General features: G+C 59.0%; 119 protein-coding genes, 2 tRNA genes and 1 pseudogene (1 of these 122 only partly in view). 47 read left to right on the plus strand and 75 right to left on the minus strand.

Going from position 1 to position 94,381, the window contains the following annotated elements:
- Together FQ192_RS10135 and FQ192_RS10140 are read right to left on the minus strand one after the other, a co-directional pair.
- A protein-coding gene (locus FQ192_RS10135; protein ID WP_149658489.1) for a DUF1428 domain-containing protein crosses the window boundary here: on the minus strand, positions 1-43 show its beginning. It extends 311 nt beyond the left edge of the window; the window shows 43 of its 354 coding nt (coding positions 1-43); it begins with the start codon at positions 41-43; its stop codon lies beyond the left edge, outside the window.
- Between the two features lie 222 nt (positions 44-265).
- The gene (locus FQ192_RS10140; RefSeq protein WP_149658490.1) at positions 266-1,333 is read right to left on the minus strand and encodes a hypothetical protein; all 1,068 of its coding nucleotides are present in this window, start codon (positions 1,331-1,333) and stop codon (positions 266-268) included.
- Between the two features lie 80 nt (positions 1,334-1,413).
- Between FQ192_RS10140 and FQ192_RS10145 the strand changes: the two genes are divergently transcribed.
- Positions 1,414-1,728 carry a hypothetical protein gene (locus tag FQ192_RS10145; protein ID WP_149658491.1) on the plus strand — a complete coding sequence of 105 codons (315 nt, stop codon included), beginning with the start codon at positions 1,414-1,416 and terminating at the stop codon, positions 1,726-1,728.
- Positions 1,725-1,994, plus strand: coding sequence for a hypothetical protein (locus FQ192_RS10150; RefSeq protein WP_149658492.1), 270 nt, complete (start codon positions 1,725-1,727; stop codon positions 1,992-1,994). Before FQ192_RS10145 ends, FQ192_RS10150 begins: the two co-directional genes overlap by 4 nt.
- On the opposite strand, the gene FQ192_RS10155 is transcribed toward FQ192_RS10150, so the two are convergent.
- Positions 1,991-2,992, minus strand: a complete 1,002-nt coding sequence (locus FQ192_RS10155; protein ID WP_149658493.1) for a hypothetical protein — start codon at positions 2,990-2,992, stop codon at positions 1,991-1,993. The genes FQ192_RS10150 and FQ192_RS10155 overlap by 4 nt on opposite strands.
- Before the next feature lie 85 nt (positions 2,993-3,077).
- Positions 3,078-3,314, minus strand: coding sequence for a hypothetical protein (locus FQ192_RS10160; RefSeq protein WP_149658494.1), 237 nt, complete (start codon positions 3,312-3,314; stop codon positions 3,078-3,080).
- Between the two features lie 156 nt (positions 3,315-3,470).
- Between FQ192_RS10160 and FQ192_RS10165 the strand changes: the two genes are divergently transcribed.
- Positions 3,471-5,234: an L-lactate permease gene (locus tag FQ192_RS10165; RefSeq protein WP_149658495.1), complete on the plus strand. Its 1,764-nt coding sequence runs from the start codon at positions 3,471-3,473 to the stop codon at positions 5,232-5,234.
- A 371-nt stretch (positions 5,235-5,605) separates the two neighbouring features.
- Positions 5,606-9,742: a CheR family methyltransferase gene (locus FQ192_RS10170; RefSeq protein WP_149658496.1), complete on the plus strand. Its 4,137-nt coding sequence runs from the start codon at positions 5,606-5,608 to the stop codon at positions 9,740-9,742.
- Positions 9,743-9,924: 182 nt separating this feature from the next.
- Here FQ192_RS10170 and FQ192_RS10175 read toward each other — a convergent pair whose 3' ends face one another.
- From FQ192_RS10175 to FQ192_RS10185, 3 genes are read right to left on the minus strand one after another with little or no spacing between them, the layout of a single operon-like run.
- The gene (locus FQ192_RS10175) at positions 9,925-10,938 is read right to left on the minus strand and encodes a DUF2955 domain-containing protein (protein ID WP_149658497.1); all 1,014 of its coding nucleotides are present in this window, start codon (positions 10,936-10,938) and stop codon (positions 9,925-9,927) included.
- A complete protein-coding gene (locus tag FQ192_RS10180; protein WP_149658498.1) occupies positions 10,928-12,067 on the minus strand; it encodes an HlyD family secretion protein in 1,140 nt (379 codons plus the stop codon). Before FQ192_RS10180 ends, FQ192_RS10175 begins: the two co-directional genes overlap by 11 nt.
- Complete coding sequence (locus FQ192_RS10185; protein ID WP_149658601.1) at positions 12,060-13,577, minus strand: efflux transporter outer membrane subunit; 1,518 nt, start codon at positions 13,575-13,577, stop codon at positions 12,060-12,062. The genes FQ192_RS10180 and FQ192_RS10185 overlap by 8 nt, the downstream gene beginning before the upstream one ends.
- 179 nt (positions 13,578-13,756) lie before the next feature.
- Between FQ192_RS10185 and FQ192_RS10190 the strand changes: the two genes are divergently transcribed.
- From FQ192_RS10190 to FQ192_RS10200, 3 genes are read left to right on the plus strand one after another with little or no spacing between them, the layout of a single operon-like run.
- Positions 13,757-14,257 (plus strand): transporter suffix domain-containing protein, encoded by a 501-nt coding sequence (locus FQ192_RS10190; RefSeq protein ID WP_149658499.1) that lies wholly within the window; start codon positions 13,757-13,759, stop codon positions 14,255-14,257.
- A 24-nt stretch (positions 14,258-14,281) separates the two neighbouring features.
- Complete coding sequence (gene yghX / locus FQ192_RS10195) at positions 14,282-15,175, plus strand: YghX family hydrolase (RefSeq protein WP_149658500.1); 894 nt, start codon at positions 14,282-14,284, stop codon at positions 15,173-15,175.
- Between the two features lie 60 nt (positions 15,176-15,235).
- The gene (locus tag FQ192_RS10200) at positions 15,236-16,024 is read left to right on the plus strand and encodes an alpha/beta hydrolase (protein WP_149658501.1); all 789 of its coding nucleotides are present in this window, start codon (positions 15,236-15,238) and stop codon (positions 16,022-16,024) included.
- On the opposite strand, the gene FQ192_RS10205 is transcribed toward FQ192_RS10200, so the two are convergent.
- From FQ192_RS10205 to FQ192_RS10215, 3 genes are all read right to left on the minus strand, one after another.
- Positions 16,019-16,381 carry a hypothetical protein gene (locus tag FQ192_RS10205; RefSeq protein ID WP_149658502.1) on the minus strand — a complete coding sequence of 121 codons (363 nt, stop codon included), beginning with the start codon at positions 16,379-16,381 and terminating at the stop codon, positions 16,019-16,021. The two genes, FQ192_RS10200 and FQ192_RS10205, sit on opposite strands and share 6 nt — an antisense overlap.
- 153 nt (positions 16,382-16,534) lie before the next feature.
- Positions 16,535-17,164, minus strand: a complete 630-nt coding sequence (locus FQ192_RS10210) for a PQQ-binding-like beta-propeller repeat protein (protein ID WP_149658503.1) — start codon at positions 17,162-17,164, stop codon at positions 16,535-16,537.
- A 35-nt stretch (positions 17,165-17,199) separates the two neighbouring features.
- Entirely contained in the window at positions 17,200-18,411 is a 1,212-nt protein-coding gene (locus FQ192_RS10215) for a helix-turn-helix domain-containing protein (RefSeq protein WP_149658504.1), read from the minus strand.
- Positions 18,412-18,501: 90 nt separating this feature from the next.
- Between FQ192_RS10215 and FQ192_RS10220 the strand changes: the two genes are divergently transcribed.
- The gene (locus FQ192_RS10220) at positions 18,502-19,260 is read left to right on the plus strand and encodes a DUF899 domain-containing protein (RefSeq protein ID WP_178129069.1); all 759 of its coding nucleotides are present in this window, start codon (positions 18,502-18,504) and stop codon (positions 19,258-19,260) included.
- Between the two features lie 157 nt (positions 19,261-19,417).
- On the opposite strand, the gene FQ192_RS10225 is transcribed toward FQ192_RS10220, so the two are convergent.
- Positions 19,418-20,335, minus strand: coding sequence for a LysR substrate-binding domain-containing protein (locus FQ192_RS10225; RefSeq protein WP_149658506.1), 918 nt, complete (start codon positions 20,333-20,335; stop codon positions 19,418-19,420).
- Positions 20,336-20,501: 166 nt separating this feature from the next.
- Between FQ192_RS10225 and FQ192_RS10230 the strand changes: the two genes are divergently transcribed.
- The 7 genes from FQ192_RS10230 (at position 20,502) to FQ192_RS10265 (ending at position 29,113) form a co-directional block, all read left to right on the plus strand.
- Positions 20,502-21,806, plus strand: coding sequence for an MFS transporter (locus tag FQ192_RS10230; protein WP_149658507.1), 1,305 nt, complete (start codon positions 20,502-20,504; stop codon positions 21,804-21,806).
- 22 nt (positions 21,807-21,828) lie between these two features.
- Positions 21,829-23,055: a CaiB/BaiF CoA-transferase family protein gene (locus tag FQ192_RS10235; RefSeq protein ID WP_149658508.1), complete on the plus strand. Its 1,227-nt coding sequence runs from the start codon at positions 21,829-21,831 to the stop codon at positions 23,053-23,055.
- Positions 23,052-23,834 carry a methylmalonyl-CoA decarboxylase gene (gene scpB, locus FQ192_RS10240; RefSeq protein ID WP_149658509.1) on the plus strand — a complete coding sequence of 261 codons (783 nt, stop codon included), beginning with the start codon at positions 23,052-23,054 and terminating at the stop codon, positions 23,832-23,834. Before FQ192_RS10235 ends, scpB begins: the two co-directional genes overlap by 4 nt.
- Before the next feature lie 255 nt (positions 23,835-24,089).
- Positions 24,090-26,669 carry an EAL domain-containing protein gene (locus tag FQ192_RS10245; protein ID WP_149658510.1) on the plus strand — a complete coding sequence of 860 codons (2,580 nt, stop codon included), beginning with the start codon at positions 24,090-24,092 and terminating at the stop codon, positions 26,667-26,669.
- A gap of 447 nt (positions 26,670-27,116) precedes the next feature.
- Positions 27,117-28,139, plus strand: a complete 1,023-nt coding sequence (locus FQ192_RS10255) for an AbrB family transcriptional regulator (RefSeq protein ID WP_149658511.1) — start codon at positions 27,117-27,119, stop codon at positions 28,137-28,139.
- A 60-nt stretch (positions 28,140-28,199) separates the two neighbouring features.
- Complete coding sequence (locus tag FQ192_RS10260) at positions 28,200-28,406, plus strand: hypothetical protein (protein WP_149658512.1); 207 nt, start codon at positions 28,200-28,202, stop codon at positions 28,404-28,406.
- A gap of 92 nt (positions 28,407-28,498) precedes the next feature.
- The gene (locus tag FQ192_RS10265) at positions 28,499-29,113 is read left to right on the plus strand and encodes a hypothetical protein (protein WP_149658513.1); all 615 of its coding nucleotides are present in this window, start codon (positions 28,499-28,501) and stop codon (positions 29,111-29,113) included.
- 1,038 nt (positions 29,114-30,151) lie between these two features.
- Here the strand turns inward: FQ192_RS10265 and FQ192_RS10270 are convergent.
- The 14 genes from FQ192_RS10270 to FQ192_RS10340 form a co-directional block, all read right to left on the minus strand.
- Positions 30,152-30,685: a lysis system i-spanin subunit Rz gene (locus FQ192_RS10270; protein ID WP_149658514.1), complete on the minus strand. Its 534-nt coding sequence runs from the start codon at positions 30,683-30,685 to the stop codon at positions 30,152-30,154.
- Positions 30,682-31,107: a cell wall hydrolase gene (locus FQ192_RS10275; RefSeq protein ID WP_149658515.1), complete on the minus strand. Its 426-nt coding sequence runs from the start codon at positions 31,105-31,107 to the stop codon at positions 30,682-30,684. Before FQ192_RS10275 ends, FQ192_RS10270 begins: the two co-directional genes overlap by 4 nt.
- Positions 31,108-31,166: 59 nt before the next feature.
- Complete coding sequence (locus FQ192_RS34360; protein ID WP_149658602.1) at positions 31,167-31,496, minus strand: phage tail protein; 330 nt, start codon at positions 31,494-31,496, stop codon at positions 31,167-31,169.
- 398 nt (positions 31,497-31,894) lie between these two features.
- On the minus strand, positions 31,895-32,878 hold the full coding sequence (locus tag FQ192_RS34365; protein ID WP_256672250.1) for a phage tail protein: 984 nt from the start codon (positions 32,876-32,878) through the stop codon (positions 31,895-31,897).
- A 62-nt stretch (positions 32,879-32,940) separates the two neighbouring features.
- Positions 32,941-33,822 carry a hypothetical protein gene (locus tag FQ192_RS10295; RefSeq protein ID WP_149658516.1) on the minus strand — a complete coding sequence of 294 codons (882 nt, stop codon included), beginning with the start codon at positions 33,820-33,822 and terminating at the stop codon, positions 32,941-32,943.
- Complete coding sequence (locus tag FQ192_RS10300) at positions 33,822-34,124, minus strand: hypothetical protein (protein ID WP_149658517.1); 303 nt, start codon at positions 34,122-34,124, stop codon at positions 33,822-33,824. The genes FQ192_RS10295 and FQ192_RS10300 overlap by 1 nt, the downstream gene beginning before the upstream one ends.
- Position 34,125: 1 nt before the next feature.
- Entirely contained in the window at positions 34,126-37,689 is a 3,564-nt protein-coding gene (locus FQ192_RS10305; protein ID WP_149658518.1) for a host specificity protein J, read from the minus strand.
- Positions 37,690-37,768: 79 nt separating this feature from the next.
- The gene (locus FQ192_RS10310; protein ID WP_149658519.1) at positions 37,769-38,413 is read right to left on the minus strand and encodes a tail assembly protein; all 645 of its coding nucleotides are present in this window, start codon (positions 38,411-38,413) and stop codon (positions 37,769-37,771) included.
- A 75-nt stretch (positions 38,414-38,488) separates the two neighbouring features.
- Positions 38,489-38,884, minus strand: a complete 396-nt coding sequence (locus FQ192_RS10315; RefSeq protein WP_149658520.1) for a hypothetical protein — start codon at positions 38,882-38,884, stop codon at positions 38,489-38,491.
- On the minus strand, positions 38,881-39,498 hold the full coding sequence (locus FQ192_RS10320; protein ID WP_149658521.1) for a hypothetical protein: 618 nt from the start codon (positions 39,496-39,498) through the stop codon (positions 38,881-38,883). Before FQ192_RS10320 ends, FQ192_RS10315 begins: the two co-directional genes overlap by 4 nt.
- A 108-nt stretch (positions 39,499-39,606) precedes the next feature.
- On the minus strand, positions 39,607-40,104 hold the full coding sequence (locus FQ192_RS10325) for a KilA-N domain-containing protein (RefSeq protein WP_046382715.1): 498 nt from the start codon (positions 40,102-40,104) through the stop codon (positions 39,607-39,609).
- Positions 40,101-40,319 (minus strand): hypothetical protein, encoded by a 219-nt coding sequence (locus tag FQ192_RS10330; protein ID WP_149658522.1) that lies wholly within the window; start codon positions 40,317-40,319, stop codon positions 40,101-40,103. Before FQ192_RS10330 ends, FQ192_RS10325 begins: the two co-directional genes overlap by 4 nt.
- The gene (locus FQ192_RS10335) at positions 40,316-41,155 is read right to left on the minus strand and encodes a Rha family transcriptional regulator (protein WP_149658523.1); all 840 of its coding nucleotides are present in this window, start codon (positions 41,153-41,155) and stop codon (positions 40,316-40,318) included. The genes FQ192_RS10330 and FQ192_RS10335 overlap by 4 nt, the downstream gene beginning before the upstream one ends.
- A 67-nt stretch (positions 41,156-41,222) precedes the next feature.
- Complete coding sequence (locus tag FQ192_RS10340) at positions 41,223-41,375, minus strand: Arc family DNA-binding protein (RefSeq protein WP_149658524.1); 153 nt, start codon at positions 41,373-41,375, stop codon at positions 41,223-41,225.
- A gap of 63 nt (positions 41,376-41,438) precedes the next feature.
- Here FQ192_RS10340 and FQ192_RS10345 point away from each other — a divergent pair, with 63 nt between their 5' ends.
- Together FQ192_RS10345 and FQ192_RS10350 are read left to right on the plus strand one after the other, a co-directional pair.
- Entirely contained in the window at positions 41,439-41,759 is a 321-nt protein-coding gene (locus tag FQ192_RS10345) for an Arc family DNA-binding protein (protein ID WP_149658525.1), read from the plus strand.
- Positions 41,760-41,933: 174 nt separating this feature from the next.
- Positions 41,934-42,137, plus strand: a complete 204-nt coding sequence (locus FQ192_RS10350) for a hypothetical protein (protein WP_149658526.1) — start codon at positions 41,934-41,936, stop codon at positions 42,135-42,137.
- Between the two features lie 146 nt (positions 42,138-42,283).
- Here FQ192_RS10350 and FQ192_RS10355 read toward each other — a convergent pair whose 3' ends face one another.
- The 42 genes and pseudogenes from FQ192_RS10355 to FQ192_RS10570 all read right to left on the minus strand — a co-directional run bounded on the left by FQ192_RS10355 (position 42,284) and on the right by FQ192_RS10570 (position 69,878).
- Positions 42,284-43,057 carry a C40 family peptidase gene (locus FQ192_RS10355; protein ID WP_149658527.1) on the minus strand — a complete coding sequence of 258 codons (774 nt, stop codon included), beginning with the start codon at positions 43,055-43,057 and terminating at the stop codon, positions 42,284-42,286.
- A gap of 9 nt (positions 43,058-43,066) precedes the next feature.
- On the minus strand, positions 43,067-43,765 hold the full coding sequence (locus tag FQ192_RS10360) for a phage minor tail protein L (protein ID WP_149658528.1): 699 nt from the start codon (positions 43,763-43,765) through the stop codon (positions 43,067-43,069).
- Positions 43,765-44,100, minus strand: coding sequence for a phage tail protein (locus tag FQ192_RS10365; RefSeq protein ID WP_149658529.1), 336 nt, complete (start codon positions 44,098-44,100; stop codon positions 43,765-43,767). Before FQ192_RS10365 ends, FQ192_RS10360 begins: the two co-directional genes overlap by 1 nt.
- Complete coding sequence (locus FQ192_RS10370; protein ID WP_149658530.1) at positions 44,100-47,555, minus strand: phage tail tape measure protein; 3,456 nt, start codon at positions 47,553-47,555, stop codon at positions 44,100-44,102. The genes FQ192_RS10365 and FQ192_RS10370 overlap by 1 nt, the downstream gene beginning before the upstream one ends.
- A gap of 10 nt (positions 47,556-47,565) precedes the next feature.
- Positions 47,566-47,859, minus strand: coding sequence for a DUF1799 domain-containing protein (locus tag FQ192_RS10375; RefSeq protein ID WP_149658531.1), 294 nt, complete (start codon positions 47,857-47,859; stop codon positions 47,566-47,568).
- A gap of 17 nt (positions 47,860-47,876) precedes the next feature.
- On the minus strand, positions 47,877-48,266 hold the full coding sequence (locus FQ192_RS10380; RefSeq protein WP_149658532.1) for a phage tail assembly chaperone: 390 nt from the start codon (positions 48,264-48,266) through the stop codon (positions 47,877-47,879).
- Between the two features lie 3 nt (positions 48,267-48,269).
- On the minus strand, positions 48,270-48,926 hold the full coding sequence (locus FQ192_RS10385) for a phage tail protein (protein WP_149658533.1): 657 nt from the start codon (positions 48,924-48,926) through the stop codon (positions 48,270-48,272).
- Positions 48,927-48,996: 70 nt separating this feature from the next.
- Positions 48,997-49,413 (minus strand): phage tail terminator-like protein, encoded by a 417-nt coding sequence (locus tag FQ192_RS10390; protein WP_149658534.1) that lies wholly within the window; start codon positions 49,411-49,413, stop codon positions 48,997-48,999.
- Complete coding sequence (locus FQ192_RS10395; protein WP_149658535.1) at positions 49,410-50,006, minus strand: hypothetical protein; 597 nt, start codon at positions 50,004-50,006, stop codon at positions 49,410-49,412. Before FQ192_RS10395 ends, FQ192_RS10390 begins: the two co-directional genes overlap by 4 nt.
- Positions 50,007-50,008: 2 nt before the next feature.
- Positions 50,009-50,398: a hypothetical protein gene (locus FQ192_RS10400; protein ID WP_149658536.1), complete on the minus strand. Its 390-nt coding sequence runs from the start codon at positions 50,396-50,398 to the stop codon at positions 50,009-50,011.
- 2 nt (positions 50,399-50,400) lie between these two features.
- Positions 50,401-50,778: a hypothetical protein gene (locus FQ192_RS10405; protein ID WP_149658537.1), complete on the minus strand. Its 378-nt coding sequence runs from the start codon at positions 50,776-50,778 to the stop codon at positions 50,401-50,403.
- A 10-nt stretch (positions 50,779-50,788) separates the two neighbouring features.
- Positions 50,789-51,238, minus strand: coding sequence for a HeH/LEM domain-containing protein (locus FQ192_RS10410; protein ID WP_149658538.1), 450 nt, complete (start codon positions 51,236-51,238; stop codon positions 50,789-50,791).
- 51 nt (positions 51,239-51,289) lie between these two features.
- A complete protein-coding gene (locus FQ192_RS10415) occupies positions 51,290-52,267 on the minus strand; it encodes a phage coat protein (RefSeq protein WP_109503447.1) in 978 nt (325 codons plus the stop codon).
- Between the two features lie 3 nt (positions 52,268-52,270).
- Positions 52,271-53,008, minus strand: a complete 738-nt coding sequence (locus FQ192_RS10420; protein ID WP_149658539.1) for a hypothetical protein — start codon at positions 53,006-53,008, stop codon at positions 52,271-52,273.
- Between the two features lie 84 nt (positions 53,009-53,092).
- Positions 53,093-53,575, minus strand: coding sequence for a DnaT-like ssDNA-binding protein (locus FQ192_RS10425; RefSeq protein WP_149658540.1), 483 nt, complete (start codon positions 53,573-53,575; stop codon positions 53,093-53,095).
- Between the two features lie 23 nt (positions 53,576-53,598).
- Positions 53,599-53,913: pseudogene (locus tag FQ192_RS34370) on the minus strand (phage head morphogenesis protein); the annotation flags it as partial.
- Between the two features lie 1,660 nt (positions 53,914-55,573).
- Positions 55,574-57,034: a DUF4055 domain-containing protein gene (locus FQ192_RS10440; RefSeq protein ID WP_149658541.1), complete on the minus strand. Its 1,461-nt coding sequence runs from the start codon at positions 57,032-57,034 to the stop codon at positions 55,574-55,576.
- Entirely contained in the window at positions 57,034-58,524 is a 1,491-nt protein-coding gene (locus FQ192_RS10445) for a terminase (RefSeq protein WP_149658542.1), read from the minus strand. The genes FQ192_RS10440 and FQ192_RS10445 overlap by 1 nt, the downstream gene beginning before the upstream one ends.
- Before the next feature lies 1 nt (position 58,525).
- A complete protein-coding gene (locus tag FQ192_RS10450) occupies positions 58,526-59,125 on the minus strand; it encodes a hypothetical protein (RefSeq protein WP_149658543.1) in 600 nt (199 codons plus the stop codon).
- Between the two features lie 9 nt (positions 59,126-59,134).
- Positions 59,135-59,569, minus strand: a complete 435-nt coding sequence (locus tag FQ192_RS10455; RefSeq protein ID WP_149658544.1) for a proteasome subunit beta — start codon at positions 59,567-59,569, stop codon at positions 59,135-59,137.
- On the minus strand, positions 59,566-59,757 hold the full coding sequence (locus FQ192_RS10460) for a hypothetical protein (protein WP_149658545.1): 192 nt from the start codon (positions 59,755-59,757) through the stop codon (positions 59,566-59,568). Before FQ192_RS10460 ends, FQ192_RS10455 begins: the two co-directional genes overlap by 4 nt.
- Positions 59,757-59,987, minus strand: coding sequence for a hypothetical protein (locus FQ192_RS10465; protein WP_149658546.1), 231 nt, complete (start codon positions 59,985-59,987; stop codon positions 59,757-59,759). The genes FQ192_RS10460 and FQ192_RS10465 overlap by 1 nt, the downstream gene beginning before the upstream one ends.
- A gap of 214 nt (positions 59,988-60,201) precedes the next feature.
- The gene (locus FQ192_RS10475; RefSeq protein WP_149658547.1) at positions 60,202-60,579 is read right to left on the minus strand and encodes a hypothetical protein; all 378 of its coding nucleotides are present in this window, start codon (positions 60,577-60,579) and stop codon (positions 60,202-60,204) included.
- Positions 60,576-60,890 carry a phage holin, lambda family gene (locus tag FQ192_RS10480; RefSeq protein ID WP_178129075.1) on the minus strand — a complete coding sequence of 105 codons (315 nt, stop codon included), beginning with the start codon at positions 60,888-60,890 and terminating at the stop codon, positions 60,576-60,578. The genes FQ192_RS10475 and FQ192_RS10480 overlap by 4 nt, the downstream gene beginning before the upstream one ends.
- Before the next feature lie 223 nt (positions 60,891-61,113).
- Positions 61,114-61,189: transfer RNA gene (locus tag FQ192_RS10485), tRNA-Ile, on the minus strand.
- Positions 61,190-61,193: 4 nt separating this feature from the next.
- Positions 61,194-61,263: transfer RNA gene (locus FQ192_RS10490), tRNA-OTHER, on the minus strand.
- A gap of 355 nt (positions 61,264-61,618) precedes the next feature.
- Complete coding sequence (locus FQ192_RS10495) at positions 61,619-62,200, minus strand: hypothetical protein (protein ID WP_149658549.1); 582 nt, start codon at positions 62,198-62,200, stop codon at positions 61,619-61,621.
- Between the two features lie 72 nt (positions 62,201-62,272).
- Entirely contained in the window at positions 62,273-62,905 is a 633-nt protein-coding gene (locus FQ192_RS10500) for a hypothetical protein (RefSeq protein ID WP_149658550.1), read from the minus strand.
- Complete coding sequence (locus FQ192_RS10505) at positions 62,890-63,501, minus strand: recombination protein NinG (protein WP_149658551.1); 612 nt, start codon at positions 63,499-63,501, stop codon at positions 62,890-62,892. The genes FQ192_RS10500 and FQ192_RS10505 overlap by 16 nt, the downstream gene beginning before the upstream one ends.
- Entirely contained in the window at positions 63,495-63,821 is a 327-nt protein-coding gene (locus FQ192_RS10510) for a hypothetical protein (RefSeq protein ID WP_149658552.1), read from the minus strand. The genes FQ192_RS10505 and FQ192_RS10510 overlap by 7 nt, the downstream gene beginning before the upstream one ends.
- Positions 63,818-64,090 (minus strand): hypothetical protein, encoded by a 273-nt coding sequence (locus tag FQ192_RS10515; protein WP_149658553.1) that lies wholly within the window; start codon positions 64,088-64,090, stop codon positions 63,818-63,820. The genes FQ192_RS10510 and FQ192_RS10515 overlap by 4 nt, the downstream gene beginning before the upstream one ends.
- Positions 64,090-64,491, minus strand: coding sequence for a recombination protein NinB (locus tag FQ192_RS10520; protein WP_149658554.1), 402 nt, complete (start codon positions 64,489-64,491; stop codon positions 64,090-64,092). Before FQ192_RS10520 ends, FQ192_RS10515 begins: the two co-directional genes overlap by 1 nt.
- Positions 64,488-65,198, minus strand: a complete 711-nt coding sequence (locus tag FQ192_RS10525) for a hypothetical protein (protein ID WP_149658555.1) — start codon at positions 65,196-65,198, stop codon at positions 64,488-64,490. Before FQ192_RS10525 ends, FQ192_RS10520 begins: the two co-directional genes overlap by 4 nt.
- Complete coding sequence (locus tag FQ192_RS10530; RefSeq protein ID WP_149658556.1) at positions 65,195-65,524, minus strand: hypothetical protein; 330 nt, start codon at positions 65,522-65,524, stop codon at positions 65,195-65,197. The genes FQ192_RS10525 and FQ192_RS10530 overlap by 4 nt, the downstream gene beginning before the upstream one ends.
- Positions 65,524-66,345, minus strand: coding sequence for an ATP-binding protein (locus FQ192_RS10535; protein ID WP_178129076.1), 822 nt, complete (start codon positions 66,343-66,345; stop codon positions 65,524-65,526). The genes FQ192_RS10530 and FQ192_RS10535 overlap by 1 nt, the downstream gene beginning before the upstream one ends.
- Entirely contained in the window at positions 66,326-67,084 is a 759-nt protein-coding gene (locus tag FQ192_RS10540; RefSeq protein ID WP_306108889.1) for a YdaU family protein, read from the minus strand. The genes FQ192_RS10535 and FQ192_RS10540 overlap by 20 nt, the downstream gene beginning before the upstream one ends.
- Positions 67,081-67,413 (minus strand): hypothetical protein, encoded by a 333-nt coding sequence (locus tag FQ192_RS10545; RefSeq protein WP_149658558.1) that lies wholly within the window; start codon positions 67,411-67,413, stop codon positions 67,081-67,083. The genes FQ192_RS10540 and FQ192_RS10545 overlap by 4 nt, the downstream gene beginning before the upstream one ends.
- Positions 67,410-68,270, minus strand: a complete 861-nt coding sequence (locus FQ192_RS34170) for a phage antirepressor KilAC domain-containing protein (RefSeq protein WP_149658559.1) — start codon at positions 68,268-68,270, stop codon at positions 67,410-67,412. Before FQ192_RS34170 ends, FQ192_RS10545 begins: the two co-directional genes overlap by 4 nt.
- A gap of 98 nt (positions 68,271-68,368) precedes the next feature.
- Positions 68,369-68,800: a phage regulatory CII family protein gene (locus tag FQ192_RS10555; RefSeq protein ID WP_149658560.1), complete on the minus strand. Its 432-nt coding sequence runs from the start codon at positions 68,798-68,800 to the stop codon at positions 68,369-68,371.
- 174 nt (positions 68,801-68,974) lie between these two features.
- Complete coding sequence (locus tag FQ192_RS10560; protein WP_149658561.1) at positions 68,975-69,226, minus strand: hypothetical protein; 252 nt, start codon at positions 69,224-69,226, stop codon at positions 68,975-68,977.
- 22 nt (positions 69,227-69,248) lie between these two features.
- A complete protein-coding gene (locus FQ192_RS10565; protein WP_149658562.1) occupies positions 69,249-69,602 on the minus strand; it encodes a hypothetical protein in 354 nt (117 codons plus the stop codon).
- A gap of 36 nt (positions 69,603-69,638) precedes the next feature.
- The gene (locus FQ192_RS10570) at positions 69,639-69,878 is read right to left on the minus strand and encodes a hypothetical protein (RefSeq protein ID WP_129444656.1); all 240 of its coding nucleotides are present in this window, start codon (positions 69,876-69,878) and stop codon (positions 69,639-69,641) included.
- Positions 69,879-69,961: 83 nt separating this feature from the next.
- Here FQ192_RS10570 and FQ192_RS10575 point away from each other — a divergent pair, with 83 nt between their 5' ends.
- The 5 genes from FQ192_RS10575 (at position 69,962) to FQ192_RS10595 (ending at position 73,350) form a co-directional block, all read left to right on the plus strand.
- On the plus strand, positions 69,962-70,825 hold the full coding sequence (locus tag FQ192_RS10575) for a S24 family peptidase (RefSeq protein ID WP_149658605.1): 864 nt from the start codon (positions 69,962-69,964) through the stop codon (positions 70,823-70,825).
- Positions 70,826-70,829: 4 nt separating this feature from the next.
- The gene (locus tag FQ192_RS10580; RefSeq protein ID WP_149658563.1) at positions 70,830-71,069 is read left to right on the plus strand and encodes a hypothetical protein; all 240 of its coding nucleotides are present in this window, start codon (positions 70,830-70,832) and stop codon (positions 71,067-71,069) included.
- 380 nt (positions 71,070-71,449) lie between these two features.
- A complete protein-coding gene (locus tag FQ192_RS10585; RefSeq protein ID WP_149658564.1) occupies positions 71,450-71,716 on the plus strand; it encodes a hypothetical protein in 267 nt (88 codons plus the stop codon).
- A gap of 51 nt (positions 71,717-71,767) precedes the next feature.
- Positions 71,768-72,511 carry a HipA family kinase gene (locus FQ192_RS10590; protein WP_149658565.1) on the plus strand — a complete coding sequence of 248 codons (744 nt, stop codon included), beginning with the start codon at positions 71,768-71,770 and terminating at the stop codon, positions 72,509-72,511.
- The gene (locus FQ192_RS10595) at positions 72,508-73,350 is read left to right on the plus strand and encodes a DUF3037 domain-containing protein (protein WP_149658566.1); all 843 of its coding nucleotides are present in this window, start codon (positions 72,508-72,510) and stop codon (positions 73,348-73,350) included. Before FQ192_RS10590 ends, FQ192_RS10595 begins: the two co-directional genes overlap by 4 nt.
- A 992-nt stretch (positions 73,351-74,342) precedes the next feature.
- Here the strand turns inward: FQ192_RS10595 and FQ192_RS10600 are convergent.
- Positions 74,343-74,564, minus strand: a complete 222-nt coding sequence (locus FQ192_RS10600; protein WP_149658567.1) for a hypothetical protein — start codon at positions 74,562-74,564, stop codon at positions 74,343-74,345.
- Between the two features lie 142 nt (positions 74,565-74,706).
- On the opposite strand from FQ192_RS10600, the gene FQ192_RS34005 reads away from it, so the two are divergent.
- Positions 74,707-75,282 carry a hypothetical protein gene (locus tag FQ192_RS34005; RefSeq protein WP_178129078.1) on the plus strand — a complete coding sequence of 192 codons (576 nt, stop codon included), beginning with the start codon at positions 74,707-74,709 and terminating at the stop codon, positions 75,280-75,282.
- A gap of 50 nt (positions 75,283-75,332) precedes the next feature.
- On the opposite strand, the gene FQ192_RS10610 is transcribed toward FQ192_RS34005, so the two are convergent.
- Complete coding sequence (locus FQ192_RS10610) at positions 75,333-75,644, minus strand: DUF1654 domain-containing protein (RefSeq protein ID WP_149658568.1); 312 nt, start codon at positions 75,642-75,644, stop codon at positions 75,333-75,335.
- Between the two features lie 516 nt (positions 75,645-76,160).
- The gene (locus FQ192_RS10615; protein WP_149658569.1) at positions 76,161-76,433 is read right to left on the minus strand and encodes a hypothetical protein; all 273 of its coding nucleotides are present in this window, start codon (positions 76,431-76,433) and stop codon (positions 76,161-76,163) included.
- On the opposite strand from FQ192_RS10615, the gene FQ192_RS10620 reads away from it, so the two are divergent.
- The 14 genes from FQ192_RS10620 to FQ192_RS10680 all read left to right on the plus strand — a co-directional run bounded on the left by FQ192_RS10620 (position 76,420) and on the right by FQ192_RS10680 (position 83,181).
- The gene (locus FQ192_RS10620) at positions 76,420-76,620 is read left to right on the plus strand and encodes a hypothetical protein (RefSeq protein ID WP_149658570.1); all 201 of its coding nucleotides are present in this window, start codon (positions 76,420-76,422) and stop codon (positions 76,618-76,620) included. The two genes, FQ192_RS10615 and FQ192_RS10620, sit on opposite strands and share 14 nt — an antisense overlap.
- 61 nt (positions 76,621-76,681) lie before the next feature.
- Positions 76,682-76,915, plus strand: coding sequence for a hypothetical protein (locus FQ192_RS10625; protein ID WP_149658571.1), 234 nt, complete (start codon positions 76,682-76,684; stop codon positions 76,913-76,915).
- 69 nt (positions 76,916-76,984) lie between these two features.
- Positions 76,985-77,191 (plus strand): hypothetical protein, encoded by a 207-nt coding sequence (locus FQ192_RS10630; protein WP_149658572.1) that lies wholly within the window; start codon positions 76,985-76,987, stop codon positions 77,189-77,191.
- Between the two features lie 61 nt (positions 77,192-77,252).
- On the plus strand, positions 77,253-77,507 hold the full coding sequence (locus tag FQ192_RS10635; protein ID WP_149658573.1) for a hypothetical protein: 255 nt from the start codon (positions 77,253-77,255) through the stop codon (positions 77,505-77,507).
- A complete protein-coding gene (locus tag FQ192_RS10640; protein ID WP_149658574.1) occupies positions 77,504-77,779 on the plus strand; it encodes a hypothetical protein in 276 nt (91 codons plus the stop codon). The genes FQ192_RS10635 and FQ192_RS10640 overlap by 4 nt, the downstream gene beginning before the upstream one ends.
- A 562-nt stretch (positions 77,780-78,341) precedes the next feature.
- Positions 78,342-78,533 carry a hypothetical protein gene (locus tag FQ192_RS10645; RefSeq protein ID WP_149658575.1) on the plus strand — a complete coding sequence of 64 codons (192 nt, stop codon included), beginning with the start codon at positions 78,342-78,344 and terminating at the stop codon, positions 78,531-78,533.
- Positions 78,534-78,558: 25 nt separating this feature from the next.
- Positions 78,559-78,807, plus strand: a complete 249-nt coding sequence (locus FQ192_RS10650) for a hypothetical protein (protein ID WP_149658576.1) — start codon at positions 78,559-78,561, stop codon at positions 78,805-78,807.
- Entirely contained in the window at positions 78,804-79,037 is a 234-nt protein-coding gene (locus FQ192_RS10655) for a hypothetical protein (RefSeq protein WP_149658577.1), read from the plus strand. The genes FQ192_RS10650 and FQ192_RS10655 overlap by 4 nt, the downstream gene beginning before the upstream one ends.
- A complete protein-coding gene (locus tag FQ192_RS34010) occupies positions 79,034-79,204 on the plus strand; it encodes a hypothetical protein (RefSeq protein ID WP_178129080.1) in 171 nt (56 codons plus the stop codon). Before FQ192_RS10655 ends, FQ192_RS34010 begins: the two co-directional genes overlap by 4 nt.
- 274 nt (positions 79,205-79,478) lie before the next feature.
- The gene (locus FQ192_RS10660) at positions 79,479-80,639 is read left to right on the plus strand and encodes a hypothetical protein (RefSeq protein WP_149658578.1); all 1,161 of its coding nucleotides are present in this window, start codon (positions 79,479-79,481) and stop codon (positions 80,637-80,639) included.
- Between the two features lie 7 nt (positions 80,640-80,646).
- On the plus strand, positions 80,647-81,591 hold the full coding sequence (locus tag FQ192_RS10665) for a recombinase RecT (protein ID WP_149658579.1): 945 nt from the start codon (positions 80,647-80,649) through the stop codon (positions 81,589-81,591).
- On the plus strand, positions 81,578-82,207 hold the full coding sequence (locus FQ192_RS10670; RefSeq protein ID WP_149658580.1) for a lambda exonuclease family protein: 630 nt from the start codon (positions 81,578-81,580) through the stop codon (positions 82,205-82,207). Before FQ192_RS10665 ends, FQ192_RS10670 begins: the two co-directional genes overlap by 14 nt.
- Positions 82,204-82,797 (plus strand): hypothetical protein, encoded by a 594-nt coding sequence (locus FQ192_RS10675; protein ID WP_149658581.1) that lies wholly within the window; start codon positions 82,204-82,206, stop codon positions 82,795-82,797. Before FQ192_RS10670 ends, FQ192_RS10675 begins: the two co-directional genes overlap by 4 nt.
- 69 nt (positions 82,798-82,866) lie before the next feature.
- Positions 82,867-83,181: a hypothetical protein gene (locus FQ192_RS10680; RefSeq protein WP_149658582.1), complete on the plus strand. Its 315-nt coding sequence runs from the start codon at positions 82,867-82,869 to the stop codon at positions 83,179-83,181.
- A gap of 25 nt (positions 83,182-83,206) precedes the next feature.
- Here FQ192_RS10680 and FQ192_RS10685 read toward each other — a convergent pair whose 3' ends face one another.
- Positions 83,207-83,419: a hypothetical protein gene (locus tag FQ192_RS10685; RefSeq protein WP_149658583.1), complete on the minus strand. Its 213-nt coding sequence runs from the start codon at positions 83,417-83,419 to the stop codon at positions 83,207-83,209.
- A gap of 86 nt (positions 83,420-83,505) precedes the next feature.
- Between FQ192_RS10685 and FQ192_RS10690 the strand changes: the two genes are divergently transcribed.
- From FQ192_RS10690 to FQ192_RS10725, 7 genes are all read left to right on the plus strand, one after another.
- The gene (locus FQ192_RS10690) at positions 83,506-84,018 is read left to right on the plus strand and encodes an HNH endonuclease signature motif containing protein (protein ID WP_149658584.1); all 513 of its coding nucleotides are present in this window, start codon (positions 83,506-83,508) and stop codon (positions 84,016-84,018) included.
- A gap of 89 nt (positions 84,019-84,107) precedes the next feature.
- Complete coding sequence (locus tag FQ192_RS10695; RefSeq protein ID WP_149658585.1) at positions 84,108-84,893, plus strand: hypothetical protein; 786 nt, start codon at positions 84,108-84,110, stop codon at positions 84,891-84,893.
- Between the two features lie 47 nt (positions 84,894-84,940).
- The gene (locus FQ192_RS10700; RefSeq protein WP_149658586.1) at positions 84,941-85,252 is read left to right on the plus strand and encodes a hypothetical protein; all 312 of its coding nucleotides are present in this window, start codon (positions 84,941-84,943) and stop codon (positions 85,250-85,252) included.
- Positions 85,253-85,256: 4 nt separating this feature from the next.
- A complete protein-coding gene (locus tag FQ192_RS10705) occupies positions 85,257-85,844 on the plus strand; it encodes a hypothetical protein (protein WP_149658587.1) in 588 nt (195 codons plus the stop codon).
- Between the two features lie 49 nt (positions 85,845-85,893).
- Entirely contained in the window at positions 85,894-86,316 is a 423-nt protein-coding gene (locus FQ192_RS10710) for a hypothetical protein (protein WP_149658588.1), read from the plus strand.
- 55 nt (positions 86,317-86,371) lie between these two features.
- Complete coding sequence (locus FQ192_RS10715) at positions 86,372-86,764, plus strand: hypothetical protein (RefSeq protein WP_149658589.1); 393 nt, start codon at positions 86,372-86,374, stop codon at positions 86,762-86,764.
- A gap of 202 nt (positions 86,765-86,966) precedes the next feature.
- Entirely contained in the window at positions 86,967-88,151 is a 1,185-nt protein-coding gene (locus FQ192_RS10725; RefSeq protein WP_149658591.1) for an Arm DNA-binding domain-containing protein, read from the plus strand.
- On the opposite strand, the gene katG is transcribed toward FQ192_RS10725, so the two are convergent.
- Positions 88,134-90,398 carry a catalase/peroxidase HPI gene (gene katG, locus FQ192_RS10730; RefSeq protein WP_149658592.1) on the minus strand — a complete coding sequence of 755 codons (2,265 nt, stop codon included), beginning with the start codon at positions 90,396-90,398 and terminating at the stop codon, positions 88,134-88,136. The two genes, FQ192_RS10725 and katG, sit on opposite strands and share 18 nt — an antisense overlap.
- Positions 90,399-90,755: 357 nt before the next feature.
- Positions 90,756-91,823 (minus strand): NAD(P)-dependent alcohol dehydrogenase, encoded by a 1,068-nt coding sequence (locus FQ192_RS10735; RefSeq protein WP_149658593.1) that lies wholly within the window; start codon positions 91,821-91,823, stop codon positions 90,756-90,758.
- A gap of 290 nt (positions 91,824-92,113) precedes the next feature.
- Between FQ192_RS10735 and FQ192_RS10740 the strand changes: the two genes are divergently transcribed.
- The 3 genes from FQ192_RS10740 to FQ192_RS10750 are packed head-to-tail and all read left to right on the plus strand — an operon-like array spanning position 92,114 to position 93,702.
- Positions 92,114-92,863, plus strand: coding sequence for a hypothetical protein (locus FQ192_RS10740; protein WP_149658594.1), 750 nt, complete (start codon positions 92,114-92,116; stop codon positions 92,861-92,863).
- Positions 92,860-93,282, plus strand: a complete 423-nt coding sequence (locus FQ192_RS10745; RefSeq protein ID WP_178129082.1) for a DUF4952 domain-containing protein — start codon at positions 92,860-92,862, stop codon at positions 93,280-93,282. The genes FQ192_RS10740 and FQ192_RS10745 overlap by 4 nt, the downstream gene beginning before the upstream one ends.
- Positions 93,283-93,324: 42 nt before the next feature.
- Complete coding sequence (locus tag FQ192_RS10750) at positions 93,325-93,702, plus strand: hypothetical protein (protein ID WP_256672252.1); 378 nt, start codon at positions 93,325-93,327, stop codon at positions 93,700-93,702.
- 3 nt (positions 93,703-93,705) lie between these two features.
- Here the strand turns inward: FQ192_RS10750 and FQ192_RS10755 are convergent, their stop codons facing one another.
- Both FQ192_RS10755 and FQ192_RS34860 read right to left on the minus strand, forming a co-directional pair.
- Positions 93,706-94,068 carry a DUF6463 family protein gene (locus FQ192_RS10755; protein WP_149658595.1) on the minus strand — a complete coding sequence of 121 codons (363 nt, stop codon included), beginning with the start codon at positions 94,066-94,068 and terminating at the stop codon, positions 93,706-93,708.
- A gap of 116 nt (positions 94,069-94,184) precedes the next feature.
- Positions 94,185-94,381, minus strand: a 197-nt coding sequence (locus FQ192_RS34860) for a hypothetical protein (protein WP_306108890.1), incomplete at its 5' end; no start/stop codon positions are given.

The raw sequence follows: 94,381 nt of genomic DNA on the forward strand, positions 1-94,381 counted from the left end.
TAGCGGTGGGAACTGCGGCGATCAGGCCGTCGATGTAGGACATGGTCGTTCTCCTGCTGGGTTAGGGCGTTGTGAACACTGCCTCTGTGGCGAGGGGGCTCGCCCCCGTTCGGCTGCGAAGCAGTCGTAAAACCAGCCAACGCGGTGTACCTGAAGAACTGCGATGACTGATTTTTGGGCCGCTTCGCGACCCAACGGGGGCAAGCCCCCTCGCCACAGGTTATATGGCCACCTCAGGGACTGTGTTCAGCCCTTGCGGCACTGGTCAGGGGTTGACCTGCTGAGTAGTCGATTCTGTCGGGCTCCAATCGACAGCACCACCGCTCGAGCTGACCGACGGTACTTCAGCGCTCCCCGCCAGGTTGCCCTCGATTTGCGCGGCCAGGTACAGCGTGCCCGCCATGACGCCGGTCGTCGGGTTCTGCACCAGCTTGGTCCAGGCCTTGTCGAAGGTGTTGCCCAAACTGCTGCGAATCAGCGCCTCGCTGTCCGGCCGGTCATTGGCCCGGATAATCGCGCGAATCCCGGCGACCCCAATGGTGATCAACCCGCCGGCCAGTTTGCCCGCCGCCGCCGCCACCGCACTGGCGGCCCCGCGCGAGGGCAGCTCGGCCTCCATCCGCTGGCTGGCGCGCTTGGCCACCGGCGCCATGGCGGTGTCGGTCGAATCCACGCCCTTGTCCCCTCCCGCCTTGTGGATCTTGTCGATCAGCGCCGCATAGGCTGGCAACGTGTTCAGCGGCTGCGTGTGCACGACCTGATAGAGCGAGGCGTCCCGGGCCGAAGGGGGGCCGAGGGCGATGGCGGGGATTTTCTGCAGGCGGCCGTTGAGCTGCGCCATCGGTATGCCGTGACGTTGGGAAATCTTCTGCAATTCTTCCTGGAGTATGTCGACGTAGAAGGCCGTGGCCAGGCCGAGAATCGCGTCGGGATCGATTTCCACGGCAACCGGCGCCAGCACGCGCTGCTGGTATTGCTCCAGCAGGTAGTCCGCCAAACGCTTGGCTGAGGCGTCCTGCTCGCCCGCGGCGCTGAGCGTGTACCAGCTGACCTTCATCGACAGCCATTCCTGGGTCCAGTAACTGCTGAACCAGGGAATGAAGTTTTCTTCGGTCAGTTGATAGACCCGCGTGCGCCAATAATCCATGGCGCCACGCGCATAGATCTTGGTCTGCTCGGTGGCCGATTGCGACGCCGCGACGATCTCCCGGTCCACCTGCTGCCAGGTGCTCGGCGACACCACCACGACCGGCGCCACCTCCGGGGCACGCGTCGACGTGGCGCACCCTGCCAATACCAGCATTACGGCGACGATCAGCGAACGCAGGTTCAAGATCGCGGTGTCCTAAAGGCGCTCCCGAACGAAATGTCCGGTGCTTATAAGACTATTGAGTTGAGTATAGGTTGAGGGTTTTGGCCGTTCGTCTGGAGATCGTTGGTGTTGTTGCGGGCCTCTTCGCGGGCAAGCCTCGCTCCTACAGATTTGGCACCGTCATCTATGAAAAAACCTTCACCATCATTCCTGTTGATATGCACCATCGTAACGAACGCCTTCCGCAAAAAAACCGTCCGGCGCAGGATCAGCCCATACCCAACGCAAACCCCGCATCGGAGGGGCACATCATGTTGATCCATCTCCTGACCTGCCTGGCCCTGACCGCCGTCACGCTGACCCTGTTTTCGCGCTTTTTCCTGGACATCGGCACCACTGAGGAGCACCCGTCATGATCCGCATCGTTACCCTGGCCGTGAGTTTCCCGGTGTTCGGCAGCAACTACTACTCGCAACACGTGGTCTCGCGCAAAGAGATCGCGCTGGTGTTCGACCCACAGTTCGAAGACTTGCTGATGCCGGCCGCCGCCAACCACTTCAGTAACGAAGTGGTCGGGCTGAATGATCAGTTCCGCTTCTTGAATGATGTGCTGGTCGAGCATCTGCTTGACGTCGAGTTGGCGCAGCACGCACCCCGCTCGTCTCGCAGCTTCACGTTTTAGTGCACATTCCATTTCCAGCACGACATTGAACGCAGGCAAACACCGTATTGGTCGTCCAGCTCCGCCATGGGCGTAACCAAACGACGGAACGCCTGATGCGCCAGCCGGGTGTCAGTGCTGAGGTAAAACTCGCGCATCGCCTGGGTCAGTTGCTCAGCGACTGGCCCCCGCCACGTGTCGAGCGTCTGATCATCGTACTGTCGCAAGCGCAACCCAAACTCCTCCCGATAACGCGCCAATGCCTGCGCGTTGACCTGGCTCATCTCATGATCGAAGGTCCTGAAGTTGCGTCGGTATTGAGCCCAGTATTCCTCCGGAAAAGTGAACCATAGCTGCGACTTGCGCGCGCTGATCTGCTGCTCCAGTTTATCGGGCGGCCTACGCAGACGCGTCACCTCGGCGGAGTCGACTTTCATGTCCGCCGTCACGCTGGCATTGATGATGCGATCAATCATCACCACGCGCTGCGGCGTATCGGGTAATGGCACCACCGGGAAGATCGGCGATGTCCCCGTGCAGGCGGCCAGGCCCTTGTGCTCCAGCGGCAGCGAGGTGCGCAGCGTCTTGCCGTCCACCCGCTCGACCTGCTGCAAGGACGCCACGCATCGGGATTTCACGGAATCGACCTTCAGCTCATATTCAGCGCCGGGCGCAGGCGTGAGGTTGAACGCCGGCGAACCGCACACCATCAGAAAGGCCGGTTGTTCGGGCTTGAGCTTGATTTCCAGGTAGCCCCGAGCATCGGCCGGCGGCGCAAAGCTCATGCCCACCCGCCGCGAAGTGTCGCGGGCAAACACATTATTGAGCACACCCGTGGTGTAGCCCTGGCAGCGTTCAGCGGTGAACAGCATGAGGCTGGCATTGGCGACGTTGGCGACAAAACGCAGTTTGGCGGGATTGGGGTCAACGACCTCGGGATAGGAACCGTTGAGGCTGCAACCGCTGAGTAATGCGCATAGGGCGGTGATTGGCCACATGCGCGGTGGGAAAGCTGACATGGATCATCCTTGATGCGCCTGAACGCTGAGAATGGCCGATGCTACTAAAGGGCTACTAATGCGTCCATCCACAGCGCCATGTGCGTTACAGCGTCCGCTGGCTGTTCCCGATCCCCCGCGCCTGCTCAATCCCCCAGTCGAACGCAGCTTCCATATCCAAAAGATGCGGCTTCGGCGCATGGTCTTCCACAATCACCGCGCCGTTCGGCTGGTAGACGCCGATAAACATCTCCAGCGAACCGTCCCTCAATATCCTGGCCTTGACCTCGATCTTGCAGCTATTGGACAGGGTTTCCGTGTGGACCATATGGCGCTCGGTCATTACTGCATTCCTCTTCTTATGGATGAACGAATCACGCTTGAGTGATGTTAGCTCAGCGAAAACGGTCGCCAAGACAGCGGCCAAATGCCACCTATACTCCACGCAACCAACCCGCAAAGGATCTGCGCCTCCAACAATAAAAAGCAGAGGTGGAACATGGTCTGGCAGCAAATCTACGACCCGTTCGGCAACCCGGTGTTATCAACCATCATGGCCGCAGTGCCGGTGGTGGTGATGCTGGCCTCCCTGGCGTTTTTCCATGTCAAGGCGCACCTGGCGGCGCTGCTGGCCCTGGCCTCAGCACTGCTGATCGCGATCTTCGCCTTCGGCATGCCGGCGAACATGGCCGGTACGGCGGCGCTGTTCGGCGCGGCCAACGGGCTGCTGCCGATTGGCTGGATCGTGCTCAACATCATCTTCCTGCACCGACTGACCACCGAGAACGGCTCGTTCAAAGTGCTGCAGGATTCCCTCGCACGCATCACCGACGACCGGCGTCTGCAATTGCTGCTGATCGCCTTCTGCTTCGGCGCATTCTTCGAAGGCGCGGCCGGATTCGGCACGCCGGTGGCGGTGACCGGGGCGATTCTGATTGGCCTGGGCTTCTCGCCGCTGGCCGCCTCTGGCCTGGCGCTGATCGCCAACACTGCGCCTGTGGCCTTCGGCGCCCTCGGCACCCCAATCATCACCCTGGCCAAAGTCACTGGGCTGGATGAAATGGAGCTGTCGATGATGGTCGGGCGGCAGTTGCCGTTCTTCTCGGTGCTGGTGCCGTTCTGGTTGATCTGGGCCTTCGCCGGTTGGCGCAAGATGCTGGAAATCTGGCCGGCGATTCTGGTGGCCGGGGTCAGTTTTGCCGTGCCGCAGTTCCTCGTCTCCAATTACCACGGGCCGATGCTGGTGGACGTGATCGCCGCGCTGATTTCCATGGCGTGCCTGACCGGGTTCCTCAAGGTGTGGAAACCGGCCACCGTGCACACTTCGGCGGCGCTGTCGGGGCGCGTCGACAACTCGAAAATCGACCCGGAGCATGAGCAAAAACCCGAAACCAGTGCGACGTTTTCCGGCGATGCCAAACCGGCGGTCATGCGCGCGTGGATGCCGTGGATCATCCTCACAGTGTTCGTGTTCGCCTGGGGCACCCAGGGCTTCAAAAACATGTTCGACACCCGCGCCGTGATCGACCCACAAACCCACTCCGCCACCCTCGATCCGCAGGGTAAACCGTTGCGTGAGGCCAATCCGATCTTCTCCCCGGCCCTGACCTTCACCACCCTGCACCAGCAAGTCGAGAAAGTACCGCCGGTCGTACCGACGCCGAAAACCGAGGACGCGATCTACAAGTTCACCTGGTTCACCGCCACCGGCAGCGGCATTTTCTTCGCGGCGATCCTCGGTGGGTTGCTGATGGGTTATTCGATTCCGCAATTGGCGCGCCAGTACCTGCGCACCCTGTGGGTGGTGCGGTATTCGTTGATCACCATTGCGGCGATGCTTGCCCTAGGCTACCTCACGCGCTACTCGGGACTGGACGCCACCATGGGCCTGGCCTTCGCCGCCACAGGGATTTTCTACCCGATGTTCGGCACCCTGCTCGGCTGGCTCGGCGTGGCGCTGACCGGTTCGGACACGGCTTCCAACGTGCTGTTCGGCGGCTTGCAACGGGTGACTTCCGAGCAACTGGGGATCAGTCCGGTGTTGATGGCCGCGGCGAACAGTTCCGGCGGGGTCATGGGCAAGATGGTCGATGCCCAGTCCATCGTGGTCGCCTCCACGGCGACCCGCTGGTATGGGCATGAAGGGGAGATTCTGCGTTACGTGTTCTTCCACTCCATCGTGCTGGCGATCCTGGTCGGCGGGCTGGTGACGTTGCAGGCGTATGTGGCGCCGTTCAGCCATATGGTGGTGGGCGGGCACTGAGACAACCCGATCCCCTGTGGTGAGGGAGCAAACGCCCTCTCCACAGGCACTGGCTCGCCATTGAGCACCTTGGTTCCAAGCGACAGGGAACCTTCTCACTCGCAGCTTATCCCTTGATAATCGGCTAAGCTTAAAAGGCTGAGCTCGCGCGCCCGGAGGGTATTGATTGGCCGACTCAGTCCTCCACAAAACGTCCAACCGAATTGCGAATAGAATGCTAAATTTCCCGGCCGCCCGATTTGCGTTATTGGCCTGCATGTCACTGATCCCGACTGCTGAATAGAAATAGCCCTGCCGATGATTCCCAAGGCAGGAGCCGCCTCACCATTTTGCCGCGGCGCCTGGACGTCGCCTTTTCAAGGCACCTATCCATGACGAATTCACCCGACTCGACAACCCAAGTTGCCCAGTCCGAGCAACACCCGCTGCACCCACTCGATTTTGGTGTCGTCGGCATTGGTGCGTCCGCCGGGGGCCTGCAAGCGATCAAATTGTTTTTCGAAAACATGCCCCAGGACAACGGCATGGCGTTCGTGATCATCCTGCACCTGTCGCCGGATCACGAAAGTAGTGCCGACAAGATCATCCAGGAATCGACCCAGATGCCGGTCCTGCAGGTCACCGAAAAGGTGGCTATCGAACGTAACCACGTGTACGTAATTTCTCCCGCCCATCGACTGTCGATGAACGACGGTTACCTTGAGGTCAGCCCCTCCGACCCGCGCCTCGGGCGGACTTGCGCCATCGATCTGTTCTTCCGCGACCTCGCCGATGTGCACCGTGAACGGGCGTTTTGCCTGGTGTTGTCCGGCACCGGTTCGGATGGCGCGGTCGGTTTGTCGCGGATCAAGGAACAAGGCGGCGTGACCCTGGCCCAGGCGCCGGAAGACGCCGAGTTCGACGGCATGCCTCAGGCGGCCATCGACACCCAGATGGTCGACCTGGTACTGCCCGTCGTGGAAATGCCGCAAAAGTTGCTGGAGTTGTGGCGCAACGCCAAGGCGATTTCCCTGCCCACGGCCAACGACCCCGATCTGCAAACCATCGCTTCGGTCGCCGAGCGCGACGCGGTGGCGGCCGAACAGTTGTTGCGTGACGTGCTGATCCAGTTGCGCGCCGGCACCGGCCACGATTTCAAGCACTACAAGCGCGCCACCGTGTTACGGCGCATCGAGCGGCGGATGCAGGTCACCGCGCAACCGGACCTGGCCGCCTACTATCGCTATTTGGTGAGCAGCCCCGAAGAAACCAAGGCGTTGCTGGCCGACATGCTGATCGGCGTGACCAATTTCTTCCGCGACCGCGAGGCCTTCGAAGCGCTGGAACGCGACGTAGTGCCGCAACTGGTCAGCGCAGCCATCTCGGCCCACCCGGAAAAAGAAGAAATCCGCATCTGGTCGGCGGGCTGCTCCACCGGCGAAGAGGTTTACAGCCTGGCGATGCTGGTCAACGATCAGATGCAGCTGGATATCAGCCAGGCGTCGTTGCAGTTGTTTGCCACTGATATCGACGAGCGTGCCATCAGCATCGGGCGCAGCGGGCTGTACCCGCAAGCGATCATCACCGATGTGCCGCCCACGCGATTGCGTCACTATTTCGCCAAAGAAAACCAGCACTACCGGATTCGTAAAGAGCTGCGCGAAAAGGTCTTGTTTGCCAAGCACAGCCTGTTGTCCGATCCGCCGTTTTCGCACATGGACCTGATCGTCTGTCGCAATCTGCTGATCTACCTGGACCGCGAGGTCCAACGGGAAATCCTGCAGATGTTCCACTTTGCCCTGCGCCCGGGCGGCTTCCTGTTCCTGGGCACGTCCGAGAGCGCGGATGCCTGCCATGACCTGTTTGCCCCGGTCGACAAACGCAACCGGATCTTCCGGGCCAAGACCGGCACCGGCAGTAGCCGACGCGCCCCGACCATGCCCCGTGGAGGCTATGTGCGAACCGACATTACCCGTCAGCCCCCAACCCACCAGAAGCCGCGCAAACTGTCGTTTGCCGACATTCACCAACGCGCCCTGGAAAACTCGGCGCCGCCGAGCATGATCGTCGACGCCAATGCCGACATCCTGCACATGAGCGATAGCGCGGGGCGTTTCCTGCGGCATGTCGGCGGCGAGCTGTCGCGCAATCTGTTGACGCTGATCCTTCCGGAATTGCGCCTGGAAGTGCGCACCACACTGTTCCAGGCGCAGCAAGGCAGCCAGATGGTCAAGTCGCGCACGGTGGCGATCAAGCGTGAGGATCGCAGCTACCGCGTCGACCTGGCGGCCCACCCCTACCGTGACGAAGAGTCGGAGAGCGAGTGCGTGCTGCTGATGTTCGAAGAGGTCGAAGTCGACCCGTCGGAAGTCTCGAATTCCACGGTGCTGCAAACCGAAAACCAGGTGCTGTCCAACCTTGAACGGGAACTGCAACGCACCAAATTGCAGTTGCAGGACACCATCGAACAATCGGAAGTCTCCAGCGAAGAGCTCAAGGCTTCCAACGAAGAAATGCAGGCGATCAACGAAGAACTGCGCTCGGCCACCGAAGAGCTGGAAACCAGCAAGGAGGAGTTGCAGTCGATCAACGAAGAGCTGCTGACGGTCAACTTCGAGCTGAAAACAAAAGTCGAAGAAACCGACAAGATCAATGACTACCTGACCAACCTGATCGCCTCCACCGACATTGCCACGGTGTTTGTCGACAGCAGCATGCGCATCAAATGGTTCACGCCACGGGCCACCGATATCTTCAGCATGTTGCCCGTGGACACCGGGCGCTCGTTGCTCGACATCACCCATCGCCTGGATTACGAAGACCTGGCAGGCGACGCGGCGCTGGTGTTCGAATCCTTGAACATGATCGAGCGTGAAGTCAGCAGCACCGACAATCGCTGGTACATCGCCCGCCTCCTGCCTTACCGCTCCAGCGCCGATCACATCGACGGCACCGTGCTGACGTTTATCGACATCACCAAGCGCCATGCCGCCGAAGAAGAACTGCGCCTGGGTGAAGAGCGCATGCGCCTGGTCGCCGAAAGCACCCGCGACTACGCGATCATCACCCTCGATGAACTGGGCATCATCACCACTTGGAACAAAGGCGCGGAATTGATCTTCGGCTACAAAAAATTCGAGGCCGAAGGCGCCTATTACGACTTCATTTTCTCCGAAGAAGATCGTGCTGCCGGCGTACCTGAAACCGAGCTGTCGACGGTGCGCATCAATGGCCGCAACGAAGACGAACGCTGGCACCTGCGCAAGGACGGCAGCCGCTTCTTCTGCAGCGGCGAAGTCACCCTGCTGCGCGGCGACAACCTCCAGGGCTACGTGAAAATTGCCCGGGACCTGACCGGGCACAAGCGCCTGCATGAAGAACAGAACCAGCAACTGGCGGAAACCCAGAGCAGCAGCCATTTGAAGGATGAGTTCTTTGCGGTGATGTCCCACGAACTCAAGCACCCGCTGAACCTGATTCAGCTCAACGCCGAACTGCTGCGGCGCCTGCCGCTGATCAAGTCGACGGCGCCGGCGGAAAAAGCGGTCAATACCATTTGCGACGCGGTGAGCAGCCAGGCCCGGATCATCGATGATCTGCTCGATGTGGCCCGGGTACGCACCGGCAAGCTGCGGCTCAAGCGCAGCGTCGTGGATTTGAACCGGATGCTGCGCGATGTGTATCAGGTGGTGACCAATGCCCATCCTGGTGTCGATATGACGCTGCAATTGCCTGAAGCGTTGGTGATCAATGCCGACCCGACCCGGGTCGAACAAATCATCTGGAACCTGGTGAACAACGCCCTGAAATTCACCCCGGGAAGTGGCCAGATTCGCTTGATCGCCACCCGCGAAGCGGGCATGGCCCGGCTCGATGTGCAGGACAGCGGAGTAGGTTTGAGCACCGAAAGTCTGGATGAAGTATTCGACCTGTTCGGTCAAGCGGCCAATCAGCACGCGACCCATCACCGTAACGGGTTGGGGATCGGCCTGTCGCTGGTGCGGCAATTGACCGAGGCCCATGGTGGCAGTGTCGAGGTCTCCTCTCCAGGGCTGGGCCTGGGTTGCACCTTTACCGTCCGCCTGCCCTTGAGCCAGCCCCATGACAAAGTGACGCCATCGACCAAGCCCGGCGAACAGTCCGGACGTCTGGCCGGCCTCACCGTGTTGCTGGTGGACGACTCGCGGGACGTGCTGGACACGATGAAGATGCTGCTGGAAATGGAAGATGCGCAGGTCATCGCCTTCGCCGAACCACACCGGGCACTGGAAGCCGCCCAGACCGGGCAATACGACCTGGTGGTCTCCGACGTGGGCATGCCTGGCATGAACGGCTATGAGCTGATGCGCGCCCTGCGTGAACTGCCACATATCAAGCCGGTGCCAGCGATTGCCTTGACCGGTTATGGCGCGCAAAGCGACGTCGAAAAAACCCGCAAATCCGGTTTCGACCGGCACTTGGGCAAACCGGTGTCCTATGACGCGCTGATCGAGACGATTGAAGAGCTGAGGCAGACGCGATTGGATTGATTTAAATAGATCAGTCCCCTTTTTGAAGATGCCCCCCAAACCTGTGGCGAGGGAGCTTGCTCCCGCTGGGTCGCGAAGCGGCCCCAAAACCAGTCACCGCTATGTACCAGGTACACCGCGTTCACCGGTTTTACGACTGCTTCGCAGCCGAGCGGGAGCAAGCTCCCTCGCCACAGAATCGCTTAGGCCTCTAGACGGCGCGGCTCAAGCACATGAACCATCCAGCACGCATACACCGTCACCCCGATAAACAACCCCATGCGCACCGCAAACGCGGTGTAGACGTCCTTGCCGGCGGCGCTGTCCTGCACCGACTGGCCCAGCAAAATGATCAGCGTGATCAGCGTATTGAGCCAGAACCCCGGGCTGAACCGGGTCGGGCTCAGGGCATAGAGTTTGCGCGCCAGCACCAGGCCGAACAGCAGCATCCACAGGAAGAACATCCACAGGTGCACGAACAGGCTCAGGGCGCACCAGAACAAGATCGCCAGCACACCGCCCAGTAGCGTCGAACCAAGCAACTCGCGCCCGGCGTTGCGCGCGGTGGTGGTGGAGCTTTGCTGACCGAGGCTGACCGCTTTGAGGATGATCGGCAGGTAGCTGGCCGGGTCAATCAGCGCCAGCAGGAACGCCGGCAATACGATCAGCGTGGCGCGCAACGCCACCCGGTCAATGTCTTCGGCGGCGAGTACCGGCGCGGCGGGTGACGGCGGCGCATTGGCTGGCTCGGGAAACAGCCCATGACTCAACGTCACCACCAGCACCGCTAGTAGCAAGCCCTTGACCAACGCGCCGATCACCATCGCCGCCAGTTCGAAACTGGCGGTGCCGGCCGCGGAAATCATGGTCAGGCCGATCACCAGAAAGGTCACGATCAGGTTATTGCCACCGCGCAGGCCAAAGCGAAACACCCCAAACAACCCGACACCAATCAGCAGCAATCCACTGGCCGGGTAATAGCGCAGCAACGGCAGCAACAACAGGCCGACGCCGGTGGTCAGCATCGCCACCACTGCCAGCACCACCCCGGCCTTGAACGGCAGCGGCTGATTGAGCGTGGCCAGGAACAGCAGCGCCAGCACGGGCGCGAGAAACGGAATCGGCAAGGCCAAGCCGAAACTGGCTGCGAGGCACAGCGCCGTGCCCGTGGCCAGACGCAGAGCACGCTGATCGCGAACCGTGCGCTTAGTAGGCATACGACAGCCAACTCATCACACTCAAGAACACCCGGCCGAGCGGGTTCAACGGATTGCCCGATGCCGGGAACGCCATGACTTCGGCCTGCCCGCCCGCGCGGATCGAACGGCTGTCGCGCAGGGCGTTCAAGGCGTCCTCATCGAACTCGATCACCACCGGAAAGCGCTGCGCCGGACGCAGCCAGTCGCGGCTGTTCTGCACGCTCGGCAAAGTGCCGGGCGTGGTCCCCGGGCCGACACTGACACCGTACCCGACACTGCGCACCCGGCCGCCGAACACTTCGCCGGGCAAGGCATCCAGCACAATGGCCACCCGCGTATCGGGTTTGACCAGGCCGAGGTTGTTCTCGGTCATGTCGGCACTGATCCACACGTCGTGGATCGCGATCAGGGTCATCACCGGGCTGCCGGCGGCGGCGAACTGGCCGACATCGGTGCGCAGGTCGGTGATCAGCCCGGCCGATCGCGCGCCGATGCGGGTGTTGGCCAAATCCAGTTCTGCTTTCGACAACGCGGTCGCGGCGCTACGCAGCACGGCGTTATCCGCCTCGCTGCCGCCCTCCTGCTCTTTGGCCCGCTGCACATCGGCTTCGGCGGCAGCGACCTGGCTGGAGGCCTGTTCGAGATTGGCCCGCGACACTTCCAGCAGGCGCACCGACACCGTGCCTTTATCGGCGCGGTACAAGCCTTCGAGCCGCTGATTATCCTGGCGTGTCTTGAGTTCATTGGCCTGGGCCGCGCGCAACGAGGCTTGCGCCGCAGCGATGCCGGCGGTGCTGGCGCCGATTTGGCGCCGGGTCGATTCGAGGTCGGCGCGGGCGCGGTCAACGGCGATCTGGTACGGCTGTGGATCGACCTCGAACAGAATGTCCCCGGCCCGCACGTCCTGGTTGTTGCGCACATTCACCCGGACCACCCGCCCCGCCACCTCCGAGGCCACCGGAATGACAAACGCCCCGACCCGCGCCTGCTGCGTGTAAGGCGTGAAGCGGTCCGCCAGCACGTACCAGGCGAGGCTGAGCAGGATCAGCAGCAACACCCACTTGATGCCTTTCCTGGCCGGATCGGCGGCCGGCGCTGACGCCTTTGCAACAGGCGCTTCGGTAGAGGGCGGCGCGACTTCACTCATGGTTGTTCACCTTGTCGGACGGGGTAAGACTGGATTCGTCGAGCAGGTCGCCCCAGTCCGTGCGTTTTTCCATTTGCTTTTGCGTGGTGCGATCGAGGATGGGCTGGGCGGCGTACCAGCCACCGCCGAGAGCCTTGTACAGGGCGATCAGATTACTGACGGCATTGCTGCGGCTGACCAGGTAATTGTCCTGTTGTTCAAGCAGCGCCCGTTGCGCATCCAGCACTCGCTGGAAGTCTGAAAAACCTTCGCTGTATTGCGCGCGGGCCAGCACCAGCGAGCGCTTAGCCGCCACCTCGGCCTGGCGCAGGATGCGTTCGCGCTCCAGGGATTGGCTCAAACCGCTGGCGGCATCGTCGGCTTCACGGGCGGCCTGGCGCACGGTGTCGCGATAGGACTCGATCAACTGCTGCAAACGCGCATCCTGGACCCGCACGTTGTTGCTGATCTGGCCGTGATCGAACAGGTTCCAGCGCAGGCTCGGGCCGCCGACAACGTCCAGGTTGTTCGGCGTGCCGCCCACGGAACTGGCGGTCCAGACGATGCTGCCGAGCAAGGTCAGCGACGGATAAAAATCACTCACGGCCACGCCGATCAGCGCCGATTGCGCGGCGACGTTCAGCTCAGCGGCGCGCACATCCGGGCGACGCAACAGCAGATTGGCCGGCACGTCCTGCAGCACGGCGCGGTCGAGCAGCGGGATCAGTTCTTCATTGGCCGTCACTTGCGGCAACTCACCCGGCGCCTGCCCGGTCAGCACCGACAGGGCATTGCGGGTGCGATGCAGTTGGTCTTCGAGGCTGGGGATGCTGGCCAGGGTGCCAAGGTATTGGGTCTTGGCCTGTTGCAGGTCGAGTTCGGCGGTCTGGCCGCTGGCGAACAGCTTGCGCGTAATCTCCAGGCTGCGCTTTTGCTGGTGGGTGTTGTCCCGGGCGACCCGCAGTCGTGCTTCGGTGGTGCGCAGGGAAAAGTAGGTGTCGGCCACCTGGGCGCGCAGCAGCACCAGCACGTCTTCGTAGTTGGCCTGGGCGGCGAAGTAGCTGGCATCCGAGGACTCGATGGCCCGACTGAAACGTCCCCAGAAGTCCAGCTCCCAACCGACATCGAAGCCTTCACTGAATTGCCAGAACCGGCTGTTCTTCGGGTTGCTGCCGCTGTACTGCCGGCGCTGCGCGTAAAGCAGATCGACACTGGCTTGCTGGAATTGCGGGTAACGCCCGGCCTGGGCAATGCCCAATTGTGCCCGGGCTTCCATGACCCGCAGGCCGGCGATTTTCAGGCTGGAATTGTGTGCATCCGCGTCGGTGATCAACTGGTCGAGCACCGGGTCATTGAACACTTGCCACCACTGGCGCAAGTCCGGGCTCGCGCCCCGCTCGCTGGATTGCTCCAGTGCCGGTGTGCTCCAGTGCTTGACCCATTCCTCGCCGGGCGGCTGAAAGTCGGGCCCCACGCGCGCGCAGCCGCCGAGGCCGAGCAGCAGCAGGAGCGGTCCCGACCGGATCAGCATGGCGGCACGTGAAGGCATGGATGGTTTCCCGGCCAAGGAAGATGACTGGAGCATAGTCGCCCGAAAGAAAATCGAGCGGCCGCAAACACGCTGCCGACTTGCTCACGTCTGCGAGTCAGCTGCTACGCTTTCCAAGGGCCCTTAAAACCACGGCGATCTGTCAAAAAGGTGCAACGCTCATGACCACCCAACCCCACTCCGCCGGCTGGCGCTTCAAACTGGGCATCGTGATTTTGTGTTTGATGCTGGGGTCATGGCTGATGGTGCCGCTCGCGGCGGCCGTCGGAGTGCCGGGCTCCAAGGTCGCGGCACTGACTGGCGTGCTGTTTATCAGTAACAAGGTCTTGCTGATCCTGGTCATCGCGGTCATGGGCAAGGCCGGGTTCCAGCAATTGAAGCGCAGCGTGTTCGGCTACGTGACGTCGCTGGCGCCTAGCGCGGAAACCGAAGTGGGCCCGGTTCGGCATCGTATCGGCCTGGTGATGTTCTGCCTGCCGCTGATTTCGGCGTTTCTCGAACCCTACGTCGACAGCATTTGGCCGGGGTTGCGGCCGAACCTGTGGCAACTTCAGTTACTGGGCGACCTGATGTTGATCGGCAGTTTTTTTGTATTGGGGGGCAACTTCTGGGACAAGGTACGCGCGCTGTTCATCCGCACTGCCAAAGTGGCCAATGCCTAGCAAGCATCGACAGGAAGCACGCCAATGAGCCGTCTGACCGCCAAAGACTTCGCCCCCGAGTTGCTGGAACTCTACGACTACTACGTGCATGGTCAGATCAACCGCCGCGAGTTCCTCGACCGCGCGGCGTTGTTCGCCCTGGGCGGCTTGACCGCGTCCGCCCTGCTCGCCGCCCTGAGCCCAAATTACGCCCTGGCCGAGCAAGTGGAATTCACCGACCCGGACATCCTCGCCGAGTACATCACCTACCCGTCACCCAAGGGCCACGGCCAGGTTCGTGGTTACCTGGTGCGCCCGGCGAAAGCCACGGGCAAGGTGCCGGCGGTGGTGGTTGTGCACGAGAACCGTGGGCTCAACCCGTACATCGAGGACGTCGCCCGACGCGTGGCCAAGGCCGGGTTCATCGCCCTCGCCCCGGATGGCCTGACCTCGGTCGGTGGCTACCCCGGCAACGACGACAAGGGCCGGGAGCTGCAACAGACCGTCGACCCGGAAAAACTCATGAACGATTTCTTCGCCGCCATCGAGTGGCTGATGAATCACGCGGCGGGCACCGGCAAAGTCGGCATCACCGGGTTCTGTTACGGCGGCGGTGTCGTCAATGCGGCGGCCGTGGCCTATCCAGAATTGGGCGCGGCGGTCTCTTTTTATGGTCGTCAGCCCGAGTCCAAAGACGTGCCACGAATCAAGGCACCACTGATGCTGCACTACGGCGAACTGGATACCCGCATCAACGAAGGCTGGCCGGCGTTCGAGCAAGCGCTGAAAGCCGCGGGAAAAACCTATGAAGCCTACCTTTACCCTGGGGTGAATCATGGATTTCATAACGACTCCACGCCTCGCTACGATGAGGCCGCCGCCAAGCTTGCGTGGGGCCGGACGCTGGAGTGGTTCAAGCGGTATTTACAGGGGACATAGACCCACGTAGGAGCCGCCGAAAGCTGCGATCTTTTGATCTGGCGTTGGACTAGACTGCGGTTGTCTCCCAGAAAAGTCAGCCTCATGTCACGAATCCTGGTGTACGTCCTCGTAGCGATTGCAGCCCTCTACCTGCTGCTCTGCGTGGCGTTGTTCGTGTTTCAGCGCGCGCTTATCTACTTCCCGCAACCCAGCGCCTACGCCACACCCGACAATGTGCTCACGCTGCCGGTAGCAGACGCGAACTTGCAGGTGTCGGTCCGCCCCCACGATGGCCCCAAGGCGTTGCTCTACTTCGGCGGCAATGCCGAGGATGTCTCGCAAAACCTGCCTTCGTTTTCCGCAGCCTTCCCGGATCAGGCGATCTACCTGTTGCACTACCGGGGCTTCGGCGGCAGTTCCGGGTCGCCCTCCGAGGAGGCCATTGCCCGTGATGCCCTGGATTTGTTTGACCGGGTTTACGCCGAACACCCGCAGGTGGCCGTGGTCGGTCGCAGCCTCGGCACTGGCGTTGCCATTCGCCTGGCCAGCCAACGCCCGGCGGCGCGGCTGATCCTGGTTACGCCCTACAACAGCCTGCTGGAACTCGGCATCCGCCAGTACCCGATGTTTCCGGTGAAGTGGTTGTTGAAGGACACGTTTGATTCGGCGAAATACGCGGCGCACATCAGCGTGCCGACCCTGTTGATCGCGGCGGAACATGACGAAGTGATCCCCCGTTCAAGCACGGTGCGGCTCTATGGCCAATTCATCCAGGGTGTGGCGTCGATGAAGGTGATTGCGGGGGTGGGGCACAATTCCATTTCTGAAAGCCCCGAGTACCTCAAGTTGATCGGCGCCGGGTTATGAACGGCGTCGCGCCAGGCGTTGCAGCCAATTTCCGCCGTTGACGCGCTGACATTGTTCTTCTGAGTCGAACTGCACATGAGCCGCTACAGGGCTGACGAGCACCTGCGCTTCATCGAGTGCGGTGGCCGTCAGCGCGACCATGCGCTCGCCCTGCCCGCTGGCCAGCGCCTGGTCCTTCTGCGCCTCGGTATCGAACACCCCGATCACCCGCAAACTGGAAGGGAACACGCTGTAATCGACCTCATGGGTCAGCCAGCAGAAACCGACGATTTCTGCTTTGGCCGTCTCGCACGCGTCAGTCAAAGTGGCGACCAGGCGACGTTCGATGTGGGTTTGGTCGCGTTTGCTTAAAGCCATGGGTGGATCCTTGTGACTGGCGAGAGGAAGCGCCAATCATACGAAATTTCACCCACATGAAATCGTCAAAGATCGCAGCCTTCGGTTGGAATGCATTTCCCCTGTAGGCGCTGCCGAAGGCTGCGATCTTTTGATCTTAAAACAGCGCACGACTCACTTCGGCCGACGCACCGCCCGCACCTTGCCGCTGCCTCCGCCGCCGCAGAAAAACTGATCAGCGCCATCGGACTCAAGCCCGGAAACACCGACGCCCGCCGGCATCGTCACGCTTTCCAGCACGTCCCCGGTGGCCGGGTCGACCCGGCGCAACTCGCTCTCGTCGCCTTCCCAGGTGCCATGCCACAGCGCGCCTTCGACCCAGGTCACCCCGGTAACAAACCGGTTGGATTCGAGGGTGCGCAGAATCTTCCCGGTCTCGGGGTCGATCTGATGGATCTTGCGGTCTCGGTATTCCCCGACCCACAGCGTGCCTTCCGCCCAGGTCAGGCCCGAGTCGCTGCTGCCGGGGGCGGGGATGGTGTGGAGCACGCGGCCGGTCTTGGGGTCGATTTTCTGGATGCGGTCGGCGGCGATCTGGAACAGGTGCTCGCCATCGAACGCGGTGCCGGCGTCGGCGCTGACATCGATCGAGCGCACGGTCTCGCCGCTGGCCGGGTCGAGGGCGTTGAGTTTTTCGCCGCTGGCGAACCACACATGCTGGCCGTCCCAGCTCACGCCATGCACGGCGTCGACACCGGCAAAGGGTCCATATTCACGGATGATTTCGGCTGCTGAGTGTTTCATGAGGTGTTCCTCGTCACGGGGTTGGTGAGGTGATCCTAAGCACTGGGCAACGGCGCCGTGAGTAACAAAGTCGTCGCGAAACCCGGCACTGGCGGTGTCATCCAGCGCCGCGCCCGTCCGCGCCCGAACGACTGCACCTTGCCGTCCGCCGCCAGGGTATCGAGGATTCGCTGCACTGTGCGCTGGCTGGTGCCGAGGGCCAACGCCAGGGCCGAGCTGGACCAGGATTCACCGTCGGCGAGGAAGGCGAACACCGTGGCGTATTTTTCTTCGACAGGTTGTGCCAGCAGCACCACATCCTGCGCCACCAACTCAAAGCCGCGCGGTGTGGCGATCACGCTGGCCAAAGGTTCAAGGGCCGCGCGCAAACGCCCGACTTCAACGCGCAATCGGGCGCGATGGGACTCGTCACTGAGTTTCAGGCGAAAGGCATGGGCAATCAGGGCTTCTCTCGACACGTCGGCAGGCCAGGCTTCGGCCAGGGCCCGGGCGATGGCGAACAACACCGGGCGCGTGCCCAGCGCCATCGACATGCCGGCGCCGCACACGCTGTAACGGCACGCGTCCACCACCAGCGCGGTTGAAGCGAGCAAGGCTTCAACCTCGTCCAGCAACAAGGGGCGCTCCTGGCCATGGGCAATCAACCGGGCGACCGGGGTGTTCAACAGGTTGATCGCGTGTTCGACTTCGGCGGATAACGCGGGGATCGCGGCATGCCGTGCGGCCTCTTGCGCCCGGGTCAGCGCCGCCCGCGCCGACTGTGATTGCACGCGACGCATGGCGATCCCGGCCACCACCAATTCATGCACCGTGCGCAAGGCCGGCGGCAGTGGCGCGGGGTCGATTACGCTGAGTTGTTGCTGAGCGTCATCCAATTGCCCAATCAACAGCAGGCGCCGGATCGCCAGATAGCGCGCATGGGCGGCGTTGACGCCGTCGCCGTGGGCCTCAAGCGTCACCCGCGCCATGTCGAGTTGCTTGACGGGCCAACCGAGGTCCCGCGAGGCCAGCGCGATCTCGGCCTCGGCGACCACACAGCGCGCTCGCGCCAGGCTTTCCTTCGGCCCGAAGGCCCGCGCCGCCCGTTGCACCAGCGTCCTGGCCAACACCAGGTCACCGATCTGCGCCATCGCAATGCCGCGCAGTGCCAGCGCTGCCGCATCGTCGCGCAAGGCCACGCGGTTCAGGGCGCCGAGGGGATCACCCGCCGCCAGCGCCCGCGCCGCCGCCGTGATCAGCGCATCCATCTGAATCGCGCCACATTTGTCACTCCCATCGTCCGAAGTCCCGAATTTAGTCTATCTCACGATGACTGACCGCGATGGGAGGCAAGCATGATGAACAAGCACACGATCGGTACACGAGAACAATGGCTGGCTGCGCGCCTGGATTTGCTCAAGGCCGAGAAGGCCCTGACCCGCCGCAGCGATGAACTCGCCCGACAACGTCAGGCGCTGCCCTGGGTGCGGGTCGACAAGGCGTACCGTTTCGACACTGAGCACGGTCCGGCTATGCTGGACGCGCTGTTCGACGGTCGCTCGCAACTATTGGTCTATCACTTCATGTTCGGCCCCGATTACACGGCGGGCTGCCCGTCCTGCTCGGCGATTGCCGATGGGTTTGACGGCATCGTCACGCACCTGGCGCACCACGACGTGACGCTGATGGCCGTGTCCCGCGCACCGTTGGCGAAACTGCTGGCGTACCGGCAGCGGATGGGCTGGACGTTTCCCTGGGCGTCGGCGCCTGACAGCGATTTCACGGCTGATTTCAATGTGTCGTTCACCGAGGCGCAGCAGCGTGAAGGAACGATCGAATACAACTATCAACGCGGTGGGCATGCGATGGATGAATCGCAGGTGCCGGAACCTGTCGCGCAGTTCGCGGCGACCTGTGGCACCGATGCGCCCACCTATTCGCGGGACCGGCCGGGGTTGAGTGCGTTTGTGCGTGAGGACGGCGTGATTTATCACACCTATTCCACCTATGCCCGTGGGCTGGACGGGTTGTGGGGGATGTATCAGTGGCTGGATCGGGCGCCGTTGGGCAGGCATGAACAAGGGCCTTGGTGGCGGCGGCATGATGAGTACAGTTGATCAGGGATTTTTGGTGTCTGGGCTGACGTCTTCGCGGGCAAGCCTCGCTCCTACAGGGTTTTGCGGTGTTCGAAAATTTCGCGGCCACCACAAAACCTGTAGGAGCGAGGCTTGCCCGCGAAGAGGCCCTCAAACACACACAAAAACCCACGGCTTATCACCGCCCATCCGCCCAACCCGGCTGGCGCCCAAACCCGTCGAACAATTCAAAAATGGTCGCCTTGACCTTCTGCACCGCATTGCTCTGCACTGCCGTGTCATGCCAGCACAACGACAACTCCCGGGTGAACAGTCGATGGTCGATCCTGGCCAGTTTCAACTTGTGCTGTTCCAGCTCGGCATGCGCCGCCGCCCACGGCAGGATGGTCACGCCGAGCCGGGCCTTGACCGCCGCGAACAGCAGGTCGGTGGAGTTGGCTTCAAACTCTACCTCACAGTGCAGGCCAGCCTCCTGAAACGCTGACTCGACCCGACTGCGAATCGTATTCGGCGCACAGGGCAGCACCAGCGGCATCTTCGCCAAGGCCTCAATCGATACCGGGCCATCAGGCAATGAAAATTCCGGCCACGCCACCAGGTACAGCGTTTCAGTCAGCAGCCGCTGCGACACCACGCCCCGGCTTTCGGCCACATCGACGTTCACCGCCAACGCCACGCGCCCTAAGGTGATCAGGCCGCCGAGTTCGGCGCTGGGCGCATCGATCAACTCCAGTTTGATCCCCGGATATCGACTGCGAATGGTCCGCGCCAGTGGGATTGCCAACATCCGCGCGGTACTCGACGGCATGCCCACCGAGACCTTGCCTTGGGGAAATTCGGCGTCCTGGCGCAGCAGTTCCTGAGTGCCGTCGGCCTGACGCAGCAGTTCGACGGCATGCCGATAGAGCGTGCGCCCCGCCGCCGTCGGCACCACGCCGTGGACACTGCGGTCGAGCAATTGCATGCCCATGTCCTGCTCCAGATTGCGCATCTGCTGGCTGATCGCAGGCTGGGCGATGTGCAGGGCTTCACTGGCGCGGGTGATGTTGCCGCACTCGACCACCTTAATGAAATAACGCAGTTGGCGCAGGTCCATGAGCCTCTCCAAAGCCATCGGATTTTCCGTTGGGACCAGAGGAATATCATATTTTAAGTTTATGAGATACCGCGCCTAGACTCGTCTCACAACAAACGAAGCGCCACCGGCCGCCACTGCCGCGTCGCGCTTCCATAGGCCTGAAAAAGGCCACTGGGAGATCGCCATGTCTAGCGCAATGACTGCATCTGCAACACGGGAAAAACCGATCAAGACGCCGCTAAGCCGCGAGCAGATTCGCGGCTTCTGGACGGTCTACCTGGGCTGGGTCCTGGATGGCGTCGACTCCGTGATCTTCGCCCTCGTGCTGATCCCGGCCATGACCGAGTTGCTGCCCAACTCCGGCATCACCGCCACCCCCGCCAATATCGCCATGTACGGGTCCTTGCTGTTCGGGTTGTTCCTGATCGGCTGGGGCCTCTCGTTCATCTGGGGACCGTTGGCCGACCGCTTTGGGCGGGTGAAGATGCTGGCCGCGAGCATCCTGGTGTACTCGCTGTTTACCGGCGCGGCGGCATTCTCCGAGAACATCTGGCAACTGGCGGCGTTTCGGCTGATTGCCGGGATCGGCGTTGGCGGCGAGTGGGCACTGGCGGGCACCTACGTCGCCGAGTGCTGGCCGGAAGACCGACGCAAGATGGGCGCGGGCTACCTGCAAACCGGCTACTACCTGGGCTTCTTTATTGCTGCGTTGCTCAACTATACGGTCGGCGCCACGTATGGCTGGCGGGTGATGTTCCTGTGCGGGCTGTTCCCGGCGTTCGTGGCGATTTATACCGCGCTCAAAGTCAAAGAGCCGCGCAAAGTGATCATCGAAGCCACAGGGCCGAAAGTGCATAGCTCCTGGCTGGAGATCTTCGCTCCGGCGTTTCGTCGTCGCACGCTCACCAGCTCAGCCTTGGTCGGTGTCGCCATCGTCGGGTTGTGGGCCGGTTCGGTGTACGAAGCCACCGCCGTAGTCACCCTGGCGACCCGCGCCGGCATCGACCACGTCGGCGCCGTGCACCTGGCCTCCATCGGGGCGGCGATCCTGTCCCTGAGCACCATCCTCGGCTGCCTGATCGCGCCATGGCTGGCGGAGCGCGTCGGACGGCGCAAGGCGCTGGGCATCTACTTCGCCGGGATGGCCGCCTCGATCGTCGTCGCGTTCGGCTGGGTGTTCTACATGGACGATGGCCTGCACCTGTTCATGGTGTCGCTGGTGTTCCTCGGTTTCTTCGGCGGCAACTTCGCGATCTTCTCTCTGTGGCTGCCCGAGCAATACCCGACCCGCATTCGCGCCACCGCATTCGCCTTCAACGCCTCGGTCGGGCGCTTTATCGGCGCCGGGGTCAACTTCCTGCTGGCGGCCGCGATCCACTGGCACGGTTCCCTCGGTGCGCCCATCGCCTGGACAGCCGCCGCGTTTGTCGCCGGCATCCTGATCCTGCCGTTTGCCGTGGAAACCCGCGACCAGACCTTGCCGCAATAGATTTCATTCACCGGAGAATCCCATGCAAGCTTTGCAAGGCATCAAGATTGTCGACCTGAGCCGCGCACTCTCGGGGCCGTTTTGCACCATGGTGCTGGCCGACCTCGGCGCCGACGTGATCAAGATCGAGCCCGGCCCGAGCGGCGACATGAGCCGCACCTGGGGCCCGTTCGACCGTGGCGTCAGCACTTATTACCTCTCGTGCAACCGCAACAAACGCGGGATGTGCATCGACTTCCGCCACCCCGAAGGCCTGGCCACGATCCAGCGCCTGATCGACGATGCCGACGTGGTGATCGAGAACTTCAAACCCGGCACGCTGGAGAGCATGGGCCTCGGTTACGACGTGCTCAGTGCGCGCAATCCACGGCTGATTCTCGGCAGCATCAACGCGTTCGGTGCCGACGGGCCGATGAGCCGTTGGCCGGGTTTCGACCAGATCGCCCAAGGCTATTCGGGACTGATGAGCCTGACCGGTTTTGTCGACGGCGACCCGACCCGCACCGGCACCGCGATTGGCGATCTGACCTCGGGCATGTGGCTGGTGACGGCGGTGTTGGCCGCCCTGCTGGAGCGCTCGACGACCGGGCGCGGCCAGCATGTCAGCACCTCGTTGCTGGCCAGTCTGGTCGGGTTATTGAGTGTGCACGGCCAGCGTTATCTCAGCCTCGGCGACGTGCCGCGCCGCACCGGCAATGCGCATTCAGTGATCGCGCCGTATGGCGTGTTCCAGACGCTGGACGGCCCGCTGAATCTGGCACCCATCACCTCGGCCATGTGGGGCCGCTTGTGCGTGTTGCTCGACTTGCCGTCGCTGCCGGACGATCCGCGTTTCGCCAGCAATGAGGCGCGGGTCGAGCGTCGGGAAGAATTGAAAGCGATCCTCGAAAGCCGTCTGAAAACCCGCAGCAAACACGCGTGGACTGAGCTGTTTATCGAAGCCGGCCTGCCCGCTGGCCCGATCAACACCCTCGACGAAGTATTCGACGACCCGCAAGTGCTGCACAGCCAACTGACCGAAACCGTTACGCATCCGACCCTCGGCGCCGTGCGCCAAGTGGTGACGCCGGTGTTCAGCGCCACCGACAGCGCCGCCAGCCGCCCACCGCCGCTGCTCGGCGAACACACCCTTGAAGTGCTGCGCGAGGCGGGTTTCGATAACGCTTCGATCAACGCACTGCTCGCCGCCAACGTGGTGTTCCAGGACACCAACGATTCACCCACACACGCCACAGGAACTGCCCAATGAATTCGACCGTTACCGTCAACCAGATCGATGAGCGCATCGCCCGACTGGTCTTCAGCAACCCCACTCACCGCAACGCCCTCAGCGCGCAACTGCTGAACGCCCTCGACGAAAACCTCGTCGCCCTCGCCGCCCGACGCATCCCCGTGGTGATTCTCGGCGGCGAAGTCGGGCAACCGGTGTGGAGCGCCGGCCACGATATTCGCGAACTGCAACATGACCGCGACCCCATTGCCTACGGCAAGCCCCTCGAACAAGTGCTGCGCCGAATTCGCGCCTACCACGGCGTGGTCATTGCGCTGATCTCAGGTTCCGTGTGGGGCGGCGCGGTGGATCTGGCCATGAGTTGCGACCTGGTGGTAGCCGATCACAGCGCCAGTTTCGCCATGACCCCGGTGAACATCGGCTTGCCGTACACCACCAGCGGCTTGCTGCGGTTCTTCAATAATTTACCGGTTCATGTGCTCAAGGAAATGTTCTTCACCGCGCAGAAACTCGATGCCCAGCGGGCCGAACGCTTCGGCGTGATTAATCGACTGGTCGATAGCGCTGAACTGGAAGCGACGGCGCTGGACATGGCCCAAGGCATCGCCGCCAAGGCACCGCTGGCGGTGGCCGCGGTGAAGGAGCAATTGCGGATTCTGGAAGACCTGCAACCGCTGCCGGTGCAGGCGATGGAGCAGATTGCCGAGTTGCGACGACAGGCGTGTGAGAGTGCCGATTTTGGCGAAGGGCTGGCGGCGTTTGCCGAGCGCAGGGGGGCGGTGTTTAGCGGGCAATAAATCAGGCGTCGGGTTTCGCGGTGTCCGAAAATTTCGCGGCCACCACAAAACCCGTAGGAGCAAGGCTTGCCCGCGAAGACGCCCGCCCAAACACCACCCACCCCAAGGACGTTCCCGACGTTCTGCCCCACGCTGCCTATACTCACGCCCATAGATTCATCACCGACCGTCGCGGATGACTGGATCGCTGACCAGCCTGAGCCGTGCAACCGTCCTGGCTAGCCAGACGCCGTGACATGGATCAAGGACGAGTCAATGGACGTTTCAGCCTATACAGCCTCGGTCCCCTCCCGGCAGAGCTCGGTGACCCGGCGCCTGGCGTTTGCCATGGGCATTCTGTTTATCGTCGGCGTCTGCATGGTGGTGATCGCGCTGTTCAGCATCGCCACCGGCCTCGACAACGAAGACATCAACGACACCCGGTTCTACACCGCCCGCGCCCTGGAAAACCGCATCACCGCGTCAAAAAACTACATCACCAGCTATGCCTACTGGACGTCGGCTTACGATCATTTGAACGGTGAAGTCGACACCGACTGGGCGTACGTCGAGCAGAACATAGGCAAAACGCTGTTCGGCAACGATGGCTACGAAGGCGTGTTCGTACTTGATCGGGCGCACACCAAATACGCCGTGATTCGGGGGCAGATGCTCCAGGCGGATTTTTCCGGTTACGTGACGGCGTCAGCCGCGACGCTGATCGATCAGGTTCAGAGCCAGGAAGATCTGACCAAACCGGTGAGCCTGTACACGATGTTCGAAGGTTCGCCCGCGTTGTTGACGGCCGAGGCGATCATGCCGAATGACGCACGGCCGATTGAGGATCCGAAAACCACCTCCGTACTGGTGTTCGTCGACCAACTGACCACCGCCAAACTTCACACCTTGGGCACCAGTTATGGCCTGGCGGATTTGACCCTCGCCCCCGATGCCACCTTCACCAAAGACCAGCCGCAAGTCTCGCTTGAAGGCACCGGCTACAGCCTGACTGCCCAGCTCGATGAGCCCGGAAAGCACTTGTTATGGTCGTTGCTGCCAACCCTGGGCGGGACGTTGGTGGTGCTGATGCTGCTCACCGCTTATTTCTTTCGGTATGCGTTGCGTTCATCGCGCTACGTCGACAGCAGCTATGAGGTGTTGCAAGCCTCCAACCAGGCACTGGAAAGCGCCAACCACGCGTTGGAGGCCAGCGAAGAACGGTTTCGCGCGGTGGCCGAAGCCGCGTCCGACTGGATCTGGGAAATCGATCAACACCAATACATCACCTACCTGTCCGGACGCTTCAGCGCCGTGACCGGGTTCTCCGATCAGCAGTGGCTGGGGCAAAACATCGAACAATTGCTATATTGCGACACCACGCCGCTGGCTCTCTGGCTGAATAAACTGACCGAGGAAACCAGTGTCAGCGACTTGCGATGCACCTATCGCGATGAAACCGGGCAACAGCGTTACTGCCGGGTGTCCGCCCGGCCAATCTTCGACAACCAGCGGGTCATCGGCTACCGGGGCACGGCCAGCGACATCACCGACGAAGTCGCCGCCCACGCGCAAATCCAGCATCTGTCGATGCATGACGCCCTGACCGGGTTGCCCAACCGCAACAAACTCGCGCGCTACCTGGAAGAGGCGTTGCTGCTCAAGGAACACTCGGCGCCGCTGACGTTGTTGATGCTCGACCTGGACAACTTCAAGCCGATCAACGATTCACTCGGCCATCCCGCCGGCGACGCGGTGTTGCAGGAAGTCGGCGTGCGCTTGCGCGAGTGCACCCGCGACCATGACATCGTCGCCCGGCTGGGCGGTGATGAGTTTGTCGTGGTGGTGCACGGCATGAACAGCCACAGCGAGATCGACAAGTTCTGCACCCGCCTGATCGAAAGCCTGCACCGGCCCATCCCCTATGAACACCATGCGCTGCACATCGGCGCCAGCCTGGGCATTGCCCTCAGTCGGCGCCAGGGTTACGTGCCCAGCGAATTGATCCGCTGTGCCGATATTGCCCTGTACAAGGCCAAGTCCGAGGGTAAAAACACCTGGTGCTATTTCGAAGCGCACATGAGCGACCAGATCCAGCAACGGCGCCAATTGGAAGATGACCTGCGGCAGGCGGTCCTGAACAATCAGTTTGTGTTGCACTACCAGCCGCGCTACAAGGTCGATGGCAAGCACATCGTCTCGGTGGAAGCGCTGGTCCGCTGGCAGCATCCGACCCAAGGCCTGCTCGGCCCGGACCTGTTCATCCCGTTGGCCGAGCAAACCGACCTGATCGTGCCACTGGGCCGTTGGGTGCTGCGCGAAGCCTGTGAAACCGCCCTGACCTGGCCGGAGGACATCCTGCTGTCGGTCAACTTGTCTCCCGCACAATTCGCCCGCAGCGACGTGGTGGAGGACGTGCGCGAAGTGCTGGTCGAGACCCGCTTCCCGGCCAGTCGCCTGGAACTGGAAATCACTGAAAACGTGATGCTCAACGACATCGACGGCGCCCTCACCACCATGAACGCCCTCAAGGAACTGGGCGTGCGCTTGAACATGGACGACTTCGGCACCGGCTATTCCTCGCTGGGCTACCTGCGCGCCTACCCGTTCGACGGCATCAAGATCGATAAACGCTTTATCGCCTCCATGGGCAGCGGCGGCAACGACCGCGCGGTGGTCCAGGCCATCATCAGCCTGGGCAAAGCCATGGGCCTGACCGTGACCGCCGAAGGGGTCGAAACCGCTGAACAACTGGACATCCTCGGCGCCGACCAATGCCACGAGGTGCAAGGCTTCTACATGAGCCGCCCGGTCGATAAGGTGGCGTTCAGCAAATTGCTGAGCCAGTCCCGCTCCTGAAAAGGATTAGCACAAGGTGCCTCTCACATCGTGATGGTCTCCCACCCGAAAACCGTTGCCGACCTGATCGAGGCTGCAGCGAAGGCTCAATGATTGGGATCGTGAAGTTGAATGTTCAGGCGGTGTTTGAGCGCGGAACGTGTGTGTTTTTGCTGGCCTCTTCGCGGGCAAGCCTCGCTCCTACAGAGAATATGTGTCGATCATCCATCCCTGTAGGAGCGAGGCTTGCCCGCGAAGAGGCCCTGAACATCACCAAAAAACCTCTGCAAGCCTCAAGACAGCAACCTCCAGCACAAAAATGACATTTCGTCGGACAATCGAATTGTAAAAAAGAATTTCAAGAATCAGCCGCAGTCCATGGATGACCGTGCTTGACGCTGCACGCGGTAAATGGGAGAACGTACATGGTTTGAAACATTGGGTAACAACTAGACTCAAGGACGACTCATGAAAACCCTCCTGTGTTTGCTGATCGCCACGGGCGTCGGCGCGGCGCTGCAATATGCCGGCGTTCCCCATGGCCTGCTGCTCGGCTCGATACTCGCAACAGCGTTGATCGTCAGCAACCTGAACGTTGCGCCCATCCTGCCCTTGGGCCTCGGTTACGTCCAAGTGGTACTGGGAATCGCCACTGGCCTGATGTTCAAGGCTTGGGACAGTCACACCGCTGCGGCCCTGTTGCCGAGCCTGGGATTTTTGTTTCTGTGCCTGGCCGTGCAAATCAGCGTGGCCGGTTTCTGGCTGCTCAAGGTGTCGGGCTGGAACCTCAAGGACTCACTGCTGGCCGTCTACCCCGGTGCCCTCGCTGCGGTGTTCGACTTGCTGGAGTCCGAGCGGGCGTCCAGCAAAGTGATCGTCGTGCACCTGGTACGCCTGCTGTCGATCACCGTGCTGGTCAGTTTCCTCATCCCGGCGCAAACCAGCCTGGTCCTCGCCGAAGACACCCCGCTGGTCGCGAGCACCCTGCTGACCGTGCTGTCGCTGATCGCCGTGTGCATCGGGGTCGGTCGCCTGCTGCTACGCATTGGCGTCCCGGCACCGTTCATGCTGACCGCCATTGTCGCCACGGGTGCCTACGTCAAGCTGGGTTGGCTGGCTGAATTCCAGATGCCGGCGTGGAGCGTCAATTTCGCCACGGTCATCCTCGGCGTGCTGATCGGCTCGAAATTCAAGGACATTTCCCTGGCAGACCTTGTACGCCATGGCCGGTCCGGGGTGATGTCCGTCGCCCTGATGATCCTCATCGCCGCCGCCTTTGCCGTGGTGGCCTCGCGGGTATTGGGCAGCGATCCGTTGTCGCTGTGGATGGCCTACATGCCCGGCGCCATCGAAACCATCGCCATCGTCGCGTTTAGTGGCGGGCTGAATGTGGTGTTTATCCTGACCCATCATCTGGTGCGCATGGTGATGCTGCACTTTGCCCCGGCGGTGCTCGTCCAGGCGCGACGCTGGCGCGAGAGTGAACTGTAGAAATCTCGAACTCCGGCGATATCAGCACCTCCAATGATTAGGTCAATGGAGGTATGCGAAATGAGCGATGAATCGAAAGCAATGCCCACCGATACGTCGGGCAAACCGGTCAATGTGGTTGAACGGGATCTTGAGGACGGGGATAGCGACACCCGAGGCGTGGACGAAACCCTTACGCCCTCCTCCACCCGGGTTAAAGAACAGGATGCCGAGGAGCTGCAGCGCAAAATTGACGAGATTGAGCGCAAAGTGGCGGACGGCAACTAGATAGAACGCCCGCCTGTGGCGAGGGAGCAAGCTCCCTCGCCACAGGTTTACTCAGCCGCCACAGCGAAAATTAGAAGGATCGAAGGTAAGCAGTGAGTTTTTTCAGTCGTTTCAAAGCCCTCGCAAGGCCAGCCCCCAAAGAACAGGTCGTCGGGTATTCCCGGGACGAATTGAAGGTGGTTTTTAGCGAGCCACTGGCACGCCTTACGGCTGACTCTCCGCCAGCGGTATCGCTGGAGAACATCGATGTCCCGGCCTACTACTGTTCGTTTTTAATCGACAAGGAAGACGCCCACCATTTCTGGGCGCTTGTGGAGTCTGCCTTCAGCTACGAGACGCAGAAGCCGTTCAACGATGCCCTCGTCAAGCAATACGCGAGCACCGAAAAAAACCATCGCCTGCTCTGTCTCACCTCCGACGAAGCCTTCAACTCCACCACCGTGCGGCTGGTGACAAATAGCCTCGATTTCCTCGACAGCATTCGTCGTGAACGTTTCGCCGTGCCTCCGCCATGGGTCGCGTTCGAGGGGTACAACCCTGCGTGGTGGGGCGGCGCGATGCAAGGGATGAACGGGTACTACAACGACAGCTACTTCCTGCCGTTTTTCACTGGTTTGAGCACAGCAGAAAAGCACGACTATTTCGCCAGGTACGCGGCGACTGACGAGTGGATTAGCCAGCTAGAGTTGATGTACGGCGACGAATAACCCGAAATCCACCCACAAAAATGCCCGCTCACCGTCACCGGTTCAGCGGGCTTTTTTGTTCTCACACTGGAGAGATCGTGGCCAAGGCACCAATCAAGACAGTCAGCACCAGAAACCCACCCAGGAAAAACGCCATCTTAGCCATAAGGCCTCCTACTACTTGAGTTTGCGGCGCAACAGGCGCAGTGAGATGTGTTGATCACAGGCGGCCGGGCCGGTGAGGCATTGTGGGACTGTGGCTGATCTCGTTATAGATGCAGATGGCGCGAGAAAATACGGATCAGATCACCGCGCCCTGTGTAGGAGCGAAGCTTGCTCGCGAAAGCGGTGTGTCCGTCGAAATCGATGTCGGATGTGCCGCCGCTTTCGCGAGCAAGCTTTGCTCCTACAGGTTGGGGTAAATCCCGGGCAAAGAAAACCCGCTGACCATCGCTGATTCAGCGGGCTCTCTCGCCGTTTACATCACTTCACGTCGAACCGATCCAGGTTCATCATCTTGGCGGGCCCACTTGCAGCCCTTGAAGTACGCGGTTTACAGGGCGCTTAGAAAACCCAGTTGGGGCCTGATAGGCTCCAATGGGTTCTGCAATGCCAGCTTTATGACAGCATTTAAACCACCCCTCCTCCGGCGTCCTGCCGACCGTATACCCCACCAAAACCTACAGCTCGTCGCATCACAATCGCTCACCGGCTGCACCTCGATTACTGTATATGCAAACAGCACTCAGCAAGGCATGCCCGTGGAACCCCTTTATATAGAAGATACCGACGACTGGCTCGGTACCCCGACTTCTCTCGAAACCTGCCGGCACCAACTCAGGATGTACGAAAACGAATTCGAAATGCTCACCCTCAAGCTCGATCGGGCACTTGAAAATATAGAGGGCTTGGTTCGTGACAATGACGCGCTCACCCAGGAGAGAAACTCTCTCAGGGCAAGGCTTCAGTACGCCGAGGGGGATTTACTGAGCGAAAGGCGCAGTTTTGCAGACGTGGCACACCAGAGAGACCATCTCTTCCAAGAAAATCAGCGCCTTCTCAGGGGTGCGCGGGATCGTGAGAGCTGACCGCTTTCACATACGCCTGGCACGCCCGCAGAGCGATCACGGCGTTATCCCCGTCGTCGGTGATGGCGATAATTCGTTGAGCATGCGCTGGGTCAAGTCGGGCACGCGCTCTTCCATGAACCACGCCGCCGGCTTCGGCACCGGCTGGCACTGCACCGCCACCGGTTGAATCCGCAGCGTCGAGGAGGACTGACAGCCGCAAATCAGAAGTAGCAAGGCGATCGCGCAGGCGAGCCTGATTGGTTTGTGCATCGGTCAGTTCCTGGTGGTGGGTTTGGTCGCTGGCTGAGAGCCGCTGCTCCAGCGCCAGGCGCTTGTCCTGATCGGCGCGCACCTGGCCTGCGGCCGCGTTGCTGATGGCAGTCAGATCGTCCTGATGCAAGCCAGCCTGTTCGGCGAGCTGCTTGCCGTAGCGCCAGTCCTGCACCTTCCAGGTGCCGCCTGCGGTGATCAGCAGCAGCGCCAGCATCCCGGCCAGCGCCACCTTCAGCCCAAACGGGCTCATGGCACACCCTTGAAAAAGACATGGCCACCGATAGCCACCGTCTGCTTGGCTTTGGCCGCCCAGGCCGGGGCCTTCTTCATCGCGGTCGCGTAGTAGTGAGTCGCGCCGCCGGTTGGATCAGGGACCTTGCCGTCGATCACCTGGTCTGCGGCGATCCGTGCCTGGGCCAACTCGCGGAACGGGATCTGCTTCGCGCCTGACAGGTACGCGAAGTTCGGATCGTTCTTGTTCCAGCAACTGAACTGGTACGGCGCCTGGCACACGCCAGCGTAACCCTCACCCCACCATGATTTGTCCTTGCCATCGTTGACGCGGTTGCGGATGGTGCAAGCCACGGCGACCTGGCCGGCCAAGCTCTCGCCTCGGGCCTCGCCCCACAATGTGCGGGCGAGGATGTCGCGGTCTTTTTCGGTTACAGGCATGACTTTTCTCCAGGCAAAAAAACACCCGCTCGATGGCGGGTGCTCGAAATATTGTGGTTTCAGCTGAGTTCGGAGGATCGCCCAGCGGGCGCTGCGTCGATATCAGGTACTGCAGGCGTCGCCGGCCAGACCGGGGCCGCGTGCCAAGTGGGCTGCGCGGTGACCTTGCCGAGCGAAAACTTGTAGGACTTCCAGGCCTTGAGGCTGATCAGCAGCCCATCCTGTTCGGCCATGTCGTCGTCGGTGGCTTCCCCGGCATCGATACCGTAACCGATGGTTTCGATACGGTCCTGGATGCGCAGGATCTGAACGGCGGCGGCAGAGTTTCGAGCGGCAAGTTCCGCCTTCATCTTCGACAAATGATCAGCCAGAGCTGTGGCGTCCTTCATTTCCTGAGTGACCAGCTTTGACCAGTCGATAATCCCCGGCACGGTGTGGGCCGGAATTTCGAACTCTGGTGGTTCGACCCCTTCCAAGGGCAATGGCCGGGGGAACGCAACAACACCGTCAGGGACATTGACCAGGTCGACCGGGAATGCCTGCTCCTGGCTGTAGTTGTCGGGGATCGGCAGCGTCAACATCAGGACCAGTTCATTGTTGAGCACCTGAACGCTATCGCTGCGTGGATCGATTGCGAACCATTCCGAGTCGATGGCGGATCGAGGCAGGATGTCGCCTTCTTTCATCAGCGAAAAATCGAAAACCACACCGTTAAGGATCAGCTTCTGCCCATCCTTCACGGCCACCAGCACCTTGTCGATCAGCAGCGGCGAAAGTTTGATGCGCATTAGAACCACCTTCCGATAGCGAGATATTCCAGGGTGCCGGTAACCGAAATTGAAGACGTGGCCATGACGTAAATCGAATAGGAGTTCGCCGGAGGGTCGGCGTTGAGATTCGACCACATCAGCCGGCCTGCTGCCGTGAAATTAGCGAGGACCACGGGCGTTGTCCCGGCAAGGAACGGTACGGGGAACGCTCCTGATAGGGACGTGAAGAACATGACGCCGGACGCCGTTGTGATGTTTGCCGTCACCGAGCCCGTGACGCCGTAGCAAATCATCTCGCCGCTTGCGAACTTGATGTACTTGCCGTTCGACGTAGATCCGCTTTGGAAGATGTCACCGGTAGGGAGGCCACCCGATTGGCTGACGGTGCCGAGAATCCCTGCAATGGCCGCAGCGCCAAGACCGAGCCCGCTGCGGGCCGCGACTTGTGTATTCCCACCGGTGCCGCCCTGGGCAATGGTCAGTGTTTTGGTCAGCCCATTGAGTTCAGTGATGTCCGCGTTAACGCCGCTCTTGGCCGCTACGAGTGCAGTCCGCGCCCCTGGGGCATCTGTCGCCCCGGTGCCGCCGCGGGCCACCGTCTGGATATCCAGAATGCCGAGATTGCTCTTCGCATCCGCAAGGGTCGCGCCGCCCGTACCGCCCTTTGCGATGGGCAAAACATCATAGTTGCCGGTGGTACCCAGCGCGGCCAGCTTGGCGCCGTAGGTGTTGACCAGTGCGCGCAGAGCGTCGGCCGAGTCCTTCACGTACCCCTGAAGAGGTGCCAGCGCATAGGCGCCGGCAGCGTTGGTAGCGCCCTGATACGGCGGCGAGATGGACAAGGCCGTGTCGCTGGCAAAGTTAACTATCTCGTACCAACCACCATCAGGGCCACGAAAACCATCACCGACGCGGCCGTTGGCAATAAATGCGGTACCTGTGCCAAGCACCGTGCTGGAATTTTGGGTAACCGAAACCGTCCCGGCTTTATACCAAGGCATAGAGCTTTCCTTTTAACTTTAATTGGAGTGCCGAAATAGGCCGTATTAATGAAAATTCTGAGCTAGTTGAAAGGGAACGGCATATTTGCAGTTGTTATCACAAGAGCTACGGGGTATCGATCAGTCGGGATATTCTCGAAGGAACAAGGGGTGGCCTGGCCAGATACTGTTGGATATGCCTGAGTTGTGCCGCCTGCTGCACCAAACATAAACGAAATACCGCCCGTTCTCCCATATGCACCCTCGGCGCCGCTGTACTGCGTAAACGCAAAAACGTTCCCGGGGAACAAATCATTGATACGGCATGACCTCGACCACGGGAGAAACGCGGCATACTCGACCCCAGAACCTATTGCAATGTCTACGTGAGAATCCGTTTTTGTTACCTCGCCACCCGTTGATGTTTGTCGGTGAACGTTATAACCCCCGGCATATGTTGTTATGTATCTACCATAAATATCAACTGACCCAGGACCCGGAGCCTGAATAGCTGCGCTGACATTTAATGGGGGCTGCAAAGAGTTAAACGTTATGCGTCCATTGACATCGTAGGTTTTCAAGAACGTCGTTCCTGCCATGTTGTCAGCCATAAGATCAAAACAATAGAACTTCGTATTCGCGTCGGCATTTGCATAGAAGAATGTCATCGTGCTGCCGGATATCGAAGTCCCTTGCAAGCAACCAGTACCTACTATGAAAACAATGGGGGACAATGCATTTTGCACAGAAAACCCAAACATTGAATCGGCGCTGGGAGTCCCTGACTGAGAAGTAGTCGTGGTCCAGTTCGCCCCTTCATTTGGGTCGAGCTGGGCAGAGCGAAGAACCTTACGCGTCCATGAGTTTAGATAGGTCATGTAGCCGCTTTTCACTAGCCCGTAACATATAAGGCTTGTATCAAAAAGAATCTGCCCGTTGTCTTTAAATGCCTGAAAGGTAGACATCAGAAATACCCGTAATAAATCCGGCAATTCGCCGAGAAGTATCCCCAGCCATTAGTTGCGTAGGAGTAGGCCCAAGACAGGACATTTCCCGAGAGGGTAACGCCCGGCTTTTTCCCCCTTTCCAACTGGAGATCCACCAGCGGTACGACGATAAAGAACTGCGTCTTGCCCGCTGGCGGCGCGGGGATGTTGATTGCGCCATTGGCTCCGCCGGTATCGTACGAGCCCTGCACCTGACTGATGTTCATGGTCATATCGACCAACAGACGCCCGAAGGCGTCGTAAGTGGTTAAACCCGTCATGTCAGACGCTCATGTTGATGGCCAGCACGCCATTTGGGTGATAGAGCTTTACGCTGTTGTTGTTGATCGCGATCCTTGCTTGCCCCGCACCCTGCCCGTTCATTTCGAAACCGCCGTTCTTGAAAATGGCCCAGCCGGTTTGGTTGACCACATAGTTCGTTGAGGCGATGTAGTCGCCGATCTTGGCGTTGGTGATCGTGCCGTCCTGAATGAATGCCGAACGGATGAACACCTGGCCGCCGGTCACGGCAAACGGCGACGACAGCGTGCCGTTGACGCCATTCACCACTGCGAAAGTATCTGCGCTGACCAGAAAGGTGCTTTGCAGGCCGCCCGGGCCGTTCTCAATACCGAGACCGATCCCTGCCGCCACGTACTGCCCCTGAGCATTCACCTGCATCTTCACAGACCACATGGTGGTCAGCTTGCCAGCGGTGTCGGCGTAGGCCGTCGAGGTTTGCTGAATGGCGGCCGTGTTCTGCCCAACCGACACGTTTAGCTGATCGATCTTCGTCGCCGTGGCTGACGCGTTGGTGGCCACCACCTGCTCCAGCTCGGTGATGTTGGCCGCGTTTTTACCGATCGCTACGTCGAACGTTGTGAGCCGCTGCGCCGTTGCCTCGTTTTCAGAGGTGCGCACCTTTGATTCGGAAGCGATCGCCGCGGTGCTGGTCCAGCCTTTCAGGGCATCGGCTAAATCCCCTTCCCCGTTGTCATCACGGTAAGAAGCTTTTAGCGCCTGGAACGCAGTCGCCTGGGCGGTGGTTACACCGTCCAATTCGGTGATATCGGCGGTGTTGGTTGCGACCTGCTGGGCCAGGCCGTTGGCTGTCTCGATCGACTGTCCCACGTCCAGCCAGTAGGTGGCGTTCGGCGGTGGCGTGTTGATCGGCACCTGGCTTTTAGCCTGGTAAATTCGCCCGCCTTCCACGACCATCTGGTCTTTCTCGTAAACGTCCGCCGGCTTGTAACCAGTCAAGCCATCGAGTGCGTCAATCTGACCCTGCAGGCCAGGGATCTTGTTGATCTCGTCCAACAGGTCTTGGCCGAGCTCCGTCTCGGAAATCTTTCCGGCAAGCATATCGAGGATATCTGAGGCGTTCGAACTCGATTGCCCCATGACACCCATCCCCACCGGGTACCAAGGACCGATGTTGCCGATCCGATCCACCAGGCGAGCCCAGAAAAAGAAGGTCACGCCCGCGGCGAGCCCCAGCATCGAGAAATCGCTTTGCGGGTACGACAGATCCGTCAGCTTGGTCGCAGCCTCCAGACTATTCGTCGGCCCGTACCAGATTTCCGTGCGCTGGGTGTCCTCGGCGTCGGCAGGAAAACCCCACTTGAGGTAGATACCGAACAGCAGCGGCGTGGCCGTCAGGAACGACACCGCCGGCGGATTTCCGGTTTTCCCAAAGAGTTCGGTTGGCTGGGAGAAGGCCCAGAGGGAGCAGTTTTCATTCGGACCTATAGCAGCCACTCGCGCCGTGTAGGTGCCGGTGTAGATGCCCGGCACCTCCATTGAGGCGGTGTAAACGCGCCCGCCAAAAATCCAGTCACTCGAGCCTCTCCGCCACCACACGTTGTAGCTGGCAGCACCTTTGGGTGCCGTCCAGGTAATGCGCATCGTCGCAACGTTCACTCCCTGCCGAACGGTGTCAAAGGTGGACAAGGCCACGTTTGTCGGTATTGCTTGAACAGCCGATGGAAGAACTGTAGTTGGCAGCGTAACAATCTGTGCCCCGCTATCGATTGCTGCGAATTTGCTCGCATTGTGCTGCACTGCGACGATGTCGTACTGCAGCTTGTCGTCGCCGAAATTCTCGACGACCGACAAAATCCTGAATGTCTCTGCCTTCAGTTCAGCCGATTCAATCGTGTAGACCGACTGTGTGGTCGGTGTTGAGGAGAAGGCCTCAGTCACTGTCACGACACGCCCGGACACCCCTTGAATGATTCTGGACTCGGCGGTTCCAGTGGGGCGGATGACAATCAGCGTATCGCCTACTTCCGCCTCGATATCAGCATCGAGCGTTACACTGCCCGCAGTTGCGGACTTGATCCGACCGGACATTGGCTTGCCGCTGTAGTTTTCGTCAGCAACCCGAATCAGCTGCCCTGGGCGAGCAATGGTGCCGTCCATGCCCACGGAGAAACTCACGGTGTCAGTTTCGTAGTGGTTGGTCAGCAGGATGTACTGGCCAAGCCGCTGGGCCTGGCCCTGCGATACACAGCCGAAGGCCGTGGTTTCGGTTTCGCGGATCTGGTACCGGGCGATCGCCTTCTGACTCTGGACAAACTCAACCTTGGCGGCGCCGAAGTTGGTCCGGTCGGACCAAGAGACCTTGCACACGCTATAGCGGGTTGAGCCGCTCGATGCGGAGCGGCTGAACTTGCCGTCGATCACGTTGGTGTTCGTGTAGGTGTAGACCGGGTCGCTCGGCATGTCCGCCGATACCATCACTTCGCTGCCGGCGTAATAGCTCATGCCGCGGAAGATGCTGGCCATGTCCTGCAGCACGGTCAGCGCATTGGCACGGCTTTGCAGGTAGAGATTGCAAGTGAAGCGTGGTTCTTGACCGCCCTTCCCGTCATCCACCAGTTCGTCGCAGTAGCCGGCGATTTGATACAGCCCCCACTTGTCCACCTGGCTGTCGCTGATCACAGCCCCAAGACCGTAACGGTCATTGAGGATCAGATCGCGATAGATCCAGGCCGGGTTATCGGTCCAGGCCAACTTAAACGTACCATCCCAGGCGCCGGTGTAGCTGCGGGTGGACGGCTCATAGTTGCTTGGCACTTGAATGATGCGGCCCTTGATGTGAAAGGCGCGCTCCGGAATGGCATTGAATTGTGAGGCGTCAATCTTGGTGCCGACCAGCGCGGTATACGGATACTGAAGCTTTGCGTCGATCACCTCGGTGTAGCTGACTATCGAGGTGTTGGCCTGGATGCTGGAGTTTGGAGCGTCCGGGGTCAGGCGGCGGATACGAATCTGCCAGCCGCCATCGGTCGGTGGCAACTCAATGCGGTGACTCCGTTGGTAGCCATTGGTTGTCTTACCGTCGAATGCTTGAGTCAGGACGGTGACGTAATCGCCGTTGTTGGTGGAGAGGTCGATGGCGTAATTCACCACGTAGCCGACGGTATCGCCGTCCGACTCGGTCCTGTACATCGTCGACACGCCAAGGCGGACACGGACAGCCGACAACTCGCTATTGCTGATTGCCTGCGTCCACGACTGGGAGAACTTCAGTTCAACGCCAACCGCAGTCTCGGACTCAACCGCCGGGAAGCCGCGGATGTATTCCTGCTCTGCTTCGCCCGTGCGCTGCTCCCAGGTCACGCCCGTGAAATTCAGGCTGCCATCAGAGTTGGCCAGCGGGGTCTCATTATAGAAAATCGACTGGGCGCCATTCACCAGGCCAACGATCGGCCCCTCGCTGACAGCGTCGAGGATATTGGCGTAGCTGGTGTTGATCAGGCTGTCCGGGCTCTCTACTGGCGAATGCGGCTTTTCGCTGCCGCCTTTCGAGCCGCCAGCGCCGAATGTGTGTGCTGCGCCCATGCTTTTCTCCAGGCGAAAAAAAACCGCCGCAGCGGTCTTGGGGTTTCTGGGTGGTTGTAGTGGCGTGGCTGCTGACGACTTACTGCTGGTCTTCTGCGACGACGCCCAAGGAAACGCAGGCCGAACCCACCACCATCTCTCCGTAGCAGAGAGGGACCGGGTTTCCCTGAGTTACTGTATTTTTGATGCCGCTGAAGTTGTAGCTGGGCTGGTTATCGGCGGCTTCCGAACTGTCAATGCCCGGCGCTGTACCCGCGACCATCTGGGCGACGCCGCCGATAGCAAGGGATATGCCTACTGCGCCAACAACCCCCCAAACACCGCCTCCGAACATCGCACCCGACACGGCGGCACCAGATGCAGGCGTACCGAAAAAAGAAGCTGCGACGATCAAGGCGATACCCAATACAGTTTGAAGCCCGCCGCCATTCTTACTCCCTTTTACGATGGGGGAAATGCGTATGTCATTATGGCTTGGAGGGTCCCCTAGTTCATTTTTACTAATGTTTCGCTTGCCGTAAAAAACTGCAAAAGCCATCCCCTTGTCCTTGGATTCGGTCAGGAAGCGATTGAATCCTTTGTGGAGTACGCCAAGCGCCCTGACAGCTTCGCCAGCAGAGTTAACCGCCAAATGGTGAACATGACCAAAGCGCTTACCTAGGACACCATGAAGTCGCACTGTTCGAATTCTGTCACTGGCTGGTTGAGTGGGGGTGTTAGGCATAATTGGCTTTCTCCGGACAATAAAAAGCCCGCTAGGCAGCGGGCTTGATTAAGATTTCTGCTTGCTTCTAATGCTTTAAAACGTCGTTGGCATAATATTCATGCCTGCCATTCGGCGCTTGAGCAGCTCGCCTGGCTTGATGTCAATCTCTGACTCCGATATTCCTGAGCCGCCACACATCCCGACTGGCTTAGCGGCGAGAACATGCTTTCCGGCACCGACGTTGAATCGACCGGTTTCGCCAGAATTGAAGTCAGCCGCCTGCTTGCCGTCAATATAGAAACGAATGGTGCAACCGGCCCCCACAAACCCAGAATCGCGAGTCACCACCAGGAATGCTTCAGGTTTCGCTCCATACGAATACAACCTTGACGGCGGTATTGGATCGGCCTCTTCCGACGAAATCGGCATAGGCGCACAGCCCGAAAGCGCAGCCAAAACAGCCAGCGATAGAATAGCCTTGTAAATCATTCGGTCATCTCCAGAATGCGACTTTCTAAGGCCCCGGTCGCGTAACAGGTTACTTGCTCGCTGGAAAACCCTTGTTTTGTTGAAAAGTCGAAACTCAAATCTTCTCTGCCTCCGGGCTGGCCGTCAAATGAGGTAGCTACAAATGCAACATCAACCACGTACTTTGTGTTGACGGCTACGGATGTTCCGGTGGCGGCCGGTGCTACGTAGATATTCACACGCCCATTTAGCTTAGTGTTGCGGGTGGCGTTGAAAGCATTTCCCTGCTTATTAGTCAGCGAGAAAACCGATGAGTCGGCGGTTTTATACACATAGGAATTTTCTCCCCTGGCATTCTCAAATCGCCTGGATGTAACCCCGCAATCAACATATTCAGATGGCTTTTGAGTAGAGAACGAAAGATTTATAAGTCTTGAATTTTTATCAATATTATTTATGACGAAGAAGTCGCTGCTCAACTGCCTAACCAGGTCGTCCCAGACCTGATCAAATGGCTTGTTGACCACTTTAGTATTCGTAATTCGGCTCTGAGTTGGGGGCTTGTAATCAATGGATGATGTTGCACATCCCGAAGCCAGCAAGCAAAGCGCTGCAAGCGCCACCGTCTTATGCATGATTCCATTCCCGACAGACAAAAATGAAATCTAGCATCATGCGCGATCAAATCAAAACGCCAACACGAAAGCCCCGCATTGGCGGGGTTCTTCGGGCTCGTGGGAGGGTTACGCTACGTCGAGCTGCAGTGTCAGTTGAAGCTGCTCCAGCAGATGCTCGACACGGCGTTCAAGTACAGGCTTTTGCCAGCGCCATGTCGCCAGCCCTTTCCCTTGGGCGCTGGCGAGTTTTTCACGCTCATCCAATATCCGACATGCTCCTTCATACTCCTGGCGAATCCCGATATCCCCATGCAATAGCGTATCAATCTGAACATCACACCAAACGGCGAAGTCGGCGGAAAGCCAGCGCGCGAACGCAACGGCCAACTTTGGATGAATCCAAGTACCGCCGCCGCGATCCGCGCGAGCCCGGCTGGTTTTTACATACGGGATTTCCCCGCATGTACGAGCCATTGCCTTCAGATACTCAATCGTCTCTGGAAGCCGAAGCCATTCATTTGGCAGCTTGCCGAATTGCTTGGCCGCCTGTGTGGCATTAATCCAGCCGCCGCCATTAAAGGCGACAGCATGCCCGTGAAAGTCAAACGGAATGATGTTGCTCATGCTGTCTTCCTCAATTCAATAGATACCGCCGCGCCAGGATTGAAGCCGTCCAGCGGCATCAGGCTTTTTGCGCTCACCGAGTAGCGCTTGCCCTCGACCAGCATTAGCCAGTTTTCTTCGATCTTGCGGACGAGTTGCCCGGAACGACCGACCAGATTTGGCCGCTCCGGCATAAGGATCAAAGCGCGCCCGCCAGCTTTGAGTATGAAGTTCATGCTGCCACCTTCCGTGCCTGGCTCAGTGAGCGAATGCGGAGGTTCTCAGTTGCCAGCGCTACAAACTGGAACATCTCCGCTGTGGATACGGGCATATCCCTGTCCACAAGCATTGACTGCATGAACTCCTGCCGCGTCAGGACGAACGCACCCATTGGAACCGGCGTGATCTGCGTGTTGCCTTTTGGATCGGCGCTGATCAAATAGCGTTCGCATTCGCCAAGCTTTTCGGGGATCAGGCTCGACTGCCGAGGGATGTATTCACCCTCGATCGCGTAACTCGCGATGAAATTGCAGGCTGCATCCATCTTGTCGGCGGGTATCAGCTCCATGCGCGGAACATCGAAACGAGCGTGAAGTGCGGAAGCGAGCTTCGCGGTGGCACTACGCTGATGCTCGGCATCAAGCTTGGCTACTCGGCAGCGCATCACGTTGCTGAGCGTGCGCGCACCTTCTGCGCCCAGCGCCTCGGAAACAGCTTTGGCAACGAGGCTCTTGCTCGAAAGTCCCAGTTGGGCTGCCATCCAGTTGAAGGCAGCAATGTAACCTTCCTTGATAGCTGCGGCTTTCTTGCCGGTGAAGCTCATCACCAGGAACATGAAGCCGTCCTTGGTCATCTCGAAGGCTTCATAGGTGTTGCCGCGATGTTCAAATTGAACCGACGAAAAGTTGTCGGTTAAAAATTGAGCCGAACACTCGAGCGCTCTGACCTTGGCAATAACGTGGTTGTGGAGCTTTTCAAATGCTTCAGCGACCTGCCGCGTTGAGGTGAAGACCTCGCCGTTACGGGCCTCAACGAATTTACGCATGTCAACTACTGTGGTATTCTTGCTCATGACGTTTTTCCTGATAGTTAGACGTTCTGCTTTATGAGCCTCAAGCGTTGGCGCGCTTGGGGCTTTTTTATGCCTGTTCATTTTTAGTCTTTCCCCTCGCCTGTTGAATAATCTCAACGAGCTGGGCGTTCATTGACCGGTTTTGCTCTCGCGCCTGCTGCTTTATCCATTCCATCAGCTCGACCGGAAAGCGAACCTGTGTTCTCGATAGCTCGCTCATAAACCCTCCTTAGTGACACGCAGTCACTATACAGCGGATAATTGAGAGTGACAAGATAGTGACATGGAAGAAATTTATAGATCACAGTTTCGAATGCCGCACAGCCTTTATGAGAACTTAAAGACTGCCGCGGACAAAAATCATCGATCCGTTAACGCGGAGTTGGTTGCTCGCCTCGAAGAAAGCTTTGCGTTGCAGCCGGAACCAAAATTCCGAGGTGTCGACAAGAACGCCTTACTGGCGACGATAGGCGAGTCACATACCTACTCAGAGCAGGCAATAATTGAAGCAATGCTTTTGGCTCTGCGCGGAGTGCCACCAGACGCCGCGAAACCGGAGCCAAACAGCGGCCCTAAGGCAAAGAAGCGCTTCCCCAAAGAATAGATTCAAGCCCGGCCCCTCCGGGCTTCCCCTGCCTGTACGAATCCCCAGTAACGCGATAGCCCCGCCGAGTAGTAGCCTCCTGCCTTCACGCAACGGATACCCCCAGTCCCTTGCCTGCAAGCCCAAGGACTGGGATGCGCCAATTTCGGCGCTTTTATGACCTGGAGGTCTAAAATGGCAAAACAACCTGAAAATGCAGGAAAGGCTTGGACAGCGGCAGAAGTTGCCGAGCTTAAGAAACTGGCCAAGGAAAACACTCCGACCCGCGTGATTGGTCTGAAACTTGGCCGATCTGAAGACTCTATTTACTCGAAAGCCGCAGATGAGAATGTGAGCCTCAAACCAACTAACCAGTCGCCTTACAATCGCCAGAAGTAAGTTGAGCAACGCTTGATTCGTATGCCTGGCGCTGTTCATGGCTCCACTCATGATTGTGTTCCGCCAGTGAGAGCGCCATCGAGTCCAGGCATTCGAGCAAATCAATCTTTATTTGATCCATTTCAGTCTCCCGCGGCCGCGCCGCATCATGTGGTTGGTTGTGCATCTTTGTGCCTGAGGTACAGTCTCGCGGCATCTCGCCAGTACCCGCCGAAGATGTCGCGCTTTGAGTCTTTTCCGTAGAGGTGGTGCAGGATGGACCCGGGCACCGGATGGTGATTAGGCTCGGTCTTCAGCTTTCCATCGGCCAGATAGATGCCGGCGTGGTTCGCCTTTTCGGCCCGCACCTGCATAATGATCAGGTCGCCCTGACGGAGCTCGCTCGGGTCGATTTGATGGAAGCCGGTAGCCTCGTACTTCTCCATGTAGTGGTCTTCTACGCCATTCCACCAGCCGTCCTCTCGCTCGTAGTCCGCCAGCTCAATACCCAGTTCGCGTCGGTAGTAGTCACGGACCAGTGTGTAGCAGTCGAGCACGCCATGATGAAACGAGCGACCGAGCAGCGGAGCCTGGTAACCGGTTGGCAAGTGAATCAGGTGCGAGACAGGTTTTCCCTCGCGCACTTCTACTATCAGCCAAGGCAGCTCGGTAGCCTCAAGCGAAACTCGGTCGGCGCCACTCAGTCGAGCTGACTGCCCTGGGTGGCTGTGCACGACACACACCGGCTCGCCCTGGTCTTCGGCACCAGCCCAGCTTTCGGCGCTGATACGGAAATCCTTCTCGGGTGCCTCGGCAGAATTCGGCAGCGGCAGATAACGTTTCTTCCCGCCCGCCAGCACCACAATGCCGCAGCACTCCTTGGGGTTTTCGGCTTCGGCGTGAGCGTAGATGGCATCAATGATGGATTTATTGAGCTTCATGCGATGCCCTCAGTTGCCGGCGCTGGGGTACGACCCGTAGCGGAGTTGGTTGTTTTCGCCGAAGCGCAGCTTGCAGCCCTTCAGAGTGAATGAGCACATGTCCTTGGCGGGATCGTCGGTCGGCACATCCTTGTCGGTGAAGTAGTTCGATCCGGTCCAGGCGCAGTAGACGCCACGGTAACCACCAATCGATGACCACTGGCAGCAGTTCGCGACGATCTGCCGCCCGGGCAGCTTACGGTCAGTTGCAATCAGTGGTGATTTCAGGACAAAGACCACAGCCTCGCCGTCGGCCGATTGCTTTTGGTCGATGACGTAGCTGTCCGAAGCGAAGTACTCGTTCGGGTCAGCTTCCGGGTTGCCGCCGGGGAAGTTCGCCACATCCATATAGCGCCCCAACGTTCGGTGGCGGCGCAGCTTGGAGTCGACCAAATCCTGATAGGTCGCGCAGAGCGCCGTGATGAAGCCGGTTACGTTGCCGACAGTGAGCGAGGGGTTGGATTGCTGGCCTTCCCCCGTCATGCCCAAGCCTTCGATTTTGATTGGCCAGGGCGAATACTCGATGCCTTGCCAGTAGATGGGCCCGAGTTGTGTGTACCCATGAAAGCGGTAGATGTCGCCGCTCATGGGCGTCAGGTCGAGTTCAAACAACTCGACGTACAGACCAACTTCCAGCTTCTGGATGTCTTCGTAAATACTTTCGGCCATCACTGCACCTGGAATGTTTGTTCAAAGGTGGCGGTGAGCACCCAGGCGTTTCCGCCTTGCGGTGTAGCGCCGTAGGCATTGCAGGTGAAATACAACGGGCCGTCGAGAGGTGTTGGCCAGATGAAAGACTTGTAGCCCTGGTGAGCCCGCAGAAAGGTAAGGATGGCGACGATCCTTTCCTTCGAGCCGGTGAAGGTCTGCGCCCAGGTCTGGGTTTCTGTGTTGAGCCCGTCGCCTGCGGTTTGCTTGTAGCCGCCGAAAGTGGCCGATCGCGTCCGCTGGGCGAACGTGACCGGGACCGACTTATCCGGACGAAACGTAAAAATGTCGGCCATTACCCCCTCCCTTGAATTGCTTTGCGGATGTTGCCCTGAGGGCTCAAAGACTTGGCCTCGAGCTGCTTGAACTTCTGCTCAACGAATTTGCCGATTTCAGCGCCAAAGCTTTCGAGACCAGATTGATCACTCGACACGTCTGTCTTGCCGTCGCTGGAAATGTTGATGTAGACCTGAGGCGACCCGCCCCAACCGCCGGAAGCGGCCACTCCAGGCCCTCCTCCGGTGGTCAGCGGAGTAACGCTGCCGCCATTTGCGCCAGTCATCAGGAATGACTTGCCACCCTCGCTGTAAAGCTCAGGCCCCTTCTCGTTCACCTCGTAAAGGGTGTTAGGGTCAACGCCACCGCCGGTGGCCCGGCCGCCGCCGAACGCAACAGACGCAGAACTGGCATCAAACTGACTGCCGAATTCCTGGGCGCCAGCTTCTGCACCTCCAGCCGTAGCTCCTGCTGTAGCCCCACCCCCGGCGAAGTAGTTAGCGCCCGCCCCAACAATCGCTTTGAGAATCCCCGAGGAGGCTTGCCTGCTCGCAATCCGCGCCATGTCTGCCAAGATCGACTTGGTGAAGTCCGCAAACGACAACTTCCCGGTCATGGCGAAGTTAACGATCGCGTCCTCCATCGAGCTGAAGGCATTGGTGAACAGGCTTTTCGTCTGCCCGGCAACGTCGCGCGCCGATTCCATGTAGTTCTGGAAAGCCGACGTTGCGCCAGCGCGCCAGTCACCTTGAGCAGCAGAGATCTTTTCGTAATTCTCGATAACTGTGTCGCGGTATTTGTTCTCGGCGTTCTCCAGAATCGCGAGATCCTTCTCGTATTCGGCGTTGCTGTATTTGTCCGGAGCGGTTTTACGGCGATCAAGGAGCTTGGCTCGCTCGTCGTTGAACTTGTCCGTTACGCCGTCCAAGTTGCTTTGCAGTCCGGCTTGACGGTCGCCAAGGCCGAGCGCCTGAGCAGCGCGCGTACCCGAGTTATCAAGTGCTGCGCGCTGCCGCTCCAGTTGCGTGACATAAGCTTCGGAAGCAACCCTGAGCTGCTTAAGCCGACCCTCCTCAGCAGTTGCCAGCACCTCCTGCTGACTGTCAGCAGCCTTTTGCGCCCTTAGCATGTCCGATCTTGCGCCGGCAATTTTATTGTCGAGCTCAATGGACTGCTCGGCCGTCGTGCTCTTCTTGGCCTTGGCTGCCTCAAGGGCGTCGATCTCGGCCTGATAAGCCGCCGTGACCTCCTCCTTCTCTGCACTGATCAGCACTGAACGCTGCGAGGCATAACTCTCTTGCGAGATCAGCCCGGCCTTCTGCGCGGCATCCAGTTGTTTCTGGGTGTTCGAATAGTCGGACTGGATTTCCTTCAGAGCGTTTTGAGCGGCGTTGAAGGCAGTGAGATCGACGGCGCCAGCGGACGATGCCGCCTTCGGGTCCTTGTTCTTATCCTTGATGTTTTGAAGCGTCTTGGCGACATAGTCGGCCTGGACTTTGGGATCGTCAGGGTTCGCCTCCTTCAGCCTCTCGACGTCACGCAAATAGGCCTTGGTCAGCTTGTCGCGTTTCTCGGCATTCGTGAGGTTCGAGTCGCTGATTTGCTTAAGGCGCTGCTCAGCGGCGATACCCTCTTTCTGTATCCGAGTGCGATCGCCAAGATAATCATTCAGACTCTTTTCAGCATCCTGCTGCAGCTCGATGAATCTAATTTGCCCCTGGATATCCTCGCGCTCTTTCTTGCCGACGGCTCCGGCGTTCATCCTCAAACCGCCAACGTCATACGCATTCGAGCCTGTCAGCTTCGCCTTCAGATCCTCGATCTGCTCGCTGTAGGTTTTGGCCCGACCGACGTTGTTCAGCCCATCCAGAGCACCGCTTGCGGCGTCCTTTACGCCTTTCCAGGCTTTTTGCCACAAGCCCAGGTTGTCAGTTACCTGCTTGGAGCGATCCTGCACTGTGTCGGCATAAGCCTTGGTGAGCAGGTCAGCAGCACCAACGGTGTCGCCCTGCTCTTTCAGCGCAACAATCTGCGCGTAAGTGGATGCAGTGAGGAAGTTGTACTGGTCGTTCAGCTCTTTCGCCGCTGCGACCGGGTCCTTGGCGATTTTGACAAACTCGGCAATGGTCGCATCGACCGACTTACCGGTTGCATCCTCCATTGCTGCGGCGGCGTCCGCGATTTCCTTGAAGCTGCCGCCGGCAATCACTCCGCTTGCCGCCAGCTTCGTCAGCGATGCCGCTGCCTCACCAGTGGTGCCGTTGGTAGCGCTGACCTGTTGGGCCAAATTGGCCATCTGGTCTGCCGACGTACCGGCGTAGTTGCCGGTCAGGATCAAGGCTTTGTTGTACTCCTCGGCCTCTTTGCTACCTTGGCTGTAACCGTAAATCAGGACGCCAATAGCAGCAGCCGCTGCCAGTACCGCAACCGTCATGCCCACGACACTCATCGAGGCCCCGGTAACACTTGGAGGCAGCGCGCCGTATGCCTTTTTCGCGTTCTCCGCAGCTTCTGCGGCAGTATTCGTGCCTTCAGCCAAGCCGGACAGGCTTTCTCCCGCTTTCCCGGTGCTCTCGGCCACGTCCTTGGCGCTGACGGCTATGCCAGCCAGCGACTCGCCCAACACCGCAGCCCCGGCACCACCGGTGAAAAGGGACTTAATCTTTCCGCCAAGGGCATCGAATGTAGCGCCGACGCCGCCGAACGAATCCTTGATCTGGCCGCCCTGCTGGATCAGCACCATCAGCGGGTTTTGACCGCCCGCCAGGCTGGTGAAGATGTCAGAGAATTGCGCCGGGAGTTGACGCAATGCCGCTTCGGTCTGCCTCGAACTGACGCCAGTTTTCTTCAGACCATCATCGAAGTCGCCCAGCTTACTCCGGGTTTTCTCGATATCAGCCGAATACGCCTTGAACTGGTCGGAATCAATGTTCCCAGCCTTTAGGTGCTGCTTGAGAAGTTCTTGCTGCTGGTCGAGCTTTTCGTAGGCAGCAATTGTCGGGTTGATCTTGGCCAGCAGCGCTTGCAGCCCTTCGGCTTGAACGCCGGTGGCTGCCGCCGCCTTCTTCGCTGCATCAGCCTGACGATCTGTCGAGCCGACCAGGGCGTCCGACTCCGCCTGAAAGCGGCGCGCCATCGCAGCCACACTGCTTAATGCGGCCCCTGAGTTATCCAGCGCGGTAGCGTTGGTGTTGATGCTGGTGGTAGATCGTTGGTAATAGTCGCTTGAGTCCAGCGAGGCCTTGGCCATGGCCGTCAGACGCTTCATTGCGTCTTCGGTGGATTCGGACAGTTTGCCCTCGGCCGTGGCCAGGCCAGTCGACGCCGTCGCTGCCTTGTCGAAACCAGCAGCCACACCGTCAGCGGCTTTCTCAGCCTTGACGCCGGCCTGGGCCAGGCGCTCCAAATCCGTGGCAGCCTGGACAGCATCACCCGAATTTACCTCAATGCCCAACTGCGCGATTGTGCCCGACATGAGTGCTCCGTTACTTCGATTCGCTCATGACGAGCAGGGCTTCGGCCTCCATCACCTGGAGGTCGTGGAAAATCTCAGCGATTTGTTTTTTCTTGATGCCGAGGTATCCGGCTACGTCGCGAATGGACGTGTAATCGAGCCCGGTAGCGCCGCACGCCCCTGTCCGCCATTGCGTGGACAGAGCATTGAAGAGGCAGAAGGCCGGCCAGTTATCGGCCAGCACTTCACACTCCTTTTCAGGGATGTCTGCCAACGACAACCCGAACGCCGCAAGATCCGCCTCTGACGGACCCTGCTCGTACATGCGGCGGGCGACGCTGGTTAGTTTCCCAGGCGGGCCGAGGAAAACGCCTTTTGATAGGCATCAACGATGGCGTCACCGGCACCGGCAGAGGTTTCCACCAAGGCACGGATGGACTCAGGGCTCAACTTGTCGTCAAAGCCCCAGCCGGCCACCAACTGCGTGACCTGCTCCACCTGGCGCTCGATGTGGGAGTCGGTAATTTCAATCAGGGTGAGTTCGTCACCTTTGGCCTTGAAGCGCTCCTGATCTTCCTTGGCGCTCTCCTGCCAGCCCGCGAACAGCGCCGCCAGTTCCTTACGGTCGCGATACTTGAACTCGAACGGCACCTTGATCGTGGTGCCGCCGACGCGCGGGATATCCACGTCGGCTTTGAAGGTGGGATTCTGAGCAATCTTGAACTTGGCCATGGGTTACACCGCCGCCGCGTAACGGGCTGGGCGACCGGTCAGCGCAATGCTGATGACGCGGGTCATCAGGTTGTTGCGCGACATGGTCGGGGTCGAAGTGATCGAGACGAAGCCGTTGTAAACGATGCTGCTGCCGCCCGGCAGGTTCAGGCGCAGGACTCGGGCCTGTTTGTCATCGTCCGCTGCTTCGCAGACATCGACATAGGGCTTGGACGGGTCGTCGGCAACCGTGATGCTCAGGGTGATCGGGTTCTTGGTGGTCGGCATCTGGCGATCATCGTCGTCAGCCAGGAAGCCGAAGGTCAGGAACTGCTGATCACCGCCGGTAGAGTTCAGCTCGGTAATCTGCGAGATCTCGGTGAACGAGGTCACCTCACGTGCCGAGCCGATGCCGGAGCCCGCCGGGTACTGCTGAACGTTGGTGGTGTTGACGCCGCCCAGCGCAAAGGTGCCGCTGGCGATATCGGCAACCCGAACGGCACGGCCGTCGAGGCGCGTCCAACCGGAGTTCACGGCGATGATGTCGCCCTCGGCCAGGCCATGCGCCAAAGCTGCGGCCACCGCCGGGTTCGCGTTGCTCAGGGTGGTGAATGGGATTGCCGTGCCGTAGGCGGAAGCAATTTCGAAAGTTGCGCCGTTGGGCATTTGAATGCCAGCCATTGGTGTTTCCTCTTCTCAGAAATGACAAAACCCGCTCAATGGCGGGTTCTGGGTTTGCCCAATGGGCGGATTAGTTGGTGTCGGACCGGTATTGAAACGACACGGGCACGGTGAAGGTGGTGTCGTCGGCAATACCGGGGCCGGGGTCGACCGGCGTCATGGTCACCACCGTAAGCACGCCCTTGGTGTTTCGCTCATACAGCGGGAACAACGCGGCGATCTGGTCTGCTATTGCGCCGGCCGCGCCGCGGTACTTGCCCGACGGCGTCACGATGCTGACCTGAAACATCCCGGTGTACAGCTTGTGGTCGCCGCCGAGCGTGTTGCTCGCGGTGTCGGCCGGGAGCGTAAACGCCTTCAAGTAGGTGACGCCGTCGCCGGGCGTATAGGCCTCGTTCTCGACGACAACCTTCAGCGGTACCGGCAACGCTTTCGCCCAAGCAATCAGCCTGGCTTCGAATATCGAAGCGATGATGTTGTGGCTCATACTTGGTTGTTCCTGATGGCCTCCAGCACGATCTGCTGGAAGCGGGCCACGGTGATGCGGACCATGCCGCCCGGTGCCTGGGTCGAATGCCCGAACTCCAGCGGGATCGCATATCCAAGGCTGTTAGTGATGTAGCAGGTGTCGCCTGCCTTGAACTCGATCGCACCAGCAACGATTCGCGCCGTTGATTTGGCTCCGCTCGGGTCAACCTCTTCGGTCGTCGTGCTGTCCGGGGCGCCGATGCTGAACATCCAGTTGCCGCGGAACCGGCCGCCGACATAGCCGCTCGGCGCGGAGATATCCATGCCGTCGTTCAGCTTGCGCCCTGGCTTCAACCGCCCCGCCTTTGTCAGGTTGGCCGGATCGCTGCGCAATCCGCTGTTGTGATCGTCCACGGCCTTGTTGTACTGGCTCGCGACGGCGTTCTGCGCCCAGATCTCAGGGTTGCCCACCGGGGACATGCGGATAACGCTGTTGCCGACCTCGATGATGATCTCGCGCAGGCTGGCATCAATGGCTTCCGTTGCCTGGGATGCGAACTCGGCGAGGCTCAGCGCGAAGCTGCCGGACTGGCCGGCGTATTTGGATGCCATCTTCAAACCCTCAGCTGAATTGTCCAGGTGGCGCCCACCGGGTCCTGACTGACGTTCAGGGCGCGCTTTCCGGCGACGATATCGCCGATCTTCGGTTCGGCAACAATCTCCGTCGACACCACTCCAACCGTTACAAACAACTCGTTCTGCAAGATCAGCAGCTTTTCATCGGTGGTCTGGATCAACGACCCGTCGATTTCCTTGGCCAAGTAGCTGCCGAACACTCCCCGGCCGCCGTAGGTGACAACCACTTCTGGCGCGGTACCTGTGTCAGGGTCGTATTCGCCCGCCACCTTCCGCACGCCGAGCACCGGCTTCACGGCATCAGCCAGGCCGTCGGGATCATCGAACGCCTCGGCCATCTCAGCCTGAATTTCTTCGCGCATGCCCATGATCAGACCCTCTTGAGCATCATCACGCCGGAACGTTTGGTCCACGGCACCAGCAGAGCCAAGGCAAAGTTCTCGCCGGCGGAAAAGTCGGTAGAGCCCGCCACGTAGGTCTTGCTCACCGACGTTCCGGACTGAGCAGAAACCGTCTTGCTCTCCACTTCCTTCTGCGTGGCGGTGTACAGCTTTCCCGCCGCCGCTTCTTTGGCGACCTGGGCGCCGGCCGTCTTGATCTCGGCCGGAACCGGGTCGGGGACAGCCCGCTTAATCTTGGCCGTGAGCCAGGCGTTGGCCATGGCCACAGCAAGGACCGGATCACCGGTGCCGGCCCAGCCAGGACTCAGCGCGGCATCAACATCGGCAACAGTGATGAAGTCGGTCATGTGCTTGTCCTTATTCCGCTGGCACCAGGGCCTGCAGGTCTTCTTTCTTGGCGGTCGCGTCGAAGGCAATGCCTTTGGCGGTGAGCCACTCTTTCAGCTCGGGGACCTTCATTTTTAGCGGGTCAGTTTCAACATTGCCGTCTTTCAGCAAGCTTTGAGCAGCCACCGCAGCGTCGATCTCTTCCTGGGCGCTGCGAGAGACATAGCCAGCAGGCGGATATGCGCTTGCCTGATAGCCAGCCTCAACGAACTCAGCAACCGTCGGACCATCTTCACGCAAAGCCGGGGCCTTGCCGTCCGTGACGATGATCCCTGCCCGCTTGTAGGCTTCGATGATGTTCGGCTTGTCGCCATCCACCACCACTTCCTTTGCCGAACTGATCACACCGAAGAACTCATCCAGCAGTCGATAGCAAACCCCAGCCTCACTGCCCGGAGTGTCGGAATAAATAACCTTCATGATTCTCTCCGTGTCGGCCGGGGCGCCGTTGAGCGCCCCGCCGAAGTTGGATTACGGGGTGACGGTGCCGCTGATGACGGCAGCGAAAGGAACCTGCTTGCGGTCGAACACCCGCTCCCAGTTGGCTGCTGCCGCGTACTGGGTTGCAGTCGGACTCAGGTTGCGGTTCTCGCCACCCTTCCAGCTGAAGCCAGCAGGCTGCAAGATCATCGTCTTACGTTCCCACAGGACCTCGGCACCACCGCCGTTACCGCCGGAAGGCTTGCGCTCCAGCTCTACCGGGTTCGCCGGGTTGCCTTCGCCGTAACCGAACGCGCCCTGACCGAAGAACACGGACAGGAAGCGACCGGCGCCGTACACCAGGCTGTCATCCATGAATACTGGCTTGCCCAGGTAGGTAGCCAGGATGATCTTGCCGTCGGAGTCGCGCAGGTACTCGATGAGGTCCTGCTTGACCATCTGATTCATCACTACCGAGTGCACGCCGATAGCGGAGAACACATCGGCAGCATCACCAGAAGTGAACGCCGCGTCCTGGAACGCACCAGCACTGATGGTTGCGCCAGCATCGACAACCATGTCGCCCGCATCATTGGCGATGTTCGAAGCGATGATGCCGCGAGCCGCGCCAAGCAAATAACGCTGCCAGCGACGAGTCCAGTAGGTGCCGAAGCGGTTACGAATGTGCTGCATTGGCTCGGTACGGGCCAACTCCGTGGTGAGGTCGGCTACGCCGTAGGCTTTGTTGAGGTACAGAGTGCGCGCACGCATGCTGCCCATTTCTGCCTTGCCGACCAGACCCAAATCATCAGGGTCATCGTTGGAGATGTTCGGCTCTTCGTCTGCATCCAGATCTTGCCAGTAGGCAATCTCAGCAGTGCCCTGACCGTTGGAGGCGATGGCATCCAGCTCAGGGGATTTGACGATGATGCCGGATTCGAAAACGGCGGTTTTTTCCGGCGAGTTAACCGGCGCCAGATCGGCGTAGTAGTCGCTGACGAAGATGTCTGCGAGTTGCGTGGTGGCCATGGATTAGGTTCCTTGAGTGGCTTTGAGTCGCTTGTATGCTTCGGGGTTGTCTCGAGCCAGCGTCGCGCGCTCCTGCTCGGTGTGCTCCCCCCACTTTTTGGTAGCCTTGCCACCGTTGTCGCCGGTCTGTCCGGCACCCTGAGCCCTTGGCCACAGGTGTGTTGCTGTTTCACGCAGTGATTCCGCCCATTCGAGCGGGGACAGCGGGGTTTTCCCGTCCTTCCCGTAAACGACTTCGCCGTCACGGTCGGTAGCGATCGCCTCGCCGTCTTCACTGAGTTTGAAAGTGCCCCGGGCGCGCAGGATGATGTCCTCGGCAGCCTCGGGGAGCGCGCCGGCCTTGATGGCAGCAGCGCGGATGGAATCAGCCAGCACCTTGTCGCTGTATTTCGCTGCGAAGGCCTCGGCCTTGTCGGCGCGCGTCTTCTCGGCGGCCAGCTTGGTGTCATAGTCCGTGCGCAGGCGCTCGGTACGTTTGGTGATGACCTCGTCGAGCTTTCCCTCGGCCAGCAGCCGAGTTTCCTCGTCCTGCCCGACCTTAGTGAGCAAGGCCTTCACCGCGTTGATGTCCAGACCTTCGAACTGGGTTTTGAAGCCATCCAGTTCCGTCTTCGTGGTTTTGAGCGAGCCAAGCAGCTCGGTGTTTTTGTTCTTGAGGCCCAGTGTCGCAGCCTCAACAGCTGCTGCAATGGCGGTTTGAACAGCCGGGTCTTCAAGATCAATCTGGTTTTCGTCTGCCACTTGGTGCACCCCTTGGGTTTGGTCTGACTGCTTTGCAGCCAATAAAAAACCGCCCTTAAGGCGGCTTGGTATGAATTCTGTGTTTTATCGGACTATCGAAAGCCCGCGCATTACCAGGTAATCGGCGAATTGCGTCCTGCTGGATACCCATAGCGGCGGGTCTAGTCTGTACTCCGCGCTGCTGCGGGACAGCGGGATAAGCCTTCCTTTGTCATGAGCGTATTTTGGCTCGACCATCTCAAGACCTTGATCGTCGGCGTACATTTCAATAGCCAGCATGACTTGGCCGTGGCGAATTCCATAAGGAACCAAGCGATCATCTACCCAGGCGCCATTGAAAACGATCCCCGATCGAGGCCATGCAAGCGGTTGCACCGACAGCGTGCGCTCGCCCTTCCATCGCATTCCGTCCATCGCAGCCACCGCCCTCATCAAGTATTCAATCTGCTCGCTTTCACCAGAAGGGATTGGGAAGCGGAAATAACGAGCATGAAATCGAAGTGATTCAAGGTCTGTGTAGCTGTTTGCGGCCGAGTCAGTGCCTTTCCCGTGCTCAACAATGATCATGAGTCGCCCCAAGTTAGGAGCGCTCAGTTTACACCGGCTCTCTCGAACATTTTCGGCTCAAGTTCTCTGAGTTGGACCAGTGTCAACGGCTTGAACTTGCTATCAAGCTGCAGCTTGGCGAATTTATCCGGAGGGAGCCCGCCTTCGCGGAACAACTTACCGCGCACAGGGCCAAGCGCCGCATCCTGGAATCCTGCCGGCTGTGTCGCGAGCCACTCGTAGTAATTCTGGCTGGCATCTACTTGAGCACCGCCGTTATCGCCTACCGAGGCGCGTGTAGCGCCTTTCGAGAAGGTTTCCGACAAGCGCGTGGTTGGAACCGTAGTAGATCGACAGTTGTGGGTTACAATTCCTCCTGCAAAATACCAGCCTTCCACCGTTTCGAGGTTATAGACATGGCCGCTAAAATCTTGCTTGCTGATCCTGACAACATCGTCAAGGAATACCAGTCCGGAATCTCCGCTAAGGATCTTGCGAGCAAGTACCTCGTAAGCCGAAACACCATCTACCGACTGATCAAGGATCGCGGAATTACTCTCGTACAATCCGGCAGTCGACGAGTTAGCATTCCTGTGGAAGAGGCTCTCACCCTGTTCAACTCCGGCATCGGAGTGCAAGGAGTGGCAGACCATTTCGGATGTTCCGCGAACGTCATCAAACGGCATTTTCGCGACGCCGGAATTCCGACCAGAAGCCGCAGTGAGCAACAGTTTGCAAGAATGGCCGTCACTCCCAAGGAGGAACGATCCCGGCTTGCGGAGAAGGCGCACGAAGCCGTGCGCGGCAGAAAGCACTCTGCTTCCGAGAAGGCTCAACGCGCTATCACAAACCAGACCAAGCGAACCAATGCCTCCAGGTACGAGAAGGATCTCTTCGCGATGCTTCTCAAACGCGGCGTATATCCCACTGCTCAGCTCCCGATCGGCCCCTACAATTGCGATATCGCTGCCTTCCCCGTCGCCGTGGAAGTCTGGGGCGGACAATGGCACTGGTACGGAAACCACATTGCTGGAACCGAAGAACGATTCCGTTACCTCATGAATGCTGGCTGGCATGTCATCGTTATCGCCGTTAACCGGCAGAGCCCACTGACGGAGGCCGTCGCAGACTACCTTGCTACCCACATTGAGCGACTGCGCAGCGACCCATCCCTTGTCCGAGAGTATCGGGTGGTTTGGGGTGCTGGTGAGGCTACGACCGGAGGCTGTGTGGATGATGACCACTTCTCCGTCGAACCACCTTTTACTGGCGCCCGCAATCCGGCTACTGGACAGTACATGCGTATCCCCCGGTAAGCAGTTGATGTGCGCCGGCGGCAACGGCCCTTTGCCCAGGTCGAAGCGCATGCCGTCTAGGCCTTTACACTGCTGAGAGGTCTTGCGATCCAGCGTCGACAACCAGTAATAACCCAGCACCACGTCGCTGTTGGCCTTCAGCGTTTCCATGCGCGCAGTGGTCGCAACGTGCTGGATGGCCGTTTGCACGACTGACGCGGCGTTCCGGTTGCTCACGGCGAGAATGCCGTCGGTGAAGTTCTGCGCCGCGGTGCCGCGCACTGCCTGAATGATCTGGGCGTTCGTCTGGCCCTGGCCGAAGCCGAGCCGGATCGTGTTCGTCACCCGCATGGTTTCGGTTCTGGTCCAGCCGCTCAGAAAGCTCTTGAGCAGCTTTCCACCATCAAGTCCTTTGACCTGAAGCGGATAGGAGAATACGGCTGCGCGGATCACGGCATTGGCCGGAACCACCGCATCAATCGACATCGCATGACTGAGGCTGTTGGCCTCGAAGGTGGACTCGTACAGAGCGATGTCCACCAGATCGACCTGCAGCACGTCGCCGAAGGCCTTGTAGATCTCCAGCAACTTACCGTCAACCCGGGCGAGGAACTGCTCAAGGCGATCGCGACTGTAGGTCGTCAACTCCTTGCGGGTCAGTTGCTCTCGCACCAGAGCATCGATCTGGCGGAGGTACTTCTCGAACTTCTTGACCTCACCGGCCTTAAGTCTCTCCAGCATCACCGAGTGGCGCGCCGTCTGCTCCAGTAGCTGGCTGTCGGCCTGTTCCCGGCTGGCTGTCGGCATTTTCTTTGTCCAGGTTTAGGCCGGCTGATTCGCGCTCGTCGCTGATCAGCTCGGCTTCTTCGTCGTAGAGGCGTTCCGGCAACTTCCCGGTCGTGAGGTACTGCCAGTAGGTGTCGGCGCTGACCGTGCCGGCCATGACGCTCTTTTGAAGCTCAGCCAGCACCTGAGGATCGACCTGTGGAACAACGAACTCAGGGTTGACCTTGAACGTCACCTGTTTCGGGTCGTACCCCTTCCACTCGGCGGCGTATCGCAACGCCTGCTCTACTGCCTCAGCCACGGTTATGACGATGCTGTGCAGTGTGGCGTGCTGATCGTTCTGGCGTGTTTTGCGCGCCTCTCCCGACTCAGTGCCGCCTACGTCCATTACCTTGGCACCAGCCTCAACAGCGGCGTTGCGCTGATCGTCCATAGCCTTGCGGACTGCCTCGATACCGGCGCCTTGAAACTCCAGATAGCCACACTTGCCATTAAGGCCGAGATCCCACGCAGCCGATGGCCCGGTAACGCTCAGCTCTACCGTTTCCTCCAGACCGGATACCCATGGCTGCGGATGGCTGGTCTGGTGCAGAGCAGTGAAGTAGTCAGCGCTGAGCTGGTAGGACTTCAGCGCGGCCCGGGCCATTGTCAGCAGCGGCACCTCATCCACGTCTGGCGAGTTGTCCGTTGAGCCGCAGTAAATCACCGGCAGAAACTCCAGACCTCGCACAAGGCGATTGTCGGTGCCGGTCGTGCCGAGCGGCTTCAGCTCTTCGATGACCTCCCCGTTTTCACCCAGCACCTCGCTGTAGCAAACGTCGCCGATCATTTTGAAGACGCGATAGACCATCTTGCAGTCGTGGTCGAACTCGTCTTCCTTGTCGTCACGGAACTCGATGAACACCCCGAGCACCAGATCCTGCCGGCCGCCTTGGCTGCCCACCTTCCAATTGATCGCGTTGCGGGTGGCATAGGTCGAGAAGTACGGCTCGCCGGCATCGTCGATGTTCACCACCAGCGGCACCCGGCCATGGGAAATGGCCTGACGCACCATGCGGAAGAACAACTGCTTCAGGCCGAAGCCATCGGAGGTGGCATTGTCTTCCAACCCTTTCAAGCCAGACGGCAATGCAATCTCAGGAATCAGCCGGGTGACCAGCCCCATCATCGACCGCAGCGAGTCGCGCACCCAGTGCTCGTACTGAGCCCGGTTTGTATAGTTCTGATACAGGTATTTGTTGCCAGCGGCGTCGAGCTTTTCAGCCTCAACCATGCCGCTGGGCTTCGGTAGGTTCCGATCGTTGCGCTTGATGGCGCCCTCACCTTCGAGCGCGTCGTCCATCATTTCCCACTCGGCGATGTGTGCGTCGAAGTCGGGGTTTGTCGATTGCACTGGCATCAGGCCAATCCTCCAATACGGCGGACACCGCCTGTGCGTTTGCGCCTGCCCATCGAAACAGCGAAGTAGCGGAATGCATCCGCGCCGTGTGATGACCAGTCGTGTAAGGGTTTGTCTTTCCAGCAGCCGCGTTTGTCGTCCCACTCTTTGCGGTAGTTCTCCAGGCAGGAAATGCCCAGTTCACACCTCGACTCATCAAAGGCGCAGGCCGGCAGAATCTCCCGAACCTGCTCAATGCCCTCGTCGATTCCCAGCTTTGGGACCACGCTGAACTTGAGGCTGTATTTCTGCCCGTCTATCTCGTAGCCCTCGCGTGCCAGCTCGCGGCGAGTCTTCCCGTCGCTGCCGAACTCCCGGTTATCGATGTCGTGGGGCCCCCAGTGATCGCCATACGTGTATTTGCGGTCCTTGAGCACCTTCATGTAGTGCCGAAGACCTTCACCGCTGTTCTCGTAGAAGTCGATGACGTGGTATTCCTCGCCGACGATCCGGACAAACCAGATAGCCGTGGAGTCGCCCACGCCGATGTCCCAGATCGTGTGCACCGGCAGATGGCTGTTGTCGGGTAGCGCGCCGATGCGCTGAGCGGCGTAAAGCTTGGTGAACTGCTTGGCGTAATAAGCGCCCTCGATCGACTGCTGGAAGGCTTCAGCCGGCAATGACGGGTATTCCCGCTTCATGTCGTCGCCGAGCGTCTTCTCTTTGGCCGCGTACCAGGTGCGCTGACCGTCATTGGTGACGATCCCGTGTTTGGCGTGCAGCTCGTCAAAGTAATCGGTCAGGCGCTGCGGGATGACCACGTCAGTCGGGTCAAGCCAATAGGCCTTGTTCTTCCACCAGGAGAAGAAGAAAAACTTCCAATCCAGCAGGCCCAGAGGCACGCCGGCCAGCTGCTGCCGCTCGGCACTCTGCGAGTAATCGAAGAAGTAGCCGGCCCGGCCTTCCGCCGTCGATTCAATCGTGACGAAACAGTCAGTGGCCACAGCCTCAAAGGCACCTGTGACGATCTCGCGAGCCTTGTGTGGAAACTTGGCGCAGATCTTCCCGAACTCGGACACATGCAAGTAACGCAGCGTGCCGCCCCGGAACGAGGTGGATACATAGAGCGAACCGCCCTTGCTGAACACCAGCTCACCAGCAGCATCGTTGCTGGCCGGGTTCGCCGCCCTGACTTCCTTGGGCAGATTGTCGTAGGCGTACTTCACCTTCTCCCGGAAAAGGCGCTTGGCGTCGTTCAGGGTATGAGCGATCAGCGCGCACTTGGCCGACTCGAACAGCGCCGCGTCCAGTTGGATGATGCAGCACTCAGTGGTGAAGCCGAGCTGTCGAGCCTTCAGGATTATGTTCCGTGTGTGCATCCCATCGAAGTACTCGATCTGCTCGTCCGTCATCCGGAAGCGGACCTTCTTGCCCTGCTTGTCCGTGATGAAGTAAAGGTTGTTCAGGCGCCATCGCTTGTCCCGGAGCAGCTTCATGTGCTCGGGCTTCATGTCAGGCGTCCTTCGATAGTTCGTCCATCAGGCTTGAGAGTTCGTCGGCATCGGCAGATTTCTCTTTCTCGTCCAGGCCGAATGCCTGGCGCTCCAGGACCTGGAGATTTTTCATCGCCGAGGACAGCTGGAACAGTGTTTTGGAGTTGCTCGGCAGCGCCACAGCGGCGAGCATCGAGGCCCGGCGCATGCCGTTGTTGTCCTCGCCTGTCTCGTCGATGATCGCGTCTTCGATCTCTTCGCGCCGTTGGATGGTGCTGAGCAGGTCATCCATCAGCAGGTTCGCAAGGTTCGTGGCTTTGCGAATGTCACGGCGGTGGCTGCGAACCACCTGGGCGCCTTCCTCTGCGGCCTCTTCGATGATCTCTGCATCAAGTTCGCAGTTCGCGCCTTGGTCGTTGCGAACCTCACCGCGAACCAGCTTACTGCGAACCTCTTTCCGCACTTGGTCAGATAGGTCTCTCACCCATCCTTGGACCTTTGCTTTCTTCCTGATCGCCGTGTCACTCACGCCTTGGCGCTCAGCGATAGTTCTGATGGAGAGCGAACCAGCCCGGTAGGCGCGTTCGATTGCCTCCCAGTCGGGTTGCTTGGCTGTCATGGGACATCCTTACTCGTCTTGGCGCACTATCAATGTGCGGATCTTGCCGCCAGTGCAGCTATCACGCTTCATGGCCATCTCTACGGCTTGATAGGCAGTCGCGCCCATGTCCATTGCGGTAAAGGCGTGATCGCCACCACTTCCAATGGCATAAGGCCCGGCGCCCACGATTGGGCTTTTCCAGAAGCCATCTTCGTTGTTGCGCCCGGCATACCACAGCCCTTCCGCATCGACGATGACTGCCGAAGCTTGGAGGTCGCCAGATACTGCCCCGCCAAAATAAGCATCGATCAGCTTGGTGTAATCGGACGTCTTGCCAGACAGGACGAACTTGACCCCCTTCACCTCATGGCACTTTTCGTAGTCGTCATTCGTGATGGTGGTGTTGGCGGTGATTCGGGAGTCATAGGCGATCACGCCGTCTTTGTAGGCAATGGTCGTCATTGGCTCACCATGATGTTGGTCTGCACCTGGGCATGCCCGTGCAGGAGTGATACGACCAAGCCCTGTGGAAGGCCGGCGGACTTGGCGACGTCTACCGCTTTGGCGATGGCGCTATCCAGATCGTTGACGGCCTTGTTGATTTCCGGGCTCATCGGCAGTACGTGGCGCAGGCGGGTGACGTTGCTCATTAGCTGAATGAATCAGCAGGCTTGGCGATCGAACGCACGAACCACATGAAGCCCTGCTGCAAGTTGGTCTTGGCCAGGGCCAGCAGGCGCGGATCGACGCCTTCAATCTGGCCGATCTGCTTGAACAACTCACCGGCGTCGGCCTCCAGCGCCTTGATGGAGTTCATCCCGTCGATTTCAGACTGGGTGAGGTCGCGGTAGCCGGTGATTTTCTTGTGCTGGTTGTCCATGGGTGATTCCTCATGATTTCGCGCCACGATTTGGCGCATTCGAAAACGTGGCGCGGATTACTTGCTCTGGCTGCGTAGGATCTGGGCGTCAACCTGGTCTGCGCATGTGTCGAGCAGGTTGATTGCCCTGTCCTTGAGCTCCCACACGTCACCGTTGAGGCGAAGGTCTTCATCGCTGTCGTCTACGCGCTCGCATGGGATCAGCTCAGGCGCTTCAATTCTTACGGCCTGGGTCTTTGTCACCACCGCCGGCTTTGCCGCGCAGGCCGTCAGGCAGAGGCTGAGCAGCCCAGTCACGAACAGGCTTGCTGTTGCGTTTGAGGTTTTCAAAGTTCTTCTCCGCCTTCTTGGCTTTGTCCTGGCTGGCCTTGAGGCGCTTTGCCAGGTCTGCCTGGTATTCAGCATTGCGCTTTGCTTCAGCGCGCAGCGTAGTGATGGTCGCCTGGCTTTCGAGGTTGGCGTCGACCGCCTTCTTCTTCTCGCCAGCTTCGAAGGCCACCTCCCCGCGTAGGGCGACGACACGGGATTGCTGAATGCCAACGAGCAGCAGGCCGACCAGGGCAATGATGATTGCGGCAGCAAAGGCCCTCATGCTGCATCCGCCTTGCGACCGAGGAAGCGGGTCACCATCTCGCGAATAGCAGTTACGCCGAGGAACCCAATAGTCCCTCCAGCAGCAACCGATAGACTGGAAGGCCAGGCCATCCACTCGATAATGCTGGACGCGACCAAGCTCAGCGATCCACAGATCAGCGCCTCGAACACAATCCGGCGCTTACTGGTTTCCTTCGCGTCGTACATGACTCGAAGCAACGATACGGTGATGGACATGATCACGCCCTGCCAGAGCGGATTGCTCAACGCCAGCCAGATCTTGGCCCATGTGTCTGGCTTATCAGGCATGTTTGGCATCCGGGTTACTCCCTCTCGGGGAGATTGATAAATCCGGCTCCAGCAGCACTCCCAGCTCGGGGCTATGGGCGTGGTGGAGCCGAAAACGAAAAAGCCCCGATCAAATGTCGAGGCTTTGAAAAGGCACCGAGGCACCTCCCCTCAGTTGCTCAAGTTGTTTCGGCTCCCTGAAAACATCTCAGATCTACGCCGCAGAGGCTTGAGGCCCCGTGCATGGTCGGCCCGTAGGGGCTTGAACCCTCTTCCCCCGGTTATGAGCCGGGCGCATCAACCGTCAATGCTTCGGGCCAGATTTGGAGCGGATACAGGGAATCGAACCCTGATCGAAAGCTTGGAAGGCTGTCTAGCGACCTGCGCTACCCGCAATTGCGTGTCTTCCCACGCTGCCAGCCAAAGACCATCCCAGCGTCGACGCCCCAATGCATCGATCGCGCCCTTCCTGTCTCGCGCCACTCCACAAGCATGTGAGGTCAGAGTGCGCGGGCTGCCGGTGTTGATTCCGTACGTCGCACTATCCGGCTATCGACGTCCAGGCCTTCCCGAAGGCTGCCCTGGCTGCAGTGGTGTTTTCTTTGGACAATAAAAAACCCGGCTCGATGGCCGGGTTTTCTTTGTATCATCAGTGCAAGTTGCCGAAGGCAAAATGCTAACTATGGCGAAATGATGCCTCCAGCCGTGCGGGAAGTCAATAAGATCTTTTCAGACCTTATTTGGCCAAATCAAGCAGCCTCTTTCATCTTGTAAATCACCCCGCCAATTGGGCTCAAAGCGCGAGCGTCAATGTCATAGCAGGCGTCGAAGCAGAACTGCACGAAAGGCTCCCAATCCCGGCCCCAGGCAGCAGACGGAAGCTCGACGTCGTACTCCCCTTTCATCCAGGCGCGGAACACCTCAGGCTTGATCAGCGGGTCAGGATTGGAAGACTGGCCACCCTGATGCATGTAGCGGTAACGACGGAACACGCCTTTGGCGACATACTCGGCTCGCTCCCGCTTGCTGGCGGTCATGCGCTCTACTCGCGAGCAGGCCAGGTTGAAAACCGCTGCTTCAGCCTCCTCCCGATCATCATCTGTCGGCTCGGCCGCATACATGGCATTGCCGAAAGCCCGCAGTTGAAAGTGAAGTCGTGCGATAGCCGATTGAATGTGACCAGCCAGCGCTCCGTGCATCGCAGGGTTCGCCGTCGGGCCTCGCTCCGTGCTCTGCACCACCACGCCCAGCTCAGCAGCGTCAGAAGTCTGGCCGGGGGCCGGGTTGTAGTTGCAGTCGTGCCAAGCCTGGCGCGCGGAATGGATTTTCATGCTGCTCTCCCCTTCAGCTCTCTTGTTTTTGCCCGGTAGCCGGCGGTCATCGCCTTGAGTTCTTCCATGTTTCTAGGCCCTCAAGTGCGGCAGGTCGTGAGTTGCCAAGTAATCGTTCCTGGCTTTGATCGCATCCTCGATCTTTTCGAATCGACCAAGATGGACCTGTTTTTTCTTCCACTGAACCTTTGAGCACCACTTGCCCCGATCCCACCAAACCCCCACATGGCCGCTTTTGTTTTTGTCCGTGATCCGGCGATTCGCCGCCTGCACGTTGTAATCGGCGTAGCGACAGTTGCCTGGCTCGTAACCCTTGGAAGATTCGATGCGGTCCAGCGTCAACTTATCCGTGTAGCCATTGGCGAGCGACCACTCCATGAACGGCTCGAAGCTCATCCACTCATCACACAGCGTCACGCCTTCGTACTTTTGAACTTCAGTGCCGCGAGGCTTCAGGCATCTGCGCTTCATGTTTGCCCAGGTGACGTGCAGTCTGCTGTTTGCGTTGTTGAATCCATGCGTTGAGCGTGTTTTGCCGCCACGCTTATTCGCGCACGGATTGCAAAGCCCAGTCATAACCTTTGCTCGCTCCATCCGCGTTTCGAACTCTGCCAGGCATTCCGGGCACCGAAATACGCCGATGGACCTTCTAGACCCTGATATCTCGGCCAGAGACTGCCGAAGAAGAATCACATTACTGCCCATGAAATAGCCCCCTCAGTGCGCCGCTCAAGTCGCTTAGCTTTTTTGGTGAAAACCGCTTTAAGCCGTTTCAGGCATGGGATGTCATGCCGAGCTATCGCTTGGTTGCACTCCAGCCAGTCGACGCGCTCCTGGCCTATTTTTTCGATCAGGCCCGGTCTGTACCCAGCAAGATTCCCGCTGAGGTGCGAATTACACTGAGAGCAGGATTTGTTCATGTTCCACAGATTGAAGCGGATGTGCGGGGCGGCGCCGACACTGCGAAAGTGCGAGCAGTGCCACTGTCCGCCCCAGGTCGCTGGCTTTGAGCAACTGATGCAACCCAGGTGAGCGTCACGCAGACGGACGTAACGGTTGATGACGGCTTGCGCCTCCTTCGCGTACTCCGCCCGGCTCTTCAGCTTCTCCTTGCGCACCTTGATCTCGCGGCGCTCAACCTGAGCCAGCGACTTTCGGGCCTTGTCCTGGTTCACGTCCTTGATGGCCAGGCCGCAGGTGTAGTTGCACACCGCCTGCCCCAGGCGCTGCGGGATGAAGGAGGCCCTGCATGCTGGGTTCTTGCAGGTCTTGGGCTTTGGCTGTTTGGCTGCGATCACCATTTCATCCCCTTGATCGACCCGAAGTCGAAGTCAGGGAGGGTGCTGCTGCCGTTGAGGTAATCAGCCATGATCTGCACATCGGCCTGAGTGCAAGACCCTGGGCCCGACTGCCACAGACTCATTGGATCAGTGCTGTACATCGCGCCTCGGCATGAAACACCGTAGCGGCAGTACATGCCGTCCTCGACAACGCCGACGCGAGCCTTTCCCTTGTCGAAGTAGACGATGTGGTGCTTGCCACTTTCAGTGCGAATCAGCTTCGCTGCCTTGCGATTGCTGCGTTTGATCCATTTCTGGATGTCTTCGTTGTAGGCGCTCACTCGACCATCTCCCGCGACTTCTGCTGCTCTGGGGTGAAGTCGCCGCGAAGGGGCATCAGGTTCTTTTCATGCTTGACTGCGTGCATGCATCTGAATTTGCAAAGCCATCCGCCAACCCCGGCCGTCGGCCTGAATTCGTAGACCTTGCCCGTCGTTGGCGACACGATCAGGTCGCCAGGCATTACAAATCGCACCACCTCTGCGGTCTCGCCCAGATACCCGCCTGAAATCACCAGCGCCAGGTCGCCCGGCTTGAAGTTATGGCGCATCAGTACCGCCCTCCCCACTTGTCCTGCTCGGTCCACTTCACGCCGTGCTCGGCGCCGAAGGCATGCATCAACTCGAACAGATCGCTGAACCACTTCTGGGATTGTTTGCGGGTCGAAACGGCCATCACCACAAAGCCGCCGTCGATACCGGGCTCCGCGCGCTGCTTCTCCAGCGAGGCACTGAAAAGGCACTTCCAGTCCTCACTGGTCAGTTTCTTGCCGTGCCAGATCACTTGCTCGGAAACGTCCTTGAGCATTGCCCACATCTTCCGATTGCAGACGTCCGGACGCTTCTCGTCTTTGATCACGACCATCTTAGGTTTGGTGAAGTCGGATGCGTGGAGGTAGCCCATCAGGCGGGTGACGTCGCGCTGATCGCGGATTGCGAACTCTGTGCTCATGACTGCTCTCCCTGGCCCATGACGGCGTCTATGTTGGCGTCCAGGTCGTCGCCGTTCAGCACCACATTGCTAGGTGTCTGGCCAGCAAATACCCCACCATGGCGAATGGTTTCAAGATCGCGCGCACGCAGCCAGCGATAGCGCTCGGCATCCTTGCGCAGCTCCTGCGCCAAGCCTTCCAGCTCGCTGGCGTCATCATCCATTTCACCGCCGAGAGCCGCTCCAACCGCACCAAAAGATATGGCAGCGTTGAGAAGCATCCGTTTATGCGACTCAAGATCTTTGAGCAACGCCGCGTTCTGCGCCTCATACGCCTCGTAGCCGGTCTTGAGGCCGGCGTTCTCGGTGCGGAGCTGGTCGCGCTCACCCATGATTTCGCCAATAGCCCAGCTCAGGCCAAGCTTCGCGTCTTTCACCTCCCGCAGATCACCCTTCAACTTTTCGTTCTCGGTGATCAGGGCCAGGATCCCTGCCTTAGCCTCGCAGATGAATTTCGCCTGATCACGGGTAGTTACCTCGACCAGCGTGTTGCCGTCGTAATGGTCGCCATCGATCTCGAAATCAGGCCCGTATACGCAGTAGAAGCCAGTCGAGCCGCCGCCCAGAGATTCACCCGATGGCCCATTGAAGAATGGCTCGGTATTGCTGTCGTAGTCGTAATCCGGGAATGCCTCAGCCAGCCGCTTCAATTCGCCGTGGTCGCTCATAGCTCGCCCTCATCATCAAAGTCTTGCGGGGTGCCGGCCTTCGCCAACAGAAGAACCTTCTCGGCCTTCTCCATCAGCTCTGGGTACTGATCATTCCAGTTTTGCTTGTAGGCCTTGGCCATCAGCTCTTCGAGCATTGCGAGCATTTGCGGAGCGGTGCGGATTAGGTAGGCGTTGGCCCACGACTCATCACCGATCACGAACTTGATACCGTTGTGGTCCATAGCGCCAATCGTGGCGATCTCAAGCGGCTCACCATCTCGCTCTATGCTGACGCAATAGTCCTGGCGATCTACCAGCCATTCTTCTTTGGTGTGATTGCTCATCACACGCCCTCCCCGTTGCCGCGCTGCGACTCCCAATTGAACAAAATCAACTTGCCGCCGTTCTCGCGCAGACGATCCACGACGCGGTCGCCCATGTACGTCGGCAGGTCTTCCCGGCCACGGTTGGAGATAACGATCGTCGGCTTCATGGCCTCGTAGCGGGAGTTGATCAGCTCGAACATCACCGTCCGCTCGAACTCCGTTGCGTTCTGCACGCCAACTTCGTCGAGGATCAGCAGGTCAGGTGCAGCGAAGAGCTGGTAGGCCTGCACCTCGTTGTGCGCGGTGTCCCGGTCGAACGATGCCTTGACGTGGCGAATCACGGCGCCGGCGGTGACATAGAGCGCTGTCAGGCCGAACTCGCGCATGACGTGGTTGCCGATGGCGGCGGCCAGGTGCGTCTTGCCGGTGCCGACATTGCCCAAGAGCATCAGGCTGCGGCCGCGCTGGGCGTGCACCGGGAAGCCTTCGGCGTACTCGATGCAGATGGCCAGAGCGCTCTTCTGCCCAGGGTTTTCGGCGCGGAAGTTGGTGAAGCTGCGTTCAGCGAAGCGTGGCGGGATGCAGGACCGGCCCACCCGGGATTCGATGGCGCGCCGAGCGTTCTCGCGAGTCAACGCTTCCTGCTCGACACGATCAGCTTCAACCCGTTTCTCGTCGGCACAGCGCTGGCAGCCAGACCACACCGCCGAGCGAGCCTTACCCAGGCCGGTCAGGAAGTCGGTGAATTCGCCGTGCGTTGGGCACTGGCGCTTCTGAGATTCCAGGATCTGGCCGAACACGCCGATCACGCTCACGATGTTAGATGCGATACGAGCCATCGGCATTCACCTCGAGGTTTGCGGCGTGGTCAATCTGGTCCAGCTCGGTGTGGCGGGACTTGCCGGGGAACTGGTGCACGTTGCTGGCGACCTTGACCTCGTCTTCCCAGCGCTTGCCGTTGAGCCAGGTGGTTGGCAGCGGGATGTACTTGCCGCTGTCCTTGAGCCAGTCAGCGGAAACAACTTGCACAGACAGGCCTTTGGCAATCAGAGCGAACAAGTCTTCAGTGACCTTCAGCTTCACCCAAGCCTTCTGCGCTTTTGCTTTGTCCTGCTTGCGCGGGTACAGCGCCCAGAACTTCGGGAACAGGTCGCCCGTCGTCGCTTGCGACGTAGGCTTTTGATCTATTGGTTCTTGGTTAATGGTTAGTGGTTCTTGGTTAGGTGCCGATTCGTTCACGCTTGGTGCACGCTTCGTGCGCTTGGCTGCTTCGCGATTTGCGGCAATCTCTTTGTTTTTCAGTGATATGGCGTGATAAGCGTCGATCTCATCCTGAATACGGAGCTGCACGTAACGACCATCAATGAGATCGAAGAACTTGCGCAAAACAAGCTCAACTGCGCCGATTTCTTCCTTGCTTCTGGCCCAGCACCAGTCGATTGCTTCTTCCATCGTGGGGAAGCGTTCACGGTCGTAGCACGCATCGAGCAAGAGCGTGTACGCACCGTGCTCAAGCATGGTCAGGCGGCCAGCCTTCTTGTGGTAGTCGCCAATGTTTCGCTTGAAGTAATGCATCATGCGACCCCCTGGGTGCATTCGGCTGCGTCGTGACGCTCGACTGCACGAACGGACAGCTTGAGCTTGCGCTTCGCTGTGTTGGCGGCTTGGCGGGCGTTGCAGCGGGAGATATATAGGTGGCGAGTCGCATCGATGACCGGTAGGAATTCTTCAACTTCCGGATTGATCGGACGGCGATCGCCAAATGGGCGGCCATGCTCTTCGAAGAAGTCGGCATAGCCTTGATCCAGGCGGCGCTGGGCTTCGGCCAGGTCGTCGATGGCGCGCTGGTGATCCAGTGCGCGGTCGGCAACGCGAAGGACGAGCTGAAGACGTTCGGTGGTAATCACAGCAAACCTCCGAGCAGATCGGCATCACGGCGCGCCCAGATGGCTTGAAGCTTGGTCAGGCCTTTGCCGGTCACCCGTGGCGTGGATACAGTGGTCTTGCCGTTCTCGGGATGCTCAAAGGTGCTGAGCTTCGCTGTCAGGTAGCCGGATTCGATCGGACCTTGCATCGGTTCGTTTTTGCGGAGGGTGACCCAGCGGCGCTGACGCAGGAATGCCATCAACCGGTTCTGGCCGGTGCCGATCAGCTTTGCGGCCTCGGCCACCGAGTAGGTTTCGTGTGTGACAGTGACGGCGTCGAAAAAGGCTGTCTTCGGCGCGTCGGCAGCGACCTTCTGCTCAAGCATCAGGTTTTCATTCGAAAGCTCCGTGTTGTCAGCTTCCAGGGCGACGACCTTCTTCACGTTGTCGGTGAGCAAGGCCAGCAATGTGCGTGGGTCGCTTAGGGCGGCGGTGTAATCAAAGTTCGGCTTGGCGTGAACCAGGCGCCAGAAGTCTTTAACGAGGCGCTTTTTGAACTCGCGAACAATCGAGCTATTGCGCATGTAGGTGAGGATGAGCGTCGACTGCTGCTCATTGAGGACGGCGTACTCAGTCGGCGATCCACCGCCTTGTGCCCTTTTTGCCACATGGATTTCAAATCCGAGTGGCCCGAACTCCTGAAGATCGGACTGGTAAGTGCGGGCCAACTTGATGACGCTGGCATGATCCACTTCACACCCTGCTGCGATGGCAAGAGTGGTTGTAACCGCCTCGCCATCTACAAGGCTGACGATTTCAGTCCGCGACACGTTTTCCGAATTAACAAAACGTGTCGCGACATTGGTCTGGGTATTTACAGAAGCGCTTGAAATCTGCATGATTCACCTCACAGATGCTTTACAGTTGTATGCAGTTGGAAAAACCGCCGGGCCTGGCGGTTTTTTTTCGCCTGCGATTTGTGCAAATTCGATGTTCATCAGGCTGCCTTCAGCGATTCACGAAGAACGTGCAGCGCGTCGATGGCTTCCTGAATGGCTTTGTCGCCCTGGGCTTTTTCGTGCTGGCTGATGTGGTTGTCAGAAGCGGCGTCGAAGATCAGGCGACCCACGTCGCCGCACTCGGCAGTCAGATGACACAGCGCGGCCATGAGCGGTTTCGGCTCTGGGCGCTTGCGCAGCATCACGTCACATTCGAACTGGTTGGCAAGTGCGCCCAGCACACTCAGGCGCCCTTCCAGCGGCAAGTGAGTCAGAACCATCCCCAGCATCTGGATATTCATCTTGTGATTCGCCCGGTTTGGGTTCGCACAATCCAGCAGAGTGGTTTCGTTCACCCCCATCCGCTTAGCCAGCGCAGTGCCGCCGTCAGCCTTAACTTCCCGATGCAGCGTTCTCTCAAATTCTTCCATTGCGAAATCCTCTCTTCTTCTCGCGTGGCACCGAGCCACTACATCCGCGATCATTCGTTCATCAACTGATCAAGGAAGATTCCATGACCTACTTTTCTTCTTGGACCCTAATGAGGTGCCAGCCCCGCCTGCCGCAATCGTTGCTGCGCTGGCCCCTAATAAGGGGCCGGGGTGTTACCTCACAGGAAAAATTGAAACCACGTTTCCTGTCCGAGCTTCTTGCGCGTAGTGATCAGCGAGGCGTCTTCGCGGGGTTGTTTTATCCGTTGCGAGGCGAGCAGCGCTGCGCCGTTCAACCGCCTGTTCTGTCATCTGCAAAATCCGGTCAGCGAGTTGATCCATGCCGATACCAACCTCATCAGCCCAGCGCTCAAGCTCGTCCTTCTCGTCCTGCGTGTACTGCCCTACTTCAGGTGTTGCGGACATTGGTGCCTCCTCCATGGCCTGATCAGGCGCTGAGCTTCTTGTCGTTGATCTGTGGATTGGCGTCCTGCTCTCGCTTGGCTTGCAGGGCTGACCGGATGAGTTCGCGCACCAGCGCACCAGGTTGAATCTTCAGCTCGCGGGCCAGTTCGCCCAGCGCTGGAAAGCCGTCCAGTTCGGACGACTCGCCGTCATCTACCAATGGGAAGTACCCGTAATCCTCCTTGAACCGCAGGGCGGCCAAGGTGAGGTCGCGAACCAAGGCGCCCGGCTGAAGCTCGCGAGCCAATGCTTCCACTTGGAGAGCGGCATAAGCGTCGTCATTGAGGCGCGACTTCAACTGGTGAGTGTTGCGATGCGTCTTGTTTTTGTAGGCCATGGGTTCACTTCCGCTTTCGGTCTTGTTACGGGAGGTTCAGGCAGCGGCTTTCTTTGGGTGGGCTTCTGCGAGCAACCAAGACGGCTCGAATGGCTTTCCATTGGCGGCGGCCAGAGCGGCAATCCGTTCGGCATAGCGCGTCTCGCCGGTGTACTCGGTGCGTGGCAGGCAGTCAGCGGTAAGCCACTTGTAAACAGCCCGAGGGGATTTTCCGCAGGCCAGTGCAACCACTGGAACGCCGCCTGCGTCATCTATCGATTTCTTGAGCGGCCGCATAAGGCCTCCGAGTCAATTATGAACTTGCAGTACATATTATGTCGGAACTGAAAGTACATGCAAGCGCATGCGATATTGAACCTATGGTTCAGATAGAAGATATTCGCGCTGCATTTGTCGCCCGGCTGAAAAAAGCCTTATCAGCCCACGGCATAGATCAGTGGGGCGCAGGCGCACGCCTGGCTGAAATTGCCAAGGTCACCCCTAAAGCCTCCAGCAAGTGGCTAAACGGTGAGTCGTTGCCTGGGCCGGCCAAGATGAGCGCTATTGCTGGCGCGCTCGGAGTGAAAATCGAATGGCTGCAACATGGCGCCGGTGATGATCCAGGCTTTTTAAAGCTTGGGGATTCCGAGAATATCGGTAGCGAACACTCGTCAAGCTCAGCGGCAGATATCGTCCGGGGTATGATCGCAAAGCAAGGGAAAGGATTGTCTGAGGATGCTCGCAGGCGATTACTTGCAGCCGCTGAAGCCGACGATAGCGGCGCCATTGAAATCGACTACTACCGCCCTGGCGCAGTCGGTGACGAAGTTTGGATTGCGCATTACGACGTCCGCGCCGCGATGGGCGGCGGGCAGATCCCTCACGATTACCCTGAGATGTTTCAGGACGTGCGCGTCAGCCCCCAGCATTTGCGCGAGATGGGCGTTGAATTCAAGGAGCACTTTCACCTGAAGATGGTGACGGGCTGGGGACAGTCGATGGCGCCCACAATCAAGCACCGCGACCCGCTCTTGGTCGACGTGAGTGTTCGCGAGTTCTCAGGGGATGGAATCTACATGTTCTCTTGGGAAGGTCATCTCTACATCAAGCGCCTCCAGTGGATTGGCGACGACCAGATCAAGATGCTTTCCGATAACGAAAGGCATCCGCCGCAGACGATCAGGGCTGACGAGACCTTCATCCAGGCGCGAGTGCTGCTGGTTTGGAATGCTCATCTGGTATGACTTCATGACTCTCGCCAAACCCAACCAAGACCTCAAGCGCGACCTGCAAGGCACCGCCTCTGACCTCAAGTGGTCGGCGGTGGAGCTTATGCGCATTGCCGAACGATTGAGCCTGGCCGGCAACGAGGCTGATGCCCAGGCAGTGATCAGAATCTGCATAGTGATGCAGGCTGGAGAAGATCGGCTGGCGGGGTATGCGGAAGAGGTGAAGGCAGGAGTCATCAGCCGAACCAAAGCGCTGTAGCGAGCATGGTAGTTGCACCGATTTAGAAGGAGCTAAGAAATGCCGAGAGTCTATGGCAAGGTCGTTAAAAAGATCGAACGTCCATCCCTAAAGGCAGGTGACTGGATCACTGTTGAGGCTCAACGCTGCCTGGTGGTTCAGGCGCGGGAAACTGGTGGCCTGCAAGTGCTACTGAACTCGACCAATCCCGAGACTCGAGGAGTTGCTTGGAGCGTCAGTGAATGGGTATTTATTGGGGACAGACGCCCCAACGTCCTGGCTGACCCTCGGCTCGCGCCATTCGTTGAGATACTGAGGAAAGGTTGATTTTCAACGGCTTGGACGGGCAGCACGGCTGATGATCACAAGCGTGCACCACGACCTCAAGGATTGGAAAGTAGATGGCAGATCTAATCACAGGGCTCGATGGCCCCAGAACAGCCCAGCAGGAGCTGTTCTACGACCTTGAGGATGCCGCTGCAATCATCAACTGGTCAGTGATCGAGTTATCAGATATGGCTAGCCGGGCGACAGATGCTGGCCAGGCCGCTTTCCTTAAAAAAATGTGCTTGATGCTCGCCGCTGAGCAGGAAAAGCTGCGCAGCTACGCAGAGGAGGCGAAGGCTGGCAGGATTGTACGGGGGGAAGGACGAGGCGCCCACCAATAAGAAAGGTTTAAAAAAATACCAATTTGCATTTAGCTCAGGGATATTGAGGCAATGCCGGACCTAGTAACCGCCGTGGAAATTGTTCGCCAAAGCCACCAAGGGATATCAATAAAACCTTTCATCATTCGTGCAGACGATGGTGAAACATACTTTGTCAAAGGGCTTTCTAAGTCAGGTGGTCCGGCCTTGATATCGGAGGTACTGGGTGCGGAACTGGGAAAAATTCTAGGCCTGCCGATTCCTCCTTGGAAAAAAATGGTAGTGCCTCAAGACCTGATCGATTTCAGTGTGATTCCAAACGTCTCTGACTTGGAGGGCGGACTGGCCTTTGCGTCTCAGGCGGTCGAAAACGCCGTTGACTTCAACATTTCCAATTTAAAATCGACCCCTAGAGATCTGATGAGGAAGGTTCTTCTTTTTGATTGGTGGGTTCAAAACGGAGATCGAATCCTTGGTGCAATGGGAGGAAACGTTAACCTCATATTGGATAGTCGCGGAGATCTAGCCGTTATTGATCACAATCTGGCCTTTCATAACTGTTTCAATCCAAGCGAATTTCTTGAAGAGCATGTGTTTCGTGAGTGCCGTAAAGATTTTAGGGATTACCTCGTTCGTCAGGAATACACTGATATCTTAAGCAAGGCACTGTCGAATTGGGATAGGATCACAGCCATTTTGACCGAAGATTGGCTCTATAGGGATTCAGACCACATCGACCTGACAGAGCCAACGCTAGCAAGCCGGCTAGAAATTCTGCAGATGTTCAAGGAAGAGCGATTCTGGGGGGCCCTATGAGAATCATATGTAATTACTCAATTTTGAGGTTTCTCCCTTACCCAGAGACGGGTGAGTTTGTGAATATTGGCATTGTGCTTTTCGCCAACAATGGTGACTTTCGCTTCGCCGTTGAGGCAAAGCGTCAGCGGGTAACAACATTTTTTCCAAGCCTTGATGCAAAGATTTTTATCAGGGCTCGCAAGGAGATGAATGCAGAGCTAGCCAGGGTAAGCGGCTTTTTCACAAGCCGTCGAGACGAGCGACAAACCCTGTCGGCGACGTTCAGTCATTTGATCCATCCACGTGAAACGATGATGCGCTTTAGCGATCCTGGATCGATAGTCGCAGCCAGTTCTGACCAAGCGCTGAAAGTACTCTTCGATCACTACGTTAATCACAGCTTTGCTACCAAGGAATACCAGGAGGCAGCCCTTGAAAAGCAATTGGGCAGGCTTTTGGCTGATGTTAATCTAAAGCAGCACTACGTGGATCGAAAACTGGGCACATCTGATTATCCTGTGAAATTCCCATTTGTGCTGATCCAGGGCGGCAGGGCTGCACAAGCAATAAAGCCATTGCACCTTGGTCATGATGAGCCTGCGAAAATTTATGAGCATGGAGATGCTTGGATCTCGCGTGTTCGGCGCCTGAGCACTGCGGGCCAGCTACCACCCGACACACTGTTCGTGGCAGGCCCACCTATTGCTGGAAAGCAAAAGCTCTTTAAGGCATACAAGGAAGTTTCAATGGAGCTGAGCACCTTTCCAGAGGTTCGTGTAATCAGTGCAGACGAAGATCGTGCCAGCATGGTAAGCCTTATTAAGGAAGGCATCCCGGCATCTGCTGAGATAGCGTAAAAGGAGCCGGCCCAGCGCCGGGCTTTTCGTATCTGCCTGACGCCACGTCATTGCTTTCATAACGCAGAACTGGGCACAATCTTCGTGCTGATGGATCAGCATCCCGTTTACAGAGAGCCCGCCCCGTGCGGGCTTTTTGTTGCCTACCTTGACCCTCGCAACTCTATCGCTTAATTCGGTGCGACCATTTGATGGACCCATTTAAGCGCGCCCCAAGTGGTTTTTTTCATCTGCTCAAAATCTCAACTCTTGATAGCCTCCACTATCACTGTGAATTCTCACCGAGGCGCCAACCTTCGTAAGTATTCGCGAGGCAAGCTTCACCAGCTCTTCCTGGGACGCCGCTTCAAGCGTCGGTATATGTGAGCGATCTCTGAATAGCCCCCACCCTTTAGCTGTCCTTTTAATTCGGTAACTACGCATCCTTTCGCTCCCGGGAATCGATAGGCCAGCATAGCAAGAAAACACTTTTCTATTTTCCCCTACCCTGCTCCGCCCATGCATTCTGCCGTGCTGGCAAGTGATGCTCCTGCCTGCTGGACAAGCTTGCGCCACTCGTCGCTGGTGATGAGGTCCGCCCGCTCCATGGCGTCAGCCCGCCTCAACAACCCGAAATACTTTTCCTCTGCGTCTATTTGGAATTCAGCCAGGACGAATAGCTCGCGCCAGGCTGTCATGGCCATTCTTCGCTGTGCCTCTTTCATTGGAACCCCTATTGTTGGTCTATAGGGGTAGAGGTCAGGTTAGACGGACCGTTCAGTGCGATGGCACATCGCTCGACCAATGGTGGCAATTCGCCAAATCCCGATTGATCGACTAGTCTTATGGCGAATTAGAAAATCCCGCAAGCTCCAGGCTCCAGATATCGCCAAGCAAGGTTTTTTCGTGTCGGCCTTTGATCAAGTATTGGTAATGCTCTACTCTTCCAAATGATTCTCATGACTTTTTACAGCCCGCTCCCCTTGGCGGGCTTTTTTTCGCCTGCACTCCCATCAAGCCCCGCCTTCAAGCCCTTCAATTGATCGCACATGGAAAGCTGTCGCTTCCTCCACCAGGCCTTTCCATTCAGCTTCGTTAATCAACCCAATGCTCTTGTAACGGTCAGCCATCTTTAGCAGTTCGTCGTACAGTTCCTCGGCGTCCATGTGTGGCTCGGGGTTCGACATCAGCGTGTGCCATTCGGCCAGCGCTTCTTCCTTTCCGTTCTCGTTCATAGCGACTCACCAAGTTGTGTGTGTGTGCGTCAGTAGAAAGCGCGCAGGACTCCGGTGTTCAGATCAAACGACATACGGGAGGACCAATGGTGGCCGTGCGCCATGGATGGTAGAGTTCGGGCTAAATGATGGGAGGGATCCAATGAAAGGACTTGGCAAAGTTGTACTGTTTATAGGGGTTTGCTGGGCGATATACGCGCTCAACATGGATGTTTCGGTTTCGACGGATTCAGGCGGCAGAGTAAATAACCTGGGGCTTATGGCTGACCGCCAGGTTCACACCATTGCCGGCGGAATGATCGCGCTGGCAGGCCTGCTTATGATTCTCATTGGAGGCAGAGCGTCACCCGCTAAGCCTCAAGTGGAATCCGGCACGCGCCCCTGCCCTTTGTGCGCTGAGACCATCAAGAATGCAGCGGTCAAGTGCAAGCATTGTGGAGCTGATGTAGAACTAGTTGCTGCCCCGCGCCTTAAAAATGGATGGGTCGCCTCAACGGCTTGCCGAGATGAGATTGAGCAGCAGCGCACAATAGAGGCCATTGCAGCCACCGGACTTCCAGTTGTTTCAATGACAGGACTGGCCGTAGGTGCGGGGCCATTCGAGACGAAGGAAGAAGCCAAGAAAGCTCTAGCAGCGATGCGGGACGGTCCCAAGCTATTCAGCGAGATCATCTACAGGGATTCAGTGAGCGGTAAGTATCCACCGATTGCAGACTAGATAGACAGCGATATCAAGAGCCCGCCACTGAGCGGGCTTTTTTACGCCCGTCAGAATGGCGCCGGCTCCTCTACCGGCTCGTATACCTCAACCGGCCGATCTTCTTCGGCGCTCGCCTCCCACTTCAGCGTTACAGAATCATCGTCGTTGAAGATCATCTCTATGCCGTCCGTCTCCGACAGCAAGCCCATCACCTCCTCCCACTCTCGGTCCCCGTCCGTGTCTAGGCGATGAATAGTCACCCAGCGCTGAATCTGTGCGACAGGGTGATTGATCATCGACGATACGCGCAAACCAAGTCGCTCAATCCCGCTGATTTCCTGCCGTTCAGCCGACTTTTCTTGTTTCTTCGCCTTCGCCATCTCGCCCCCTAATATCTGTATATGCATCCAGTATGTGGCGACTATATCGAAGCGATACCCGGCGGTAAATCACTAAAACCTTCGTGTGGAAATTAAGCCATTTGGGCACTGGCAAGAAAAATATGTACTTTTGGTACTTTACAACTGTGAACCGTTGGTACATATTCAACCCATCGCAACCGGCACCCAATCAGGGGCCAGCTGCGAAGGGTCGAGAGATCCGCCGCTCTTTAACAGCTCAGGATCCTCGCCATCGACTACCCCGGGTTTCAGCCGGTAAGTGCGAGCAATAAATAGTCGATGCCACGCCAGCTCTGGAACTGGTCGTGCTCACCAGGTGTGAGTGCGCGAAACCACGCAAGCCGGTCGGCGAAGAACACCGTCCACGAAATGTGTGACTCCGGCCAGAGATATGAATCGGGCGATGCGCGTGGTGGAGAAGAAACAACAAATTCAAGAATTAGCGGGCCCGATAGCTTCGGCTGGGACCGCCGGACCTCATGCACCCTGCCCCACTCAATCAGGGCACTTAGAGCTGTAGCGTGCATGTTGTAAGGACCTGTGATCCACGGCGAACAGATGCTGTTTGACGCTGTGAGTAGGAAGCTCGAAGCCCACACCGAAGACGCCGGCCAGCCCTGCAATCAGCAGCGGGCAACTGGCCAACACCGATGACGCAATACCCCGGCCTGTCGCCAGTAGCGAGGCCGGGTTCCACAGATTTACTGATGCCGCTTCTATGAGGCGGCATCGGAAATCAACGGAGGAACACAGCATGACCACGATCATCAAGGACACCTTCACCAGCGGTGCACAGGTGAGCTTGGAAATGGATAAGGACGAAGGTGAGCTGTTCGTCTTCCACTGCCCGGCCGGCCAAGGCTGCAACGTCAGCAAATGGCCGCTGGACAGCTACCACATACCAATTGCGATGGCGCACTACGAACAATGTTGCGAACTGGAAAAAGCGGCCTGACGGCCTATTCACTGATGCACCTGGTGACGGGTGCATCGGGAAAATCACCGGAGATAGAGAAATGCCAGCACCTAAACGCCCTACCGCCGCACAACTGCAACGTCAGGTCGACAACTGGAACGCCAAGCACCCAGTCGGCACCGTGGTCAGCTTCGAAGAAATCGTCGGGCGCGGCGAAACGCTTCGGACGGCAACCCGGGATGAGGCCTCGGTCTTCGGCGGACACACCGCAGTGATCTTACTGGAAGGCAAAAGCGGCTTCGTCGATCTGGGTCACTGCAAAGCAGTTGCATGACGGACCTCATCACTGAGCAGCCTTCTTGCGAGGGCTGCTTGGGATGACAACCAAACGGAGCAAGGCGTGATGAATTCAGCAAAAGAAGTTGCCACCAAGCTCGCTTTTCAAACTCGCATGATCAATGCGATTGAGCGCAATGAAATGTTTTCGCTGCGCGACTGGACGCTGTTCGAGCTGCACGACCTTGAGTTTTCGGCCGAGCTGCAAAACGCCCCTATCGCACACGCCGCAATCCTCGAAGAACTTGATCGCCGCGATCTGGCGGCAGCATGACGGACCTTTTCCTGGTGCATCTGGTGACGGGTGCAGCGGGAAATCAACCGAGGACACCGAAATGCCGAAGTACATGCTCGACTACATCCGGCTTTGCCGGGAATGCAGCCTGGATCTGCGCACGATCGGCAACATGCTGAACATCGTGATTCCCACCCTGCAGCGTGAGGCTGCAAAGCTTCGCAACGCTGTAACTGAACTGGCGGGTGCCTTCCCTGAGCTTGAGCGGGACGTCGAGTTACTGGAGGCGGCCATTCGTGCCGGTATCCAGCGCTGCACCCCGCGGCCACACCAGCAAGAGCTGTTCGCAGCATGACGGACCTTTTCACTGATGCCCATCCAGAGTGGTGGGCATCGGGAAAACAACCGGAGGGACGCAATGTGTTCAGCATGATTGTCGGAAAAACCTACAACACCAAGAACGGATCAGTCGTAACCATCGAGCATGACAAGGGCGATTATCAGTATCCATTCTTCGGAACGATCATTGGCGCCGACGGAAAAACTGACCGCCTAGCCTATTACGCCATCAACGGAAGCTACGACTTGCACTCAGACTCTGGCTACAGCATCGCATCCGAGGCTTGAAAACCAGCGCCAAAGCCAGCCTGGCTATAACTGCCCGATCCTCTCTATGAGGGTGCATCGGAAATCCCCAGCGCAGCAGCGGCAGCCATCACGAAGTAGGCCGGGGCGCGTAAGTCGGGTGGGGATTTCCGATGCGGACGAAACTGCGGCCTATAACCGCCCACCTGCAAGCAACAAACCATCGAGAACGGTAGCCACTGCCTTCCCAGTGAGCGAACAACAAGAGATACGGCCATGAAGTAGATCAACGATTCACCCGCGTGGCGTAGCAAGCCTGAAGGCTTCGCCCAACACCCTAACAGGCAGCGGAAAGCAGGGCCGACGATGTCACCGCGCATCAGCCAGGGAGCTGGCAGGCCCAACCCAAACGAAGATGAACACCGCAGGCGAGTCCGAGGGCATAGCTGGCCAGACTCGATACATCCCGGGCAGTGCCGGGCGCCTGCATCCCCTTCCCCAGTCGACACCACCCGCATGCACTCCCCTCCGCGCCCAACGGCAACCAGCGGAATGGATGAGTGCAGCCGAGTTTTGTTGGATCAACCAAACACTGGAGGTCGCCATGAGCGACAACACCAATCCAAGGCCGCGCCGGGTTACCGCCAAGATCACCCGCCTTGTAACTGAGTGGGCGATCGTGACTCTCGATCGGAACGGCAATCTTGATGAGTTCGTCGAAACCGTCGAAGAGATTGAGCACGTCGATGTGATGGAGCTTCACAGCATCCGTTCCGTATTCAGCGTCCACTCGTAACTACCTCGCCACTCTGGAGGCGACCATGGCTACCAGCTATGCAGACAGTGCCCAGGCCCGAGAGTGGGACAGGCGCTACGACGCTTGGGGGCGAGAGAAGAGGCCGCAGGCGGACGAGTTCCACGACTACGAGGCCGAAGCGCTGAAGCGAACCCAGGCACTGGCAGATCAAGCGGCTCAAGAGCTGCTTGAGCGAAAGGCCAGCGCCAAACGTGTCGCCGTCGCCACTGATGCGATCGGTGAATTCTGGGGTTTAAAGGAGAAGACGCCGTGAACCTACAGCAGCGCGATCACCAAACAGCAATCGGCTGGATCGAGGGCGAGATCGACAACATGATCCGCGACCTCGGGAAGCCCAACGCCAGCTCGGCGGCAACTTCGGTCATCACCTTGGCCTACCTGCTGCGCGCCATCGACGACAACGAGCACCGCCACTACCGGGCGCGGGTCGACCAGATCTACGCCTCCTACAACGAATCGATCAAGCAAGGAGCTGCAGCATGACGACCCCACCGGTTAAATCCCTGATCGACGAGCAACTTGCCGAAATCGAGCGGAGTCTGGTTCTCCTCGGCGCCGGACTTCCTCGCGATCTGCCAGTCTCTGCGCTGCCGCCACAGCTTGCCGCAGCGATCAAAGGCGGCCGTATCGCCGTGAGGGTTCGGCCATGAAGCCAGTCTTCTGGCTGCTCGCCGCTGGTCTGCTCGTAGTGATGCTGGCCTACAACGTCAAGCGCGAAGCTTCTGGTGTATGCCAAGTGCCGCACTCGACGACCTACCGAGTGCTCCGGTGACCAGTCGCCAGCGCACCCGGCGCCTACTCATCTGGCGCGGCTCCTTCTCTGCCCTCTCCGTCTGCACCTTTCTAATGTTGCTCAGCGCCCTCGCTGATCGAATCACCTCCTAATCCAATCCACACACCGCCAGCATGGCGGAAGGAATCCCCATGTCCGCAAATCAACTTGCAATCACCATCGATGACATCAGCGAAGCCAATGCCCCGGCGATCTACGTGAAAGACGGCCTGAAGCCTTTCCTGCAAGCGGTGAAGGATGAAGTCAGCTCGCAAGTGCCAGACCTCACCACCGCCAAAGGCCGCGACCGTATTGCCTCGTTGGCTGCCAAGGTGAGCAAATCCAAGAAAGCTGTCGAGTTGCCCGGCCGTGACTATCTGCGCCGCCTTAAGGAAATGCCAAAGGTGGTCGAAGTCGAGCTGAAGGAGTTCGTCGATGCCATGGATGCGCTGCGGGACGAGACACGCAAGCCTCTGACTGACTGGGAAGCGGCTGATGCTGCCAAGAAGCGTGAGATCGAAGCATGGGTGGGCGAACTACGCCTTGACCCGCTGACCATCAGCACTGCCGACTCCGAATACCTGAAAATCAGCATCGGCGCCTTTGAAGGCATCGTGATTGACGGCGAGTGGCTTGGCGATCACGAGGCCGAGGCGCTGCGCTTGAAGGCGGACACCTTAGAAGCGCTGCGTGCCGCCCTGGTGAAGCGCGAACAATACGAGGCTGAGCAGGCCGAACTGGTCCGGTTGCGCGCCGAAGCTGAAGCACAGACCCAGCGCGACCGCGATGCGGAAATTGCCCGAGTCGCCGCCGAACAAGCACGGCTCCAGGCCGAGCAACAGGCCCAGGCCGAACGTGATGCCGCAGCGCGCCGCGAGCAGGAACTGCTGGACCAGGCCGCCGCCACTCAGCGCGCCGCAGCACAGGCAGCACTGGATGCCGAGGCCGCCGCCGAACGCCAGCGCCTGCAACTGGAACTACAGGCCGAGCAAGCCCGCACAGCAGCAGCACAGGCCGAGGCCAACCGCATAGCCGCCGAGCAGCGCGCCGAGCAAGAAAGGCTAGCGGCCATCCGCCGACAAGAGGAAGCCGTCGAGCAGGCGCGACTGGCTGAGGTTGTCCGGGCGAACGCAGCGGCAGACGAAATCCTGCGTCAGCAAAAGGAGCGTCAGGCTGACGTAGCGCACAAGTCGAAAATCCTGGGCGAAGCCAAGCAGGCCCTGATCGACATGAACATCAGCGAAGAGTTGGCCAAGGCCATCGTCCTGAAGATCGCCCGCGGCGAAGTGCCGAACGTCACCATTCAATTCTGAGGTCTCTATGAGCCAAGCCGTCGCAACAATCACTCAGGACATCTACGGTGCGCGCAATCAGTTCGCCAACGTCCTGACCGACCGCTCGCTTAATTTCGAGCGCGAGGCTGAATTCGCCATTCAGGTGATCACCTCCAGCGAGTACGCCACCAAGATCGCCGTACAGAACCGGCAATCGGTGGTCAACGCCATCACCAACATCGCGGCCATCGGCATCAGCCTGAACCCGGCGAAGAAGCAGGCCTACCTGGTGCCGAGAGACGGGAAGATTTGTCTCGACATCAGCTATATCGGCCTGATGGACCTGGCTATGGCCACTGGCGCGATTCGCTGGGCTCAGGCCGAACTGGTTTACACGGCCGATTCATTCGCCCTGAACGGCTTCGATAAGCCGCCGACTCACTCGTACAACCCATTCGCAAAGGATCGGGGCGAAGCGGTCGGCGTGTATGTGGTGGTCAAGACATCGGATGGCGACTACCTCACCGAGACGATGAGCATCGACGACGTGAACGCCATCCGCGACCGCTCCAGTGCTTGGAAGGCATGGATCAGCAAGAAGTCATCCTGCCCATGGGTTACCGATCCCGGCGAGATGGCAAAGAAGACTGTTGTGAAGCGCGGGTACAAGTACTGGCCTAAGACGGAGCGCCTGGAGCAGGCCATTCACCACCTGAACACAGATGGCGGCGAAGGCCTTGCATCAATCCAAGGATCCGCCCCAACCGATCCAGAGATGGTGAACGATTGGATTGACCTTGCGATGCGCGCCGGAAGTCTGGAAGCACTCGCCGAGGTTTACCACAACGCTACGGCCGCTATGAAACAAGCCAAAGATGCTGCCGGCCACGCCCGCTTCAAGGCGGAGGTGACCAAGCGCAGCGAAACCCTGAAAGCAGCAGTCGAGCCAATCGAAGGCGAAGCTGAGGAGGTGTTAGATGGAGCAGCGTAGTTCTGAATGGTTTGCGGCCAGACTGGGCAACGTCACGGCCAGCAGGGTCAAGGATGTGATGACCAGCGGGCGCGGCGGCGCGCCCTCTGCCACACGAAAAAACTACATGATGGAGTTGCTGTGCGAGCGCCTTACCGGCCAGCAAGGCGGCAGCGACCTTTCGCGTAATGCGGCGGTGCAGCGCGGCGTCGATCTTGAGCCGTTCGCTTGCATGGCGTACGAAGCTGATAAGGGCGTGATAGTGGCCGAAACCGGCCTGGTCATGCATCCGAAGATTCCAGGCTTTGGGGCGTCACCAGACGGGTTTTCTGGTGATGATGGAGTACTTGAGATCAAGTGCCCGAACACCGCCACTCACATCGCCACAATGCAATCAGGCAAGCATGACCCTCAGTACGAGTGGCAGATGCTAGCCCAGATGGCTTGCACCGGCCGCAAGTGGGCTGACTTTGTGAGCTACGACGATAGGCTGCCTGAAGAGCTTCAGTACGTGTGCTTCCGGTACGAGTTCGACTTCAAGCGAGCCCGCGAGATGGAAGCCGAAATCACGGTATTTCTGGAAGAGCTGGCCGACCTTGAGAGGGAAATGCGGGAGAGGATGAGGAGTGCAGCATGATCAGCAACCACCTCAGCATGGTCGAGGCCATGCGGCCGGCCTCCGATGAACTGGCGGCCAAGGTCGCCCAATATCTGGCGGCCGGCGGCCACATCGAAGAAGCGGCGCCCATCGGCTACAAGCCGAAGCCGATAATTTACAGCAACCAGATGCCGCCGGCGCCGAAGCCGTTTATTCGGCGCCGGGTAGAGGCTGCGCCCCTGCCCTTGGATCGAGACGATATCCGCGAGCAGGCGCGACTCAAGCTGCTCGAGAAAATGCGCCAGCTCAGCAAAACGCATACTCAGACACAAGCCGCTGAAGCCCTGAGCATGAGTCGACAAAACCTCTCCAAGATAGCGAGCGCGAACGGCATCGACTTCAAGAATACAGGTCGCGGCGGAGCGCGCGGGGCCGCTTACAAAGCTGGATTAGAAGCCAGAGACGCCAAGATCGCCGAGAGAATCCGGGCGTTTCTTGAGCTCGGTGTAACGCGCCGCCAATGCTGCGGCAGACTGGCAATTGGCAACAAAGCTTTCGAGCGGATAATCACTGCACACGGCATCGATTATCCCAAGGCGCGGCGCGGCACCACCTCATGCGCCGCATAGCTCGCATCCAGCAACGCAAACGACAAGCCTGGCTGGGAATCCCGGCCAGCGGAATTGAGGAGGCAGGCCATGGCCAAAGACAATGCACAGCTCCAGCGGGACAAGCGCGCCAAGGAGAAAGAGTTGCTGGAGCGGATCGGCGCCGAGAAGCGCGCGCTGATTGTATCCAAAGCGCTCGATGATGCGCTTCGGGTGCTTGGTGATCGTCACGCGATCGAGGAATGGCAAGATACAGTGTCGACGTTCATCATCAATATGGCCGCGGCGCCTGCTGAGGAGTCAGAACGCTTTTCTAACATGGCGCGACAGAAGATCGTGATTACAGAAAAGTGGTCGCGACAGCTTGATGAGTTTGCGAAAACAGGCACCGAGAATTTCCAGTGAATCCATTCGGTGCCGATCGAATGTATTACCGTGGGCCGGGCATCGAGCTTGGTTTGCTTTTCGAGTCAAGATCATCAGCTGCAGCAATGGCTGAATCAAGATCATAAATCCAAGTTGAGTCTGCACCAGGGCCAATCAATTGATAGCCCACAACCTCTCTCGTATTGTCGAGGTGAATCATCACCCTTTCGTAAACGGTGAATTTCCCTTTTGTGTAAACCGCAGCGCCTCGTTGCATTTCTTGCTCCTTGATCCGGCGCCCATGCCGGACATCAACAAATACCCCACTTCATCCCCAAGTACCACCATCCTTTAGGTGACAACATGCCTGATATGTATTCAGAGCAACGTACGAGGCTGCTCAGGGAAATGATTGCCTACGATCCGCTGACAGGTCTATTCACCTGGAAAGTGGATCATTGCCGTCGCCAAGCTGGCGACCCTGCTGGTTCAAAAAAGCCGGACGGTTACATTTACTTGAAGCTACTCGGTCAGACCTACGGCGCCCACCGTGTCGCTTGGATGTTGGTCACTGGAGACTGGCCGGTCGTAGCTGTTGATCATCGTGACGGGGTGCGAAGCAATAACGAATGGGAAAACCTCCGTCTCGCAACGAGAGCGCAGAACAGCGCTAATGTCCCACCGCGAGGCGCGTCCGGCCTGAAAGGCGCAACTTTCAACAAACGCGAGCAGCGATGGAAAGCGCAAATCTGCATCCGGGGCAAACAGACCTGCCTGGGCACTTTCCACACTGCTGAACAAGCACACGCAGCCTACATTGCAGCTGCAGACAGATATCAAGGCCAATTTGCGCATCACCACTCGCGCAGAGCCTAAAACCTTTCTCAACTATCAAATCACGCCACCCTGGCGAGGCCAAAGGCTGCACCACTCACCGCCCGGGCATGGCCCGGCAAGGAATCCCCATGCCTACAGAAAACATAACGCCCGAGCCCAGCTTTGACCTGGACACGCCAGATGGCGGGCGCGGATACATCGCCAACCTGTTCAAGACCGCGCTCAAGCGTCACGACTACCGCCAGTACATCGCCGAGCGACTGGCCGGCGACTTTGCGTGCACGATGGCGCAGCACCTCGAACGCATCACCGCCGAGCGTGACGCCCTGCAGCAGCGCCTGAACGCAGCGGATCAGCGGATTGATGAGCTGACCCCGCCTGTATCACCCGATCCGGTAACTTGGGGCGCGCCCAAGACAGTTCGTCAGTTGATCCAGCAACTCCAAACACTTGACCAGGACCTGCGGCCGTTGTCGATGTTGCGCGTGCCTGGCAATGTTTTTGACGACGGCAAAGAGCGAACTCGCGCCTTGCACCTATCAATCTCTCACGAGCGGGCTGATGGTCAGTGGCTGGCCCCATTTAAAAGCGAAGGCGAAAAGGTCTTGGCGTTTTGGTGCAGGATGGAACGGCCAGCGCCGGCGTTCGGCTTCCCGGTGACTATCGATCCGACTTTGGCACCTGATGAAATCCGGCTGGTGATTCCCACGCAGCGCCGCACGGAAGAGATTCAGTTCAAAGGCATGATCGAAACATGGGCCGGAAAGTTCGCCATCATGATCGACGAGGCCAACGCCCACTACGGCTGGACCTTCCAACGTCACCCGGACGGCATGTGGGTATCAGGGCGCAAGGCCACTGAAGCAGAGATGCACGCGGCGCGAACCCACGCACGCATCACCAATCAGCAGTAACTCCCTCCCCCTTCAAAGTCAGCCGCTATAGCGGCAAAGGAACAATCATGTCTGAAGAAAACCAAGCTAAAGCATTCGAACTCGATGGCAGTCAGCCGGCTCGCCCCGATCTGCGCTGCTACAGCGTCGGCGACCAAGACTGGGTTGCCGCCACCAGTGAAGACGAAGCGCGTCGCGTCCTTGCTGAAATGAACGGCGACGATCCGGCCGAATATGCGGATTGGGATGTGGAGCTGACCAGCGACAAGACGCTCGATATGCAGTGGACCGACGAAGATCCGCCGCACGCCGAATGCGGCTGCCTTCGCGACTGGCTGGCAGAAGCAACTGAGCCCACCTACCTGATGGGGACGGAGTGAAGTCATGAGCGCACCAAAGCCAATCATCATGTACGACGCTCCGGAAGCGGCCAGCCTCCAAACGGTAACCGGCTGGGTTTCCGCTGACGGTCGCTTTTTCGGTGGCGACGAGAACCTTGCCCGCTACTGCGGCGCGACTCATCGCCGCTGCGACGTGAACCCTGAACATCCAATCTATGAGGTGAACAGTTCTTGCGATGAGTGTCGCTATGCGCGCCGCCAAGCAAAATTCGCAGCGATGCCGGTCAAGGACTGGGCCGGCGATCCGCTGGTTATCTTCGATGGCGACCAATACTTCTTCGATGAAGACAGCCTGCGCGACTACCTGATCGACAGCGATATTGATCTGGCCGACCTGCAACTCTGCATTTGCGAGCCGAACTATCCCAGTCAAATCGATCCGGCAGACCACTTCTGCGACGACTTGCCGGAAGACGGCGAGATTCGCGACGACCAGTTGCTTGCGGCATTCGAGCTGCTGAACGAGATGATCCGCCAGTCCGAGCCCCTGTCGTGGTCGGAGGGAGAATTCGCCGCACGGCTCCCGCAATCGCTCATCGACGAAATAACTGTCGCGAGGGCTGCAGCATGATCGCCCTCTCCTGGTTCGCCTACGTGTACTGCTACAAGGGGCCGAAGTGATGGACCGACAGGTAACTGAGCGCGACTTCCGAAAGCCTGAATTCAGAGACGCCAAGCCCGAAGACTACGAGTTTCGCGACGACGGCGTGCTGGTTCGGAAAGACAGGTGGGAAACAGGTATCCACCAGATCAAGTCTGCCGTCGGTATTCGTGGGGGGTTCGAGGTTAGCGAAGTGGTCGAGGCTGTAGAGAGGCTGGTCGGCTGGTGGCAAGACGCCGAACCTGATGAAGACCCCGAGCACCAGACGATAGACCTTCGCCTTTCCTGCGGAACTATCCTCGCGCGATGCGAGCGCGGTCCCGGTCCCCTCCCGTTTACGTACCATTGGCAGTTCGGCGCTATCGACTTCACCCGCGCAGACTTCGGCGCCGATGTCGTTGAGTGGCGGAAATCGCCAGAAACTCCCGAAGCAACAGCCTAACCCCTACCCCACACAAGAGCCTGCCGGTGTACGTCGGGCGAGGATAACTATCACCATGAACACGGATAGGAATCAACGGCGCCTGCTCGAAAAGCAAAACGCCAAGCTGCCGCCGTACCTGCAGCGAGTGCCGCGGGATCAGTGGCCCGGGTTCAAGCCGCCCGACTTGGTCGAGGTTTGGCGATCGCGCAGCTTCCTCGTTCAGATTTATACCGAGCCAGCGGGGTACCAGCGCATGAGCATCTGCCGATCGGTGCACAACGGTGATAGCTGGGTTGACCAGGTCACTTGGGACGAACTGATGCGCCTCAAGCGCGAATGCGGCCGCGGCGATGTGGATGCGGTCGAAGTGTTCCCCGCAGATCGGGACATCGTGAACGTTGCCAACATGCGGCACCTCTTTTTCCCGCCGGAGCCTCTGACCTTCAAGTGGTCGGCTCCGCGATAACCAATAACCACCTTCTGCCGCCACACGCGGCATGGAGCACGCAAATGGTCCGATACAAGACCGTAGAGCAGTTCTCGCGGGAGTCGGGGTATACACCCGACGCCATCAGAACCAAAATCCGCGACGGCAAATGGCCGAAGCATCTCGTCTGGCGGAAGGCGCCGGACGGAAGAATATTGATCGATGTTGAGGGGTATTACTCATGGGTAGAGATGGGGGAGGCATTCGCGCCGCGTCTGCAAGTAGTATCGAAATCACTTTCCAATACCAGGGCGTCCGCTGCCGGGAGCGGATCGCGCTCAAGCCCACCGCCGCTAACCTGAAAAAAGCCGAGCAACACAAGGCTGCAATCGAATACTCGATAGCGAACGGGACGTTCGACTATGCGGCGACGTTCCCGAAGTCAAAGCGTATTGGCACCTTCAAGTCGGTGGACGCCAGGCAGAACCTCGGCGATTACCTTCTGGAATGGCTGGAGCGTAAATCCCAGACGCTCAAGTCCAGCACGATCTCTTTCTACGGCACAACGATCCGGTCAACCCTGATACCGATGTTCGGCAACCTCGCCATGGCCGAGCTATCGAAAAAGATCATCCGGGAAAAACTATCCAGCCATCATGTGGCGAACAAAACGCTTACCAACGTTCAGAGCTGTTTGCGCTCGGCATTGAACGACGCTGTAGAGGATGAAATTCTCGAAAGCAATCCTCTGTCTGGATGGGCCTACAAGAATCGGGAACAGCTTAAAGAGGAGGATGACGTCGACCCGTTCACCAGGGAGGAGCAGTCGGCGATATTGGCGGCCGCACGCGGGGATACCTGGCCGCAGTTGCAGTTCTCGTTTTGGACGGGGCTGCGGCCAAGCGAGTTGATTGCTTTGGAGTGGGGGGATATCGATTGGATCGCGGGGGAGGTAAGGATAGTTCGGGCAAAAACCCGAGCAGCAAAAGAGCCTGAGTCGACAAAGACCCTGGCAGGCAGACGCACCGTGAAGTTGCTGGCCCCGGCGCGAGAGGCTTTGATCAAGCAGAAGGAGCTGACATTTTTGGCGGGTGGCAGGATTTTCCTCAACCCGATCACACTTGAGCCGTGGAAGCATGCCGGATACATCTACCGGGTGATCTGGACGCCAGCCATGAAGAAGTCAGGCGTGAGGTATCGTCGGCCCTACCAAAGCCGCCATACTTATGCCTCAATGATGCTGTCCGCTGGGGAGAATCCCATGTGGGTAGCAAAGCAACTCGGCCATAAAGACTGGACGATGATCGCCAAGGTTTATGGGCGCTGGATGCCCTCCGCTGATGTCGGAGCCGGAGGGCGCGCCGAGGCACTTTTTTCCAGTAATGCCAGCGTTATGACAACATCTGCTCTAGACGCCGCGATTTAGCTCGAACCGGTCCAGGTTCATCACCTTGACCCACGCGGCAACAAAGTCCTTCACAAACCGCTCCTTCGCATCACTGCTGGCATACACCTCCGCCAGCGCCCGCAGCTGCGCATTCGAGCCGAAGACCAGATCAACCCGGGTCGCGGTCCATTTCACCGCGCCGGTCTTGCGGTCGCGTCCTTCGAACTCTTCCTGGGCCTCCGACGTCGGCTTCCACTCCACGCCCATGTCCAGCAGGTTGGTGAAGAAGTCGTTGGTCAACGCTTCTGGCCGCTGGGTGAAGACGCCGTGTTTGGTCTGGCCGACGTTGGTGTTGAGCACCCGCAGGCCGCCGATCAGCGCGGTCATTTCGGGTGCGGTGAGGGTCAGCAGTTGCGCCTTGTCGATCAGCAACGCCTCGGCCGGTACGCGGTAGCGGGTTTTGAGGTAGTTGCGGAAGCCGTCGGCGATGGGTTCGAGGAAGCCGAACGATTCCACATCCGTCTGCTCTTGCGAGGCGTCCATCCGCCCTGGCGTGAATGGCACGGTCACGCTGTGGCCGGCATTTTTCGCCGCTTGCTCAACGCCCACGCTGCCGGCCAGCACGATCAGGTCGGCCAGGGAGATTTTCTTGCCGCCGCTGTTGAACTCGCGCTGGATGCTTTCGAGTTTCGCCAGCACGCTCGCCAACTGCCCAGGCTGGTTGGCTTGCCAGGACTTCTGTGGTTCCAGGCGCAGGCGTCCACCGTTGGCGCCGCCGCGTTTGTCGGAGCCCCGGAAGGTCGAAGCCGCCGCCCAAGCCGTCGACACCAGTTGCGAGACGCTCAGCCCCGAGGCCTGGAGTTTGCCCTTGAGTGCCGCGATGTCGCTGTCGTTGACCACTTCATGGTCGAGCGCCGGGATCGGGTCTTGCCACAGCAATTCTTCGGCGGGCATTTCCGGGCCGAGGTAGCGCGAGAGCGGCCCCATGTCACGGTGGATCAATTTGTACCAGGCACGGGCGAACGCGTCGGCGAGCTGGTCGGGATTGGCCAGGAAGCGCCGGGAAATCGGTTCATAGATCGGGTCGAAACGCAGCGCCAGGTCCGAAGTCAGCATGGTTGGATTGCGGCGTTTCGCCGGATCGAACGCGTCCGGAATAATCCCCGCGCCCGCCCCGTTTTTCGGCGTCCACTGATGCGCACCGGCCGGGCTTTTGGTCAGCTCCCACTCGAAGCCGAACAGGTTTTCCAGGTAGTTGTTGCTCCACCGGGTCGGCGTGGTGGTCCAGGTCACTTCCAGGCCGCTGGTGATGGTGTCGGGGCCTTTACCGGTGCCGAAGCTGTTCTTCCAGCCCAGGCCTTGTTGTTCGAGGCCCGCCGCTTCCGGCTCGGCCCCGACGTTGTCGGCAGGCCCGGCGCCGTGGGTTTTACCGAAGGCGTGGCCACCGGCGATCAGCGCCACGGTTTCTTCGTCATTCATGGCCATGCGGCCAAAGGTTTCGCGGATGTCGATGGCGGATCTGACCGGGTCTGGCTCGCCTTCCGGGCCTTCAGGGTTGACGTAGATGAGGCCCATTTGCACAGCGGCCAACGGGTTTTCCAGATTGCGTCCGTGATCGGTACGGCTGTCCTCGTTTCTTCCGGGCTCGGCCACGAGTGGCACATCGCCGGGCGCTTGCACCGGTTTCTGCCCTTTGTCATAGCGGGTGTCGCCGCCCAGCCACTTGTTTTCGGAGCCCCAGTACACGTCTTCGTCCGGCTCCCAGACATCAGCGCGTCCACCGGAATAACCAAAGGTCTTGAAGCCCATGGATTCGAGTGCGACGTTGCCGGTGAGGACAATCAGGTCGGCCCAGGAAATGTTTTGCCCATATTTTTGCTTGATCGGCCACAGCAGCCGGCGCGCCTTGTCGAGGCTGACGTTGTCCGGCCAACTGTTGAGCGGCGCAAAACGCTGTTGCCCGGAACCGGCCCCGCCCCGCCCGTCACCGGTGCGATAGGTGCCGGCGGCATGCCAGGCCATGCGGATGAAAAACGGCCCGTAGTGACCGAAGTCCGCCGGCCACCAGTCTTGCGAGTCGGTCATCAGCGCATTCAGGTCCGCCTTCACTGCGGCAAAATCGAGTTTTTTAAAGGCATCGGCGTAATTGAAGCCCTCATCCAGGGGATCGGACAGGGTCGAGTGCTGGTGCAGGATCTTCAGGTTCAGTTGGTTCGGCCACCAGTCGCGGTTCGTCGTGCCACCGCCAGCGGCGTGATTGAACGGGCATTTCGATTCAGTTGCCATGTAATAGCTACCTTTGGTCGTGTTCATCCAGCTACCCGGCCCGGCTGGGCCTGCAATAGCAATGAGCGAAATCGAAGACATAGGCTGCTGGGCCAGGCAGTTCGATCAACTGCTCTATGTGGCCACACGGGAACTCAGGGGTTTGGCGAACGATCCGCCAGCACACGGGCCCACGGCAAACCTGTGACTCTTTCTTATCTCGTTATCAGGTATTAATCGGCCAGCGTACGCCAGCGCAACGGTAAGACTAGACCGTCTGGGGAGGACTGCTAATAGCGGCAGTGTTAGGGCGTGATAGGGAGAATCTTTTGCGGGGAGGCTGAAAGGCCCCTCGGGTCAAACCCGAGGGGCGATCCATCAAGCAGCGTTGGCTTCTTTCTTCAGGCTGTCCATATCAATCACAAAGCGATATTTCACATCGCCCTTGAGCATGCGCTCATAGGCTTGGTTGATGTCCTGGATGTTGATCATCTCGATGTCCGAGACAATCCCGTGTTTGGCACAGAAATCCAGCATGTCCTGGGTTTCCTGAATCCCGCCAATCAACGAACCGGCCAGGCTGCGGCGCTTGAAGATCAGGTTGAACACCGACGGCGACGGATGCGGACTGTCCGGGGCGCCGACCAGCGTCATCGTGCCATCGCGTTTGAGCAGATTGAGGAACGCGTCCAGATCATGGGGTGCAGCGACGGTGTTGAGGATGAAGTCCAGGGTGTTGGCGAACTTGGCCATTTCATCCGGGTTCTTCGACACCACCACTTCATCGGCGCCCAGGCGCAAACCGTCTTCACGCTTGTTCGGCGACGTGGTGAACAGCACCACATGCGCGCCCATGGCATGGGCGATCTTCACCGCCATGTGCCCGAGGCCACCGAGGCCGACCACGCCGACTTTCTGGCCTGGCCCGACCTTCCAGTGGTGCAGCGGCGAATAGGTGGTGATGCCGGCACACAGCAGCGGCGCGACGGCGGCCAGGTTGGTGTCGTCATGGGAAATGCGCAGGACGAACTTCTCCTTGACCACGATATTGTCCGAGTAGCCACCGAAGGTGTTCTCGCCGCCAAACACCGGGCCGTTGTACGTGCCAGTGAAGCCGCTCTCGCAGTATTGCTCTTCGCCTTCGGCGCACGACGCACAGTGCTGGCAGCTGTCGACCATGCAGCCGACGCCCGCCAGATCACCCACCTTGAACTTGCTGACATTCGCGCCAACGGCGATCACCCGACCGACAATTTCATGGCCCGGTACGGAGGGATACAACGTGTTGTGCCACTCGTTCTTCACGGTGTGAAGGTCCGAATGGCACACGCCGCAATAGAGGATATCGATCTGCACATCATCGGCGCCTGGGGCGCGACGTTCGAAGGTGAAAGGTTTGAGCGAATCCTTGGGGTCTTTCGCGGCGTAGCTGTAAGTCTTGGTCATTGCGATCGCCTTTTGAGTCGGATGTTGAATATCAGAGGAGTAGCGTAGGTGCTGAATCGTTCAAGTGGATGACAGTGGCAATCCATTGATCACCGACCGTTCAGCAATCCTGGCGGTTGCGTTGCACCGCGTTGCCCACAGGATAAGACCGGGGCCGTCATGGCCGATGACCCCATCCTGCTGATTTATTGCCTAATCCCGCCGAACTCGACAAAAGTAATGGCGAATTAGTAGCATGCACGTCCAACGGAACAACACCCGGGTTGCTTCCCGATCACGGACGAACATCGATGAACAAAAGTGCTTACCTTTGCCTGGCCTTCATGATGGTGGTGGGCGGCCTGAGTTTTTTTCTCCCGCGTGAAGCCGCGTTGGGCTCCCTCGCGTTAATCGCGCTGTTTTCCTTCGGCTACTTCGTCTTCTACCTGATCAGGCACAACCTGCACCACGGCATCATCAAAAGCCTGCTGCTCTCAATACTCGTCATGGCCATCGGCATCATTCCCGTGCTCGGCTGGATCGTGATCATCGGCTTCGTGATCTACAACATCTCCAAAGCCCTGGAAGGTCTGAAAAGCCTGCTCCCGGATGTGCTTGCCAGCCTGGTGATCTACGGCCTGCTGTGCGCACGCCTGGCCTTCGACCTCCGCGACCCCATGGCCATCGCGGCGCTGGCCGGCGCCTACCTGATCGCGTCGGTGCTCTACTGCCGCAGCCTCAACGGCTACTCCACCGAACATGCGCTGTTCAAGATGAGCGTCATGTGGCTGTCCATCCCCTTCGCCGCCCTCACCATCATCTCGATCGTATCGGCCCTGGGTAACCTGTTCCGCACCGTCAGCTCCACCATCACCCGCAGCGTCATCTCGCCGCAAATGGTCTCGGCGCATATGCGCGGTGGCGTGGCGATTGATGCGTATACGCGCAACATCACCACCAGCGTGACGAGCACCGTCACTCACCTGGCTCCGGGCGCAGGGGTGATCACGGCGGGAGTGACAGGGGATTTGGCGCAGAAAGTGAAGACGGAGAAGGCGTGAACAGATTAATTCGCGGACTGCTTTTACTCGCCCTGTGCACGCTGTCGAGCTGGGCAAGCGCGGCAACCGGCTGCGAGGATTTTCTGGCGAAGATGAGTGACAAACCTGCCTTTGTAGAATTTCTACAATGCACTCAAGCCACGGACCGACAAGGAAAACCCTTCGTTGCCCAGTACCGCGTAACCGGTGCTGACGCGCTCAAGGCCGAGCGGTACATGAGCCAACGCTTTGGCCTGCCCCCACTCAAGTTTTACTGCTGCGTCTGGGACTCCATGCCCTATTTTTATCGCGATAAAAAAACAGATCTCGGGTATAGCTTCGTCATCGCTTCTGAGGAAACGCCCATCAACCAGCGCGAATTGTGGCTCGATATAAAGTTCTTCTACATCAACGTGTCGCTCGACACCGAAGAGATTTAATCGCCCGATGATTCGATGCGTCCAAGGCAGGCAAACGCAATCATGAAAAACCGTGTCACGCCCTCGGTGCTGTTTGCCTTAACGCTCTTAGTAATGTGCGACTCCGTGCACGCCGCCGCATGGAAAATTTGCAGCCTGGAACTGCTGGTTACCGATGTCTTGAAACAACCCTCTCCCCAGTTACAGGCCCGAATCCTGAAAGTCAGCCCGGTATCAAACACCGTGGAATGCCCTGAAGTTGGGGCGACTGTCACGTTCATTCCGGAAAAACCTGATTATCAAAACCCGCTGCCACGGCGACAGTGGCCTAAAAAGGGTCAGTCGGTGCGGGTTGACTATCGGTATCTGGATGGGGTGTGTAAGGGCGATGGGAATAGTTATGCGTGTCGGATTGAGCATTACCCAATGGCTGGGCGATGAAGATCAGGCGTAAACGCCATAGCCTGCCGCGATGATCAGCGGAGAAACCAAAAGCGTTGCCCAGAACCCCGATTTTGGAACAGCAATCACGCAAATGATCGAGATCATCAACACATAGATGCCCACCATTTTAAGCAACGCGAGATCGTCAACGGCGACAGCGTGAACCGCCGTCTGCCCTGCGAGCATAAAAAGCGGCCCGAGCATGGTAAACCAGAGGGCTGCACGCCGATCTTCGTGCGCCCTGAACTGGTCTACAAAGCCAGAATCTACAGCGGCGGCAAAGGCTGCTTTGAACTTGAAAAGACCGAATGGAATATGGAGCAGACCCAGGGAGAACAGGGTCCATGCGGCGATGTTTGGCATGTCTTATATGCTCCGTAACGGTAAGGGGGGCTTGGGGGTGGTTACGGCGGATGTGGCATGGTTGAAGGCAAGGACTGCTGGCCTTTGATGAAGCTACGCATTTGCCGTTAGTGTGTCTACTGGCCACTTTTTGGTCGGTAGTGGCCAGTTGCGAAGGATGCTTTCGGCCAATAGCTGCCTTTCAGGGTAAGCGACCCATAAACCACACATGGCAAAAAACCGATGTGTGCATTTAGCGCGAGATAGTCGGGGAACAGTTCCACGGCAGCAAGGCTTCGAAGTCTTCTACCGAAGTAGCTTGTGGCAGGCGTTC

Source organism: Pseudomonas sp. ANT_J12, from assembly GCF_008370045.1.
GTDB lineage: Bacteria > Pseudomonadota > Gammaproteobacteria > Pseudomonadales > Pseudomonadaceae > Aquipseudomonas.

Bases quoted from the DNA above. Each gene is read 5' to 3' on its own strand.
- FQ192_RS10475 (WP_149658547.1), bottom strand. From the start codon at position 60,579: ATGAGGGCCTTTGCTGCCGCAATCATCATTGCCCTGGTCGGCCTGCTG.
- FQ192_RS10445 (WP_149658542.1), bottom strand. From the start codon at position 58,524: ATGAAGCCCGAGCACATGAAGCTGCTCCGGGACAAGCGATGGCGCCTG.
- FQ192_RS10255 (WP_149658511.1), top strand. From the start codon at position 27,117: ATGAAAACCCTCCTGTGTTTGCTGATCGCCACGGGCGTCGGCGCGGCG.
- FQ192_RS10670 (WP_149658580.1), top strand. From the start codon at position 81,578: ATGGAGCAGCGTAGTTCTGAATGGTTTGCGGCCAGACTGGGCAACGTC.
- FQ192_RS10650 (WP_149658576.1), top strand. From the start codon at position 78,559: ATGGCTACCAGCTATGCAGACAGTGCCCAGGCCCGAGAGTGGGACAGG.
- FQ192_RS10370 (WP_149658530.1), bottom strand. From the start codon at position 47,555: ATGTCGGGCACAATCGCGCAGTTGGGCATTGAGGTAAATTCGGGTGAT.
- FQ192_RS10310 (WP_149658519.1), bottom strand. From the start codon at position 38,413: ATGCCTAACACCCCCACTCAACCAGCCAGTGACAGAATTCGAACAGTG.
- FQ192_RS10170 (WP_149658496.1), top strand. From the start codon at position 5,606: ATGACGAATTCACCCGACTCGACAACCCAAGTTGCCCAGTCCGAGCAA.
- FQ192_RS10620 (WP_149658570.1), top strand. From the start codon at position 76,420: ATGACCACGATCATCAAGGACACCTTCACCAGCGGTGCACAGGTGAGC.
- FQ192_RS10230 (WP_149658507.1), top strand. From the start codon at position 20,502: ATGTCTAGCGCAATGACTGCATCTGCAACACGGGAAAAACCGATCAAG.
- FQ192_RS10160 (WP_149658494.1), bottom strand. From the start codon at position 3,314: ATGACCGAGCGCCATATGGTCCACACGGAAACCCTGTCCAATAGCTGC.
- FQ192_RS10425 (WP_149658540.1), bottom strand. From the start codon at position 53,575: ATGATCATTGTTGAGCACGGGAAAGGCACTGACTCGGCCGCAAACAGC.
- FQ192_RS10270 (WP_149658514.1), bottom strand. From the start codon at position 30,685: ATGAGCCCGTTTGGGCTGAAGGTGGCGCTGGCCGGGATGCTGGCGCTG.
- FQ192_RS10440 (WP_149658541.1), bottom strand. From the start codon at position 57,034: ATGCCAGTGCAATCGACAAACCCCGACTTCGACGCACACATCGCCGAG.
- FQ192_RS10520 (WP_149658554.1), bottom strand. From the start codon at position 64,491: ATGAGCACAGAGTTCGCAATCCGCGATCAGCGCGACGTCACCCGCCTG.
- FQ192_RS10480 (WP_178129075.1), bottom strand. From the start codon at position 60,890: ATGCCTGATAAGCCAGACACATGGGCCAAGATCTGGCTGGCGTTGAGC.
- FQ192_RS10375 (WP_149658531.1), bottom strand. From the start codon at position 47,859: ATGTACGAGCAGGGTCCGTCAGAGGCGGATCTTGCGGCGTTCGGGTTG.
- FQ192_RS10185 (WP_149658601.1), bottom strand. From the start codon at position 13,577: ATGCTGATCCGGTCGGGACCGCTCCTGCTGCTGCTCGGCCTCGGCGGC.
- FQ192_RS10540 (WP_306108889.1), bottom strand. From the start codon at position 67,084: ATGATGCATTACTTCAAGCGAAACATTGGCGACTACCACAAGAAGGCT.
- FQ192_RS10635 (WP_149658573.1), top strand. From the start codon at position 77,253: ATGCCGAAGTACATGCTCGACTACATCCGGCTTTGCCGGGAATGCAGC.
- scpB (WP_149658509.1), top strand. From the start codon at position 23,052: ATGAATTCGACCGTTACCGTCAACCAGATCGATGAGCGCATCGCCCGA.
- FQ192_RS10380 (WP_149658532.1), bottom strand. From the start codon at position 48,266: ATGGCCAAGTTCAAGATTGCTCAGAATCCCACCTTCAAAGCCGACGTG.
- FQ192_RS10385 (WP_149658533.1), bottom strand. From the start codon at position 48,926: ATGGCTGGCATTCAAATGCCCAACGGCGCAACTTTCGAAATTGCTTCC.
- FQ192_RS10155 (WP_149658493.1), bottom strand. From the start codon at position 2,992: ATGTCAGCTTTCCCACCGCGCATGTGGCCAATCACCGCCCTATGCGCA.
- FQ192_RS10360 (WP_149658528.1), bottom strand. From the start codon at position 43,765: ATGGCCGAAAGTATTTACGAAGACATCCAGAAGCTGGAAGTTGGTCTG.
- FQ192_RS10630 (WP_149658572.1), top strand. From the start codon at position 76,985: ATGAATTCAGCAAAAGAAGTTGCCACCAAGCTCGCTTTTCAAACTCGC.
- FQ192_RS10660 (WP_149658578.1), top strand. From the start codon at position 79,479: ATGTCCGCAAATCAACTTGCAATCACCATCGATGACATCAGCGAAGCC.
- FQ192_RS10450 (WP_149658543.1), bottom strand. From the start codon at position 59,125: ATGACAGCCAAGCAACCCGACTGGGAGGCAATCGAACGCGCCTACCGG.
- FQ192_RS10645 (WP_149658575.1), top strand. From the start codon at position 78,342: ATGAGCGACAACACCAATCCAAGGCCGCGCCGGGTTACCGCCAAGATC.
- FQ192_RS10300 (WP_149658517.1), bottom strand. From the start codon at position 34,124: ATGACGGGTTTAACCACTTACGACGCCTTCGGGCGTCTGTTGGTCGAT.
- FQ192_RS10460 (WP_149658545.1), bottom strand. From the start codon at position 59,757: ATGAGCAACGTCACCCGCCTGCGCCACGTACTGCCGATGAGCCCGGAA.
- FQ192_RS10335 (WP_149658523.1), bottom strand. From the start codon at position 41,155: ATGAGCAAGAATACCACAGTAGTTGACATGCGTAAATTCGTTGAGGCC.
- FQ192_RS34170 (WP_149658559.1), bottom strand. From the start codon at position 68,270: ATGCAGATTTCAAGCGCTTCTGTAAATACCCAGACCAATGTCGCGACA.
- FQ192_RS10175 (WP_149658497.1), bottom strand. From the start codon at position 10,938: ATGCCTACTAAGCGCACGGTTCGCGATCAGCGTGCTCTGCGTCTGGCC.
- FQ192_RS10725 (WP_149658591.1), top strand. From the start codon at position 86,967: ATGGGTAGAGATGGGGGAGGCATTCGCGCCGCGTCTGCAAGTAGTATC.
- FQ192_RS10555 (WP_149658560.1), bottom strand. From the start codon at position 68,800: ATGGAAGAATTTGAGAGAACGCTGCATCGGGAAGTTAAGGCTGACGGC.
- FQ192_RS10410 (WP_149658538.1), bottom strand. From the start codon at position 51,238: ATGAAGGTTATTTATTCCGACACTCCGGGCAGTGAGGCTGGGGTTTGC.
- FQ192_RS10220 (WP_178129069.1), top strand. From the start codon at position 18,502: ATGAACAAGCACACGATCGGTACACGAGAACAATGGCTGGCTGCGCGC.
- FQ192_RS34010 (WP_178129080.1), top strand. From the start codon at position 79,034: ATGACGACCCCACCGGTTAAATCCCTGATCGACGAGCAACTTGCCGAA.
- FQ192_RS10395 (WP_149658535.1), bottom strand. From the start codon at position 50,006: ATGGCATCCAAATACGCCGGCCAGTCCGGCAGCTTCGCGCTGAGCCTC.
- FQ192_RS10210 (WP_149658503.1), bottom strand. From the start codon at position 17,164: ATGAAACACTCAGCAGCCGAAATCATCCGTGAATATGGACCCTTTGCC.
- FQ192_RS10465 (WP_149658546.1), bottom strand. From the start codon at position 59,987: ATGGACAACCAGCACAAGAAAATCACCGGCTACCGCGACCTCACCCAG.
- FQ192_RS10330 (WP_149658522.1), bottom strand. From the start codon at position 40,319: ATGAACTTCATACTCAAAGCTGGCGGGCGCGCTTTGATCCTTATGCCG.
- FQ192_RS10570 (WP_129444656.1), bottom strand. From the start codon at position 69,878: ATGCGGCCGCTCAAGAAATCGATAGATGACGCAGGCGGCGTTCCAGTG.
- FQ192_RS10355 (WP_149658527.1), bottom strand. From the start codon at position 43,057: ATGAAGCTCAATAAATCCATCATTGATGCCATCTACGCTCACGCCGAA.
- FQ192_RS10325 (WP_046382715.1), bottom strand. From the start codon at position 40,104: ATGAGCAACATCATTCCGTTTGACTTTCACGGGCATGCTGTCGCCTTT.
- FQ192_RS10365 (WP_149658529.1), bottom strand. From the start codon at position 44,100: ATGGCCGACATTTTTACGTTTCGTCCGGATAAGTCGGTCCCGGTCACG.
- FQ192_RS10515 (WP_149658553.1), bottom strand. From the start codon at position 64,090: ATGCGCCATAACTTCAAGCCGGGCGACCTGGCGCTGGTGATTTCAGGC.
- FQ192_RS10700 (WP_149658586.1), top strand. From the start codon at position 84,941: ATGTCTGAAGAAAACCAAGCTAAAGCATTCGAACTCGATGGCAGTCAG.
- FQ192_RS10585 (WP_149658564.1), top strand. From the start codon at position 71,450: ATGGCAGATCTAATCACAGGGCTCGATGGCCCCAGAACAGCCCAGCAG.
- FQ192_RS10505 (WP_149658551.1), bottom strand. From the start codon at position 63,501: ATGGTGATCGCAGCCAAACAGCCAAAGCCCAAGACCTGCAAGAACCCA.
- FQ192_RS10455 (WP_149658544.1), bottom strand. From the start codon at position 59,569: ATGACGACCATTGCCTACAAAGACGGCGTGATCGCCTATGACTCCCGA.
- FQ192_RS10625 (WP_149658571.1), top strand. From the start codon at position 76,682: ATGCCAGCACCTAAACGCCCTACCGCCGCACAACTGCAACGTCAGGTC.
- FQ192_RS10735 (WP_149658593.1), bottom strand. From the start codon at position 91,823: ATGACCAAGACTTACAGCTACGCCGCGAAAGACCCCAAGGATTCGCTC.
- FQ192_RS10685 (WP_149658583.1), bottom strand. From the start codon at position 83,419: ATGCAACGAGGCGCTGCGGTTTACACAAAAGGGAAATTCACCGTTTAC.
- FQ192_RS10400 (WP_149658536.1), bottom strand. From the start codon at position 50,398: ATGGGCATGCGCGAAGAAATTCAGGCTGAGATGGCCGAGGCGTTCGAT.
- FQ192_RS10405 (WP_149658537.1), bottom strand. From the start codon at position 50,778: ATGACCGACTTCATCACTGTTGCCGATGTTGATGCCGCGCTGAGTCCT.
- FQ192_RS10740 (WP_149658594.1), top strand. From the start codon at position 92,114: ATGAACAAAAGTGCTTACCTTTGCCTGGCCTTCATGATGGTGGTGGGC.
- yghX (WP_149658500.1), top strand. From the start codon at position 14,282: ATGAGCCGTCTGACCGCCAAAGACTTCGCCCCCGAGTTGCTGGAACTC.
- FQ192_RS10690 (WP_149658584.1), top strand. From the start codon at position 83,506: ATGCCTGATATGTATTCAGAGCAACGTACGAGGCTGCTCAGGGAAATG.
- FQ192_RS10680 (WP_149658582.1), top strand. From the start codon at position 82,867: ATGGCCAAAGACAATGCACAGCTCCAGCGGGACAAGCGCGCCAAGGAG.
- FQ192_RS10165 (WP_149658495.1), top strand. From the start codon at position 3,471: ATGGTCTGGCAGCAAATCTACGACCCGTTCGGCAACCCGGTGTTATCA.
- FQ192_RS10345 (WP_149658525.1), top strand. From the start codon at position 41,439: ATGGAAGAAATTTATAGATCACAGTTTCGAATGCCGCACAGCCTTTAT.
- FQ192_RS10340 (WP_149658524.1), bottom strand. From the start codon at position 41,375: ATGAGCGAGCTATCGAGAACACAGGTTCGCTTTCCGGTCGAGCTGATG.
- FQ192_RS10750 (WP_256672252.1), top strand. From the start codon at position 93,325: ATGAAAAACCGTGTCACGCCCTCGGTGCTGTTTGCCTTAACGCTCTTA.
- FQ192_RS10665 (WP_149658579.1), top strand. From the start codon at position 80,647: ATGAGCCAAGCCGTCGCAACAATCACTCAGGACATCTACGGTGCGCGC.
- FQ192_RS10525 (WP_149658555.1), bottom strand. From the start codon at position 65,198: ATGAGCGACCACGGCGAATTGAAGCGGCTGGCTGAGGCATTCCCGGAT.
- FQ192_RS10560 (WP_149658561.1), bottom strand. From the start codon at position 69,226: ATGTCCGCAACACCTGAAGTAGGGCAGTACACGCAGGACGAGAAGGAC.
- FQ192_RS10705 (WP_149658587.1), top strand. From the start codon at position 85,257: ATGAGCGCACCAAAGCCAATCATCATGTACGACGCTCCGGAAGCGGCC.
- FQ192_RS10500 (WP_149658550.1), bottom strand. From the start codon at position 62,905: ATGGGCAGTAATGTGATTCTTCTTCGGCAGTCTCTGGCCGAGATATCA.
- FQ192_RS10580 (WP_149658563.1), top strand. From the start codon at position 70,830: ATGACTCTCGCCAAACCCAACCAAGACCTCAAGCGCGACCTGCAAGGC.
- FQ192_RS10415 (WP_109503447.1), bottom strand. From the start codon at position 52,267: ATGGCCACCACGCAACTCGCAGACATCTTCGTCAGCGACTACTACGCC.
- FQ192_RS10710 (WP_149658588.1), top strand. From the start codon at position 85,894: ATGGACCGACAGGTAACTGAGCGCGACTTCCGAAAGCCTGAATTCAGA.
- FQ192_RS10390 (WP_149658534.1), bottom strand. From the start codon at position 49,413: ATGAGCCACAACATCATCGCTTCGATATTCGAAGCCAGGCTGATTGCT.
- FQ192_RS10755 (WP_149658595.1), bottom strand. From the start codon at position 94,068: ATGCCAAACATCGCCGCATGGACCCTGTTCTCCCTGGGTCTGCTCCAT.
- FQ192_RS10590 (WP_149658565.1), top strand. From the start codon at position 71,768: ATGCCGGACCTAGTAACCGCCGTGGAAATTGTTCGCCAAAGCCACCAA.
- FQ192_RS10350 (WP_149658526.1), top strand. From the start codon at position 41,934: ATGGCAAAACAACCTGAAAATGCAGGAAAGGCTTGGACAGCGGCAGAA.
- FQ192_RS10675 (WP_149658581.1), top strand. From the start codon at position 82,204: ATGATCAGCAACCACCTCAGCATGGTCGAGGCCATGCGGCCGGCCTCC.
- FQ192_RS10215 (WP_149658504.1), bottom strand. From the start codon at position 18,411: ATGGATGCGCTGATCACGGCGGCGGCGCGGGCGCTGGCGGCGGGTGAT.
- FQ192_RS10495 (WP_149658549.1), bottom strand. From the start codon at position 62,200: ATGAAAATCCATTCCGCGCGCCAGGCTTGGCACGACTGCAACTACAAC.
- FQ192_RS10715 (WP_149658589.1), top strand. From the start codon at position 86,372: ATGAACACGGATAGGAATCAACGGCGCCTGCTCGAAAAGCAAAACGCC.
- katG (WP_149658592.1), bottom strand. From the start codon at position 90,398: ATGGCAACTGAATCGAAATGCCCGTTCAATCACGCCGCTGGCGGTGGC.
- FQ192_RS10205 (WP_149658502.1), bottom strand. From the start codon at position 16,381: ATGGCTTTAAGCAAACGCGACCAAACCCACATCGAACGTCGCCTGGTC.
- FQ192_RS10615 (WP_149658569.1), bottom strand. From the start codon at position 76,433: ATGATCGTGGTCATGCTGTGTTCCTCCGTTGATTTCCGATGCCGCCTC.
- FQ192_RS10260 (WP_149658512.1), top strand. From the start codon at position 28,200: ATGAGCGATGAATCGAAAGCAATGCCCACCGATACGTCGGGCAAACCG.
- FQ192_RS10595 (WP_149658566.1), top strand. From the start codon at position 72,508: ATGAGAATCATATGTAATTACTCAATTTTGAGGTTTCTCCCTTACCCA.
- FQ192_RS34005 (WP_178129078.1), top strand. From the start codon at position 74,707: ATGAAAGGACTTGGCAAAGTTGTACTGTTTATAGGGGTTTGCTGGGCG.
- FQ192_RS10320 (WP_149658521.1), bottom strand. From the start codon at position 39,498: ATGCATAAGACGGTGGCGCTTGCAGCGCTTTGCTTGCTGGCTTCGGGA.
- FQ192_RS34360 (WP_149658602.1), bottom strand. From the start codon at position 31,496: ATGAAGGACGCCACAGCTCTGGCTGATCATTTGTCGAAGATGAAGGCG.
- FQ192_RS10305 (WP_149658518.1), bottom strand. From the start codon at position 37,689: ATGGGCGCAGCACACACATTCGGCGCTGGCGGCTCGAAAGGCGGCAGC.
- FQ192_RS10315 (WP_149658520.1), bottom strand. From the start codon at position 38,884: ATGATTTACAAGGCTATTCTATCGCTGGCTGTTTTGGCTGCGCTTTCG.
- FQ192_RS10235 (WP_149658508.1), top strand. From the start codon at position 21,829: ATGCAAGCTTTGCAAGGCATCAAGATTGTCGACCTGAGCCGCGCACTC.
- FQ192_RS10640 (WP_149658574.1), top strand. From the start codon at position 77,504: ATGACGGACCTTTTCACTGATGCCCATCCAGAGTGGTGGGCATCGGGA.
- FQ192_RS10180 (WP_149658498.1), bottom strand. From the start codon at position 12,067: ATGAGTGAAGTCGCGCCGCCCTCTACCGAAGCGCCTGTTGCAAAGGCG.
- FQ192_RS34365 (WP_256672250.1), bottom strand. From the start codon at position 32,878: ATGCCTTGGTATAAAGCCGGGACGGTTTCGGTTACCCAAAATTCCAGC.
- FQ192_RS10575 (WP_149658605.1), top strand. From the start codon at position 69,962: ATGGTTCAGATAGAAGATATTCGCGCTGCATTTGTCGCCCGGCTGAAA.
- FQ192_RS10610 (WP_149658568.1), bottom strand. From the start codon at position 75,644: ATGGCGAAGGCGAAGAAACAAGAAAAGTCGGCTGAACGGCAGGAAATC.
- FQ192_RS10600 (WP_149658567.1), bottom strand. From the start codon at position 74,564: ATGAACGAGAACGGAAAGGAAGAAGCGCTGGCCGAATGGCACACGCTG.
- FQ192_RS10225 (WP_149658506.1), bottom strand. From the start codon at position 20,335: ATGGACCTGCGCCAACTGCGTTATTTCATTAAGGTGGTCGAGTGCGGC.
- FQ192_RS10295 (WP_149658516.1), bottom strand. From the start codon at position 33,822: ATGTCTACCTTTCAGGCATTTAAAGACAACGGGCAGATTCTTTTTGAT.
- FQ192_RS10565 (WP_149658562.1), bottom strand. From the start codon at position 69,602: ATGGCCTACAAAAACAAGACGCATCGCAACACTCACCAGTTGAAGTCG.
- FQ192_RS10190 (WP_149658499.1), top strand. From the start codon at position 13,757: ATGACCACCCAACCCCACTCCGCCGGCTGGCGCTTCAAACTGGGCATC.
- FQ192_RS10530 (WP_149658556.1), bottom strand. From the start codon at position 65,524: ATGAGCAATCACACCAAAGAAGAATGGCTGGTAGATCGCCAGGACTAT.
- FQ192_RS10695 (WP_149658585.1), top strand. From the start codon at position 84,108: ATGCCTACAGAAAACATAACGCCCGAGCCCAGCTTTGACCTGGACACG.
- FQ192_RS10150 (WP_149658492.1), top strand. From the start codon at position 1,725: ATGATCCGCATCGTTACCCTGGCCGTGAGTTTCCCGGTGTTCGGCAGC.
- FQ192_RS10275 (WP_149658515.1), bottom strand. From the start codon at position 31,107: ATGCCTGTAACCGAAAAAGACCGCGACATCCTCGCCCGCACATTGTGG.
- FQ192_RS10535 (WP_178129076.1), bottom strand. From the start codon at position 66,345: ATGGCTCGTATCGCATCTAACATCGTGAGCGTGATCGGCGTGTTCGGC.
- FQ192_RS10245 (WP_149658510.1), top strand. From the start codon at position 24,090: ATGGACGTTTCAGCCTATACAGCCTCGGTCCCCTCCCGGCAGAGCTCG.